Annotated in this window: 114 protein-coding genes, 1 tRNA gene and 1 riboswitch (2 of these 116 only partly in view); of the genes, 72 read left to right on the top strand and 43 right to left on the bottom strand. The window is 64.0% G+C overall.

Annotated elements, in window-relative coordinates; all coding sequences use genetic code 11:
* Together J2X11_RS00825 and J2X11_RS00820 are read left to right on the top strand one after the other, a co-directional pair.
* Window positions 1–65 carry the 3' end of a phytoene desaturase family protein gene (locus tag J2X11_RS00825; RefSeq protein WP_309965427.1) on the top strand. It extends 1,504 nt beyond the left edge of the window, so the window shows 65 of its 1,569 coding nt (coding positions 1,505–1,569); the start codon falls outside the window, past its left edge; the stop codon is at window positions 63–65.
* 10 nt (window positions 66–75) lie between these two features.
* Window positions 76–513, top strand: coding sequence for a VOC family protein (locus J2X11_RS00820; protein ID WP_309965424.1), 438 nt, complete (start codon window positions 76–78; stop codon window positions 511–513).
* Here the strand turns inward: J2X11_RS00820 and J2X11_RS00815 are convergent, their stop codons facing one another.
* On the bottom strand, window positions 514–1,320 hold the full coding sequence (locus tag J2X11_RS00815) for a crotonase/enoyl-CoA hydratase family protein (RefSeq protein ID WP_309965422.1): 807 nt from the start codon (window positions 1,318–1,320) through the stop codon (window positions 514–516).
* Between the two features lie 47 nt (window positions 1,321–1,367).
* Between J2X11_RS00815 and J2X11_RS00810 the strand changes: the two genes are divergently transcribed.
* From J2X11_RS00810 to J2X11_RS00750, 13 genes are all read left to right on the top strand, one after another.
* Window positions 1,368–3,017, top strand: coding sequence for an acyl-CoA synthetase (locus J2X11_RS00810; RefSeq protein WP_309965419.1), 1,650 nt, complete (start codon window positions 1,368–1,370; stop codon window positions 3,015–3,017).
* A complete protein-coding gene (locus J2X11_RS00805; RefSeq protein WP_309965416.1) occupies window positions 3,017–4,120 on the top strand; it encodes an NAD(P)H-dependent flavin oxidoreductase in 1,104 nt (367 codons plus the stop codon). The genes J2X11_RS00810 and J2X11_RS00805 overlap by 1 nt, the downstream gene beginning before the upstream one ends.
* Before the next feature lie 136 nt (window positions 4,121–4,256).
* Complete coding sequence (locus tag J2X11_RS00800; protein ID WP_309965414.1) at window positions 4,257–5,678, top strand: ABC transporter substrate-binding protein; 1,422 nt, start codon at window positions 4,257–4,259, stop codon at window positions 5,676–5,678.
* A 4-nt stretch (window positions 5,679–5,682) separates the two neighbouring features.
* Complete coding sequence (locus J2X11_RS00795; RefSeq protein ID WP_309965412.1) at window positions 5,683–7,656, top strand: branched-chain amino acid ABC transporter permease; 1,974 nt, start codon at window positions 5,683–5,685, stop codon at window positions 7,654–7,656.
* Window positions 7,637–8,407, top strand: a complete 771-nt coding sequence (locus J2X11_RS00790; RefSeq protein WP_309965409.1) for an ABC transporter ATP-binding protein — start codon at window positions 7,637–7,639, stop codon at window positions 8,405–8,407. Before J2X11_RS00795 ends, J2X11_RS00790 begins: the two co-directional genes overlap by 20 nt.
* Entirely contained in the window at window positions 8,404–9,111 is a 708-nt protein-coding gene (locus tag J2X11_RS00785) for an ABC transporter ATP-binding protein (protein ID WP_309965405.1), read from the top strand. The genes J2X11_RS00790 and J2X11_RS00785 overlap by 4 nt, the downstream gene beginning before the upstream one ends.
* Window positions 9,108–10,649, top strand: a complete 1,542-nt coding sequence (locus J2X11_RS00780) for a choice-of-anchor P family protein (protein WP_309965402.1) — start codon at window positions 9,108–9,110, stop codon at window positions 10,647–10,649. Before J2X11_RS00785 ends, J2X11_RS00780 begins: the two co-directional genes overlap by 4 nt.
* A gap of 5 nt (window positions 10,650–10,654) precedes the next feature.
* Window positions 10,655–11,275, top strand: a complete 621-nt coding sequence (locus J2X11_RS00775; RefSeq protein WP_309965399.1) for a hypothetical protein — start codon at window positions 10,655–10,657, stop codon at window positions 11,273–11,275.
* Window positions 11,276–11,374: 99 nt separating this feature from the next.
* On the top strand, window positions 11,375–12,190 hold the full coding sequence (locus J2X11_RS00770) for an esterase/lipase family protein (protein WP_309965396.1): 816 nt from the start codon (window positions 11,375–11,377) through the stop codon (window positions 12,188–12,190).
* Window positions 12,187–12,972, top strand: a complete 786-nt coding sequence (locus tag J2X11_RS00765; RefSeq protein ID WP_309965393.1) for a 1-acyl-sn-glycerol-3-phosphate acyltransferase — start codon at window positions 12,187–12,189, stop codon at window positions 12,970–12,972. The genes J2X11_RS00770 and J2X11_RS00765 overlap by 4 nt, the downstream gene beginning before the upstream one ends.
* Before the next feature lie 7 nt (window positions 12,973–12,979).
* Window positions 12,980–14,605 (top strand): AMP-binding protein, encoded by a 1,626-nt coding sequence (locus tag J2X11_RS00760; protein ID WP_309965390.1) that lies wholly within the window; start codon window positions 12,980–12,982, stop codon window positions 14,603–14,605.
* A complete protein-coding gene (locus J2X11_RS00755) occupies window positions 14,602–16,074 on the top strand; it encodes a wax ester/triacylglycerol synthase family O-acyltransferase (RefSeq protein WP_309965387.1) in 1,473 nt (490 codons plus the stop codon). The genes J2X11_RS00760 and J2X11_RS00755 overlap by 4 nt, the downstream gene beginning before the upstream one ends.
* Window positions 16,075–16,085: 11 nt before the next feature.
* Complete coding sequence (locus J2X11_RS00750) at window positions 16,086–17,078, top strand: alpha/beta fold hydrolase (RefSeq protein WP_309965383.1); 993 nt, start codon at window positions 16,086–16,088, stop codon at window positions 17,076–17,078.
* Here J2X11_RS00750 and J2X11_RS00745 read toward each other — a convergent pair.
* From J2X11_RS00745 to J2X11_RS00735, 3 genes are read right to left on the bottom strand one after another with little or no spacing between them, the layout of a single operon-like run.
* A complete protein-coding gene (locus tag J2X11_RS00745) occupies window positions 17,075–18,619 on the bottom strand; it encodes an AMP-binding protein (protein WP_309965380.1) in 1,545 nt (514 codons plus the stop codon). The genes J2X11_RS00750 and J2X11_RS00745 overlap by 4 nt on opposite strands.
* Window positions 18,616–19,707, bottom strand: coding sequence for an acyl-CoA dehydrogenase family protein (locus J2X11_RS00740; RefSeq protein ID WP_309965376.1), 1,092 nt, complete (start codon window positions 19,705–19,707; stop codon window positions 18,616–18,618). The genes J2X11_RS00745 and J2X11_RS00740 overlap by 4 nt, the downstream gene beginning before the upstream one ends.
* A gap of 10 nt (window positions 19,708–19,717) precedes the next feature.
* Window positions 19,718–20,902 carry an acyl-CoA dehydrogenase family protein gene (locus J2X11_RS00735; RefSeq protein WP_309965374.1) on the bottom strand — a complete coding sequence of 395 codons (1,185 nt, stop codon included), beginning with the start codon at window positions 20,900–20,902 and terminating at the stop codon, window positions 19,718–19,720.
* Between the two features lie 97 nt (window positions 20,903–20,999).
* Here J2X11_RS00735 and J2X11_RS00730 point away from each other — a divergent pair, with 97 nt between their 5' ends.
* The 19 genes from J2X11_RS00730 to J2X11_RS00640 all read left to right on the top strand — a co-directional run bounded on the left by J2X11_RS00730 (window position 21,000) and on the right by J2X11_RS00640 (window position 38,448).
* Window positions 21,000–22,145: a Rieske 2Fe-2S domain-containing protein gene (locus J2X11_RS00730; RefSeq protein WP_309965371.1), complete on the top strand. Its 1,146-nt coding sequence runs from the start codon at window positions 21,000–21,002 to the stop codon at window positions 22,143–22,145.
* Window positions 22,145–22,444, top strand: coding sequence for a hypothetical protein (locus J2X11_RS00725; RefSeq protein WP_309965368.1), 300 nt, complete (start codon window positions 22,145–22,147; stop codon window positions 22,442–22,444). Before J2X11_RS00730 ends, J2X11_RS00725 begins: the two co-directional genes overlap by 1 nt.
* Complete coding sequence (locus J2X11_RS00720; protein WP_309965365.1) at window positions 22,437–23,489, top strand: ferredoxin--NADP reductase; 1,053 nt, start codon at window positions 22,437–22,439, stop codon at window positions 23,487–23,489. Before J2X11_RS00725 ends, J2X11_RS00720 begins: the two co-directional genes overlap by 8 nt.
* A gap of 153 nt (window positions 23,490–23,642) precedes the next feature.
* The gene (locus J2X11_RS00715) at window positions 23,643–24,416 is read left to right on the top strand and encodes an MlaE family ABC transporter permease (RefSeq protein ID WP_309965362.1); all 774 of its coding nucleotides are present in this window, start codon (window positions 23,643–23,645) and stop codon (window positions 24,414–24,416) included.
* Window positions 24,416–25,255 carry an MlaE family ABC transporter permease gene (locus tag J2X11_RS00710; RefSeq protein ID WP_309965359.1) on the top strand — a complete coding sequence of 280 codons (840 nt, stop codon included), beginning with the start codon at window positions 24,416–24,418 and terminating at the stop codon, window positions 25,253–25,255. The genes J2X11_RS00715 and J2X11_RS00710 overlap by 1 nt, the downstream gene beginning before the upstream one ends.
* A gap of 4 nt (window positions 25,256–25,259) precedes the next feature.
* The gene (locus J2X11_RS00705) at window positions 25,260–26,405 is read left to right on the top strand and encodes an MCE family protein (protein WP_309965356.1); all 1,146 of its coding nucleotides are present in this window, start codon (window positions 25,260–25,262) and stop codon (window positions 26,403–26,405) included.
* Window positions 26,402–27,469, top strand: a complete 1,068-nt coding sequence (locus tag J2X11_RS00700) for an MlaD family protein (RefSeq protein WP_309965353.1) — start codon at window positions 26,402–26,404, stop codon at window positions 27,467–27,469. Before J2X11_RS00705 ends, J2X11_RS00700 begins: the two co-directional genes overlap by 4 nt.
* Window positions 27,469–28,452 carry an MCE family protein gene (locus J2X11_RS00695; RefSeq protein ID WP_309965350.1) on the top strand — a complete coding sequence of 328 codons (984 nt, stop codon included), beginning with the start codon at window positions 27,469–27,471 and terminating at the stop codon, window positions 28,450–28,452. Before J2X11_RS00700 ends, J2X11_RS00695 begins: the two co-directional genes overlap by 1 nt.
* The gene (locus tag J2X11_RS00690) at window positions 28,452–29,642 is read left to right on the top strand and encodes an MCE family protein (RefSeq protein ID WP_309965348.1); all 1,191 of its coding nucleotides are present in this window, start codon (window positions 28,452–28,454) and stop codon (window positions 29,640–29,642) included. The genes J2X11_RS00695 and J2X11_RS00690 overlap by 1 nt, the downstream gene beginning before the upstream one ends.
* Entirely contained in the window at window positions 29,639–30,934 is a 1,296-nt protein-coding gene (locus J2X11_RS00685) for an MCE family protein (protein WP_309965344.1), read from the top strand. The genes J2X11_RS00690 and J2X11_RS00685 overlap by 4 nt, the downstream gene beginning before the upstream one ends.
* Window positions 30,931–32,061: an MCE family protein gene (locus J2X11_RS00680; protein ID WP_309965341.1), complete on the top strand. Its 1,131-nt coding sequence runs from the start codon at window positions 30,931–30,933 to the stop codon at window positions 32,059–32,061. The genes J2X11_RS00685 and J2X11_RS00680 overlap by 4 nt, the downstream gene beginning before the upstream one ends.
* On the top strand, window positions 32,058–32,564 hold the full coding sequence (locus tag J2X11_RS00675; RefSeq protein ID WP_309965338.1) for a hypothetical protein: 507 nt from the start codon (window positions 32,058–32,060) through the stop codon (window positions 32,562–32,564). Before J2X11_RS00680 ends, J2X11_RS00675 begins: the two co-directional genes overlap by 4 nt.
* Before the next feature lie 2 nt (window positions 32,565–32,566).
* Window positions 32,567–33,328: a hypothetical protein gene (locus J2X11_RS00670; RefSeq protein WP_309965336.1), complete on the top strand. Its 762-nt coding sequence runs from the start codon at window positions 32,567–32,569 to the stop codon at window positions 33,326–33,328.
* A 45-nt stretch (window positions 33,329–33,373) separates the two neighbouring features.
* A complete protein-coding gene (locus tag J2X11_RS00665; protein ID WP_309965333.1) occupies window positions 33,374–33,577 on the top strand; it encodes a ferredoxin in 204 nt (67 codons plus the stop codon).
* Complete coding sequence (locus J2X11_RS00660) at window positions 33,574–34,467, top strand: 3-oxoacyl-ACP reductase (RefSeq protein WP_309965330.1); 894 nt, start codon at window positions 33,574–33,576, stop codon at window positions 34,465–34,467. The genes J2X11_RS00665 and J2X11_RS00660 overlap by 4 nt, the downstream gene beginning before the upstream one ends.
* A gap of 29 nt (window positions 34,468–34,496) precedes the next feature.
* Entirely contained in the window at window positions 34,497–35,282 is a 786-nt protein-coding gene (locus J2X11_RS00655) for an SDR family NAD(P)-dependent oxidoreductase (protein WP_309965327.1), read from the top strand.
* A 107-nt stretch (window positions 35,283–35,389) separates the two neighbouring features.
* Window positions 35,390–36,640 (top strand): glycosyltransferase family 4 protein, encoded by a 1,251-nt coding sequence (locus J2X11_RS00650; protein WP_309965324.1) that lies wholly within the window; start codon window positions 35,390–35,392, stop codon window positions 36,638–36,640.
* Window positions 36,641–37,375: a class I SAM-dependent methyltransferase gene (locus J2X11_RS00645; protein WP_309965322.1), complete on the top strand. Its 735-nt coding sequence runs from the start codon at window positions 36,641–36,643 to the stop codon at window positions 37,373–37,375.
* A complete protein-coding gene (locus J2X11_RS00640) occupies window positions 37,372–38,448 on the top strand; it encodes a prenyltransferase (protein WP_309965319.1) in 1,077 nt (358 codons plus the stop codon). Before J2X11_RS00645 ends, J2X11_RS00640 begins: the two co-directional genes overlap by 4 nt.
* On the opposite strand, the gene J2X11_RS00635 is transcribed toward J2X11_RS00640, so the two are convergent.
* Both J2X11_RS00635 and J2X11_RS00630 read right to left on the bottom strand, forming a co-directional pair.
* Entirely contained in the window at window positions 38,407–39,063 is a 657-nt protein-coding gene (locus J2X11_RS00635; protein ID WP_309965316.1) for a class I SAM-dependent methyltransferase, read from the bottom strand. The genes J2X11_RS00640 and J2X11_RS00635 overlap by 42 nt on opposite strands.
* Window positions 39,064–39,077: 14 nt before the next feature.
* Window positions 39,078–39,449, bottom strand: coding sequence for a glyoxalase superfamily protein (locus tag J2X11_RS00630; protein WP_309965313.1), 372 nt, complete (start codon window positions 39,447–39,449; stop codon window positions 39,078–39,080).
* A 102-nt stretch (window positions 39,450–39,551) separates the two neighbouring features.
* Between J2X11_RS00630 and J2X11_RS00625 the strand changes: the two genes are divergently transcribed.
* On the top strand, window positions 39,552–39,989 hold the full coding sequence (locus J2X11_RS00625) for a nitroreductase family deazaflavin-dependent oxidoreductase (protein ID WP_309965310.1): 438 nt from the start codon (window positions 39,552–39,554) through the stop codon (window positions 39,987–39,989).
* A 3-nt stretch (window positions 39,990–39,992) separates the two neighbouring features.
* On the opposite strand, the gene J2X11_RS00620 is transcribed toward J2X11_RS00625, so the two are convergent.
* From J2X11_RS00620 to J2X11_RS00595, 6 genes are all read right to left on the bottom strand, one after another.
* Window positions 39,993–40,412 carry a hypothetical protein gene (locus J2X11_RS00620; protein ID WP_309965306.1) on the bottom strand — a complete coding sequence of 140 codons (420 nt, stop codon included), beginning with the start codon at window positions 40,410–40,412 and terminating at the stop codon, window positions 39,993–39,995.
* Window positions 40,409–41,590 carry a fatty acid desaturase family protein gene (locus tag J2X11_RS00615; protein WP_309965304.1) on the bottom strand — a complete coding sequence of 394 codons (1,182 nt, stop codon included), beginning with the start codon at window positions 41,588–41,590 and terminating at the stop codon, window positions 40,409–40,411. Before J2X11_RS00615 ends, J2X11_RS00620 begins: the two co-directional genes overlap by 4 nt.
* 24 nt (window positions 41,591–41,614) lie before the next feature.
* Window positions 41,615–42,700: a ferredoxin reductase gene (locus tag J2X11_RS00610; protein WP_309965301.1), complete on the bottom strand. Its 1,086-nt coding sequence runs from the start codon at window positions 42,698–42,700 to the stop codon at window positions 41,615–41,617.
* A 205-nt stretch (window positions 42,701–42,905) separates the two neighbouring features.
* Complete coding sequence (locus tag J2X11_RS00605; RefSeq protein WP_309965297.1) at window positions 42,906–45,038, bottom strand: metallophosphoesterase; 2,133 nt, start codon at window positions 45,036–45,038, stop codon at window positions 42,906–42,908.
* A gap of 205 nt (window positions 45,039–45,243) precedes the next feature.
* Complete coding sequence (locus J2X11_RS00600) at window positions 45,244–45,957, bottom strand: lysophospholipid acyltransferase family protein (RefSeq protein WP_309965294.1); 714 nt, start codon at window positions 45,955–45,957, stop codon at window positions 45,244–45,246.
* A complete protein-coding gene (locus J2X11_RS00595) occupies window positions 45,954–46,730 on the bottom strand; it encodes an alpha/beta hydrolase family protein (protein WP_309965291.1) in 777 nt (258 codons plus the stop codon). The genes J2X11_RS00600 and J2X11_RS00595 overlap by 4 nt, the downstream gene beginning before the upstream one ends.
* A 90-nt stretch (window positions 46,731–46,820) precedes the next feature.
* Between J2X11_RS00595 and J2X11_RS00590 the strand changes: the two genes are divergently transcribed.
* A complete protein-coding gene (locus J2X11_RS00590; RefSeq protein ID WP_309965288.1) occupies window positions 46,821–48,311 on the top strand; it encodes a potassium/proton antiporter in 1,491 nt (496 codons plus the stop codon).
* Here the strand turns inward: J2X11_RS00590 and J2X11_RS00585 are convergent.
* The gene (locus J2X11_RS00585; RefSeq protein ID WP_309965285.1) at window positions 48,308–48,817 is read right to left on the bottom strand and encodes a LytR C-terminal domain-containing protein; all 510 of its coding nucleotides are present in this window, start codon (window positions 48,815–48,817) and stop codon (window positions 48,308–48,310) included. The two genes, J2X11_RS00590 and J2X11_RS00585, sit on opposite strands and share 4 nt — an antisense overlap.
* Entirely contained in the window at window positions 48,814–49,116 is a 303-nt protein-coding gene (locus tag J2X11_RS00580; RefSeq protein WP_309965282.1) for a type II toxin-antitoxin system VapB family antitoxin, read from the bottom strand. Before J2X11_RS00580 ends, J2X11_RS00585 begins: the two co-directional genes overlap by 4 nt.
* A 290-nt stretch (window positions 49,117–49,406) precedes the next feature.
* Between J2X11_RS00580 and J2X11_RS00575 the strand changes: the two genes are divergently transcribed.
* Complete coding sequence (locus J2X11_RS00575) at window positions 49,407–50,315, top strand: phosphatase PAP2 family protein (protein ID WP_309965280.1); 909 nt, start codon at window positions 49,407–49,409, stop codon at window positions 50,313–50,315.
* Here J2X11_RS00575 and J2X11_RS00570 read toward each other — a convergent pair.
* The 3 genes from J2X11_RS00570 to J2X11_RS00560 form a co-directional block, all read right to left on the bottom strand.
* Window positions 50,196–51,077, bottom strand: a complete 882-nt coding sequence (locus tag J2X11_RS00570; RefSeq protein WP_309965277.1) for a haloalkane dehalogenase — start codon at window positions 51,075–51,077, stop codon at window positions 50,196–50,198. The two genes, J2X11_RS00575 and J2X11_RS00570, sit on opposite strands and share 120 nt — an antisense overlap.
* A 43-nt stretch (window positions 51,078–51,120) precedes the next feature.
* Window positions 51,121–51,585, bottom strand: a complete 465-nt coding sequence (locus J2X11_RS00565; protein WP_309965274.1) for a GNAT family N-acetyltransferase — start codon at window positions 51,583–51,585, stop codon at window positions 51,121–51,123.
* Window positions 51,586–51,665: 80 nt separating this feature from the next.
* Window positions 51,666–52,601 carry an oxidoreductase gene (locus J2X11_RS00560; protein WP_309965270.1) on the bottom strand — a complete coding sequence of 312 codons (936 nt, stop codon included), beginning with the start codon at window positions 52,599–52,601 and terminating at the stop codon, window positions 51,666–51,668.
* A gap of 56 nt (window positions 52,602–52,657) precedes the next feature.
* Between J2X11_RS00560 and J2X11_RS00555 the strand changes: the two genes are divergently transcribed.
* Window positions 52,658–53,053, top strand: a complete 396-nt coding sequence (locus tag J2X11_RS00555; protein WP_309965267.1) for a hypothetical protein — start codon at window positions 52,658–52,660, stop codon at window positions 53,051–53,053.
* Here J2X11_RS00555 and J2X11_RS00550 read toward each other — a convergent pair.
* The 3 genes from J2X11_RS00550 to J2X11_RS00540 form a co-directional block, all read right to left on the bottom strand.
* Complete coding sequence (locus J2X11_RS00550) at window positions 53,034–53,573, bottom strand: hypothetical protein (protein WP_309965265.1); 540 nt, start codon at window positions 53,571–53,573, stop codon at window positions 53,034–53,036. The genes J2X11_RS00555 and J2X11_RS00550 overlap by 20 nt on opposite strands.
* A 39-nt stretch (window positions 53,574–53,612) precedes the next feature.
* Window positions 53,613–55,124 (bottom strand): acetyl-CoA hydrolase/transferase family protein, encoded by a 1,512-nt coding sequence (locus tag J2X11_RS00545; RefSeq protein WP_309965262.1) that lies wholly within the window; start codon window positions 55,122–55,124, stop codon window positions 53,613–53,615.
* 109 nt (window positions 55,125–55,233) lie between these two features.
* On the bottom strand, window positions 55,234–57,096 hold the full coding sequence (locus J2X11_RS00540) for an acyl-CoA dehydrogenase (protein ID WP_309965259.1): 1,863 nt from the start codon (window positions 57,094–57,096) through the stop codon (window positions 55,234–55,236).
* A 193-nt stretch (window positions 57,097–57,289) separates the two neighbouring features.
* On the opposite strand from J2X11_RS00540, the gene J2X11_RS00535 reads away from it, so the two are divergent.
* Complete coding sequence (locus J2X11_RS00535; protein WP_309965256.1) at window positions 57,290–58,165, top strand: LLM class flavin-dependent oxidoreductase; 876 nt, start codon at window positions 57,290–57,292, stop codon at window positions 58,163–58,165.
* Window positions 58,166–58,463: 298 nt separating this feature from the next.
* Window positions 58,464–59,381, top strand: a complete 918-nt coding sequence (locus J2X11_RS00530) for a LysR family transcriptional regulator (RefSeq protein WP_309965254.1) — start codon at window positions 58,464–58,466, stop codon at window positions 59,379–59,381.
* Here the strand turns inward: J2X11_RS00530 and J2X11_RS00525 are convergent.
* Window positions 59,378–59,839 (bottom strand): GNAT family N-acetyltransferase, encoded by a 462-nt coding sequence (locus tag J2X11_RS00525; RefSeq protein WP_309965252.1) that lies wholly within the window; start codon window positions 59,837–59,839, stop codon window positions 59,378–59,380. The genes J2X11_RS00530 and J2X11_RS00525 overlap by 4 nt on opposite strands.
* Entirely contained in the window at window positions 59,839–61,008 is a 1,170-nt protein-coding gene (locus J2X11_RS00520; RefSeq protein ID WP_309965250.1) for a zinc-binding dehydrogenase, read from the bottom strand. The genes J2X11_RS00525 and J2X11_RS00520 overlap by 1 nt, the downstream gene beginning before the upstream one ends.
* Window positions 61,009–61,171: 163 nt before the next feature.
* On the opposite strand from J2X11_RS00520, the gene J2X11_RS00515 reads away from it, so the two are divergent.
* Genes J2X11_RS00515 through J2X11_RS00495 form a run of 5 tightly spaced genes read left to right on the top strand, consistent with a single transcriptional unit; the run spans window position 61,172 to window position 65,460 of the window.
* Window positions 61,172–62,710 carry an APC family permease gene (locus tag J2X11_RS00515; RefSeq protein ID WP_309965248.1) on the top strand — a complete coding sequence of 513 codons (1,539 nt, stop codon included), beginning with the start codon at window positions 61,172–61,174 and terminating at the stop codon, window positions 62,708–62,710.
* Between the two features lie 40 nt (window positions 62,711–62,750).
* Complete coding sequence (locus J2X11_RS00510) at window positions 62,751–63,140, top strand: hypothetical protein (RefSeq protein WP_309965245.1); 390 nt, start codon at window positions 62,751–62,753, stop codon at window positions 63,138–63,140.
* A 9-nt stretch (window positions 63,141–63,149) separates the two neighbouring features.
* Entirely contained in the window at window positions 63,150–63,725 is a 576-nt protein-coding gene (gene dcd / locus J2X11_RS00505; RefSeq protein ID WP_309965242.1) for a dCTP deaminase, read from the top strand.
* A gap of 2 nt (window positions 63,726–63,727) precedes the next feature.
* A complete protein-coding gene (locus J2X11_RS00500) occupies window positions 63,728–64,636 on the top strand; it encodes a pseudouridine-5'-phosphate glycosidase (protein WP_309965239.1) in 909 nt (302 codons plus the stop codon).
* A complete protein-coding gene (locus tag J2X11_RS00495; protein ID WP_309965236.1) occupies window positions 64,633–65,460 on the top strand; it encodes a carbohydrate kinase family protein in 828 nt (275 codons plus the stop codon). The genes J2X11_RS00500 and J2X11_RS00495 overlap by 4 nt, the downstream gene beginning before the upstream one ends.
* Here the strand turns inward: J2X11_RS00495 and J2X11_RS00490 are convergent.
* The 4 genes from J2X11_RS00490 to J2X11_RS00475 all read right to left on the bottom strand — a co-directional run bounded on the left by J2X11_RS00490 (window position 65,447) and on the right by J2X11_RS00475 (window position 70,192).
* Window positions 65,447–66,316, bottom strand: coding sequence for a carbohydrate kinase family protein (locus tag J2X11_RS00490; protein ID WP_309965232.1), 870 nt, complete (start codon window positions 66,314–66,316; stop codon window positions 65,447–65,449). The genes J2X11_RS00495 and J2X11_RS00490 overlap by 14 nt on opposite strands.
* On the bottom strand, window positions 66,313–67,506 hold the full coding sequence (locus tag J2X11_RS00485) for an AGE family epimerase/isomerase (RefSeq protein WP_309965229.1): 1,194 nt from the start codon (window positions 67,504–67,506) through the stop codon (window positions 66,313–66,315). Before J2X11_RS00485 ends, J2X11_RS00490 begins: the two co-directional genes overlap by 4 nt.
* A gap of 64 nt (window positions 67,507–67,570) precedes the next feature.
* Window positions 67,571–69,370, bottom strand: coding sequence for a CocE/NonD family hydrolase (locus J2X11_RS00480; RefSeq protein ID WP_309965226.1), 1,800 nt, complete (start codon window positions 69,368–69,370; stop codon window positions 67,571–67,573).
* An 81-nt stretch (window positions 69,371–69,451) separates the two neighbouring features.
* Window positions 69,452–70,192: an IclR family transcriptional regulator gene (locus tag J2X11_RS00475; protein WP_309965223.1), complete on the bottom strand. Its 741-nt coding sequence runs from the start codon at window positions 70,190–70,192 to the stop codon at window positions 69,452–69,454.
* Window positions 70,193–70,271: 79 nt separating this feature from the next.
* Here J2X11_RS00475 and hutH point away from each other — a divergent pair, with 79 nt between their 5' ends.
* From hutH to hutI, 5 genes are read left to right on the top strand one after another with little or no spacing between them, the layout of a single operon-like run.
* The gene (gene hutH / locus J2X11_RS00470) at window positions 70,272–71,792 is read left to right on the top strand and encodes a histidine ammonia-lyase (RefSeq protein ID WP_309965219.1); all 1,521 of its coding nucleotides are present in this window, start codon (window positions 70,272–70,274) and stop codon (window positions 71,790–71,792) included.
* Complete coding sequence (hutU, locus tag J2X11_RS00465) at window positions 71,789–73,438, top strand: urocanate hydratase (RefSeq protein WP_309965217.1); 1,650 nt, start codon at window positions 71,789–71,791, stop codon at window positions 73,436–73,438. The genes hutH and hutU overlap by 4 nt, the downstream gene beginning before the upstream one ends.
* Window positions 73,435–74,610 carry an allantoate amidohydrolase gene (locus tag J2X11_RS00460; protein WP_309965216.1) on the top strand — a complete coding sequence of 392 codons (1,176 nt, stop codon included), beginning with the start codon at window positions 73,435–73,437 and terminating at the stop codon, window positions 74,608–74,610. The genes hutU and J2X11_RS00460 overlap by 4 nt, the downstream gene beginning before the upstream one ends.
* Entirely contained in the window at window positions 74,607–75,716 is a 1,110-nt protein-coding gene (locus J2X11_RS00455; protein ID WP_309965214.1) for a formimidoylglutamate deiminase, read from the top strand. Before J2X11_RS00460 ends, J2X11_RS00455 begins: the two co-directional genes overlap by 4 nt.
* Window positions 75,713–76,831 carry an imidazolonepropionase gene (gene hutI / locus J2X11_RS00450; protein ID WP_309965211.1) on the top strand — a complete coding sequence of 373 codons (1,119 nt, stop codon included), beginning with the start codon at window positions 75,713–75,715 and terminating at the stop codon, window positions 76,829–76,831. The genes J2X11_RS00455 and hutI overlap by 4 nt, the downstream gene beginning before the upstream one ends.
* On the opposite strand, the gene J2X11_RS00445 is transcribed toward hutI, so the two are convergent.
* The 13 genes from J2X11_RS00445 to J2X11_RS00385 all read right to left on the bottom strand — a co-directional run bounded on the left by J2X11_RS00445 (window position 76,828) and on the right by J2X11_RS00385 (window position 88,568).
* On the bottom strand, window positions 76,828–77,202 hold the full coding sequence (locus J2X11_RS00445; RefSeq protein WP_309965209.1) for a YchJ family protein: 375 nt from the start codon (window positions 77,200–77,202) through the stop codon (window positions 76,828–76,830). The two genes, hutI and J2X11_RS00445, sit on opposite strands and share 4 nt — an antisense overlap.
* Window positions 77,203–77,211: 9 nt before the next feature.
* Window positions 77,212–78,000 (bottom strand): ABC transporter permease, encoded by a 789-nt coding sequence (locus J2X11_RS00440; RefSeq protein ID WP_309965206.1) that lies wholly within the window; start codon window positions 77,998–78,000, stop codon window positions 77,212–77,214.
* Window positions 77,997–78,932 carry an ATP-binding cassette domain-containing protein gene (locus J2X11_RS00435; protein WP_309965203.1) on the bottom strand — a complete coding sequence of 312 codons (936 nt, stop codon included), beginning with the start codon at window positions 78,930–78,932 and terminating at the stop codon, window positions 77,997–77,999. The genes J2X11_RS00440 and J2X11_RS00435 overlap by 4 nt, the downstream gene beginning before the upstream one ends.
* Before the next feature lie 11 nt (window positions 78,933–78,943).
* A complete protein-coding gene (locus J2X11_RS00430; protein ID WP_309965200.1) occupies window positions 78,944–79,807 on the bottom strand; it encodes a DUF4097 family beta strand repeat-containing protein in 864 nt (287 codons plus the stop codon).
* A 29-nt stretch (window positions 79,808–79,836) separates the two neighbouring features.
* Entirely contained in the window at window positions 79,837–80,304 is a 468-nt protein-coding gene (locus tag J2X11_RS00425) for a hypothetical protein (RefSeq protein WP_309965197.1), read from the bottom strand.
* 118 nt (window positions 80,305–80,422) lie between these two features.
* Window positions 80,423–80,496 (bottom strand) — tRNA-Gly (locus tag J2X11_RS00420).
* A gap of 5 nt (window positions 80,497–80,501) precedes the next feature.
* Window positions 80,502–83,165 carry a (Fe-S)-binding protein gene (locus tag J2X11_RS00415; protein ID WP_309965194.1) on the bottom strand — a complete coding sequence of 888 codons (2,664 nt, stop codon included), beginning with the start codon at window positions 83,163–83,165 and terminating at the stop codon, window positions 80,502–80,504.
* 45 nt (window positions 83,166–83,210) lie between these two features.
* The gene (locus tag J2X11_RS00410) at window positions 83,211–84,383 is read right to left on the bottom strand and encodes an MFS transporter (RefSeq protein ID WP_309965192.1); all 1,173 of its coding nucleotides are present in this window, start codon (window positions 84,381–84,383) and stop codon (window positions 83,211–83,213) included.
* A gap of 41 nt (window positions 84,384–84,424) precedes the next feature.
* A complete protein-coding gene (locus J2X11_RS00405) occupies window positions 84,425–84,877 on the bottom strand; it encodes a GNAT family N-acetyltransferase (RefSeq protein WP_309965189.1) in 453 nt (150 codons plus the stop codon).
* A complete protein-coding gene (locus J2X11_RS00400; RefSeq protein WP_309965186.1) occupies window positions 84,874–85,419 on the bottom strand; it encodes an NUDIX hydrolase family protein in 546 nt (181 codons plus the stop codon). Before J2X11_RS00400 ends, J2X11_RS00405 begins: the two co-directional genes overlap by 4 nt.
* A gap of 26 nt (window positions 85,420–85,445) precedes the next feature.
* Window positions 85,446–86,114, bottom strand: coding sequence for a GOLPH3/VPS74 family protein (locus J2X11_RS00395; protein WP_309965183.1), 669 nt, complete (start codon window positions 86,112–86,114; stop codon window positions 85,446–85,448).
* Window positions 86,115–86,139: 25 nt separating this feature from the next.
* The gene (locus J2X11_RS00390) at window positions 86,140–88,239 is read right to left on the bottom strand and encodes a tetratricopeptide repeat protein (RefSeq protein WP_309965180.1); all 2,100 of its coding nucleotides are present in this window, start codon (window positions 88,237–88,239) and stop codon (window positions 86,140–86,142) included.
* Window positions 88,240–88,295: 56 nt separating this feature from the next.
* On the bottom strand, window positions 88,296–88,568 hold the full coding sequence (locus J2X11_RS00385; protein WP_309965177.1) for a hypothetical protein: 273 nt from the start codon (window positions 88,566–88,568) through the stop codon (window positions 88,296–88,298).
* A gap of 174 nt (window positions 88,569–88,742) precedes the next feature.
* Between J2X11_RS00385 and J2X11_RS00380 the strand changes: the two genes are divergently transcribed.
* The 8 genes from J2X11_RS00380 (at window position 88,743) to J2X11_RS00345 (ending at window position 94,869) form a co-directional block, all read left to right on the top strand.
* Window positions 88,743–89,051 carry a hypothetical protein gene (locus tag J2X11_RS00380; RefSeq protein ID WP_309965174.1) on the top strand — a complete coding sequence of 103 codons (309 nt, stop codon included), beginning with the start codon at window positions 88,743–88,745 and terminating at the stop codon, window positions 89,049–89,051.
* A 48-nt stretch (window positions 89,052–89,099) separates the two neighbouring features.
* Window positions 89,100–89,208, top strand: a riboswitch (TPP riboswitch).
* On the top strand, window positions 89,198–89,824 hold the full coding sequence (locus J2X11_RS00375) for an ECF transporter S component (RefSeq protein ID WP_309965171.1): 627 nt from the start codon (window positions 89,198–89,200) through the stop codon (window positions 89,822–89,824). (Overlaps the previous riboswitch by 11 nt.)
* Before the next feature lie 7 nt (window positions 89,825–89,831).
* Window positions 89,832–91,223 (top strand): ABC transporter ATP-binding protein, encoded by a 1,392-nt coding sequence (locus tag J2X11_RS00370; protein WP_309965169.1) that lies wholly within the window; start codon window positions 89,832–89,834, stop codon window positions 91,221–91,223.
* Window positions 91,220–91,918 (top strand): energy-coupling factor transporter transmembrane component T family protein, encoded by a 699-nt coding sequence (locus tag J2X11_RS00365; protein WP_309965167.1) that lies wholly within the window; start codon window positions 91,220–91,222, stop codon window positions 91,916–91,918. The genes J2X11_RS00370 and J2X11_RS00365 overlap by 4 nt, the downstream gene beginning before the upstream one ends.
* 12 nt (window positions 91,919–91,930) lie before the next feature.
* Window positions 91,931–92,299: a hypothetical protein gene (locus tag J2X11_RS00360; protein ID WP_309965164.1), complete on the top strand. Its 369-nt coding sequence runs from the start codon at window positions 91,931–91,933 to the stop codon at window positions 92,297–92,299.
* 88 nt (window positions 92,300–92,387) lie between these two features.
* Window positions 92,388–92,849: a MaoC family dehydratase gene (locus tag J2X11_RS00355; protein WP_309965161.1), complete on the top strand. Its 462-nt coding sequence runs from the start codon at window positions 92,388–92,390 to the stop codon at window positions 92,847–92,849.
* The gene (locus J2X11_RS00350; protein WP_309965159.1) at window positions 92,849–94,063 is read left to right on the top strand and encodes an acyl-CoA dehydrogenase family protein; all 1,215 of its coding nucleotides are present in this window, start codon (window positions 92,849–92,851) and stop codon (window positions 94,061–94,063) included. The genes J2X11_RS00355 and J2X11_RS00350 overlap by 1 nt, the downstream gene beginning before the upstream one ends.
* 2 nt (window positions 94,064–94,065) lie before the next feature.
* Complete coding sequence (locus J2X11_RS00345) at window positions 94,066–94,869, top strand: SDR family oxidoreductase (protein WP_309965156.1); 804 nt, start codon at window positions 94,066–94,068, stop codon at window positions 94,867–94,869.
* A 13-nt stretch (window positions 94,870–94,882) separates the two neighbouring features.
* Here the strand turns inward: J2X11_RS00345 and J2X11_RS00340 are convergent, their stop codons facing one another.
* Window positions 94,883–96,610, bottom strand: a complete 1,728-nt coding sequence (locus J2X11_RS00340; RefSeq protein ID WP_309965153.1) for an FG-GAP repeat protein — start codon at window positions 96,608–96,610, stop codon at window positions 94,883–94,885.
* Window positions 96,611–96,630: 20 nt separating this feature from the next.
* On the opposite strand from J2X11_RS00340, the gene J2X11_RS00335 reads away from it, so the two are divergent.
* Both J2X11_RS00335 and map read left to right on the top strand, forming a co-directional pair.
* Entirely contained in the window at window positions 96,631–97,008 is a 378-nt protein-coding gene (locus J2X11_RS00335) for a hypothetical protein (protein WP_309965150.1), read from the top strand.
* Window positions 97,005–97,772 (top strand): type I methionyl aminopeptidase, encoded by a 768-nt coding sequence (map, locus tag J2X11_RS00330; RefSeq protein WP_309965147.1) that lies wholly within the window; start codon window positions 97,005–97,007, stop codon window positions 97,770–97,772. Before J2X11_RS00335 ends, map begins: the two co-directional genes overlap by 4 nt.
* On the opposite strand, the gene J2X11_RS00325 is transcribed toward map, so the two are convergent.
* Complete coding sequence (locus J2X11_RS00325) at window positions 97,769–98,149, bottom strand: VOC family protein (RefSeq protein WP_309965144.1); 381 nt, start codon at window positions 98,147–98,149, stop codon at window positions 97,769–97,771. The two genes, map and J2X11_RS00325, sit on opposite strands and share 4 nt — an antisense overlap.
* Before the next feature lie 244 nt (window positions 98,150–98,393).
* Between J2X11_RS00325 and J2X11_RS00320 the strand changes: the two genes are divergently transcribed.
* The 12 genes from J2X11_RS00320 to arcC all read left to right on the top strand — a co-directional run bounded on the left by J2X11_RS00320 (window position 98,394) and on the right by arcC (window position 111,188).
* A complete protein-coding gene (locus J2X11_RS00320) occupies window positions 98,394–100,385 on the top strand; it encodes a zinc-dependent metalloprotease family protein (protein WP_309965141.1) in 1,992 nt (663 codons plus the stop codon).
* Window positions 100,386–100,625: 240 nt separating this feature from the next.
* Window positions 100,626–101,186 (top strand): hypothetical protein, encoded by a 561-nt coding sequence (locus J2X11_RS00315; protein ID WP_309965138.1) that lies wholly within the window; start codon window positions 100,626–100,628, stop codon window positions 101,184–101,186.
* Complete coding sequence (locus J2X11_RS00310; RefSeq protein ID WP_309965135.1) at window positions 101,183–102,406, top strand: hypothetical protein; 1,224 nt, start codon at window positions 101,183–101,185, stop codon at window positions 102,404–102,406. The genes J2X11_RS00315 and J2X11_RS00310 overlap by 4 nt, the downstream gene beginning before the upstream one ends.
* 178 nt (window positions 102,407–102,584) lie before the next feature.
* Window positions 102,585–103,256: a GNAT family N-acetyltransferase gene (locus tag J2X11_RS00305; RefSeq protein ID WP_309965133.1), complete on the top strand. Its 672-nt coding sequence runs from the start codon at window positions 102,585–102,587 to the stop codon at window positions 103,254–103,256.
* Window positions 103,257–103,275: 19 nt separating this feature from the next.
* Window positions 103,276–104,115 carry a universal stress protein gene (locus tag J2X11_RS00300; protein ID WP_309965129.1) on the top strand — a complete coding sequence of 280 codons (840 nt, stop codon included), beginning with the start codon at window positions 103,276–103,278 and terminating at the stop codon, window positions 104,113–104,115.
* Window positions 104,116–104,218: 103 nt separating this feature from the next.
* Window positions 104,219–104,860: a response regulator transcription factor gene (locus J2X11_RS00295; protein ID WP_309965127.1), complete on the top strand. Its 642-nt coding sequence runs from the start codon at window positions 104,219–104,221 to the stop codon at window positions 104,858–104,860.
* Between the two features lie 147 nt (window positions 104,861–105,007).
* Window positions 105,008–105,853, top strand: coding sequence for a universal stress protein (locus tag J2X11_RS00290; protein ID WP_309965124.1), 846 nt, complete (start codon window positions 105,008–105,010; stop codon window positions 105,851–105,853).
* A 1-nt stretch (window position 105,854) separates the two neighbouring features.
* Entirely contained in the window at window positions 105,855–106,427 is a 573-nt protein-coding gene (locus tag J2X11_RS00285; protein ID WP_309965120.1) for a flavodoxin domain-containing protein, read from the top strand.
* Window positions 106,428–106,483: 56 nt separating this feature from the next.
* The gene (locus J2X11_RS00280) at window positions 106,484–107,902 is read left to right on the top strand and encodes an amino acid permease (protein WP_309965117.1); all 1,419 of its coding nucleotides are present in this window, start codon (window positions 106,484–106,486) and stop codon (window positions 107,900–107,902) included.
* A gap of 1 nt (window position 107,903) precedes the next feature.
* Window positions 107,904–109,130 carry an arginine deiminase gene (locus J2X11_RS00275; RefSeq protein ID WP_309965115.1) on the top strand — a complete coding sequence of 409 codons (1,227 nt, stop codon included), beginning with the start codon at window positions 107,904–107,906 and terminating at the stop codon, window positions 109,128–109,130.
* 97 nt (window positions 109,131–109,227) lie between these two features.
* Window positions 109,228–110,169 carry an ornithine carbamoyltransferase gene (gene argF / locus J2X11_RS00270; RefSeq protein WP_309965111.1) on the top strand — a complete coding sequence of 314 codons (942 nt, stop codon included), beginning with the start codon at window positions 109,228–109,230 and terminating at the stop codon, window positions 110,167–110,169.
* Window positions 110,169–111,188, top strand: a complete 1,020-nt coding sequence (arcC, locus tag J2X11_RS00265; RefSeq protein ID WP_309965108.1) for a carbamate kinase — start codon at window positions 110,169–110,171, stop codon at window positions 111,186–111,188. The genes argF and arcC overlap by 1 nt, the downstream gene beginning before the upstream one ends.
* An 8-nt stretch (window positions 111,189–111,196) precedes the next feature.
* On the opposite strand, the gene J2X11_RS00260 is transcribed toward arcC, so the two are convergent.
* Together J2X11_RS00260 and J2X11_RS00255 are read right to left on the bottom strand one after the other, a co-directional pair.
* The gene (locus tag J2X11_RS00260; RefSeq protein WP_309965105.1) at window positions 111,197–111,679 is read right to left on the bottom strand and encodes a DUF2231 domain-containing protein; all 483 of its coding nucleotides are present in this window, start codon (window positions 111,677–111,679) and stop codon (window positions 111,197–111,199) included.
* Window positions 111,680–111,711: 32 nt separating this feature from the next.
* On the bottom strand, window positions 111,712–111,940 hold the 3' portion of the coding sequence (locus J2X11_RS00255) for a pyridoxamine 5'-phosphate oxidase family protein (RefSeq protein ID WP_309965101.1). The gene runs 200 nt beyond the window's last position; only the last 229 of its 429 coding nucleotides appear in the window; its start codon lies beyond the right edge, outside the window — the gene reads right to left on this strand; the stop codon is at window positions 111,712–111,714.

Below are 111,940 nucleotides of genomic sequence, written 5' to 3'. Positions count from 1 at the left end.
GAGGGCCGGGCATCACGTTCATCCCCGGCTACAACGCAGCTCAGGCGGTCCTAGCGGAGCGTTAGGGTCTGAGTCATGGCCATTCAACGCATGGACAATGTCGCCATCGTCGTGGAGGACCTCGATGCCGCGATCGCATTCTTCGCAGAGCTCGGCATGGAGCTCGAGGGACGGATGGAGATCGAAGGCGCCTTCGCCGATCTCGCCGTCGGACTCGATGGCATCAAGAGCGAGATCGCGATGATGCGGATCCCTGATGCTCCGGGCCGGCTGGAGTTGACCAAATACAACGCACCGCAGGCGATCGCGGCGTCGCCGCCTGTGCCCAACACGATCGGCCTGCATCGGGTGATGTTTGCCGTCGATGACATCGACGACACGATCGCACGACTGCGCCCCCACGGTGCCGAACTGCTCGGCCCCGAGGTGGCGCAGTACGAGAACTCGTACCGACTCTGTTATCTCCGCGGCCCCGCTGGCATCATCGTCGCCCTGGCAGAGGAGATCGGCTAGCTACTTGCCGGTGAACTGTGCGGGGCGCTTCTCGAGGAATGCCCGCGGTCCTTCCTTGGCATCGTCAGACTTGAAGACTGCGGCGCCGACCTTGGCGTCGTCGGCCCAGCAGTCGTCCTCGTGCTTGCCCTCGGAGTCGCGCATCGTCTTGAGGATCGCCTGGACTGCGAGCGGTCCGTTGGCCGCGATCATGTCCGCGAGCTCGTGCGCTTTGGCCAGCGCGGTGCCGTCCGGTACGACGTGGCCGATCAGGCCGAGCTCCTTCGCCTCAGGGGCAAGGATCGGTCGGCCGGTCAGCAGCAGCTCCGCGGCGACGGTGTACGGGATCTGGCGCGGAAGGCGTACGGCTGAGCCGCCCAGCGGGTAGAGACTCCAGCGTGCCTCGGCGACACCGAACTTGGCGGACTCGCCGGCGACTCGGATGTCGGTGCCCTGCAGGATCTCGGTGCCACCGGCAATTGCCGGGCCCTCGACTGCTGCGATCAACGGCTTGGTGAGACGGAAACCCTTGAGCAAGCCCTTGAGGATGGTCGGGTCGAAGTCGCCCGACTCGAAGCTGTCTCCCGGCGGCTTCTCGTTCGCTGTGCTGAGGTCCATGCCCGCACAGAAGAAGCCACCAGCGCCGGTCAGGATGCAGACGCGGATCTCGGGGTCGGAATTCACCCGGTCCCATGCGTCTTCCATGATCCGGAGCATCTGGGACGAGAGCGCGTTGCGGCGCTCGGGTCGGTTCATCGTCACGATGAGCTTGTGACCGTCCTGCTCGACGAGACAGTCGGGGGAGGAGGTATCTGCTGTTTCAGGCATAGAGGGCAGCGTAGTCAAAAACGAGAACGTGTTCTAGTCTTGGCCTCATGGCACTGAACATTGCTGACCTTTTCGAGCACGCAGTTGACGCAGCTCCCCAGAACCTGGCTCTCAAGGTGGGTGAGCGAACCGTCACCTATGCAGAACTCGAGACCGAGTCCAACAAACTGGCGCATTACCTGCAGTCCCGAGGCGTGAAGGCCGGTGAACACGTCGCCGTTTACGCGAAGAACAGCATCGAGCACGTCATCGCGGTTCTCGCGATCGTCAAGATCCGCGCGGTCAACATCAACGTCAACTACCGGTACGTCGAGGGCGAACTCAACTACCTGTTCGAGAACGCTGACGTGGTGGCCCTGATCGTCGAGCGCACGTATGCGCCGCTGGTTGCCAAGACCAAGCCGAACCACCCGCTGCTGCAGACCGTTGTCGTCATCCCCGACGTGATCGAGCCCGACGATCAGTCAGACATCTCCGCCTTCGACGGCGTCTTGTACGCCGACGCGATCGCCGATCAGTCCGCCGAGCGTGACTTCGAAGAGCGCAGCGCCGACGACCTCCACATCATCTACACCGGTGGCACCACAGGTTTCCCGAAGGGCGTCATGTGGCGTCACGAGGACTTCTGGCGCACGCTCGGTGGTGGCATCGACTTCTACACCGGCGAGAAGCTCGAGGAGTTCGACCAGTCAAAGCAGGCAGCGCAGGAAGGCCGCATGGTCACCTTCCCGCTCAGCCCGCTGATGCACGGTGGTGCCCAGGCGGGTCTGCTGATGCACCTGTTCGCCGGTCACCTGACGATCCTGGAGCCGAAGTTCGACGCTCAGCGCACCTGGGAAATCATTGACGAGAACGGCGTGATGCTGATCTTCATGACCGGTGACGCCATGGCGCGACCGCTGATCGAGGAGTTCGAGCGCAAGGCCGCCACGGGTGAGCCCTACTCCGGTGCGAGCCTGTTCGCCGTCTCCAGCAGCGCAGCGATCTTCTCCCCGGAGGTCAAGGAGCGCTGGATCGAAGCCCTCCCCAACCCCGTCTACACCGACTCCGTCGGCGCGAGCGAGACCGGTTTCCAGGGCATGGGTATGCAGGACAAGACGCACATCTCGAGCGACGGCCCTGTCGTCGGTCTCGGCCCGAGCAGCGTCGTCCTCGACGAGGACAACAACGTGCTTGACCTGGCCACCAACGTCGGCAAGATCGGCCGCCTCGGCCGCGGTGGATCGGTGCCGGTTGGTTACTACAAGGACGAGAAGAAGTCCGCGGAGACCTTCCTGGTCGTCGACGGGCTGCGCGTCTCGGTTCCCGGCGACTTCGCCCGAATCGAGGAAGACGGCAAGGTCACTCTGCTGGGCCGTGGCTCCAACTGCGTCAACACCGGCGGCGAGAAGGTCTACCCCGAAGAGGTCGAGATGGCGATCAAGCGCCACCCGGCCGTCTACGACGTACTGGTCGTCGGCATCCCCGACGAAAAGTTCGGCCAGGCCGTCGCCGCACTGATCCAGCCGCGCGAGGGTGAGACCCTCGAGCTCGAGGAACTGCGCGACTACCTGCGCGAGTTCCTGTCCGGCTACAAGCTTCCGCGGGTTTTGACGCTCGTTCCGGAAATCCCGCGCAACGCCACAGGCAAGGCGCAGTACCCCCGTGCCAAGGAGCTCCTGCTCGAGGCCCAGAACGCAGAAGGGGCTAACGCCTGATGCACACCGAACTTTGCGAACGTTTCGGGATTCAGTACCCGATCTTCGCCTTCACCCCGTCCGAGCACGTCGCCGCTGCTGTCTCACGCGCCGGAGGACTCGGCGTTCTGGGCTGCGTGCGGTTCAACGACGCCGACGAGCTTGACGGCGTCCTGGACTGGATGGATGAGAACACCGACGGCAAGCCGTACGGCGTCGACGTCGTCATGCCGATGAAGATCCCCACCGAGGGCAAGTCGGTCGACCTCAAGGCGATGATCCCCGAAGCGCACATCTCCTTCGTGGATCGCACCCTGCAGCAGCTTGGCGTACCGCCGCTGCCCGAGGGTGAAGGCCGTGAAGGCGTCCTTGGCTGGCTGCACTCGGTTGCTCGCTCACACGTCGACATCGCCCTCAACGGCAAGCACCGACCGGTGCTCATCGCCAACGCGCTCGGATCGCCGCCGAAGGACGTCATCGACCAGGCCCACGCCGCAGGCGTACAGGTTGCCGCTCTGGCCGGTGCTGCCAAGCACGCCATGTCGCACGTCGCCAACGGCGTCGACATCATCATCGCCCAGGGCTATGAAGCTGGCGGACACACCGGTGAGATCGCCAGCATGGTGCTCACCCCTGAGATCGTCGACGCAGTCGGTCCCGACGTGGCCGTGCTCGGAGCAGGTGGCATCGGTCGAGGCCGCCAGGTCGCCGCATCACTCGCGCTTGGCGCCCAGGGCGTCTGGACCGGTTCGGTCTGGCTGACGACTTCGGAGTACGCGAACCTCAACACCAACGCAGGTATGACCGAGGCGTTCCTCCGCGCATCCAGCGCCGACACCGTTCGTACGCGCGTCTACACCGGCAAGCCGGCTCGTCTCCTCAAGACCAAGTGGACCGAAGCGTGGGAGGCCGAAGATGCGCCGACGCCGCTGCCGATGCCGCTGCAGAATCTGCTGGTCGCTGACGCGCACAGCCGGATGAACTCTGCGGGCAACCCGGACGTCATCTCGATGCCTGTCGGTCAGATCGTCGGATCGATGAACGAGGTTCGCCCGGTCGCCGAGGTCATGGCTGATCTGATCAGCGAGTACGAAGAGACCGTCAAGCGTCTTTCGTCGCTGTAGATCAAGATTTCTAGAACTTGTTCTAGAAATTGCGTGCTTTGAGTCGATCACTGCCTTACCTTGGTGATGGTGTTCTGGGTCACACTCCCGACCCACACTCCCGATCACACTCCCGATCACAGTTAAGGCTTCTGTCTTGCGACGACTGCGCTCAAACCCCGATGGCTCAAACAAGCACCAACGCGTCCGACGCGTAGCAGGCAGTGCTCTAGTCACATTCGCGCTGGTACTTGCTGCTGCTTGCGGTGGCTCGACACTCGACCCTGAGTACGTTCAATCGGCCAACAACCCGAACGGCGTCAGCGGCGGCGGAACGCCCGGCGATGTCACCGGATCTGGCGATACGCCGGCGGATGCCGGCCCGGATGCCGGCGACAGTGGCACCGGAGACTCGGGCGGCGGAGCATCGATCCCCGGCGTGAAGTCCGCCTCATGTGACGGGTTCAAGAACCAGAAGGGCATCACCGACAAGCAGATCCTGCTTGGCAACTCGTCCGACATCAGTGGTCCGGTGCCGGGTCTGTTCACGGCGGCTCAGCAGGGCACGAAGGCGTACATCGCCTACTTCAACGCGACGACCAGCATCTGTGGTCGCAAGCTTGCGCTGACCACTCTGGACTCCCGTACGGATGCGGGTGCCGATCAGCAGGCCTACACCAAGCTCTGCGAATCAGTCTTCGCAGCGGTCGGCTCGATGTCAGCGTTCGACTCGGGTGGAGCCGCGACGGCCCAGAGGTGCGGACTTCCCGACATCCGTACTGCGGCGGTCACCGCAACCCGCAACGCTTGCAGCACCTGCTTCGGCGCACAGGCAACTGGTGCGCGTGAGTTCAGCAATGCGATCCCCGACTTCTTCGTCAAGCACTACAAGGCCGCCAGCCAGAAGGCCGCCTTCCTCTACCTGAACGCCGGAGCGTCCGCCGAGAACGCGGTCACCCAGCAGAAGATCGAGACGCGACGCGGAATGAAGTTCGTGTATTCCTCAGGCATCGATGTTGCCGAGTTCAACTACGGCCCCTACGTCCAGCAGATGAAGAGCAAGGGTGTGCGCTGGGTGCAGTTCATCGGCGGCTACCAACAGGGTGTCCGCCTCGCACAGGCCATGCAGTCGGCCAACTTCAAGCCTGACGTGAAGTTCTTCGACCCGACTGTGTACGACGCCGGTTTCGTCAGGAGTGGTGGATCCGCGGTCGAAGGCTCGATCACGTTCACCAACTTCACCCCCTTCGAAGAGTCGCAGCCGGAGATCAACCTCTACAAGCGGTGGCTCCAGCAGGTTGCCCCGGGCGCGGCCCCGACGTTCTTCGGGCTGTTCGCCTGGTCGGCCACCAAACTGTTCGTCGCACAGTCGCTCAGTCTGGGCGGGAAGCTCACTCGGTCCTCGCTCGTCGCAAGCGTGAGGGGCGTCCGTGACTGGAAGGCCGACGGTGCACATGGCCCGATGGACGTGGGCGGCAAGCACTCGCCCTCCTGTGTCAGGTTCCTCCAGCTGCGTGGCGGCAAGTGGGTGCCGTTGAAGGGCACCGCGTACGTGTGCCACGGCGCGGGCAAGGCGTGATCTCGTGACTGAGTTCATTTCGTACACGATCATCGGGATATTCACCGGTGCGGCGTACGCCATTGCGGCCAGTGGTCTGGTGCTGACCTACAGCACCACGCGCGTCTTCAACATCGCCCACGGCGCCGTCGGCATGGTCTTCGCCTTTGTCTACTGGGACTTCTCGATCAGGCAGGACATACCCGTCTGGCTCTCGCTAGTTCTCGTGCTCTTCGTGGCCGCTCCGCTGTTTGGTGTCTTCGTGCAACGAGTGCTCGCTCGTGGCCTTGGCTCTGCGCCAGTCAGCGTCTCGCTGGTCGTGACCGTCGGCTTGTTAGTCGCCCTGATTGGTGTAGCCACGCAGATTTGGCCGCCGGAGTCGCGGACACTGCCGCAGTTCTTCAAGGGGCGCATGATCGAGGTCGGCGACATCACGGTCACCTGGCACCAGGTCATCACCGTGATCATCTCCATCATCGTGGCGATGGGCCTCTACGTCCTTCTGGCCCGGACACGCATCGGTACGGGCATGCGCGCTTCGGTCGACAATCCGGAGCTGCTTCAGCTCTATGGCGGCCGACCGCAGCTCGTGGCGGCGCTTGCGTGGGCGATCGGCTGTTCGCTCGCCGCTCTGGCCGGCATCTTGCTTGCCCCAGTGATCGGTCTTCAGTACTACGACCTGACTCTGCTGGTGATTTCGGCGTACGCCGCCGCGATGCTCGGCAAGCTCACCAACCTGCCCATGACCTACATCGGCGCCATGGCGCTTGGCATCGGGCAGTCCTATGTCGTCGGCTATCTCGACAAGATCCCGTTCCACAAAGAGGTTCCTGGTCTGGCGGCTGTCATTCCAACGCTGTTCCTGTTCGCGATCCTGGTGTTGCTGCCCCAGGCGCCACTGCGCATTGGTCAGGTCAAGGGCATCGTCTCCGCACCGGTGCCGACGCTCGGTCGAGCCGCCGCTTGGGGAGCGGCGCTCATCGTCGGTGTCATGGTGCTCTCCGTCGTCCTGTCCGGCTCCAACCTCCTGCTGGTAGGCACTGCGGCCACCTACGCGATCGTCATGCTCTCCCTGGTTCTGTTGACCGGTTACGGCGGCTACGTCTCGCTGGCCCAGTTCACCTTCGCCGGAGTCGGCGCCGTGGCGTACGCCAAGATCGATCAGCCCAACTTGTTGGGGCTCTTCATCGCCGTACTCGTTGCTGCTGCCGTCGGTGCCTTGGTGGCCATTCCCGTCCTGCGGCTCACCGGCCTCTACCTCGCGTTGGCGACGCTGGCGTTTGCCCAGCTCATGGACAAGTTGCTGTTCCAGTCCGCGATCGCGTTCGAGTTCAACAACCCGCTCAAGGCTGAACGCCTTTCCATTCTTGGGTTGAACCTGGACGGCACCGGCCGATACGCCGTCATGATGACCGTCTTCTTCGTACTCATTGCGTTGGTCGTCCTTGCCGTACGGCGTGGACGCCTGGGCCGGATCCTGGTTGCTGTGCGTGACAGTCCGGCAGGCGCCGGAACGCTCGGAGTCGACATGCGCTGGCTTCGGGTGGGTCTGTTCGCCGCGTCTGCCGGCATCGCTGGCTTCGCGGGTGCTCTGTTCGCCGGCCTACGAGGCACCATCGTGGCCTTCGACTTCCAGTTCTTTGCCAGCCTGCTGTTGCTGCTGATGGCGGTCGTGTGGGGTGTCACGTCGGTGACCGGTGCGGCCCTCGGCGGAATCTTCCTGATGTACCTCCCGGTGGCCCAGTCGGACAGCCCGTCGATCGCGGGCCTGTTGTTCCTGCTCCTCGGCCTCGGCGCGGTCATCCTTGCTCGCGACCCGAATGGATTGGCCAACAAGCTGTTCCAGATTCCCGGCAAATTCCAGGACGACGTCTACCCGTGGCTCGTCAAGAGATTCCCGGCGCTCGCCAGGTCGAGATATGTCGACGATGACGAGTTCGATGACGAACTCCTCGAGAGCCAGAAGGAGGTGGATCCGGATGTCGTTGCTTCACGTTAAGGACGTAGTCGTCCGGTTCGGCGGTGTGACTGCCGTCAACCACGCAAACTTCGAGGTCGAGCGAGGCACTGTCACGGGCCTGATCGGACCGAACGGCGCCGGCAAGACCACCTGTTTCAATGTCATCACCGGGCTGCAGACACCGACGGCAGGTCGGGTGATCCTGGACGGCAAGGACATCACCAGGATGCCCGTGCCCCGACGCGCGCGGCATGGCATGGGCCGTACGTTCCAGCGCCTTGAGGCCTTCGGTTCGCTGACCGTCGAGGACAATGTTCGCGTCGCAATCGACATCCGTGACGGATTCCGCGGGTTCATGCGAGCAGTCGACGGCTCGGCCGACGCCGAGATCGACGCTCTGCTCGAACGGGTCGGCATCCTGGACTACGCCGAGGAGCGTGCTGACTCCGTTCCGACCGGCACCGCGCGTCTCCTCGAAGTTGCCCGAGCGCTCGCCCGCAACCCTCGTCTCTTGCTTCTCGACGAGCCGTCCTCCGGACTGGACGAAGCCGAGACCGAGGCCTTTGGTGGCCTGCTTCTCGACCTTGCGGCTGAAGGTCGCACTGTTCTGATGGTTGAGCACGACATGGACCTCGTGATGCGCGTCTGCCACGAGATCCACGTTCTGGACTTCGGATCGATCATCGCCCAGGGCACGCCCGAGCAGATCCGCAAGGATCCGGCGGTCCAGAAGGCCTACCTCGGCTACAGCGACGAAGACGTAGCCGTGACGAAAGAGGTGGCGCTATGAGCGTGCCGATTCTTGAAATCGTCGACCTGCATGCCGCGTACGGCCGCATTGAGGTTCTGCGCGGAGTCAGCCTTTCCGTCCCGCGTGGTGCCGTGATGGCGCTGCTCGGCCCCAACGGCGCCGGCAAGTCCACGCTCCTCAAGGTCGTATCGGGCCAGATGGAGCAGACCTCGGGCGACATCCACCTCGCGGGCGTTCACGTTCGAGGTGCCAAGGCCGACGACCTGGCGCGACTGGGTCTGACCACCGTCCCCGAAGGACGAAGTGTCTTCCCCAACCTCACGGTTGAGGAGAACTTGCTGCTGATGTCGTACGCGGGCGTGGAGGCCTACAAGGTGTTCGACACCGCATATTCCTACTTCCCACGACTGCACGAACGTCGTTTCCAGCTCGCCGGAACCCTGTCGGGCGGCGAGCAGCAGATGCTCGCGATGGCGCGTGCCCTGAGCTCGGACCCGGCCTTGCTGCTGCTCGACGAGTTGTCGATGGGCCTGGCCCCACTGATCGTCGATGAGCTCTACGAAACCGTCGGTCAGATCGCCCAGTCCGGCGTTTCGATCCTGGTCGTCGAGCAGTTCGCGCGCACTGCGTTGAAGATCTCCGACTACGCGGCAGTGATGACCGGCGGCCGCATCGTGGCAACCGGCGAACCTGACGAGATCAACGACATCATGGCCGACGTGATCCTGGGAGGTGCCGCATGACCCGTGGCGCTCGAAACGACAAGACGCTCTACGACAAGACGGTCGTCGGACGCGCACGTTCGATGAGTCGACGCGCGAAGCGTACCGCCGCGAGCCTGCTCGCGTTTGGTCTGCTCGCGGGCGGGACTGCGTCCGGAGCCGCGCCTGCCCAGGCGGTGGCGTACGGCGGGTTCAGCACCGCGGCGACGGCCACTCCGATCAAGCTCGAGATCTTCGAGCCCGTTATTCCGATCCCCACGGAGCCGCAGGGCGAGTTCGACCTCTCCTACACACGGGTGCTCGGTGGCTCCGGACCAGCGACGTCGGCTCGTGCCTCAGCCTTCTGGCCCGGGGCGGCCGTCGGTGAAGGCCTCAAGACCTTCGGCGAGCAGCTTGGCTTGCCGGCGGCGCTCACTGGCGGCGGCTACCCAGTTCAGGCCAATGCCGGCTTCCCGGGCGATACGCCCGAGCAGTACCAAGAGTTCTTCCCGGGGATGATCGGTCGGGTCAAGGCTGGTGACAAGAGGACCGTCGCCAAGGTCGCCTACACCCCGACCGACGTGAATGACGGCGATGCCGGCGACAGCAAGGCGCCCCCAGCCAACCCGCTCGACGCTCTGACGGGGCTCTTCGGCGCAACGCCTGCACCGTCCACGAACCCGCTGGGCACATTGGGTCTGCTGATCGACTTCGACGGCATGACGAGCGTCTCGAGCTCCGACTATGACGGCACAACTGCTGTGGCCACGGCGACGAGTCGTATCGGTGAGCTTCGGCTGCTCGCTGGCGTTATCAAGCTCACCGGCGTCAACGTTGTCACCAAGGTGACCAGCACGCTAGACGGAGGCGCGATCACGTCGCAGACGGTCGATGTCGGCGGCATGACGGTCGCCGGTCAGAAGTTCGCGTACGGCCCCGACGGATTCACCGCGGTCGGCAAGGTCACTCCGATCCCTGGCATCCCGACCTCTGCCGCGGACCTGCTCAAGACGCTGGGGGTTGCCATCGAGGTACCCAAGCCCGAGATCACCAAAAGCGGATCCACGGCCAAGATCATTGCTGAAGCGGCTCGAGTCACGATCGACACCGCACCGCTGCGCAAGAACCTTCCGAAGCTGCCGCTGGACGACTTGGTGAACGGTCTCCCCGATCTTCAGCAAGGCAACATACTCAAGGGTCTGTTGCTGTCCATCAACACCATTGCACCCAAGATCGTCCTGCGACTGGGCTACTCGGAGGCCTCGGCCTCCACCATCACGTTGGCGGACCTCGGCGGAGGCGGTGCAGGGCCTGCCGCTGGCGCCGGAGGGGGCCTTGCGCCCGCTCTCGATGACGTACCGCCCACGACTGACCTCGGCGGCGACGACACCACGGCCGCTCCAGTGGCCAAGGGAATGCCCCCGCTGCGCAGCTTGCCGATGATCCTGCTGATCGGCGGTGCACTGCTCGCCAGCGGCGTGGCTTGGTACCTGCGCCAAGCAGGCCTCCTGCTGTTCGGCGGAGCCAATGACTGTTCGTTCGGCCTCCAGGCCGGTATCCCGGATCTCAGAAAGGCCTGAAGGCCATGACAACGCAACAGATTGCTGCCCAGCCCGCCAAGGGAGCGCCGCATGTGATGCCTCGCGCAGGATCGCGAGACGGCACGGCACCGCTGCGCGACAACCCTGTGCAGATGCTGCACCTGGTCCTGTTCATTGCCGGTGCGATTCTCCTGCCCGCTGGTCTGATCGTGATCGGCCTCGGCTGGTACGGCGCCGCGCACACTCCCTATGCGTACGACCAGATCGCTTACTTGGTCTCGGCAGTCTTCGGACTCGGCATGACGTTCGTCGGCGGGTTCCTCTACTTCGGGTCGTGGCTGGCCCGCATCGCAGGCGACCAGAAGGAATCACAGCGTCAGCTCTCTGACTCGGTGCTCCGGCTGGCCAATTCGGTGGCGCGCAACACCGCCATGGCTGCGGGTGCCTCGCTCGAATCGGATGGGTCCGGTGCGAAGCGCGGACAGGTACGTGCCGTGGTTCGTCCCAAGGATCCGGGCGCCGTCCTGGTGATGGCTGGCCGCGGCACGACCGTGCACCGCGCTGACTGCAGCTTGATCTCGGGTCGTGAGGATCTGCGTCCGGCGGGTCCGGATGCCAACGAGCTCACGCAGTGCCGCCTCTGCCGGAAGCAAGCGACGACCTGATCAATCGGGCGTTGCAGTTCAAAATGGCAATTGGACGCCATGCGTCATACGCGGGCATACTAGAACGTGTTCTAGTTTCCACAAGGTCGGGAGCACGTCGTGTATGACTTTGGAGGCAGCGAGTCTGCGGCCGGTTCGGAATCAACGGCGCCTCCGCGTCTGTTGACGGCACTGGAGTTCCCTCGCTGGATCGGTGAGTACGCGTCGTCGCGGACGATCGACACCGTCACGCGTCGCAACGACGTTGGCAAGGGTCGTCCCGTGTTGGTGCTGCCGGGCTTCAGCGCGACGGACTTCATGACCGGCCGATTGCGCAGTCACCTTCGGCGTCGCGGATTCCACGTGTACGGCTGGGGACAGGGTCGCAATGTCGGCCTCACGGATGAGCTGGTTGACGGATTGATCGAGCGTTTCCTCGAAATCGCCGACCGCCATGACGAGCCCGTGTCGATTGTCGGCTGGAGCTTTGGTGGACTTCTGGCCCGTCGCCTCGCGCACGAGTACCCGGACCGCGTACGGCAGATCATTTGCCTCGGCTCTCCCTGGAGGGCTGAGGGCGAGCGCACCCGCGCGACGGCCATGTTCGAGAAGTCTCGGGTTCGCTACGGCCTGTCCGACCGGGCTCGTGACATCGTCGACCAGCTGAGGCAGCCCGTCCCGGTCCCGACGACGGCTATCTGGTCGCGCTCCGATGGCATCACCTCATGGTCTGGTTGTTCAGTCGACGAGACCACCGTCCCTGCGATTGCAGAGAACGTCGAGGTTCTGAGCAGCCACGTTGGAATGGTTGCCAGCCCGGTAGTGCTCGCGGTTGTCGTCAATCGTCTCCTTCAGGACCCCGCCGACTGGCATCGTTTCGAATGGCGCCAGTTGGCCGGCCGTACTTCCGCGAACCAGCAAAGGAAGCCCGCATGAGTGACATCGACGGAAGGGCACCAGAGTCGGTTGCCAAGGTCCTGCCGTTCCTGCGACTTGCGATGAAGGGCTATTTCCGTAGCGAGGTCCGCAACATGGACCGACTGCCCGAGGGTGGAGTCCTCATCGTCTCCAACCATTCAGGTGGACTGCTGCCGATGGACGTGCCGATCATCGCGGTGGGGATCGCCGACGTGTTCGGCGAAGGACGACCGCTCTACTGTCTGTCGCACGACGTGTTGTTCACCGGTCCGCTCGGGCCGATCATGCGCAAGTACGGCATGATCCCGGCGACTCGGGAGAACGCCCATGAAGTGCTGACGTCCGGCGGTGCCACGATCGTCTTCCCCGGTGGGGATTACGACTGCCTGCGTGAGCAGAGCAAGGCAAACGTCGTCGACTTTGGTGGTCGCACCGGCTATGTGCGTACGGCACTGGCTGCTGGGGTTCCGATCCTTCCTGTGGTTTCGATCGGTGGTCAGGAGGACCAGTTCCACATCAGCCGTGGCGCCGCTCTCGCCAGGTTCAACCCGGTCCTCAAGGCAATGCGGATGCCGTACTTCCCGATCAGCTTCGGCTTCCCGTTCGGGCTTACCGCCGCATTCCCGGTCAATCTCCCGCTGCCGACCAAGATCGTGACGCAGGTGCTCGAACCCATCGACATCGCTGCCGAGTTTGGGACCGATCCCGACATCGCCGAGGTGGATGCGGTGATCCGCGGCCGGATGCAGGAAGCTCTAGACCTGCTGGCCAGTCAACGACGCTTCCCGGTTCTGGGCTGAGGTCCGCATGCAGGTCGTACGTCGTCTTTGGGTCGCGCTGATGGAACAGCTGTGGGTTGGCAAGGTGCTGTTCGGCAGCCGAATGATGACCCTCATGCGACCCGACAAGTACGTCGGATTCGTCAAGGTGATCCGGACTCAGGGCACCCATTCGACGAGTGGCTTTGCGCTTGCTGCGGTACGCGCCCCCAACGGGATCGGCATTGTCGATGAGCGCGGCAGTCTGACCTGGACAGAGATCCAACAGCGAGCCGGCGCGCTCGGCGCTGGTCTGATCGCAGCCAACGGGGGACCGGTCGAATCCGTCGCGATCCTCGCTCGCAACCATCGCGGCTTTGTCGATGCCTTGCTCGCCAGCACTCGGATCGGCGCCCACGCGCTGCTGCTCAACACGGGCTTCTCGGGTCCGCAGCTTGCAGAGGTCATGGAGCGCGAGGGTGCGCGAGTGATTGTGTATGACGAGGAGTTCGACGGGGTGCTCACCGACGTTCGCGGTCGCGTCGACGGCCTGGTCGAGGTCCTGGCTTGGACCGATGGTGACGTTGACGGATTGACCGTTGACGGGCTGATCGGCGAACATCTGCGCACGCCAGCTCCGCATGCGTCCGCACCGGGTCGAGTCGTGCTCTTGACCTCCGGAACCACCGGCTCACCCAAGGGCGCCCAACGCTCTGGCGGCGGGCCCGACGAGTTAGCCGGAATGCTCGAAGCGATCCCGTGGCGCGGCGGTCAGAAGACCGTGGTTGCCGCTCCGATGTTCCACGCCTGGGGGTTCGGACAGCTGGTCATCGCGGCCACCATGACCTGCACGGCGATCATGCGTCGACGGTTCGACCCGGAGGCGACGCTCGCCCTGGTCGACGAGCACGACGCCACCGGGCTGTCGGTCGTACCGGTGATGCTCGAGCGAATCATGGACCTGCCAGCTGACGTCCTCGACCGCTACTCGTTGGACACCTTGCGCTTCGTTTCGGCGAGTGGTTCGCGGATGCGGCCGGACTCCGTCATCGCCTTCATGGATCGTTTCGGCGACGTGGTCCACAACAGCTACAACGCAACCGAGGTGGGACAGATCAGCGTCGCCAGACCCGCAGATCTGCGCATCGCTCCAGACACCGCTGGTCGAGCCGTACGCGGATCGCTGGTCCGGATTGTCGACGACGAAGATGCGGATCTGGCCGCGGGCGAGGTCGGCCGGATCGCGGTACGCGGCACCTCGCCATTTGATGGCTACACGTCCGGTGCCAGCAAAGATTTCATCGGGGACTACATGGTCACCGGCGATGTCGGTCGCCTCGACTCCACTGGGCTGCTCTTTGTCATCGGTCGCGACGACGACATGATCGTGAGTGGCGGCGAGAACGTCTATCCGATCGAGGTCGAGAAGGCTCTGGGCGCCCACGACGCCGTACGCGAGGTCGTTGTCGTCGGAGTCCCCGACGAGGCTTTCGGTCAGCGGTTGGCCGCGTACGTTGTCCCGAACTTTGAGGTCGACGCTGCCACCCTCAAGGACCATGTCCGCTCGATGCTTGCCGGCTACAAGGTTCCGCGGGAAGTGGTCTTCCTTGACGAACTGCCACGCAACGCCTCCGGCAAGGTGATGGCTCGAGAGCTGCCGGCGGTGACCTCATGAGTGCGGCTCGTGTGCACCCAGCGGTCGAGCGCATGGATGGTGTCGACGCAGGCTTCCTCTACCTCGAGACGCCGGCCGTGCACATGCACACGTTGAAGATCGCGATCCTCGACCCGGACGAGCACCTCAACTACGACTCCTTCGTTAGCGGAACGTTGGCCCGACTGCGTCGGTTGCCTCCCATGCGGCGACGCATAGTGCCGATTCCGTTCGGACTCAATCACCCGATGTGGGTGACTCTCAATCGGATCAATCCCAAGCGCCACATGTTCCGTCATCGGGTCCCAGGCGACGGCACCATGCGCGATCTCGAAGTGCTGATCGGGCGAATCGCCAGCACCCAGATCGATCGCCGGTTCCCGTTGTGGGAGCTGCACTACTGCGAGGGCCTCGCTGACGGTCGCGTCGCAATCGTGGGCAAGATGCATCACGCGCTCGCCGACGGCGCAGCGGCCAACGCGCTGTTGGGCAACGTCACTGATGTACGTAGTGCGGCCGTGCCGCCAGCGCCGGATGACGTCTTTGAATCGACGGACAAGATTCCCGGCCGACTGTGGCTCATGAAGCGCGCCTTGTTGGACGCGATCGTGCAAATTGTTCTGCTCCCGGCGCTGATCCTCCGTACGGTCCGGGGGCTGTTTGCGGCCGGCCGCTATCGGCGTACGTCCGGCAGGGATGTGCCCCTGCCTGTACTCCACGCTCCGCGTACGTCTTTCAACAAGTCGCTGACTGCGCCGCGAAGTTTCGCCACGGTCACGCTGCCGTTCGGCGATGTGAAGCGCATTCGCGCACAACAAGAAGGTGTCACGGTCAACGACGTCGTGCTCGCGGTGGTGTCAGGGGCGCTACGCCGTTGGCTGGTCGCCCACGACGAACGTCCCTCACGATCGCTGACGGCTGGCGTGCCGATCGGAGCAGACGAGAGCGGGTCGGCGCCGAGGTTGGGCGGCAACCGGATCTCCAACATGTTCACCACGTTGGCGACTGACATCGATGATCCGATCGAGCGTCTTCTTCACATCTCGCGGACCAGCAGCAGTGCCAAGCAGATTCAACGGCACATGGGCCTGGAGTTGATGACCGACTGGGGTCAGTTCATGCCGCCGAGCGTGTTGCCGATCGTGGTGCGGGCCTACTCGCGTACGAAGGGTGCGTCATTGCATGCGCCAGCGTTCAACGCCACCGTCTCCAACGTGCCGGGTCCGAGAGAACCCGTCTCGATCGGTGGCGCCCGACTCAGCGATGTGTTCAGTGTCGGACCGCTGGCTGACGGCATCGGTCTCAATGTGACCGTGTGGAGCTACGTCTCCAAGCTGAACTTCTCTTTGCTGGCCTGCTCGGATCTGCTTCCAGATGTGGAAGTGCTGGCGTCCTACTTCCCGGCGGCGCTGGCCGAGTTGGACCTTGAACCCGAAGTCGTATCCAGTGCCACAACGGCAGAAGACAATCCGGACGAAGCGAGCGCATGATCATGAAGCACATGACACACACATTGGGCGCTGCTGCTGGGGTGGCGACGCGGTTGACGGGTTCTGCGGCTCGAAGCGGGATGCGTGTGGCGGTCCGCAGGTCCGGCAAGGTCCCGGATCGGTCCCCACTTCCGCCGGGCACCATGATCAATCTGGAAGGTCGCGGCGAAACCTGCGTCGTGGACACAGGCGAACCATTTCCCGGTGCGCCAACAGTGCTCCTACTGCATGGGATCGCCACCACTGCGTCGCTGTGCTGGTTCACGACGGTTGATGAGCTGCGCGCTGACCATCGCGTTGTGCTGATGGATCAGCGCTGGCACGGTCGTGGACTGCCCGCGGATCGCTTCAGCTTGAACGAGTGCGCTGACGACATCGACGCCCTGCTGACCACCCTCGACATCGAGCAGGTCGTCGTTGTCGGCTATTCCATGGGTGGTGCTTTGGCTCAGGTTTTGGTGCGGCGCCATCCCGGACGTATCTCGGGCCTCATGCTGTGCTCGACGGCGCCGACGTGGAAGGGCAACAAGGCTGAAGCCCTGTTCTATCCGGTTCTTGGAGCCATCACCGCCATCAGCCGGCGGCACACATCGTCGAAGGTCAGGAGCAAGGCCGACTCTCTCCCGCCGCTGTCCGAAATCGAACAGGACGACGTGATGCAGTGGGCGTGGTCAGAGTTCCGGGCGACCAGCTTCTGGTCACTTCCGGAGGTGCTGGCTGAGCTGGGCCGTTTCGATGCGCGCAAGGACCTCGCCTCGGTCACTGTCCCGAGCGCCGTCGTTGTCACGTCCGAGGACAAGGTGATCCCGGCAGAGCGACAGCTTGAAATGGCAGCCTTGATCCCGGGCGCCAAGACGTTCATGGCATCCGGAGGACATGCGTCAGTTGTGCTCGACTCCGAGAACTGGCGCCCGGTGTTCCTCGAGGCCCTGGCCGATGTGACAGCCAGAATTGCGCGAAAGAAGCCCAAAGCGGACGTGCTGAAAACCCGGCTTGGGGCTTAGCGGTACGCGGTGCCGCGTTCTTCGCGGGTCCACGTGACGTCGGCGACGCCGGCGGCGGTGAGCTCGCGATGCAGCACCTTGTGGGTCGCCGTACGGGGAAGGTTGTCGACCACTCTTATGTAGCGCGGCCGTGCCTTGGGTGACAGGTCGCGCTGCTCATCAAGGAACTGCTCAAGCTCATCAGCAGCAAGCTCGCCACGGAGCACGAGAGCCGCAGCCACTTGGTCACCGGCTCGCTCGTCGGGAACGGCGTACACGGCGACCTGATCGATTGCCGGATGGCGCATCAGGATCTGCTCGATCGGCGCGGTGGCAAGGTTCTCACCGTCGACCCGGAGCCAGGCTGCTGTGCGCCCGGCAAACCAGACCCAGCCATCGTCCGTTCGATAGGCGAGGTCCCCGGACCAGTACATACCGCCGCGCATCCGCTCGGCGGTGGCCTCAGGGTCGTTATAGTAGCCCGCAAACTGTCCGGCACCCGTTGTGTTGACCAGCTCGCCCACGCACTCGTCGAGGTTGGTGACGCGACCGTTCTCATCGAGGATCGCGCGCGGGCACTCGGTCACGGTCTCGGGGTCGTAGATGGCAACACCATCGGCTGGCCAACCCAGGGCGCCTGGGGGAGTCCCCTCGATCTTGCTCACAATGACAGCGTTCTCGGTCGAGCCGAACCCATCAACCACGTAGCAGCCGAAGCGCTCCCCGAACGCCTTGATATCGCGGTCGCCGGCTTCGTTGCCGAAGACGAAGCGAAGCGGATTGTCCGCATCGTCGGCCTGGGCCGGTGTGGCAAGTACGTACGTCAGCGGCTTGCCGACATACGACGCGTACGTTGCTCCGAAATGGCGGATGTCCGACAGGAACTCGGACGCCGAGAACTTCTCGCGCAGGGCGACGGTTGCGCCGTTGTAGAGAGCCGGCGCCCAACCGGCCATGACGGCGTTGGAGTGGAACAGCGGCATCGCGACGTAGTGCACGTCGGTGGGTCCGAGCCCGAGCTTGTCGGAGAGATAGAACCCCGGGACCGTGATCTTCTCGTGGGTGATCCGTACGGCCTTGGGTCGACCACTCGTGCCCGAGGTGAAGATCAGCATGAACAGCGAGTCTTTGGTCGGTGCAGCCTCAGGTGCGGCGGCCGGTACGAGGAGGTCGGCCCACTCAGCGCTGCCGGTGTCGATCACTCGGATGTCACCAAGGTCGAGCCCATCGAGTAGGTGCTTCTGCGTCTCGTCAGTCAGCAGGAGTTGTACGTCTGCGCGCTGCAGGTCAGCCGAGAGCGCGTCACCGCGACGCGTGCTGTTGACGCCGACGGCGACGTGACTGCCCAGACCCGCCGCTGACAGCCCGAGAAGCATCTCCGGGGTGTTGTCCATCAGCAGTCCGACGTGCGGCGGAAGAGCAGGGTCCAGCAAGCCCGCGATGGCCGCTGACCTCGACGACGCGTCGGCGACGAGCTCGCGCCACGTCCACGAGCGATCGTGAGTCAGAAGTGCCGGGGTGTCCTGCTCAGCTCTTGCGAGAAGCAGGTCCCGGATCGTCACGCCGGTTCGGCAGCCAGAAGCTTGCCGAGGCGCAGGGCTTGTTCGGTCGCCCCGCCGTACTCGAAGTCGTAGCGCGTACCGGCGGTGAAGTAGCGATGTGCCTCGCCGTCCAAGTCGACACCTACGCCACCGTGGATGTGCACCGTCGTGTGCGCGAGGTGGTGGCCCGCGTCGGATGCCCAGAGCTTGGCAGTCGCGATTGCTTCGGTCGCGGGCAAGCCCTCGGCCAGACGCCAGGCAGCCTGCCACAGGGTGAGAGCCAGGAAGCGAGTGTCGATGTAGCCATCGGCGAGGCGCTGCGACACAGCCTGGAACGTGCCAATCGGCCGCTGGAACTGCTCGCGTACCTTCGCGTACTCGGCGGTCAGCGTGAGTGCACCTTCGGTGACGCCGAGCTGTACGGCACAGCTGGCGACGGTCAATAGGTCGACCAGACGCTGGGCGGCATCGCCGCTGCCGATCAAGCGATCAACGGGAACGCGTACGCCGGCAAGCTCGACGAGGCCAACGGCATCGCCATCGCTGAGCTTCTGCTCGCGGATCTGCAGGCCCGACGCGTCAGCGTCGACCAGGAAGACTCCAGTTCCGTCCGGCGTGGTTGCCGTGACGAGGAAGGCGTCGGCGACGGTGGCGGCGTGGACGAGGTACTTGGTGCCGGCGAGCACGTACTCCGAACCATCGAGCGCAGCAGTCGTGGTGGGGACGGACGGTACGTACTCGTGCTCCTCAGCAACCGCTGCGCTGAGGACGCTGGCGGCGTACGCAGTCTGTCGCTGCTCGTCTGTGCCATGTTCGGCCAGGAACAGGCGTGCCACGGAATCGACTGCGAGTGGGGCGGGGGCGACCGTACGGCCGACCTCGACTAGGACGCGGCAGAGCTCGAGGAATCCGAGACCGGCACCGTCGTGCGACTCAGGAGTCGTGAGGCTCAGCAGCCCGGCATCGCCGAGTGCCTTCCACAGCACGGGATCGAACCGGTTGCCGCCGGCCTCGACCTTGACCAGGCGTTCGGTCGTGGTGTGGTCCTTGAGGATCGTCGCGGCGAGTGCTGCTGCCTCTTCGGCCTCGGGAGGAAGTGTGAAGTCCATGTCGTGTCCCTTAACGCTTCGCGGCCGGCATACCGAGCCCGACGTAGCCGATGATGTCTCGCTGGATCTCGTTGGTGCCGCCACCGAACGTCATGACGAGCGACGAGCGGAAGTAGCGCTCGAGACGGCCCGCCAGTGCCGCACCAGCCGAGCCGGCAGCGATGCCGGAACCGGGGCCGACGATCTCCTTGAGAGCGCGGTAGACCTCGACCGCGAGCTCGGAGCCGTAGACCTTGATGGCGGAGGCATCTGCGGGTGAGAGCGTGTCGATCTCGGCGGCGAGCTTCCAGCCCATGAGTGTCAGCGCATCGGTACGAGCCTGCGCGCGACCCAGGAGGATCTGTACCCATTCCTGGTCGATCACGCGTACGCCGTTGGCATTCTTGGTCTCACGGGCCCAGTTGGTGACGAGCTCGATCGAGTGCACCAGCGGTGCAGACGAGGTCAGCGCAACGCGCTCACGGTTGAGCTGGTTGGTCATCAGCGACCATCCGTTGCCACGTCCACCGATCAGGTTGTCGGCCGGGACGCGCACGTTGTCGTAGTACGTCGCACTCGTACCGACACCGGCGATGGTGTGGACGGGCGTGTAGGAGACGCCCTTGGCCTGCGCTGGCACGAGGATCATCGAAAGACCCTTGTGGCGAGCGAGGTCGGGATCGGTGCGGCAGGCCATCCAGATCCAGTCGGCGTACTGGATCAGCGAGGTCCACATCTTCTGGCCGTTGATGACCCATTCGTTGGTGGACTCGTCGAGCTCCGCCTTGGTACGCAACGACGCGAGGTCGGTGCCGGACCCGGGCTCGGAGTAGCCGATCGAGAAGTGCAGCTCGCCCTTCTGGATCTTGGGAAGGAAGAAGTCCTTCTGCTCGTCGTTGCCGTAGCGCATGATCGTCGGGCCCACGGTGTTGAGCGTGAGGTGGGGGATCGGTACGCCAGCGACCATCGCAGCGTTGCTGAAGATGAGTTCGTCGACCATGGAGCGTTCCTGGCCGCCGTACTCCTTGGGCCAGCCCATACCGAGCCAGCCATCGGTGCCGAGCTGGCGGATGACGTCCTTGTAGACGGTGACATCACCGAACTCTCCGGTGGATGCGGCTAGCGCAGCGCGAATTTCCGGAGTAACAAGTTCGGAAAAGTAGCCTTGGACCTCGTCACGAAGGCGAAGCTGGTCAGGTGTCAGAGCGACGTACATGTGGTAAAACTATAACGTGTTCTCGTTTTGGTCTACATGGACCGACGCACACGCCTTGATTTGAACTTTGCCTTATGAAGGAAGTGGGGAGGCAATCGTGACTGAGACCCGCACATTGGACGCTGGTTCTGTCCCGGATCGTTTCGCACGTGGCTGGCACTGCTTGGGCCTCGAGCGCGACTTCAACGACGGCAAGCCCCATGAGGTTCAGGCGTTCGGCGGCAAGCTCGTCGTATGGGCCGACTCCCAGGGCAAGCTCAACGTCCTCGACGGCTACTGCCGCCACATGGGCGGTGACCTGACACAGGGCACCGTCAAGGGTGACGAGATCGCTTGCCCCTTCCACGACTGGCGCTGGGGTGGCGACGGCAAGTGCAAGGCGATCCCTTACGCCAAGCGCGTACCGCTTCGCGCTCGTACGCAGCGCTACGAAGCCGTCGTACGCAACGGCCAGCTCCTCATCTGGCACGACCCTGAGCACAGCGAAGCCGACATGGACGCGCTTCCGCCCGAGCTCCCCGGAGTCGGTACGGACAAGTACTCCGACTGGACCTGGGAGATTCTCCCCGTCGAGAACGCGCACTGCCGCGAGATCATCGACAACGTCGTCGACATGGCGCACTTCTTCTACATCCACTTCGCGTTCCCCACGAACTTCCGCAACGTGTTCGAGGGCGATCAGGCCACGCAGTTCATGGAGTCCACCGGACGTCCGGACATGAAGGCCGAGGGCTACGGCGACGAGGACCTGGTTCTCAAGTCGGTCGCTACCTACTTCGGGCCGTCCTACATGATCAACTGGCTAGACACCGACTACAACGGCTTCCTGACCAAGGTCATCTTGATCAACTGCCACGTCCCGACGGGCCCCAACTCGTTCAACCTCCAGTACGGCTTGTGCGTTGAAAAGCCCGAAGGTGTCGACGAGGCGACCGCGAAGTACATCGGCGACAAGTACGCCGAGTCGTTCAAGGTCGGCTTCGAGCAGGATGTCGCCATCTGGCTCAACAAGGCCCCCGTGCAGAACCCGCTGCTTTGCGAAGAGGACGGCCCCGTCTACCAGCTGCGTCGTTGGTACGAGCAGTTCTACGTCGACAAGGCTGACATCGAGCCCGAGATGGTTGAGCGCTTCGAGTTTGAGGTCGACACCACCAAGGCCAACGAGAACTGGCGGGCAGAGGTTGCCGAAAATCTTGCACGCAAGGAGGCCGAGGACCGCGAAGCCGAGAAGGCTGATGCGTAATGGCCTATATCGTCCCGTCTCTCCCCGAGACGTTTGAAGACAGGGCGCTCTACACCCAGAGCAACCTGCAGGAGCTCCCATGTATGGACTGCAAGGCGCGCGTGCTCGTGCGCAAGAACAGCGAGCACCACACGTCTATCCAGTGGACCCAGGAAGCGGTCTCGGATTGCACGACCTTCGCCAAGATGAATCGGCAGGAGGGTGGACGACCGGTGTACGCCGGCTGCCCACGTCTGAACAAGTCGATCGAGGAAGCCGTGCGCGATGGCGCAGTCTCGGTCGGTACGGACGATGACTGATCCTTCATACGAGCTCGAGGTCCTTGAGGTCATCGAGGAGACCGGCGATGCCCGGTCCGTTGTCCTCGATCCCGGCGAGCACCGCGCCGAATTCAAGTACGCGCCTGGCCAGTTCCTGACCGTCGCGGTTCCCAGCGACCGGACTGGACTCGTCGCTCGCAGCTACTCCCTCTCCTCGACACCCGGCGATGACGGTCCGCTGACCATCACGGTCAAGAAGACCCTCGACGGTTACGCATCCGGCTGGATCTGCGAGCACCTCAAGGCGGGAGACAAGCTCCGCGTGCTCCCGCCGAGCGGCATCTTCACTCCCAAGGATCTCGACGTCGACCTGCTGCTGTTCGCGGGCGGCAGCGGCATCACGCCCGTCATGTCGATCATCCGCGCGGCCCTCGCCGATGGCGTCAACAAGATCACCTTGTTCTACGCCAACCGCGATGAGAAGTCGGTCATCTTCCACGCCTCACTCGCTGAACTGTCGGCTGCACAGCCCGAACGCCTCCACGTCGTGCACTGGCTCGAGTCCGTACAGGGCTTGCCCACTCAGGAGCAGCTGAAGGCGTTCGCCTCGCAATACCTCGAGCGTGAGGCCTTCGTATGTGGCCCGGCCCCGTTCATGAAGGCAGCGACGTCTGCACTCAAGGAACTGGAGTTCCCCCGGGAGCGCCGCCACCAGGAGAAGTTCGTTTCGCTCGGCGGCAACCCGTTCGACGTCCAGACGGTCGAAGCCCCTGCCGAGGATGACGCCACTGCGACTCCCACAGGTCCGCCCGTACGCCTGCAGGTCGACCTCGATGGCGAGGAGTTCGACTTCGACGACTGGAAGCCCGGAACGACCCTCCTGGAGCACCTCGAGAGCAAGGGCGTCAAGGCGCCCTACTCGTGCCGTGAGGGAGAGTGCTCGGCCTGCGCCGTGCGTCTGCTTGAGGGCGATGTGTCGATGCGCAACAACGACGTTCTTGACGAGGAAGACCTCGCTGAAGGCATCCGTTTGGCGTGCCAGAGCGACGCCATCACCGAAAAAGTACGCGTGACCTACTCGTGACCCATGCTGATATTCGCCTGAAGGTAAACCCCAAAGGCGTAACGCGGATCACATTGCGTCGTTACTGTTCTGACATCGCTTGGGAGCGCGAATGAGAATTCTTCTCTGTCGTCAGTACTGTCACTCCCGTTTTGCATGGCTACAGGAGGGCACATGGGCATGAGTCCCGCCATGGTCCTTCGTGGACCCGGCCATGTGTTTGCCCTTGCTTGGGACGTCATCAAGCTGACGTTCACGTCTCGATTCCAGTTCCGCGAGTTTGTTGAGCAGGCGTGGTTCGTTGCGAGCGTCACGATGATGCCCACGATCCTCGTCTCGATCCCGTTCGGCGCAGTCATCGCGCTCCAGGTCGGCAACCTCACCGGTCAGCTGGGTGCGGAATCATTCGCTGGAGCGACGGCCGTGCTGGCGACCGTACGAGAAGCCGCACCGATCGCTGCTGCGCTGATCATCGCTGGAGCAGCAGGCTCAGCGATCTGCGCTGACCTGGGTGCGCGCAAGATGCGCGAAGAGATTGACGCCATGGAGACCCTTGGCATCGACCCGATCCACCGCTTGGTCGTGCCCCGCGCAGCCGCAACCCTGGTCGTCTCGGTCCTCATGATCGGCATCGTCATCGTCGCCGGTATCGCCGGTGGCTACTACTTCACCGTCATCGTGCAGGGCGGATCGGCGGGTGCGTTCCTCGCCTCGTTTACGTCGCTTGCAACCCTCACCGACATCTGGGTCGCCATGATCAAGGCGGCGATCTTCGGCTTTATGGCCGCCATCGTCGGCGCCTACAAGGGTCTCAACGCCGGCGGCGGACCTGCCGGTGTCGGGCGAGCGGTCAACGAGTCGGTCATCCTCTCGTTCATGCTGCTGTTCCTGATCAACTCGATCATCACGGCGCTCTACTTCCAGTTCGTTCCACAGGCAGGCCTGTGATGAGCGTCCTCACCGAGTTCGGCACCTCATTCGCCAAGTCTCAGCGCGCGCGCCTGGAGGGCATGGGCGACCAACTGCTGTTCTACGTCAAGTGCCTCGGTTACATCCCCAAGGTGCTCCGCGACTACCGCAAAGAAGTCTGGAAGACCCTCGCTGAGGTCGTCTTTGGCGTCGGTGCGCTCTCGGTCATCGCGGGAACGGTCGGCGTCATTGCCTTCCTCGCATTCTTCGCCGGTACCGAGGTAGGCCTGCAGGGCTACGCATCGCTGAGCCAGATCGGTGTCGCGAAGTTCACCGCGTTCATCTCGGCCTACTTCAACACGCGCGAGGTCGCACCTCTGGTCTCCTCGATCGCCCTGGCCGCCACAGTCGGCTGCGGCTACACCGCGCGTCTCGGTTCAATGCGGATCTCTGAGGAGATCGACGCCCTCGAAGTCATGGGCGTGCAGTCGCTGCCGTTCCTGGTGACAACCCGCATGATCGCCGGCTTCATCGCCGTCATCCCGCTCTACACCGTTGCACTGCTCGCGTCGTACCTCTCGCCCCGACTCATCACCACGATGATCTACGGGGAGTCTGTCGGCACGTACGACCACTACTTCCGACAATTCCTGCCGCCGATCGACATCCTCTGGTCGTTCGGCAAGTTGATCGTTCTCGCCGTGCTGATCATCCTGATCCACTGCTATCACGGCTACACGGCATCGGGAGGCCCTGCAGGCGTTGGTCTGGCCGTCGGCAACGCGATCCGTTCATCGATCGTCACGGTCATCGTCGCCAACTTCTTCCTGAGCTTCGCCATCTGGGGCTCGACGACCACAGTGCGGATCACGGGGTGATCTGATGCTGGCCAACCTGATTCACGACACCCCGGGAGAGCGGCGACGCCTCGCGGTTTCCGGCGTTGCGTTCATTCTGACGATCGCCCTCATGATCTGGCTCTGCATCGCGCTCTACAACAAGCAGTTCACCAAGACCACCGAAGTGACGGTCATGGCCGAGCGCACGGGTCTTCAGCTCGCGAAGTTCGGCGACGTCCGTATGCATGGCGCTCTCGTGGGCAATATCCAGAAGATCGAGAGCACGGGCAAGCAGGCCAAGATCACATTGCATCTGCGCCCCGAGGCCGCCCGCAACATTCCTGCCAATGTCACGGTGCAGATCATGCCGACGACGCTGTTCGGCCGAAAGTATGTCCAGTTGGTGCCACCCGAGGGCGAATCCGTCGCCGGTGCGGCCAAGCTGAAGGATGGCACGGTCATCCCGGCAAGCAGAGTGACGACAAACGTCGAGCTGCAGAGCATCATGGCCAACCTCTTCCCGCTGCTCCGCTCGATCAAGCCGGCCGACATCAACTCCACTCTCTATGCGCTTGCGCACGCGTTGGAGGGCAAGGGTGAGCAGCTCGGCGACACGTTCGAGTCGTTGGATGCCTACCTCAGGCGAGTCAACGTCAAGCTCCCGACACTGAAGACGGACCTTTCTCTACTTGCCGACGTTGCCAAAACGTACGACCTCGCTGCTCCCGACCTGATCCGGTTGCTCGACAACGCGACGGTCACGGCAAAGACGCTCACTGCCAAGAGCGACTCGCTGAACCGCGCCCTCGGCAGTATCACCGGGCTCGCTCGAGTCACCCGAGTCACTCTGTCGGAGAACGAGCAGCTGCTGATCGACCAGGTGCGGTCGGGCAGGCCGCTGCTCGCGCTGCTTGACACCTATTCGCCCGAGCTGCCCTGCCTGCTTGAGGGCATCGTTCTCCAACGAGAAAACACCATCAACGTCTTCCAGAACAACCTCATTCACCAGACTCTGGAGCTCGGTGCTCCGCAGCGGACCGCCTACACCGCGGCTGACGCTGCGGAGTTCGGCGAGATCGGCCACGGGCCGTGGTGCCTCGGGCTGCCGGCTGACTACAAGAACCCGGCAACGTTCCAGCCTTTGAAGGATGGGTCCGACAAGGACAATCCAGATGGCGACATCAAATGAGCAGCCGCGACAGGGCCTTCCGCACAGCGGCGGTCAAGCTCACCATTTTCACGGTGGTGTCACTCATGACCACCGGCCTGCTGATCGCCATCATGGGCGGCTTCGGACTTGGTTCGCAGACCGAGTACAAAGCGCAGTTCTCCACGGCGTCGGAGCTCACTAAGGGTGACGACGTGCGCATTGCCGGCGTCGTCGTCGGCAAGGTCACGGACGTCGAGATCTACAAGCGCAGCAGCGCGATGGTGACGTTCAAGGTCAAGGACGGCGTGCCCCTCACGACGGACTCCCGCGCGAGCATCCGGTTCCTCAACCTCATCGGCGATCGCTACATGTCGCTGTCCGAAGGCAAGGCCGGGTCGCCGCGCCTTCCTCCCAAGGCGACTCTTCCGCTTGATAAGACCACCCCGGCGCTCAACCTGACCGAGCTGTTCCAGGGTTTCCAGCCGCTGTTCCAGGCTCTCAATCCTGCGGACGTCAACAAGCTGTCGCTCAACCTGATCAAGGTGCTCCAGGGTGAAGGCGGCACGATCCAGGAACTGCTTTCCAACACCGCCTCGCTGACGAGCACGCTCGCAGACCGGGACCAGCTGATCGGTGACGTGATCACCAACCTGAGTTCCCTGATGAAGACGGTCGACGACCACCACCAGGAGCTGGACGAGCTGATCGTCAGCATGAAGTCCTGGTTCGGCGACCTAGCCAAGGATCGCAAGGTCATCGGCTCGTCGCTGACCAACATCGCTGACGTCACCGAGACGGTCGCCGATCTGTTGACGCAGGCCCGACCGCTGATCAAGGAAGACGTCGCTCAGCTGCGCCGCCTGTTCACCCTGCTGGCCAAGCCTGAAAACAAGGCCTACCTCGACGAGACCCTCGACAAGCTGCCCGACATGCTGACCAAGCAGACCCGCATCGGTGTCTATGGCTCTTGGTACAACTACTACCTCTGCGAGTTCCACTTCGGCATCGTGCTCCCCAGCGTCATCATGGACGCGTTGCCTGACGCCGTACGTCAGCAGATCTCGGACCTCACGATCTACAGCCAGGCCGAGAGGTGCAACTGATGGCGCGTAGAGACGATTCACAAGTCCTGAGGCTCGGTGCTGTCTCGATTGCTGTGCTGCTGCTCGTCATGGTGGCCTCGTTCAACATCCAGAAGCTGCCGTGGTTCAAGGGCACGACGTTCCACGCGGAGCTCAGCGACGCAAGCGGTCTGCGTACCGGGGCCGAGGTCCAAGTTGCCGGTGTACGCGTCGGTCGCGTCAGCAAGCTGAACATCGGTACCCAGAAGGTGATTGCAGACTTCGACGTCAAGGACGCCAAGCTGGGTCGCTCGACGCGAGCAAGTGTCGAGGTCAAGAGCCTGTTGGGTGAGAAGTTCCTCAACATCACGCCCGAGGGCAGCGGACAACTTCCCGCTGGTGCCACTATCCCGATCTCCCGTACTGACGTGACCGCTGACATCGTCAGCACGCTCGGTCAGCTGACCACTCAGACCGAACAGACCGACAAGAAGAACCTCACTACGGCCCTCAACACACTTGCCGAGGTCATTGACGAGGCGGCACCCGAAGTCCAGGCGAGCTTCAGTGGGATGTCTCGCCTGTCATCGACCATCGCCGATCGCGACGAGGACATCGAGAAGCTCCTTGCTCGCTCACGCAACGTGACCCAGCTGCTCGCCGAGCGCAAGGGCGATCTCGTGACCCTGATGAAGCAGGCCGATCTCATCTTCCAGGAGCTGCACAATCGCAAGCAGGCTGTCCACGACCTGCTGGTCAACGCGAATGCCCTGGCGAGAGAGCTCGACGGAGTTGTCAAGGACAACCGCGAGCAGCTCAAGCCCACCCTCGACAAGCTCGAGAACGTACTGCTGTTCCTGCACGCCCGTGAGGACAAGATCGAGACGCTTCTCAAGAACTACGGGCCCTACGTCAACATTCTGGGCAACATTGTCGGCTCCGGACCGTGGTTCGACGCCTATGTCCCCAACATCGCAGGTGTGTTCGCCGGCGAGTTCACGACGACCAAGCCCGGGGGCGGATGATGTCGAGCTGGAGCAGAAGGACTCAGCTGTTGCTGGCCGCCGTACCCGTCGGCCTGTTGCTGCTTGCCTTCCTGATCTTCCCCGGTGAAGGATCACGCACGGTCACGGCTCACTTCGATCGTGCCGTGGGCGTCTACCCGGGCACCCACTTACGGGTCATGGGCGTACGTGTGGGCGAAGTGACGGCCGTCGTGCCCGAGGGCAACAGCGTCCGTGTCGAGATGACGTACGACAGCGAATACAAGATCCCCGCCGATGCCGAGGCGGCTGTGATCACTCCGACATTGGTCGCAGACCGTTACGTGCAGGTCTACCCCGCGTACAGCAAGGGCGCGGCGATGAAGAACGACGGCGACATCCCGTTGGCGCGCACTCAGACGCCCATCGAGCTCGATCGCATGTTCAAGTCGCTCGACGATCTCGCGGTGACGCTTGGCCCGCAGGCCGGGTCTACCAAGGGGGCGCTCGACAACCTGCTCACGGCAGGCGTCAAGGCGCTCGGCGGCAACGGAGCGCTCGGTTCCGAGACGATTCGCAACCTGTCGAAGGCTGCTGAGGTCTTCGCGGACAACCGCGGCCCGCTGTTCGAAAACGTACGTTCACTCGCCGAGATCACCGACACGCTGGCGACCAATGACGCGACCGTCCAGGAGTTCCTGACCCAGTTGGCAGGCGTCTCCGAACAGTTTGCGGGAGAACGGGATGAGCTGAAGGCTGTTCTCGAGTCACTCGCCGACGTGCTGGGATCCGTCAAGGGATTCATCAAGGAGAACCGCGCGACCCTCGGCAAGGACATCGACCTGTTGGCCAGCCTCCTGCAGCGCGTCGACAATCAGAAGGATTCCGTCGGTATCGTGGTCCAGAAGGGCTCGCTCGCGATGAGCAACCTCGCTCTGGCGTTCGAGCCGGTCACTGGCACGTACGGCTCGCGCGTGCAGGTCCAACCTGGCATCCAGTTCCGCCCCGATCAGTTCCTGTGCCAGACGCTGACCAACACCGGAACACCCGGCATGGATGTCGTGTGCGACCTGCTCGAGACACTCTTCACTCCGCTACTGCCCGCTACTTCGGGTTCAATTGCGCCGACGAGCGACGAGACGGCGACCACGCCTGACATCGTGAGTCCTCCGACGCCCGCGTCCAAGGGCGGCAAGCCCGACCTCGTGTCGTTGCTCGGGGGTGGATCATGATGTCTCGCCGGTTCCACGTGGTCATCGCGGCAGTCCTCGCGTTCGCGCTGAGTGGCTGCACGTTCAACGGCATCTATGACCTGCCTCTGCCGGGCAACAAGGTCAGCAAGGACAACGGCTTCGAGATCAGCGCCGACTTCTCCGACGCGCTCAATGTCGTGCCCCGGTCGGCCGTCATGGTCGGCGACGTACCTGTGGGGCAGGTCGAGGAGATAGTGCGGTCGGGTTGGAATGCCCGCGTCAAGATGCTGGTTCGCAACGATGTCGTCCTGCCCGACAACGCAGTCGCCGAGATTCGGCAGACGAGCCTGCTCGGCGAGAAGTACGTCGAGCTCTCGGCCCCAGTCGGAGCCGACGGCAAGCCTGCCGGCACCGGCAAGTTGGGCCCCAACGACGTGATCCCGATGGATCGGACCGGTCGCAACCCGGAGGTCGAGGAAGTCCTGGGCGCGCTCTCCTTTGTGCTGACCGGTGGTGGTCTCGGTCAGCTCCAGACCATCACTCGCGAGCTCAACGCGATGATGGACGGTCGCACCGACAAGATGCGCGACGTGCTCACCCAGGTCAACACCCTCGTCGGCACGCTCGACTCGCAGAAGGGCGACATCATCAACGCGCTCGAGTCGATCAACGGCTTGAGCCAGACGCTGGTCAGCGAGAAGGAGACCATCGGCAAAGCGATCGATGCAGCCGGGCCGGCGATCGATGTTCTGCGTGACCAGCACGACCAGCTGGTCGGCATGCTCGCTGAGCTCGACAAGCTCGGCGTGGTCGGCACCCGGGTGGTCAACGCGACCAAGGACGACCTGATCGCGGAGCTCCGCCATCTCGAGCCCGTGCTGCGCAACTTGTCGGATACCGGCAAGTCGCTGGTCCCAGGCCTGGTCACGGCTTCCAGCTACCCGTTCCCGATCGACGCAGCCGACGTGATCAAGGGTGACTTCGCCAACGTCGTGTTCTCGATGCAGGTCAAGCTCACTCCTGTCAGCGAAGGTGGCTTGCTGCCGACGACGCTCGACGAAATCGTGACTCTGTGCCGCGGGCTTCCGACGGCACCCATCTGTAGCTTGGCCAGTGGAGTGTTCGACCCGATCTGCGCATTGCTGCCTCTGCTTCCCCTGTGCGAAGCCGCCGATCCGGAATCGCTGGCAGCAAACGGACAACCAGACACGCTCCTCCACGATCTCCTGACCGGCAAGTCGGGCGATAGCGGCGCCGAGTCGGACGCTGACACCGGGTCCAACGGTCTCGTGGACCTCATTGGCGGACTAGCGGGAGGAGGCAAACGATGAGGCGTGGAATCAAGGTCAGACTCGTTGCCTTCGTCGTGCTGAGCGTGACGAGCATCCTGTACGTCGGTGCCAACTATCTCGGCTTCATCGACCAGGCACTGGGACGCGGCTACACCGTGCACGTGATGCTTCCGGATTCTGGCGGACTCTACGAGGGCAGCGAGGCAAGCTATCGCGGGGTCAGGATCGGCAAGGTCGCCAAGATGGAGGTCAAGGGCGACGGTTTGCAGGTCGATCTGGCCATCGACGAGGACACCAAGATCCCGGTCGATTCTCCCGTCTTCGTCCACAACCTCAGTGTTGTCGGTGAGCAGTACATCTCGTTCGAGCCGACGACGAAGAACGGTCCACTACTCAAGGATGGCGACACCGTGCGTGGCACGGCCGAGAGCCTTCCGCTTGGTGAGGACGTACTCCTGCAGGACCTCGACAAGTTCGTCTCGAGCGTGAACGTCAGCGAGCTCAACACGGTCGTCACCGAGCTCGGCACGATGTTCCGCGACAACGCCAATCCGCTGCGATCGATGGTCGACAGCGCTCAGAAGTTCATCGATGCCGCGGTCGAAAATGAGCCGCAGACTCTCGCACTGTTGGACGACGCGCAGACGGTCCTCCAGACGCAGAAGGACAATTCCGACAACATCCGGTCGTTCGCCAAGGACCTCGCGGACGTGACCGAAACTCTGGCAACGTCGGACAAGGACGTACGCGCGATCCTTGACCGGGCAGCACCTTCGGCGGACGAGGTCACGAGGCTGGTTCGCACGCTTCGCAAGTCTCTGCCGCCGCTGCTCAAGCCACTGATCAGCGTCACCGAAGTCCTCGACGCACGCCTGCCAGCTCTCGAGCAGCTCCTCGTGACGTTCCCGCGTCTCATTTCTTCAGGACCTTCGGCTCTCACCGACGGTTCGCAGACCGACGGCCAGAAGTTCGGACGAGTGAACCTCAACCTCAACCAGGATCCTGGGGCCTGCACCGAGGGTTACCTTCCGCCGGGGCAGTGGCGTCCGACTTCGGAGGAGTCTTTTGTCCCTCCGTACTATGAAGCTCAGTGCGCATCGGGCCCGCCAGTCAACATGCGCGGCACCAAGTACGCGCCTCCGCTCTTCGACTGGAAGAACCAGTGAAACGAATCTCCACCACGAACGCTGTACTCCTAGTCGCACTCGCTGTTCTCGTGGCCTGGCTGGTCATGTTCGCCGTACGCGGCAGCGCAGCGGCGCCGGGCACCACTCCGTCCGAGGCTCGGGCCGAGCAATATGCCGATGTCACTCGTGCTGCCCGCTCGGAGACGCTGGCCTTTCTCGCTGTTGACCACCGAAAGATGGATCAGCTGACCAAGCGTGTTCTCGAAGGTGCAACCGGAGAGTTCAAGAAGCAGTACGAGACGTCCCTGAAGTCGCTGAAGGATGCGGCCGTCAGTCAGGAATCGATCTCCACCGGCCACGTCGACCAGATCGGCCTCGGTGACGTGGATGACGACTCGGCTTCCGTGTTCGTCGCTGCGAGCAGCAAAGTCCAGAACAAGGGCACCAAGGGCAAGGTCGAGGACCGGTCCTGGCGCATGAAGCTGACAATGGCCAAGGTGGACAACCGCTGGCTCGTCCGGCAGCTCGAGTTTGTGGGTTGATGATGGCGAAGCTCAAGCGCGACGAACGCGTCTGCCCCTTCTGTGCGGAGACCATCAAGGCCTCCGCGATCAAGTGCCGTTTCTGCCAGTCCGAAGTGACTCCGATCCTCGAGCCCGAAACTGCGACTGTTGAGCCGGTCGCGAAGGCGCCGGCCACGAAGGTCCCGGCCAAGAAGGTCGCACCAAAGACTGAGCCGACGGTCATCGATGATCTGAAGGCCGATCGCCCGTCCTTCGCCGAACGACTCGCGCCGCTCTACAAGAACCTGACACTCGTCTTGGCGACACTCGTGGCGCTCGCCGCTGCGGGCATCGGCACGCTGTGGTGGCAAGCTGAACAAGGTTCGGCCAGCACGACGTCGAACGGAGTTCTGGTTGGTGACGACGCGCGTACTGAGGTGCTCATCTCGGCCGCCGACCTGGCTACGCGCACGCTGTCGTACGACTACAAGACGTTCGACAACGACATGGAGACAGCTCGCGCTCGTATGACGAAGTCGTTCCGCACGGAGTACGACGCGACGATGTCGCAGGTCAAGGCCAACACCGTGAAGAACGAGATCGTGCTTCAGGCGACCGCAGTGTCCTCGGCGATCATCTCCGCGACTGAGCACAAGGCCAAGGTTCTGGTGTTCCTGAACCAGACGACGACTGCCGGTGTCGGGAAGTCCGCCAAGCAGCAGGCCAGCCAGAACAGCCTCGTGGTCACGTTGACGCGCGGCGATGGCGACTGGGCCATATCCAAACTGACCGCTCTGGGATAGAATAGAACACGTTCTAGTTCTACTGTCCCGAGGAGCGGATCCGCGATGGCAAAGGTCGAGGTCGACTTCGACGTATGTGAGGCAAACGCCTTGTGTGAGGCAATGGCACCCGACGTGTTTTTCGTCGATGACGATGACTTCCTGCAGGTTGAGGACCCGACGGTGACCGACGAGAACCGCGATCGCGTTCAGCGCGCCGTGGCCGTCTGCCCCAAGTCCGCCCTTCGAATCAACGAGGACGCTGAGTGAGCTCAATTTCTCTGGACGGCCGCACTGCGGTCGTCACCGGTGCTGGCGCGGGCCTGGGGCGTGCAGAAGCCGTTGCCCTGGCGAAGGCCGGCGCACGCATTGTCCTCAATGACCTTCCCGGTGCGGCCGATGAGGCTGCCGATGAGATCAAGGCGCTGGGCGCCGAGGTCGCATTTGCGCCCGGCGACATCGGCGAGCGAGCCACCGCTGACCTGATCGTGAAGACGGCGCTCGACAGTTTCGGCTCCCTCGACATCGTGGTCAACAACGCCGGCGTCACTCGCGACAAGATGCTGTTCAACATGACCGACGAGGAGTTCGACCTCGTCATCAAGATCCACCTCCGGGGCCACTTCCTGCTGTCGCGCAATGCTGCAGCGCATTGGAAGCAACTCGCCAAGGAGACCGGCGCACCCGTCGATGCCAGTGTCATCAACACGGCATCCGAGGCGTTCCTCACTGGCTCGCCCGGCCAGGCCAACTACGCCGCCGCCAAGGCGGGCATCACGGCGCTCACGCTGACGACGGCTCGCGGGCTGTCACGCATCGGCGTACGCGCCAACGCGATCTGCCCCCGCGCTCGTACGGCGATGACTGCCGCGGTGTTCGGAGAAGACGAGTCTGGCAAGACGATCGACCCCTACAGCGCCGATCACGTAGCCCCGCTGGTCGCGTACCTCGCCTCACCGGCGGCTTCACGTATCAGCGGTCAGGTCTTCGTCGTCTACGGCGGGATGGTGGCGCTGATCGCCGCACCCGTTGTGGAGCAGCGTTTCGACACCACGGCCGACATCTGGTCCACCGAGGAGCTCGACAAGTCCCTCGGCGGCTTCTTCGCTGACCGGGATCCCGAGATCTCGTTCGCAGCCGACGCCATTCTTTCGCTCTAACTTCACTTCTTACGTTCATGGAGGAACACATGTCCCGTCTTGCGGGTAAGCGCGCGATCATCACTGGTGGCGCACAGGGTCAGGGCGCGGCCATCGCGCGCCACTTCGTACGTGAAGGCGCCAAGGTGATCATCGCCGACGTCGCCGACGACGCGGGCAAGCTGCTTGCCGACGAGCTTGGCGACGCTGCGTTCTTCAGCCACCTCGATGTGGCCGACCCGGCTTCGTGGGCCGAGGTCGTCAAGGACGCCGAAGTCAGCTTGGGCGGAACCGTCAACGTGCTCGTCAACAACGCCGGCGTCCTGCGCTTCGGCGAGATCGACACGATGCTCGAGTCGGACCTGGACCTGTTGATCAATGTCAACATGAAGGGCACGTTCTTCGGTATGGCCGCTGTTGCCCCGGCGATGAAGGCCAACCGTCAGGGCTCGATCATCAACTGCTCCTCGGTCGAAGGCCTCGCCGGAATGTCGTCGCTGACCGGCTACGCCGGCACGAAGTTCGCCATCCGCGGCATGACCAAGTCCGCAGCGATCGAGCTCGGCGCCCACAACGTGCGCGTCAACTCGGTCCACCCGGGCATGATCGACACCCCCATGACCCAGGCGCAGGGCGGCGAAGCGGCCATGCAGTGGGGATCGACCCGCATTCCGCTTGAGCGCGTTGGAACGCCTGAGGACATCGCACCGTTGTACGTGTACTTGGCGAGCGACGAGAGCGGTTACACCACGGGCGGCGAATTTGCCGTCGATGGCGGGGTCACAGCAAGCCACACGTTCTACCCGGGCAACAGTGGGAAAAATTCCGGACGCTGAGGTGACGAAGGCCTCAGTGCCAGAATTTCCTCATTGACCCCTGGTCGCGAGACAATTGAAAGTTCAGTCAAGTGCACTGAACTTGCACAACCCGACGGAGGCGCCACGTGCGTATCGCATTCATGTCTTACCGCAGCAAGCCACATTGCGGTGGTCAGGGCGTCTACCTCCGACACCTGAGCCGTGAGCTGGTTGAGCTCGGTCACCACGTCGAGGTCTACTCGGGTCAGCCCTACCCGGAGCTCGACGAAGGCGTCATCCTGCACAAGGTGCCGTCGCTTGACCTCTACCGCGAGCCCGACCCGTTCCGCATCCCGAAGGCCAAGGAGTTCCGCGACCTGCTCGACGTCGAGGAATTCCTCACGATGTGCACCGCCGGATTCCCCGAGCCCAAGACGTTCAGCAAGCGCGCTGCTCGCCTGATGAAGGACCGAGTTGGCGACTTCGACATCGTCCACGACAACCAGACGGTCGGCTCGGGCATGCTCGACATCGCCGAGCTGGGCTTCCCGCTCATCACCACGATCCATCACCCGATCACGTTCGATCGCCGAATCGATCTGGCGCAGGCTCCGCTTCGCAAGAAGGTCAGCACTCGTCGCTGGTACGGCTTCCTGCGTATGCAGAAGCGAGTCGCCAAACAGCTCACCAAGATCCTCACGGTCTCGGAGTCGAGTCGCCGCGACATCATCGCCGACTTCGGCGTTGATCCTTCGGTCCTCGAGGTCATCACGTTGGGTGTTGACGACGTGTTCGTACCGCCGACAGCCCCGCGCGTACCGGGTCGAATTATGGCCATGGCCAGTGCCGATGCCCCGATGAAGGGAATCGCGACGCTGCTGGAGGCCTTTGCCAAGTTGCGTACCGAGCGCGATCATCTCGAACTCGTGCTCGTCACGACGCCCAAGGCTGGCGGACGCACGGAGAAGCTCATCGACGATCTCGGCATCGCTGAGCACGTCCGGTTCGTCAACGGCATCAGCGACGCTGAGTTGGTCGACATCATGGGCTCTGCTGAGCTCGCCTGCGTCCCGTCACTGTACGAAGGCTTCTCGCTGCCGACCGCCGAACTGATGGCGTGCGCCACCCCGCTCGTCGTAAGCCGTGCCGGCGCGATCCCTGAGGTTGTCGGTGAGGATGGCGTCTGCGCCAAGCTCGTGACTCCTGGCGACGTCGGAGAGCTCGAAGCGGCCATTGCCGATCTGCTCGACGACCCCAAGCGCCGCGAGGCGATGGGCAAGGCCGGACGCGAGCGCGTACTCGAGATGTTCAGCTGGAGTGCCGTAGCCAAGTCCACGGCTGCCGCATACGAAGAAGTGATCGCTGCTCATGCAGCAAAGAATGCAGGGGAGAAGTAAGTGCTGACGATTGACTTTGACCGTCTCGGTCTCAAGCCGGGCGAGCGTGTTATCGATGTGGGAGCTGGCGCTGGCCGGCACTCGTTCGAGATGTACCGCCGCGGTGCCGACGTGATCGCATTCGATCAGGACGCCGATGAACTGGCCAACGTGCTCGACCTGTTCGGTGCGATGAAGGAAGCCGGCGAAGTGCCCGAGGGCGCGTCTGCCGACATCAAGGAGGGTGACGCCCTGGCGCTTCCCTTCGCTGATGGCGAGTTCGACCGGGTCATCGCATCCGAGATCCTCGAGCACATCCCCGCCGACATCCAGGCGATCAACGAGCTCGTACGCGTTCTGCGTCCCGGTGGCACGATGGCCATCACGGTGCCCCGTTGGCTGCCAGAGATCGTCTGCTGGAAGCTCTCCGAGGATTACCACAACACGCCTGGCGGTCACATCCGCATCTACTCCGACAAGGAGCTGATCGGCAAGCTCGTCAACGCCGGCATGGAGTTCGAAGAGATCGACTACGCGCACGGTCTGCACTCGCCCTACTGGTGGCTCAAGTGCGCAGTGGGCGTCAAGAACGACGACAACCCGCTCGTGAAGGCCTACCACCAGGTTCTGGTGTGGGACATCATGAAGACGCCTCGCTACAGCACGGTGACGCGATTCGCGGAGAAGCTCCTCAACCCGGTCATCGGCAAGAGCATGGTGCTCTATCTGCGCAAGCCGGAGTCTGCTTCGTCATGACCCCGGAGCAGATTGCCCAGACGGCTGCCAGCATCGCCTCGATGCAGGAGCCCGATGGAGCGATCCCGTGGACCATCGGCGAGCACACTGACGCCTGGAACCACGTCGAGGGCGCCATGGCACTGCTCGTTGGTGGCGAGATTGCCGCCGCGGAGGCCGCGTACGACTGGTGCCTGCGCACCCAGCGTTCTGACGGTTCTTGGCCGATGAAGCTGGTTGCCGGCACTGTCGAGGACGCCAGCACCGAGACCAACATGGCCGCCTACGTCGCCGTCGGCGTGCTTCACCACTGGTCGATCCGTCGAGACCGTGAATTCCTCGACCGTATGTGGCCGGTTGTACGCGGCGCACTCGACTTGGTCGTGGACCTCCAGCTGCCGTTCGGCGGTATTGCGTGGTCGCGCGAGTGGGATGCCAATGGCCCCGCCAAGATCAACGACGAGGCACTGCTGGCCGGCAGCTCCAGCATCTATCAGGCGCTGCGCTGCGGAGTCGCGCTCGCCGAGATCATGGATGAACCGCAACCTGAGTGGGAGCTCGCGGGAGGTCGTCTGGGTCACGCCCTGCGCGAGCACCGCGACCAGTTCCTCGACAAGTCGAACTTCTCGATGGACTGGTACTACCCCGTTCTTGGCGGCGCCGTGCGCGGTCCCGCCGCTTCAGAGATGCTCGCCTCACGATGGGACACGTTCGTCGAGGACGGCCTCGGCATCCGCTGCGTCAGCGAGAACCCCTGGTTCACCGGTGCCGAGACCTGCGAGCTCGCCATGGCACTGCAGGCGATCGGCGATCCACGTGCCGAGCAGGTATTCACCGACATGCAGCACCTCCGCACGGAGGACGGCGCCTATTGGACCGGCTACGTCACGCCGGATCGAGTCCACTGGCCGCACGAACACACGACCTACACCGCAGCGGCCGTGATCCTCGCCTGGGATGTGCTGACCTCGACCACATACGGCTCGGGCGTCATGACTGGCCACGGCATCGGCGTCGAGTTCGACGAGATCGCGCTGGAGTGCGACTGCCCGTCAACCGACCAGTTCGCCGGCTTGTCCCCGACTACGCGTTAGCACTCGCATCGAGCCCACCGTCTCGGTCGGCTCGAAGGACCCTGACTCGACGGCTCTCTGCCATACGTGGAACGGTGCCTGACCGCCGTCTTCTGGGCGCTCGAAGACGTCATGGATCACCAGGGCACCTCCCGGCATGACCCAGTGCGCAAATCCTGAGTAGTCGTTCTGGGCGTGCTCTTCGGCGTGACCGCCGTCGATGAACAACAAGCTGACCGGCGTATGCCACCAGGTCGCAACGCTGGTCGACTTGCCGATGACGGCAGTCACCTGATCCTCGAGCCCAGCCCGGGCGATCGTCTTGCGGAACACCAGCAGCGTGTCCATCAGGCCGAACTCATCGTCGACGAGCGAGGAGTCGTGGTGCTCCCAGCCAGCCTGGTTCTCTTCCGAGCCACGGTGGTGGTCGACCGTGAGCACGATGCCACCAACCTCGCGTGCCGCGGCGCCCATGTAGATCGCGGACTTGCCGCAGTACGTACCGATTTCGAGTGCCGGCCCGTGGAGGAGGCGCTCACGCGCGACGCGATGCAGGAAGGCGCCCTCATCCTCGGGCATGAAGCCCTTGGCCTCCAGTGCATGGGCAAGCAGGTCTGCAGGCATCTCCGAAGTCACGGAGACAGTCTGCCTTAGCGGACAGGCAGCTCCTGAACGTGCCAGCGGTTGCCATCCGGGTCGGCGAAGCTCGTGAACGTGCCCCACGGCTGTACGTCGAGCTCGGTGGCTTCGACACCCTTGGCGATCAGCTCGTCGCGGGCGGCCTGAGCGCTGGCGACGACGACCTGGATGCTGTCTTGCTGGCCGGGCGCAAGTCCGCTGCCCATGCCGTCGCCGAACGCGATTGAGCAGGCAGAACCGACTGGCGTCAGCTGCACAAAACGTATGTTCTCGTCTACGCGGATGTCGTGGTCAAGGTTGAATCCGACCTGATCAGCATAGAAATCACGCGCCCGATCGACATCGGTGACCGGCACGAAGATGAGTTCGATCCTGCAGTCCATGGTGTCCTCGAATCCCTCTTGCCGCGGTCCCCCTGACCTGCGGCGACAAGTCCATTGTTATCGCGGGGTATGACATTTTGAGTCCTCTGCGAGGCTTATGGCATGCCGCTGAGTGGAGAATACGCACCGAGTACGTCCGACTGGGCCCGCAAGCAGGCCGAGCTCTACGAGAGCACCCACGGCGAGAAGGGCAACTCGATCCTGGGTCGACCGATCATCCTGCTCTACACGTTGGGCGCAAAGAGCGGCAAGATCCGTACGACTGCGTTGATGAGGGTCGAGCACGAAGGCGAGTATCTCGTCGTAGCTTCCAAGGGTGGGGCGCCCGACAATCCGAGCTGGTTCTACAACCTCGTCGATGCGCCACTGGTCGAGCTCAAGGACGGTGCTGTCCGCAAGGACTACACGCCACGTGAGCTTGATGGCGACGAGCGCGCTGTCTGGTGGGACCGTGCAGTGGAGGCATTCCCCAACTACGCGGAATACCAGGTCAAGACGGATCGGCTGATCCCGATCTTCCTGCTCACGCCCGTCGACTAAACCTCAGCCGACGATGGTTGAGTCGATGACGGAGTTCGGCCGAAACTGAATGATCCCGCCATGCGTCGTCGGACGTATGAGGTCGAAACCACCGGTGGCGACGAGCGCCCACTGCAGTGGTGGTTCCGCCTGCCCGAGGTGCTTGCCTCCGAGCGGTGCGAAGAGATTAAGTGCCTCGGTCGCGCAGGCGTGATGCGTTGGCGGAAACGTGAAGAGCCCGCTTCGCCACTCGGCCTCGGGGCCCAAGAACGCGACGGGTCGCGTCAGCGGCTCACCGCAGATGCCGCAGATGCGGCTCAGCGCACAGCGGATCGCGCGGCGCTTGACCACCGAGGAATGGTCGAGCGAACCGTCGTCGTCCTCGCACGCGAAGGGCACCGGCAGCCCACCTGAGGTCGGCCGGGTGTCGAGCAGCGAGGTCACGCCGCGCCCGACCACTTGCCGAGCTCGGAGCGTCGGTTCTGTCGCTCGTCATCACGCAGGCGCCGGGACTGACGCGGAGACAGCGGTGCCGGGTTGTCCTCGGTGCGCTTGTTGGGCAGCGACAACTTCAGGATGGTGCGGAGAGTCTGCCCGTACTGCTTCCACAGCGGTCCGGTCGTGTACGGGATGTCGTACCGCTTGCAGAGGTCCTGGACCTTGACCGAGATCTGAGCGTAGCGGTTGCTGGGCAGGTCGGGGAACAGGTGATGCTCGATCTGGTAGCCGAGCTGGCCGCTCATGATGTGGAGCAGCTTGCCGCCCTTGAAGTTGGCCGAGCCCAGCATCTGGCGCAGGTACCACTCCGCGCGCGTCTCGTCCTCCAGCTCTTCCTCGGTGAAGTGCACCGCCCCGTCGGGGAAGTGACCGCAGAAGATGATGCCGTGCGTCCACACGTTGCGGATGATGTTGGCGGTGAAGTTGGCCGTCAACGTGTGCAGGAAGAAAGGACCGGTCAGCAGCGGGTACATCACGTAGTCCTTGAGGGACTGCTTGCCGACCTTCCTGCCGATCTGGCGCAGCTGCTTCTTGAGTAGCGGTATGTCCTTCTCGCCCTTGCGAATCGCCTCGATGTCGAGGTCGTGCAGCGCCACACCCCACTCGAAGAACAGGGCGAGCAGTGCGTTGTAGGCGGGCTGGCCGAGGTTGGCCGGGTGCCACTTCTGGTCACGTGACATCCTCAGGATGCCGTAGCCGATGTCGTTGTCGTGGCCGAGAACGTTGGTGAACTGGTGGTGGATGTAGTTGTGCGAGTGCTTCCACTGCTCGGCCGGCTGAGTGGTGTCCCACTCCCAGTTGCTCGAGTGGATCTCGGGGTCGTTCATCCAGTCCCACTGGCCGTGCATGGCGTTGTGCCCGAGCTCCATGTTCTCGAGGATCTTGGCGGACCCGAGCAGCGCGGTGCCGAGCAGCCAGGCAGGCGGGAAGAAACTGGCGAACAGGGTGATGCGTCCAGCGGCGGCAAGGCGGCGCTGAAGTGTGATGACGCGCAGGATGTAGTCGCGGTCAGCCTGACCGCGGGACGCCTCGATCTCGGCGCGTATGGCGTCGAGCTCGGCGCCAATCGCGTCTACCTCATCGTCGGTCAGGTGGGTGTATTCACGTACGTCGGCGTATGCCATGTGCGTTCCCTTCGGGAGTTGAGGTCAGATGGCCAGGGTGCAGTCACCGGCGGCGACTGAGATGCAGGTCTGGATGTATTCGTTCGGTTCGCTGTGCTCGTTGCCGCTGCGCAGGTCGCGGATGCTGCCGGATGCAAGAGGTACGTCGCACGTGTGGCAGATACCCATACGGCAACCAAAGAGCATGTTGATGCCGGCCTTCTCGCCGGCTTCGAGCAGCGTCGTGGCGCCGTCGACCTCGACGGTGGGGCCGCCGACACCGAAGGTGACGGTGCCGCCCTCGCCGCCGCTCGCGAGGTTGAGCGTGAAGCGCTCGACGTGGAGGTGGTCGAGTCGTCCCTCCGACTCGAAATGTTCGCTGAACGCGTCGAGCATCGGTCCCGGTCCGCAGGCCCAGGCCTCGCGCTCGCGCCAGTCCGGGCAGACCGTGTCGAGCTGGTCAGCTGTGAGCAGCCCGTCTGCATCGGTGAATCGTTCGTAGAACGTAAAGGATTCATACCTCAGCGCCAGAACCCGCAGCTCGTGGACGAACATCATGTCGTCCTCAGTCGTCGCCGAGTATGCGAGAACGACATCGGGTATGGAACCTCGGCGATCCATGGTTCGCAGGATCGACATGACCGGGGTGATGCCGCTGCCGCCAACAAGCATCAGCATCTTCGCTGGGGGAGGATCGGGGAGGACGAAGTCGCCCTGGGGTGAGGCAAGGCGAACGATTGTTCCGGGCTCGAGACCATTGACCAGGTGATCTGAGAGGAACCCTTCGGGCATGGCCTTCACCGTGATGCTGACGGTCTTGCCCTCGACGAGCGGAACAGACGAGAGCGAGTAGGAGCGCCAGTGGAACTTGCCGTCGATCTCGACGCCAATTCCGATGTATTGGCCAGGAGCATGGTTGAACGACCAGCCCCATCCAGGGCGGATCACGAGGGTTGCGGCTCGATCGGTGATCGGTACGACCTTTTCGATCCGGCCGCGCAGCTCACGCTGCGACCAGAGCGGATTGATCAGAGCCAGGTAGTCGTCAGGCGCAAGCGGGGTGGTGAGAGCCTTCCCAAAGCGGCGAAGGCCGCGCAGGGCCGGCGACCGCTGGATCAGTGGTTCAGTCATGTCCACTCCTTCGGTGTACAAGTGTTCACTCAAACTGTAAACCAGAGTGACACTTTGGCAACCCCGGAGGGAGGCGACCTCGATCACATGAGCATGATGCAACCACTGAATCGGTACAACCGCTTCGCGAAAATCAGTCCCAAGACACTGCGTTCGGAGTCGAGCCCTCCAGAGTGCTGCACCGCACGCCCCCCGGTACCGCACCTCACAGCAGGCTCAGGAGTGTCTCGAGCAGCGCTGACACCGTTGCCTGAGCCTCGTTCAATGCGGCCACGGCCGCGTCGTACGTCTCTTTCAGGGCTGAGGTCTTCGCAGTTGCCGCGTTCACCGCGGCCACGGCGGCGTCGTAGTCGACCTTGATGGTCGCGGCTTCGGCGTAGGCGGCCTTGCCCGCGGAGATGGCGGCGTCGTACTCCGGAGCGAACGCCCACGCTTTTGCGTAGGCCGCTTTGCCAGCCGCGATGGCAGCGTCATAGTCCGACTTCATTCCGGCAGCCTTGGCGTAGGCGGCATTGCCGGCGGCGATGGCGGCGTCGTAGTCGGTCTTCATGCCGGTGGCGCGCGCGTAGGCGGCCTTGCCTGCGGCGATGGCGGCGTCGTAGTCGGTCTTCATGCCGTTGGCGCGCGCGTAGGCCGCTTTGCCTGCGGCGATGGCGGCGTCGTAGTCGGTCTTCATCGCGGCAGCCCTGGCGTAGGCCGCGTCGCCAGCCGCCAGAGCGTCCAGATACTTCTGGGCCAAGCCAGGCAACAGGAGATTTGAGTCCGGATCACCGAGCGCGACAGTGGCCAGATACTCCTGCTTGACTGCTGCAGCCAGCGTGTAGGCAGCTTTGCCCTCAGCGGCGGCGGTGTCGTAGGCCTGCTTGATCGTTGCTGCGTTGGCGTAGGCGGCTTTGCCCTCAGCGGCGGCGGTGTCGTAGGCCTGCTTGATCGTTGCTGCGTTGGCGTAGGAAGCCTTGCCCTCGGCAACGGCCACGTCGTAGGCCTGCTTGATCGAACCGGCTGCTGCGTAGGCTGCTCGACCCTCCAGTACGGCTGCGTCGTAGGCCTGCTTGATGGTGGTGGCTGTTGCGTACGAGGCTTTGCCTTCAGCGACGGCCGTGTCGTACTTCTGTTTGATGGAGGCCGCGTTGGCGTAGGCGGCTTTGCCTTCGGCGACAGCTGCGTCGTAGTCGACCTTGATTGCCGAAGCGGTGGCGTAGACGTCGTGGCCTTCCTCCACAGACGCTTCGTACTGGTCCTTCAGGTCGGCGGCATGGGCATACGCTTCGTCGCGAGCGACGACCGCCGCGTCGTACTCCTGCTTCGCGGCTGTCGCTGCTTCCGACTTGGAAGCGGCGAATGTGACTGCGTCGTCGCGGATCTCAGCAATGGTGGCCAGCTTGGGATCTGTCGGGATCAGATCGTCATCCGAGGTCGTGACGCGCTCGACATTTCGTGCGGTGTGCGCTCTGACATCTCCTGTGTCGGCGTCAACGGTCAACTTGATCTGGCCGACGTTCTGTCCGTGGTAGCCCGTCTGAATCAAGGGACGGGTGCGGCCTGAATCGCCAGGAACCGGCGCGTTGTAGACGTACGCGTTGTGCGTGTGGCCCATGATCATCGCATCGACATCAGGCGACGTGTCCTCGACGATCCGCGTGAAGGTGTTGCTGCTCTGCATCGCCTGCTCAAGGGTCCAGGTTCCCCACGGAGCACCTTCGTGGATGGCGGCAACGATGACGTCAGGTTGCTCGGACGACGGCAAGGCGTTGAGCCGGTCAACCTCGGCGTTGATCCCTTCCACGGGATCGCCAAAGGTCAACCCTGCGATGCCCGACGGCTCGACGAGTTCTGGCGTGGTGTCCGTGACGGCGCCGATGACGGCGATCCGCACTCCGCTGACGGTGTACATCGTGGAGGCATCCAGCGCGGGCGCTCCGCCGGACTTCGTGACGTTGGCGCCGAGGATCGGGAAGTCGGCCCGCGCCATGATGCGGTTGACCAGATCGTTGTAGCCCTTGTCGAACTCGTGATTGCCAACGGCCGAGGCGTCGACACCCAGAACGTTGAGCACATCAATCGTCGGGTTGTCGTCCTGAGCGTTGGATGCGGGCGCGGACTCGCCGACATTGTCTCCGGCCGAGATGAGCAGTGTGTTGTCGGCTGAGCCATCGCCGAGCAGCTGTTCGACTGTCGCCGCCCATTGGACAACCTTGCCGTCGATCTGGCCGTGGAAATCGTTCACAGCGACGAGATTGATCGTGACGTCATTTGCCGCTTGAGCTGGCGATACGCACAGCAGACCGCCAGTCACGACGGCGGCAGCCGTCGCGAGTCCACAAAGCGATCGGTTCATCGTTCTTACTCCCTCAACATCACGGGTCGCCCAAACGACCCGTGCTTCATCCAAGTACGCATCTCTCGATGTGTCCTTGACTCCCACATTCAGTGAAGCACGCCGCGAGGTCGACCGTGATCGGTTTGCTCATATGGGAGAGCAGAAAAGCCCGTCCTGGATGACAGACACATGCAGAGTCGCAGGCGTCACTGATGGGGTCGGCCTAGTCGCGCTGCTGGTCCATCACGTTGGCTTCATCGAGCGTCGGCGCCGAGCCGCCGAGGCGTGCCGGCACCCAGTTCTCGCCCTTGGGGTGCGGCCCGTATGCGTCCTGCACCTCATGTAGCAACGCCGTCATTGCGGCATGCAGGGAAGTGGAGAGCTCGTCGGCAGAGCCTGACGGCGGGATCGGCTCGCCGATCAGGACCATCACAGGCGTCTTGGTGCGTCCGAGCTGGCGCGGTAGTCCTTTGGTTGCGATGCGCTGCGAGCCCCACACGATGCACGGGATGATCGGCACGTCGGCCTCGATCGCCATTCGCGCGGCGCCGGACTTCAGGGTCTTGATCTCAAAGCTGCGGCTGATGGTCGCTTCCGGGTAGACGCCGACGATCTCGCCCTTGCGGAGCTCGTCGACCGCGGCGCGATAGGCGTCAGCACCCGCCGAGCGATCGACGGCAATCACTTGGCACCCCCACATCAGGAACCTGATGACGGGATTGTTCTTGAGCTCGATCTTGGCCATGAAGCGCACGAATCGCTTGTCACGACGCCTGGCGTCGATCCCGATGTAGGTGAAGTCGACGTAGCTCGTGTGGTTGATGGCCAACACCGCGCCAGTCCCCTTGGGGAGCCGACGCTCACCCAGCCGGATCGTCTTGTGCCCGGTGACCAGATTGAACAGACGGAAGAAGCTGACCACAAATCCGTAAATCACAGGGCCTCCAGGACTTTCAACGTGCGCAACCAAGCCTGCGACGACGGGTCGATGACGACGAAATGATCGCCTTCGACGCGAATCAACTCGGCATCTGCACCGGCCTTCTTCGCCCGCTCAACGTAGCCGATTGACTGGCTGATCGGGACGATGTCGTCCTCAATGCCATGGACGCATCTGACCGGCACCGAAAGCGGGATCTGTGACATCGGGTCGGCCTGTGCGTATGTGTTGTCACCCATGAATGCCCTCACGGCGCTGGATCCGAGGTCGTCCTCGTTGGCCGCCGCCAAGTCGAGCACGCCGGCCTGGGAAATGGCCGCAGTCACCGGCACCGTCGGGTTCGTACGGCCGGCCGCCAGAACAGCCAAATGACCTCCGGCAGAGTGCCCCAGAGTGATCACCGTGGAAGTGTCGAGACCGTCAACACCGGCGAGTGCATCAATGCCGGCGCTGACGTCGTCGAACGTGGTGGGCCAGCCGCCCCCATTGCCAACGCGTCGGTACTCGAGGTTGTAGGCATCCCAGCCATTTCTGGCGAGCGATGCCGCGAGGGGTCGGCCAAGCGAGAGGTCGTACAGCGATTTCCAAAAGCCGCCGTGGATCACAACGACAACGCCCTTGGAGGCGCCCTGTGCGCGGGTGAGCTCGGCGAACTGTGACGCGCCGTCGCCGTACGAGATGGTCTCCACCGATCGCCCCTTCGTGTTCGATGGTGCGCAGGCGGCGAGGCCAGCAAGAGCCATCAGGCTGAGCACTTGGCGCCGGTCCATCGGGCCAACCGTACGCGGTGATTGAGCGTTGGTCGGGACACACGCGGTCGCCCGATAGAATCGTGTTCCGTCGAGTCCAGGGAGGCCCGCGTGGATGTCCACGAGCTCGACCAGCTGCTGCTGATCGGCTCTGGCGTCCTGATCCTGGCGATCCTGGCCGTGCGACTCTCCGTCACAGCCGGCCTTCCCTCACTCCTCGTCTATCTGGCGTTGGGACTGCTGCTCGGCAATGCCGGTCTCGGGGTCCCATTCGACGATGCCGACCTGGCCTTGGTGCTGGGCTTCTCTGCGCTGGTGCTGATCCTCGCCGAAGGTGGTTTGTCGACGAAATGGGAGCACATCCGTCCGTCGATGGGATTCGGGCTGCTGCTTGCAACGCTCGGATCGGCCATCAGCGTCGTCGTCGTCGGTCTCGGGGCGCACTACCTACTTGATCTCGACTGGGAGTTGGCGTTCCTGCTGGCCGCGGTCATGACCCCGACCGACGCCGCTGCGGTGTTCTCGGTCCTCCGAGCGGTTCCGCTCAAGCACCGGGTGACCGGCACCCTTGAGGTCGAGTCGGGGCTGAACGATGCGCCGATCGTCGTACTCGTCGTGGCGATCAGCGCCGGCGACCTTGCCGAGAAGGGTGCGTGGGCGTTCACGGGCCTGATCGTGTTCGAGCTTGTGGTCGGCGCGATCTTCGGTGTGGTCATCGGCCGCGTGGGCGCCAGCCTGTTGCGACGAGTCGCGCTGCCGGCGTCGGGCCTCTATCCCTTGGTCGTCTTCGCGTTCACGGTGCTCGCGTACGCGTCGGCCGCGATGGTGCATGCCAGCGGATTCGCGGCGGTCTACATCGCGGCGCTCGTTCTCGGCAATACGGAGTTGCCTCACCGTACGGCCACGAAATCGTTCGTCGAGGGCATCGGCTGGCTGGCGCAGATCGGGCTGTTTGTCATGCTCGGGCTGCTCGCTGATCCGGGGAGCTTCGAGTGGTGGCACGTCTGGACCGGACTGGCGGCGGGCGCACTCATTACGTTCATCGCTCGCCCGCTGTCGATCGCAGTGTGTGCTGTGGTGTTCGATCGGCCGTGGCGTGAGCAGTCGTTCATCGCCTGGGCTGGGCTTCGAGGTGCCGTCCCCATCGTCCTGGCGACGATCCCGCTCGCCGCTGGCGTACCGGGCGCGGATGACTTGTTCAACATCGTCTTCGTATTCGTGGTGGCCTACACGCTGCTACAGGCCGCGCCGCTCGCACAACTCGCGGCCTGGTGTGGCGTGCTTTCAGATGAGGCGCGGGACGTCGAGGTCGAAGCCGCGCCGTTGGAGCGCGTATCGGCCGATCTTCTCCAGATCCGGGTTCCGCGGGGTTCGAAGCTGGCGGGCGTCGAGATCGGCGAGCTGCGGCTGCCGACCGGTGCCTCGGTGTCCTTGGTCGTACGCGACGGCAAGACGTTCGTGCCACACCGCACTGATCGACTCTCCGTGCATGACGACCTCTTGATCGTCGCCGCACGTACAGTGCGCGAGCGGACCGAGAAGCGACTACGTGACGTTGGCCGTCACGGCCGTCTCGCCGGGTGGGGCAAAGACGAAAGCTAGGGCAGCGCGACGATAGGCACGCACGTCGTCACGTCTGTCGAAGCGACGATGCTGCGTACGGGCTTGCCCTTGAGTTTCGTGAAGCCGTCGCCGATCACGATCACGACACCTTCCTTTACGGCGATGTCGGGCACTGAGTAGTCCACGTTGTTCATGAACTGAGCAGCGACGAGCTCGACCCGTGGATCGTTCGGGTCATTCGTGAGGATCGTGACTGGGGCAGGTTTGGCGCCGCTGTTGCTGTTGCCGATCTCGCCGCCGAGGAAGCCATTGCGCTGAAGGTTGATGTTGACGCGGTTGGCGAGTCCTGACTTCTTGCTCGCATTGAAGACGTTCACCGTGATCAGGTTGCTGGTGAGCTTGTCGCCCGCCTTGACGGTGCGCGCTTCGCAGGTCGCCGCCACTGTGGGCTCGGGCGGTTTGGCGAGCAGCATCTGGAAACCTGCGATCAGCCCGACCACGAAGACGACGGCTGAGCCGACGAGGGTGAGGTTGCGTGGTGTCATGTCGTCTTGCCGATGGAGTGAACCCGGGCGTGGAGCATATTGCGCTGCTGGAGTGCCGCACGGAGCGCGCGGTGCAATCCGTCCTCCAGGAACAGCTCGCCCTCGAAGCTCACCACATGGGCGAACAGGTCGCCGAAGAACGTCGAGTCATCGTCGAGCAGATGTTCCAGATCGAGCTGAGTTTTGGTGGTGGTGAGGTCGTCGAGACGTACCTGAGACGGTGCGATCTCGGCCCATTGGCCCGCACTCAACCCGTGTTCCGGATAGGGGCGCCCCTCAGCCACCCGTCGGAAGATCACTCCCGCAGTCTAGACAGACGCGCGGTAAGGCAACGCCAACGATGGCCAGACAACGACTCCAAGGAGGTTCGAAGGTGGCCCACAATGCGCCCAAACCTCCTCGGTCCATCTCATCGCTGGACGTTCGCCCGTGAAATCGTCAAGAACATCTTCAAAAAACGTCGCCAATTGCAGGTAGCGTCTGAGGGAAGAAATCAGGGGCATCTCTGGTTGCCCCTGTTATCCGGGGGCGAAAAGATATCCCAAGAGGCGACACTCCCGGCGCCTCTGCGCAAGACGCTGGAGGTGCCATGAGCGAATCACCTCGGCCTTCTGCGCGCCAATCACCTCTTTCCTGGGTCTTCTCGGCCCACCGGATCAAGCGTGGAGCCATCGAGTTCGCCTTCCTCGCAGTGCTCTATGTCGCCTACAGCGCATCGCGGCTGCTGGCTTCCAATGACTTCGCACCGGCGCGAGGCCACGCCCTCGACATCCTCACGTTTGAGAAGTCCTGGCGCATCGACTGCGAATCCTGGCTCAACGACAAGTTTGTCCAGTACGACTGGCTGGGTGTGTTCGGCAGCTACTGGTACGCCACCACGCATTACATCGTCACGGTCGTCGTACTCATCTGGATCTATCGCCGCAGCGCAAGCGAATACGTCACGGCTCGACGTTCACTCGCCCTGGCCACGATCATCGGCCTGATGTTTTACCTCGTGATGCCCACGGCGCCGCCGAGGCTGATCGAGGGCATGTACGTCGACGTGATGAGTTTCTACTCCTATGCCGGCTGGTGGGGAGCTGACGCCTCAGCACCCAAGGGCCTGGGAGGCATGACCAACGAGCTCGCGGCGTTCCCGTCACTGCACGCCGGATGGGCGTTGTGGGTTGCGCTCGTGCTCATCCGTGCCGGCGTTCCCAAGTTTGTGCAGGGACTCGGACTCGCCTATGCGGCGATGATGACGATCGTCATCATCGGTACCGGCAACCACTGGGTCCTCGACGCAGTCGTTGGCTGGATCATCGTCTTGGCAGCGTTCGGTGTGGTCATCGCCTGGGAGCGTCGCAGCCCGGTGACGGCCCACGAGGAAGCACACCTAAAGCGTGCGACCCAACCACTCGACGATGTGATCGCCGACAATCCGTCCCTGGTCCTCAGGAACGAAGTGACTCGAGCCGGCGATGACCCGAAGGGGTTCGGAAACCGGGAACGTTGACTCCATCGCTCGGCCCGTGGGGTCGAGCGGGAGGATTGGGTCGGAGTCGGCCCAGAGCAGCAGGATCGGACGGGTGTCCTTCGTGAGTGCCTCGACAGCAGCGCGTCCCTCCGTGGCACCGGGGTCGTTGGGCGTCTGAGGGATCAGCGCAGGAAGCCTCCGCGCACCTCCCTTGTGGTCCACGGTCGGGAACGGAGCCTCGTACGCAGCAATCACCTCGGGTGACAACTCAGTTGCGCAGCCGCCGTTGACCAGGAAGCCGATCGGCATATCGGGCTCGGCATCGATGAAGTTGCGGAACGCCTGCCAGTCCTTGCCCATCTTCTGGTGGCCGGTGAACAGCCCGGAATCCATGATCACGATCCGCGATATGCGTTCGGGGATCTCGGTGGTGGCGACCCTCAGGCCGATGGGCCCGCCCCAGTCGTGGACCACGAGGGTCACATCGGTCAGGTCGAGCTCTTCGAAGAGTGCGACAACCGAGGCGGTCAGCCGGTCGTACGTGTACCAGTCGTCGGCAGGCTTGTCGGACCGACCGAACCCGGGCAAGTCTGGGGCGATGCAGCGATAACCAGCCTCGACGAGTGGCGGGATCGTCGTGCGCCACAGATAGGACCACGTCGGCTCTCCGTGCAGCAGCACGATGGTGCTGCCGGACCCTTCGTCGAGATGCGCCAGGCGCATCCCTTCCCACTCCCGATAGTGCGGTGCGAAGGGGAAGTCGGGGAGGTCGACGAAGCGCTCGTCAGGGGTACGCAGCATGCGCCCGAGCATGGGGCCTGCTGACCGAGACCGTCAACAGGTACTAGGCGGCGGACTCGTCGACTTCTGGTTCACGGACCAGCATGAGGTTGGTCTTGCCGTGATCGGTCAGTGCGCCGATCTCCTCGAAGCCACGGCTCTCGTGGAAGGCGAGCGAGACGTCATTGGTCTCGTAGACCTCGAGGGCGATGGGCAGATCGCCTTCGACCTCTTCGTACAGGCTGGAGGCGACGCCCGCCCGGCGATGCTCGTCTGAGACGACGATGCGGTCCAGGTAGACGTAGTCGTCGACGAGGGTGTCTTCGAACCACCGATAGCGGCTCGAGTCGTACTCCGCACCCGGTGGAAGGGTGATCACGAAGCCGGCGATGTCGCCGTCATGGTCTGCGACGAGGGCCTGGTCGGCCATCTTGACGAGGAGAGACAGGCTCTCGTTGTCGAGTGGACCGACGCCTTCGAGGGCGTTCTGGTTGAGGTGGACGATGCTGTCAAAGTCGCTGTGCGTCATTTCTCGGATCATCAGGCATTCGACGTTACGTCAACCTGCGGTCGAACCCCACCTTTTGTGGGCCATCCCACTACCTGTGGTCAGACGCTGAATTCGACTCCGGCGGCGCTTTCTGACGCTGCCCAGAGGGCATTCGCGAGGTCCGCATCCTGAGCTGTACGTGAAGTCCCGACCAGCTTGGGGCGGCCGCGCCACTGGCCCGGGCCGCCGGGGCCGAGGTACTCGCCGCCCGTCAATGAAGGGTCAGTTGCGGCCATCAGCAGCGGCCACGCTCCGGCGGCGGCCGACTGGGCGATGACCTTGGAGACCTGGTGCATGCCCATCGCCTGGAGCGATTTGCCGCCGACAGACGGTCCAGTCATGGTGATGTTGGTCGAGGCGTACCCCGGGTGAGCGCCAACGCTCACGACGTCGATGCCGGCCGCCTTTGCTCGACGGTCGAGTTCGATCGCGAACAATAGGTTGGAGACCTTCGACTCGGCGTACGCCTGGGTGCGCTTGTAGCGACGCGGTGAGCCCTCAGGCGTGAACGTACGCAGGTCGACTCCGTCGGCTGCCTTGTGCATGTTGGACGACACCGAGACGATGCGGGCCTTGGACTTCACGAGCAGGGGCCAGAGGTGAGCCGTGAGGGCGAAGTGCCCGAGATGGTTGGTGCCCATCTGCAGCTCGTATCCGTCGACCGTCTTTGATGGCTTGGGCGGGAACATGATCCCGGCGTTGTTGACCAGGATGTCGAGGTGTTCGTACGCCGCTGAGACTTCGTCTGCAGCACGCTTGACGTCCGCGAGGGTGGCGAGGTCCAGGGAGATCACGTCGACGTTGGAACCCGGAGCTTCGTTCTCGATGTGCTCGAGTGCCTCGTCGGCCTTCTTGGCATCGCGTGCGGTAACGACGAGCGAGGCGCCGTGACGGGCGAGCTCGATGGCGGTGTTGACGCCCAGCCCGCCGGTCACGCCGGTGATGAGGGCGCGTCGTCCCGTCAGGTCTGGGATGTCAGTGGTTTTCCAGGTCATAGGGAGAAACTTACGGGTGTCTTGCCGGGTGCACCTCGGCACTCCTACATTGCAGGATGAGGAAACTTCTGGCAGTCGCCGCGTCCCTGCTCGTGCTCACTGCTTGTGGAGGGTCTGACGGCAGCTCCGGGGACAGCGATTCCCCGACGATCAAGACCAGCGAGCCAACAGGCGGTGACTCTGACGCCGGGACTGGCGTGCCCGACATCGTGTTCCCGCCGGGTGCCGAGGTCGAGGAGATGGCGCCCGGCATCACGCAGTACACCGTTCGCAACTCGACGGTCGATCTCGCCAAGCTCTACTGGGAGAACTACTTCAAGGCCATCGGGTTCACGAAGTACAACGAGGCCAGTGCGTCAGTCTTCTACGAGAAGGGCTCGCTCAAAATGCAGGCGACCTATGCCCAGTTCGACGCCGACGTACGAGGCACAGTCAAGGTGTTGAGTCAGTAGGCACGATGCCAGGCTGACCCTTGCGCTGCTGTCGGCGCGTATAGAACGTGTAGCCGGCAAGTCCGATCCCGATCGCAGTCGTCAGGATTGAGATCCCCTTGGCCGTGTTGGCCTTCGACGCGAACCCAGTCACGGCGGCGTACGTGTACGTCGCATCGTCGACTCGGCGATCCTTCGGCGTGCACGTGATCAGTTGGCCCTTGCTGCCCTCATTGAGCATCGCGATGAGGTGCCACTGATCGGTGCCGTCGTCGACCGTGAGGGCGAGCTTGGCTTCGGGGATCGGGGTGACCTTCTTGCCTGGCCCGGTGGCGCGGCACGTGACGTCACGATCGGCCTGAACGATGTCGGTATAGACCGCGATGCTCTTGCCGGTCCCGTCGACGCGTTCACCGATGGGAGTCACGGATGCCTCACGTACGGGATCCCACGCACCCGCCGCCACGATGATCGAGATGACGGCGCCGCCAAGGGCGATGAAGAAGGCCGTCAGGTACCAAAGCGGGCTGGTCGGTTTCACGGAGTCACTTTCCCACAGAGGACAAGGGGACTCGGGGACCTAGGTCCCCATCTGGCCCGTCTCCAGGTAGCGCTCGTGCCAGCTCAACGCCTCACCAAGCAGGTGTGGCGTGTGCCGGGCGTGCGGATGGGCCGCCCACGCGCGCTCCGTGTAGTCGAGCAGTGCGTCGCGAAACCTGGGATGGGCGCAGTTGGCAATGACCCGCTGTGCACGGTCATGGGGCGACAGTCCGCGAAGGTCCGCGAGACCTTGCTCGGTGACGATGATGTTGACGTCGTGCTCGGTGTGGTCGACGTGGCTGACCATCGGCACGATGGTGGAGACGGCTCCGCGCTTGGCCGTCGACGGCGAAAGGAAGAAGTTCAGGAAGGCGTTGCGGGCGAAGTCGCCGCTGCCACCAATGCCGTTCATGATGGCGCTGCCCATGATGTGGGTCGAGTTCACGTTGCCGTAGATGTCGGCCTCGATCATCCCGTTCATGGCGATCACGCCCAGGCGTCGTACGAGCTCGGGGTGATTGGAGATCTCTTCACTGCGGAGCAGAATCCGTCCCTTGTACGCGTCAATGTCGGACATGAATCGCTGAACACCTTCGTCAGACAGGCCGAACGAGGTCGACGACGCTGCCCGCAGAGTGCCGCTGTCGAGAAGGTCGAGCATCCCGTCCTGGATGACCTCGGTGAACGCGACCAGATCGGTGAACTCGCTGCCGTCGAGGCCTGCGAGCACGGCGTTGGCGACGTTGCCGACACCTGACTGAATCGGCAGCAGCGACGGCGGCATACGACCGGCCGCGACCTCGTGCCGCAGGAACTCGAGTACGTGTGCGGCGATTGCCGCCGAGGTCTCGTCCGGTGGAGCAAATGGCGCGTTGCGGTCAGGATGGTCTGTCTCGATGACGGCGACGACTTTGGCGGGATCGATGCGAAGGTACGGCTCTCCGATCCTCTGCATCGGCTCGGTCAGCTCGATGGGTCGGCGATGAGGCGGCAGTGCGGCGCCGTAGTAGATGTCATGGAATCCCTCGAGCTCGCGCGGCTGCCAGTGATTGACCTCGAGGATGACGCGATCGGCGTGATCGAGCCAGGTTTTGTTGTTGCCGACCGACGTGCTGGGCACGAGCTTTCCGTCCGGGAGGATTGCGGTCACCTCTACGACCGCGACGTCGAGGTTGCCGTAGAAGCCGAACCACATGTGTTGTGCCGAGTGGCTCAGGTGCGCATCGACATAGTCGACCTCGCCAGCGTTGATGAGCCTGCGCATGGTCGGGTCGCTGTTGTAGGGCAGTCGCGTCGAGACGGCGCGGGCCTCCGCGAGGACACCATCCGCGTCAGGGGCTGTTGAGGCGCCGGTCCAGAGTCCGATCTTGAACTCGTCCCCGCGGCGATGTGCCTCGGTGATGCGGTCAGCCAGTGCGCGTGGGACGACCTTGGGATATCCCGCACCAGTGAAGCCGCTGAAGCCGACGTTGTCCGCCGGGCCGATGGTGAGAACGGCTTCCTCGGCGGTCGTGACCTTCGTACGGAGGATGGGGCACGTGATTCGAGACATGACGTTCGAGCGTAGTCAGGTCTCAGGCGTTGTCACAGTGCCGAAGGTCCCGCGGCAGACGAAAGCCCCCACCGTTGCCGGTGAGGGCCCTCGTCAATGCGTGAGGTGATCAGAAGATCGCGACGTCCAGATCCATGATCGAGTCGTCGATGTTCTCGGCGATGGCGCGCTCTCCAGCCAGCAGCGGGAGCACGTTGCGAGCGAAGAAGCTCGCAGCCGCGACCTTGCCCTCGTAGAAGCTCTTGTCAGCGGCGGATACGTCGCCACCCAGCTTCTCGAGTGCAACCTCGGCGCCGCGCAGCAGCAGCCAGGCGACAACCAGGTCACCGAGCACGTACACGAGGCGCGTCGTGTTGAGTCCGACCTTGTAGATCTTCTTGATGTCGCCGTTCTCGTCGGCCGGGTTGGACGCCATGAGGTCGGCGAATGCTGCACCGACGATCGCCTGTGCGTCCTCGAGAGCCTTGGCGAGCAGTTCGCGCTCGACCTTGAGGCGACCGTTGCCGGCTTCGCTCTCGACGAACTGCTGAACCTCATTGGAGAGGAAGCCGAGCGCCTGGCCCTTGTTCTTCACGATCTTGCGGAAGAACAGGTCCATGCCCTGGATCGCGGTGGTGCCTTCGTACAGGGTGTCGATCTTCGCGTCGCGTACGTACTGCTCGATCGGGTAGTCCTGAAGGAAGCCCGAACCACCGAACGTCTGAAGCGACTCGGTGCCCAGAAGGACCCACGAGCGCTCCGAGCCGTAGCCCTTGACGATCGGGAGCAGCAGGTCGTTGATCGCCTCGTCGAGCGATGCGTCCTCACCCGTCGACTCCTTGATCAGGATGTTGTCCTGGAAGGTCGCGGTGTAGATCATCAGCGAGCGCAGGCCCTCGGCGAACGCCTTCTGCGTGAGCAGCGAGCGGCGTACGTCGGGGTGGTTGGTGATGACAACGCGCGGTGCGTTCTTGTCCGCCGACTGCGTCAGGTCAGCACCCTGGACACGCTCCTTGGCGTAGTCGAGTGCGTTGAGGTAGCCCGTCGACAGGGTCGCGATGGCCTTCGAGCCGACCATCATGCGGGCGTTCTCGATGACGCGGAACATCTGGTTGATGCCGTCGTGGACCTCGCCGAGCAGCCAGCCCTGGGCCGGTGCGCCGTCGCCGAAGGTGACTTCGCAGGTCGTGGAGACCTTGATGCCCATCTTCTTCTCAACGTTGGTGACATAGGCGCCGTTGCGCTCGCCGGTCAGCTCGCCGGTCTCGTGGTCGAAGTGGAACTTCGGTACGAGGAACAGGCTCAGACCCTTGGTGCCGGGTCCGCCGACGCCTTCGACGCCCACGGGGCGAGCGAGGACGAGGTGCATGATGTTTTCGGCCATGTCGTGCTCGGCCGAGGTGATGAAGCGCTTGACGCCCTCGATGTTCCAGGAGCCGTCTTCGTTCATCGTTGCCTTGGTACGACCGGCGCCGACGTCGGATCCGGCGTCAGGCTCGGTGAGCACCATCGTGGCGCCCCACTGCTTGTCGACCATGAACTGGGCGATCTTCTTGTCGCGCTCAATGCCGTTCTCGAAGACGATGCGGGCGAACGCGGGGCCACAGGCGAACATCCAGATGGCCGGGTTGGCACCGAGGACGTACTCAGCGGTCGACCAGACGAGGGAGGCCGGCGAACGCTGTCCACCAAGCTCCTCGGGAAGGGCCAGGCGCCACCACTCGGCATCCATCCACGCCTTGTAGGACTTCTTGAAGGAGTCGGGCATGACGACGGTCTTGGCGGCCGGGTCGTAGATCGGGGGTTTGCGGTCGGAGTCGTCGAACGATGCGGCCAGGTCTTCGCGAGAGATGCGCTCAATCTCGCTGATGATGCTCTTGGCGGTGTCGACATCCACCTCGTCGAACGGGGCGGTGCCGAGGATCTCCTGGCGATTGAAGAGTTCGAACAGGTTGAACTCGGTGTCGCGCAGATTGCTCTTGTAGTGGCTCATTGACGCCATTCCTTGTGAGGGCCGCGCTGGGCGCAGGCTGTACGTGCTCAGGCAGTATTGATTCAGAAAGTGCTACTGGGTAGTAACTTAAGTATCCGCCCGAGGTGGGTCAAAGACAAGTGAAGGCCCTGCGGCGGCCGTGTTGTGAGCGTCACACGATCCGTCTGCCAGCATGTCCCTCATGCAGCTGGGGATGACATTGCCGATTATGGAACCGGACCTCGGGCCCGACACCCTTGAGGATTGGTCCCGCGCAATCGACGCAGGTCCCTTCTCTTCGCTCTGCTTCGGGGAGCGAATGGCATTCGACAACCCGGAGACGCTGACGCTCCTGGGCGCCGTGGCTGCCTGGACTGAACGAGTCCGGCTGGTGACAACGGTGATCGTCCCGCAGCTGCATGAGCCGGTGATGCTGGCCAAGGCTTTGGCAACGGGCGACGTCCTCAGCAAGGGCCGGCTCACGGCTGGCTTCGGCGTTGGAGGCCGCGACGAGGACTACCGCGCCGTCGGCGCTCCCATGTCGAGCAAGACTATGGCGGGTATGGCCGAGCGGGTTGCCGTCATGAAGCGCGTCTGGGCGGGGGAGAAGGTCACGGAGGCGCAGCGACCGGTGGGTCCGGCGCCTGTGCAGCACGGAGGCCCCGAGATCCTGGTCGGCACGACTGGGCCGAAGACGATTCAGAGTGCGTCGGTGTGGGCAGACGGGCTTGCCGGGTTCGAGCTCGATCTGGATCTTGCGCGCACCGAGACGCTGTTCGACGTCGCGCGTACGGCGTGGAGCGACGCGGGACGGCCTGCGCCGCGGCTCACCACCTCGTTCTGGTTCGCGCTCGACGACGGCGACGGCAGCGCCCGCGTCCAGATGCACCGCCACCTCAGGCACTACATGAACTGGTTGCCGGTGGACCTGGTCGACGCCCTGGCGCCAGCTGCGGGCTTCGCCGGTACGGAAGCCGAGCTGCTCGACGTACTGAAGCGGTTCGAGGACATCGGCACCGATGAGGTGCAGCTGGTTCCGACCGGTTCAGACATCTCAGCCGTGCATCGGATCGCAGCAGCCATCTCCTGACAAACGCGGCGCTGGTCCAACAAGAAGGCCGGCCACCCTCGTGGGGTAGCCGGCTCTCTTCGCTTCTAAAGCGATCTGGTGTTCAGCGAAGCTGCGTCGGGATGCGACCGAAACCGTCGTGGTTGACGGTGCGTGCGGTGGCGGCAACTCCGATCACGGCGATGACGACTGCGCTGATTGCGGTGATGATCATTGCTGGCCTCCTTCAAAGGCTTGGTGGATTTCGTACTCTCAGTATGATCCTCCAAACCATCAAGCACAATCTAACAAAACTACACGTAACATGTAGTCTGGCTACATGGACGTGAAAAGGCTTGAGCTCCTGCGTGAATTGGCCGAGAGGGGCACGGTGGGTGCCGTTGCGGACGTGACAGGAGTCACGCCATCGGCGGTCTCCCAACAGCTGAAAGTGCTGGAAAAAGAGGCAGGAGTGGCCCTCCTCGAGCCGTCCGGTCGAGGTGTCGCATTGACCGCCGCTGGTCGAGCTCTCGCGCAGACAGCGACGGACATCGCGGTCGCCATCGCCAAGGCTGAGTCCGAGTGGCGAGAGTTCATGGAGCAGCCCGCCGGCGATGTCACGCTGACGACCTTTGCCAGCGGTGGCGAGATGCTTTTGCCCGGCTTGTTGACCCGTCTCGCTGACGAGCCACACATCAATCTGGTGTGCACCGATCTGGACGTGTCGAAGTTCGAGTTCGCCGACCTGACGCCCGACTACGACATCGTCATCGCGGATTCGCCCACGACATCAGCGAGCTGGCATGAGCGCGGACTGCAGGTCATCCCCCTGATGAGTGAGCCGCTCGACGTCGCGCTACCTGAGGATCACCGGCTGGCATCGAAGCCGAGCCTGTCACCCAAGGATGTCGTGAGCGAGACGTGGATTGGGGCGCCGCACGACTACCCATTCGACCGGGTGCTGAGTCAGGTAGTCGCCAGCACAGGTGAGCCGGTGCGTATTGCGCAGCGTATTGCTGACAACGGCATCGTCGAGTCGATGGTGGCCGCTGGTCACGGGATTGCGATCCTGCCGCGGTTTACGACTCGAGAGCACGGGAACGGTCTGGTCACACGGCCGCTGGTTGGTATTCGAGCGAAGCGTGAGATCTCGGCGTTGCTGCGGCCGGACCGCTTCGAGCGGCCGTCCGTACGTTTCGTCGTCCAAGCCCTGCGCGACGAGGCGCGGGCTGTCTCAGACGCGCACCAGGCGGTCTAGAGGACCTTGGTCAGGTAGACGCTCCACGGGTCTTCGGCGTAGTCGGCGAACGGGCCGCACTCCTCGAAGCCGTGCCGGGCGTACAGACGAAGGGCGGGCTGGAAGGGTTCGTTACTGCCGGTCTCGAGGCTGACCCGCGCATAGCCGCGATGCTTCGCCTCGGCAAGCAGGTGATCGAGCATGAGCGCGCCGACGCCCTGGCCCTTCACATCATCGACCGTGCGCATCGACTTCACTTCGCCGTGCGTCGCGTCGATCTCCTTGAGCGCGCCGCAGCCGACGAGGCGATCGCCGGACCATACCGACCAGAACGTGACATCGGGTTCGCGAAGCCGGTCGACAGGCATGGCGTGCACGCTGCACGCGGGCGAATGCTGGGAAAGGTCAGCAAGGTGAGCTTCCAGAAGGACACGTATGTCGGTACCTGACAGGTCGTCCTCGCGGATCGTGAACGCCATCAAGCCTGGTTCACCTCCGAGCCGTCGAGGCGAGGATCGATGACGATCTTGGCGTGAGTCTCCGGATCACCGAGTGCGGTGAAGGCGTTGGCCACGCCATCGAGTCCTACCCGGCCAGTCAGCATCGCCGACGGATCGACCTTGCCCTCGGCGAGAGCATGCAGGGTGTCCCTGAACTCCAGAGGCGTGTAGCCGATGACGAAGCGCAGATCGATCTCCTTGTTGATCGCCATCGACGGACGGATCTGATCGCCCCCCATACAGACGCCAACCACAACGATGCGCGAGAACATGGGCGCCCCCGCCATGATGCTGTCGATCATCCCGGGGTTGCCGACGCACTCGAAGACGACCGGAGCCTTGGGATTGGTCGCGCCGATCTTGTCGGCGGCGCGCCAGGCGTGCCACCAACCGACGGGCAGTTTCGACATCTGATCGATCGCATCCATGGCCGCACCCAAGGTGTCCGGCACCGTGGTGAAGTGCTTGTGGTCCTTGGCGGTCGCGAACGGTGAACCCTCGGTCGGGTCAACGACGCTTGTTGCGCCCACCTTGGTGGCGAGTGCTCGGCGTCCTGGCGACGGGTCGCTGGCGATGATCGTACGGACGCCACGCGACTTCAGGATCGTGATGACCGCGAGACCGACCGGTCCGCAGCCGACCACGACGGCGACATCCTTCTTGGACGCCTCACCGCGAGCGACGGCATGCCAGCCGACGGCCATCGGCTCAGTCAGTACGGCGACATCGGGGGACAGTCCATTGGGAACCTTGAGCGTCAGGTTCTCCTGCGTGAGGAGGTGCTCGGCGTACGCACCCGGTGCCTTCGCAGACAAGCCCAGAGTGTCGACGCTGCCGGGATTGCGCAGCAACGGAAGTGAGACGACCGGCGTACCGACGGCGAGCTTCTTGCGACTGCCCGGTCCATGCTCGGCGATCACGCCGTAGAGCTCGTGGCCCAACACGATGTTCTGGTCGGACCGCATGAAGTCGTCATAGCCGGACTCGACCATCACCTTGCCCAGTTCGTCGCCGTGGACACGGGCGTGGAGGTCGGATCCGCAGATGCCGCAACGTTGAACCTCAAGGAGCAGTTGCCCCTTGGCGGGTACGGGAGTGTCGATGTCGGCAACCGAGAGGTTGCCCTGATGGCAGAGGACAGCGCGCATGTCCCCATTCAACCGGAGTCTCCGTGCGAACAGGGTGGCTGCGCAGAATCGTCGAGGAACTGCCTCGGGGCAACGGTTTCAGTTGTGTAAAACCTGATGGTGCGAGCGAATCAGTGGCCCGCAAACCATGGCGCGGTGGCCGTCGTGGGTCTAGCGTCGGGTCATGGACAAGCCCAAAGCGCCTATTGCCACCGAGTCGACGTACGCCGCAGAGCAGAAGCAGCACCTGGTCAAGACCCTCAGCGGATTCGACATGGTGTTCTTCACGGTCGCGGTCATCGTCGGACTCGACCTCATCGGCCAAGCCGCGTCGTATGGCGCTGAAGCGTTCACCTGGACCTTGGTTCTCGTGTTCTTGTTCCTCCTCCCGTATGGCCTCGTCATGGCCGAAGTCGGCTCCGCGTTCACCGCCGAGGGTGGCCCGTACGAATGGGTCAAGATGACGATGGGCCGGTTCTGGGCCGGCCTCAACACGATCTTCTACTGGATCACCAACCCGTTCTGGGTGGGCGGCTCGCTGGCGTTCGTCGGTACCGAGGCGTGGTCGTCCGGCATCTCCAACATCAGCAGTGGCGGCTTCTGGGACTACGCCTTCAAGTTCCTCTTCATCTGGCTCACGATTTCCAGCGCGATCATCAGCTTCAAGATCGGCAAGTGGATCCCGACATTGGGCGCCATGCTCAAGATCGGCCTGGTCGTCATCTTCGCGATCACCGTCATCGCCTACGGCATCAAAAATGGTGTCGAAGGATTCAAGCTAGGCGACCTCAAGCCGAGCAGCGCGGGCCTGCTGGCCATCGCACCTCTGATCTTGTTCAGCTTCGTCGGCTTCGAAGGGCAGAACGGCGCCGCGGAAGAAATGAAGGACCCGAAGAAGGACGTACCGAGCTCGATCTTCAAGTCGGGTCTGCTGGCTGCGTTCTGCTATCTGACTCCTATCTTCCTGGTCCTGCTCGTCCTGCCGAGCGAGGCCATCACCGGACTGGGTGGGTTCCTCGACGCAGTCAAGGAGAGCTACTCGATCTACGGCGGAGCCCAGGACGCGCTGTATGGCATCACCTGCTTCCTGTTCATCCTGACGCTCGCCAACTCGGGTGCAGCGTGGATGATGTGCGGCGATCGCGTCCTTGCGGTGGCAGCGGCCGACGGCGCGTTCTTCCCGTACTTCGGTGCTTTCCACCCGACGCTCGGTACGCCCCTTCGGGCCAACCTGCTCAGTGGTGTTGCTGCGACTGCCTTCTCGTTCGCTGCCATCAAGCTGCTCAACAGTGGCAGCGCCGCAACGTTCGAGGTGGTGCTGCTGATCGCGATATCGACCACGCTCATCAGCTACATCCTGATGTTCCCGGCGGTCTATCTGTTGCGTCGCTCGCACCCTGATGTGCCTCGCCCGTACCGCCTCGGCGCGAGCGGCGATGGTCTGATGCTCGGCAGCGTCATTCTCATCACCTTCTGGGTCGTGCTCGGTTCGTGGACGGCGGTTTTCCCTGGAACACTCGACCGACTGCTGGGTCTCGACTACGACTTCGTCGACAACTGGGGCATGAGCATGGCCAAGTTCGAGACATTTACGCTCGGCACGCTTGCCGTGGTCGTCACCGTCGCTGTACTCGGCTACGTGTCCGGCACGAAGGTCCGGTCCGATCTGGTCGAAGTTCCACTCGCGCCGCCAGATGCGGCGGAAGAGGTGCCCGCGTCCTAAAAGCACCTCCACTGAGTCGACGGTGTGCGAAGGTACGCCAATGACTTCAGCGAAGCGTCAGATCATCCGACCGTTCAGCGAGCAGCCGGTCTTCAGCAAGGTGTTCGCGGCGGTATTCGCTCCGGTGCTCTTCGGATCGCTCGCCGGCTGGCTGCTGGGAGTGTCGGCAGTGGGCTACCTGATCGCCCAGGTTGTGGCCACGATCGGTGGTGTCCTCGCAGGTATGGAGCACGTCGGACCTCGTACGGGCGCGATCCGTGGCGTGATCGGTGGGACCCTGTTCGGCTCATCGATCCTCTTCATTCGATCGCTCACAGATCGTGCGGATGAGGTCTCGCTGGGAAGTGCACCGTGGACCTTGGTGATCATCACTGCAGTGGTAGGCACAATCCTCGGTGCGCTCGGCGGCCGACTGAGCAGAATAGGTTAGTTTTCTCTCGTGCTTCTCTCAGACCGCGACATCCTGGCCGAGATCGACGCTGGGCGCATTGCGCTCGACCCGTTTGACCCGGGGATGATCCAGCCGTCGAGCATTGACGTGCGTCTCGACAAGTTCTTCCGCGTCTTCGACAACCACAAGTACCCGCACATCGACCCGGCCGTCGATCAAAGCGATCTGACGCGCGAGGTCGAGGTTGGCACCGACGAGGCGTTCATCCTGCATCCCGGCGAGTTCGTGCTCGGCTCCACCTACGAGCTGGTCACGCTGCCCGACGACATCGCCGCTCGGCTCGAGGGCAAGTCGTCGCTCGGCCGCCTTGGCCTGATGACCCACTCGACCGCCGGCTTCATCGACCCCGGCTTCTCGGGTCACGTGACTCTGGAGCTCGCCAACGTGGCGACGCTGCCGATCAAGCTCTACCCAGGAATGAAGATCGGCCAGGTCTGCTATTTCCGCCTGACATCGCCGGCTGAGAACCCATACGGCTCGGCGAAGTACGGTTCGCGATACCAGGGCCAGCGAGGCCCGACGGCGTCGCGCTCGCACGCGAACTTCCACCGCACCGAGATCTAGCAGTGACGCTGCCGCTGAGCATCTCGCCCGCCGTTCAAACCGCGCTCGATGCTGGGCAGCCGGTCGTCGCGTTGGAGTCGACGATCATCTCCCATGGGCTTCCGCGGCCTGACAACCTCGAGGCGGCGCGCGGGTTCGAGGCGATCCTCACTGGCATGGGTGTCGTACCGGCGACGATCGCGGTGCTCGACGGCCAGCTCAAGGCCGGGCTGACGGACCAAGAACTCGTACGCATTGCGTCGGAAGACATCCCCAAGCTCAGCGTGCGCGATCTGCCGATCGCCCTGGCTCGCAAGGGAAGCGGAGCGACGACTGTGGCCGCGACCTCGTACATCGCCAACCTCGCTGGCATCCGGGTGTTCGCCACGGGTGGGCTTGGCGGCGTTCACCGTGGCGCATCCGAGACATTCGACGAGTCCGCCGACCTGACGGTGCTGTCGGAGGTGCCGATCACGGTCGTCTCCGCCGGCGTGAAGTCGATCCTCGATATCCCCGCGACGCTCGAGCGGCTGGAGTCGCTGAGCGTGATCGTGCTCGGATATGGCACGGACAAGTTCCCGAGCTTCTGGCTCACCGATTCCGGAGAGCAGCTCGACTGGTCGGTCGCGGACGCCTCCGGTGTCGCTGAGGTCATGGCATCGCGCGACGCGCTGAGCCAGAACGCAGCGATCCTCGTCGCCAACCCGCTGCCCGAATCCGAGCAGCTCGATCCTGCCGTGCACGACAAAGCGCTCACCGAAGCATTGCGCTTGGCCGACGAGCAGGGCCTTTCCGGCAAAGAGGTCACCCCTTTCCTTCTGCTGACGATCGTGGAGCTGACTGGCGGCAAGAGCCTCGCCGTGAACCTCAAGATCGCTGAGAACAACATCCGAGTGGCCGGAGAGATCGCACTGTCCTGGGCTTCACGATGATCCTGGTCGTCGGCGATGTGGTTGACGACATCGGCGTACGTCCTCTCGGCACGATCAACGCCGCCAGCGACACCGAGTCCGAGATCCGCATGACCCCTGGTGGATCGGCAGCGAACGTTGCTGCCTGGCTCGGTCGCCTCGGTTCGTACGCACGCTTCGTCGGCAAGGCCGGCGCTGATGGCGTCCTTCGCCATGTCGATGCGCTCTCGGCCCACGGAGTCGATGCGCGCATCTATGCGGACGCCGAGCTGCCGACGGCAACGATCGTGCTGACCCTCGACGCCGCCGCTGATCGCACGATGTACGTCGACCGGGCCGCCAACACGACGTTGAAAGCGACGGACCTTCCAGCAGACGTGTGGAACGAGATCGAGTGGCTGCACCTGACGGGCTATTCGTTCTTCGACGTCGGGGTGCGCCCGATTGTGATCGAGCTGATGGCTGAGGCGCGTCGCCGTGCCATCGGCATCAGCGTCGATCCGAGCTCACTGGGATTCCTTCAGGCAGCCGGTCGAGATGAGTTCCTCTCATGGGTCTCGGATGCCGATCTGTTGTTCCCCAACGACGACGAGCAGCAGTTCCTCCAGATCGAGGGCAATGCCGTAGTCACGAGAGGCTCGGAGGGCGCAACGTTCGGTGATCATTCGGTCGCGGCTGTGCCGACCGATGTCGTCGACACGACCGGTGCCGGCGATGCGTTCTGTGCCGGGTTCCTCAGCGTGTGGACCAAGCGCCGAGATGCCGCCGAAGCCCTGGCCGCTGGCGCCAACGCTGCCGCCGAGTGTGTTGCCGTACGCGGAGCTCGCCCGGTCAGAGCTCGCTGAGTCGCGGCGGGTCAGCACCCGGCCGGGAGCAGGTGATCGCTGCCGCTGCGACCGAGAACTCCGCGAGATCGGTGAGCTCGGTGTCATCGAGCTGATCGCCTGCTGGCCAGGAGTACGCGGCGCACCACGAGAGCATGGCCGCCATGAAGGAGTCGCCGGCGCCGATCGTGTCGACGACTGCGACGGAGGGCGCGTCCGCTCCGCCAACCTCGCGACCACCCGCGACCACTGCACCGGCGCCGCCGAGCGTGATTGCCACGAGCTTGCCTTCGCCCGCGAGCCGCCTGGCGAGGTCTTCCGGTGCCTCCTCAGGGAAGAGCACCGCGGCGTCTTCGTCACTCATCTTCACGATCCGTGCGTACGGGATGACGGTCTCGAACACCTCACGCCAGAACGCAGGGTCGGGCTCGACCGCCAGCCGGACATTGGGGTCGTACGACACCGCGAGTCCCATCGCATCTGCCGTGGCGATGAGCTCTGCAACGCGGTTGGCACCCGGCATCAACGCCGCACCCAGCGATCCGATGTGCACTGCCTCGAACACCGCCGGATCGGGCATGGCCTCCGGATTCCAGGTCAGATCGAATTCGTACGAGGCGCTGCCGTCCTCGCCGATCGTCGCGGTGGCGGAGGACGTACGCTCCAGCACCGGGTCGAGGAGAGCGAGTGTGGCGCCGGACTCGGCCAGGTGGCGCTGCAGGATCGTGCCGTACGAGTCGTTCCCGATCTGAGCCGCCAGCACCGTTTCGCACTCGAGGCGGGAGAGGCCGACGGCGACATTGAACGGTGATCCGCCGGGATGCGGGTAGCCGTCGACGATGTCGACGAGTGCCTCGCCAATGACCAGAATTGTCATACGGCGAGCCGCTCGATCGTCTTCGCCGGGCACGGCGCCAGCGGCAGGCTGGGCAGGGTCACGGCATTGAAGGCGTGATACGCATCGGGCTTGCCCTGCCATGTTCGAGCCGACGGCCCCATCGTGGCCGAGAGCTCATGAATCCAGCCGTGCTCAGTGACGAAGTACTCGTCGATCTCGGACCACCAGCGTCGAGCCAAACCTTCGTAGAGGGTGTCGCCGGTGTACGTATGGAGCGCCTCCGCGGCGAGAACCGCCTCGGCGATGACCCAGTGGAAGCGTTCCTCGACGACGGGTGAGCCGTGCCAGTCAGTTGTGTAGGGGATCGCGGGTGCGTCGTCATCGACGGCGTCGGAGACGGCCTGCGCCAACAGCGCCTCGGCCGCCTCCTGCATCCACGGTCGTGGTTTGTCGAGGCTGGCGGCGAGCTGGACGATCAGTCGCGACCACTCGAAAGCATGGCCGGGCGTCGCACCGAACGGGCGGAACGGGTCCGCAGGCTTCTCCACGTTGTAGTTGGCTATCGGCGTCCAGTCGTGGTCGTAGTGCTCCGGTAGGCGCCACTGGTGCCCTCGAGCATGGATGCCGATCACGCGCTCGCAGATCGCCAGTGCGCGGTCGCGCCAGGAGGCGTCCCCCGTGACATCTGCGGCGAAGAGGTAGGCCTCGACGCTGTGCATATTGCTGTTGGCTCCGCGATAGCCATCGAGCTCGGTCCAGTCCTCGTTCCACTCCTCGCGGCATCGTCCGGCATCGGCGTCCCAAAATCTCGTGCGGTGCACCAGAGTCGCCTCGTCGAGCAGCGCCTCGGCACCGCTCGCCCCCGCAGCGAATGATGCGCATGCCGCCAGCAATACGAAGGCGTGCTCGTAGCAAAACTTGCCGGTCTGAGCTGGCGCGCTCGTGGCATCGAGCTCGGAGTACCAGCCGCCGTTGACGTCATCGTGGAAGGCCGCCAGCGCTCGTACGCCGTGTTCTGCGAGTTCGAGCGCATCGGGCTCGCCGGCAAGATGCGCGAGCGAGAAGACGTACGTCATGCGTGCCGTGATCCAGAGCTGCAGGTTCGCCTCAGTATCGAGGCCGCCGTCGTTGTCGAGCCAGCCAAAGCCGCCCTCGGTCTTCGATCGGCGAGCGAACGCCAAGATCGCCCGGCGCTGCTCGTCACGCCATTGCTCGCTGCCCGGGACCATGCCACCAACCTACCCACGCGAAAGTGCCCGGCCTCTGACGAGACCGGGCACTTTCGCTTTGGTACTAGTTGACGATCGGCAGGGTCAGAACCTGACCAGTCGTGCCGGTCGTGATCGTCACGGCGTTGGGAATCAGCCCGCCGCGGTAGTTGGTCGAGCCGCCGGCCACGATGAGCTTGAGCGTGTGGCCCTTGGCGAACTGGTGCGCGAAGCCCGGCAACGTCACTGTGAACGGCTTGGATGCGTCGGGCACTCGTACCGGCGCCACCAGGTTGCGGATGATCGTGGCTTTGCCGGCCGCGTCGACGTCCGCGATCTTCACGAACAGAACCAGCGAGCCGTATGGGCCGGCTGCCTGCGTCGCCTCGGCGAGCTGGGCGCTGACCTTGACTGTGAGCTTCGGCTGACCGACGACGTTCGTAGCCTTCGTCAGCGTCGGAGTCGACCATGAGGCAGAAGTGCCAGGCAGATCCAACTCGGGCAAGGGGGCGGCGACGACGTCAGTGGGATCGGTCGACGTGGGGAGCCCCGCGGGCGGGGTGATGAACGACTGCGTCCCCGCGGTGATGCCGGTGCTCGACTTCGTGAGCTGAGTGCCGGAGAGGTAGTACTTCGTGGCAGTGCCAACGGGGTACGACGACGCAGTTCCGTACGCCGGAGTCGCGATGCCGGTGTACTTCACCCAGTCGCGGAAGTACGAGAACTCCGGTCCTGTGCTGACGTCCTTGCCCTTGAGGTAGTGGTCGAACCAGTTGGCGATGTTCTTGCTGAGATGCTCCGTCGCAGGATTCGGGTTGCCAATGTTGAGCTCACCTGGCGCAGCCGGGCCGGAGTGGCCTCCGTTGAACCAGATCATCTTGGTTGGCGTGCCCTGCTTCTGGAGCGCCTTGTAGTTGGCGACGCCCTCATTGATGTTGAAGAGCGTGTCGCTCTGGCCCTGGATGATGAGGGTCGGGACCGTGATCTTCTTGAAGTAACTCGACACCGAGGCGTGGCGCAGGTCCTTGGTGGTGCTCGCGTCAACCGTGCCGAGCAGGCCTGCGGTCGCGACGGCGGGGCAGACGAAGGTCGCGTAGTTCGGGCAGGGGATCAGGCGCGAGGGATCGACCTGCGCGTTCTGCAGTCCGTTGACGATTCCGAGGCCCGTGAAGCCGAGGGCCCAGACCAGCTTGGCGGCGCCCGGCGTCGAAGTCTGGACTCCGGAGGTCTGCGAGGTGTTGTTGGGCGACAGCGAGTACGAGAGGTCGCTCCACGTGATGATCGGGATGATGGTGTCGATGCGCGGGTCGACGCCGGCGGCGGCGAACTGGATCTGGCCACCGTACGAGCCGCCGACCATGCCGACGCGTGGGTCGTTGGTCGACTTCTTGCCGGTGTGATCCGTGGAGTCGCGCTTGACGACCTTGAGTGCCGGAGCGGCGACCTTGTGGTCGGCATCGGTGAAAGCAATACCGGTCTTGCCACCGAGGTAGCTGACCAGCTGGCTTGCGGCCTTGCCGTCGGTGTCGGGGTCATCCAGCGTGATCTTGCAGCCGGATCCGCCGAAGCCGAGTCCGGAGTAGGAGAGCACGGCGTATCCGCGCGCAGCGAAGGTTCGTCCGACCCCGGCTTGATCGTCCTTGGATCCGCCGAAGCCGTTGGTCGTCAGGATTGCCGGCACCTTCTTGGTGGCCGTCGCGCTCTTGGGGAGGTAGAGGTCGCCGATGATCTTGCACGGCACGCTGTTGTCGGCGCCGGTGTTCACGGCGAAATGAAGCGTCTGCACGGTGTACGTGGGGTCCGCGGCTTGGGCTGGCTGGACCAGGGCTGATGCGGCGAGGCCAACTCCGAGGAGGGCCAGGAGGTACGGACGTGCTGAACGCATGGTGCTCCCTTGACTGACAAGTGGGACATCCGTCCTACTTCGCAGTAACAACGACGCGAATGTCGCTCAGGTCACGTCACGTCAGTGACGAAGTCTTCGGGAGATTTCCGCTGCGGTTGCGGCCACCGGTTCGGCCAGACCATCGATTGGCGTGCGGGCCTCCCAGGTGACAGCGACCGCTGCATGGATCGTCCCCGCGGTGATGGGTGCCGCGATTGACGCAAAGCCGCTGGTCACCTCACCATCCTCGGTGGCAAATCCACGTTGTCGGGTGGCGGACAGCAATCGACGTAGCTCGCTCAAGGAGCTGGGGCCGGTGCCCGTACGCGAGGTGAAAGCAGCCTTGTCCGGGTAGAGCGCTCGTACCTGCGCTGCGGGTAGCGAAGCCAGGATTGCGCGACCCGACGCGGTGAGGTGAGCGGGCAGACGTACGCCGACATCGGTCACCAGCGGAGGTCGGCCGGGCGCTCGTTCTTCGATGACGTAGAGGACATCGGCGCCTTGGAGGACGACGAGGTGGGCAGACTGGCCGACCTGATCGACCAGTCGCGCCAACGGGAGCCGGGCGAGCCGGGCGAGTGGTTCCTGGCGGGCAAAGCCATGGCCGACCTCCCATGCCGCGATGCCGAGGCCCCACGTGCGGTCGTCGGGATAGTGGATGACGAATCCTTCGTCGGTCATCGCGCTGAGCAGGTGATAGGTCGACGACCGCGGCTGGTCGACGGCGGACGCGATCCTGGCCGCTGAAACGGGGACCGGTTGCGAGGACAGAAAGCGGAGCACGCGCAGGGTGGTCGTCGCTGCGGGAACCGGTCGGGTCATAGCCTCAGTGTCTCGTATCCGAGACTAGTTTGTCGCTCAGCCCGTAGCGCCGGGCTGCCCTCGTGGAGTCCTATGGAATATGACTGTTGTGGTGGGCGTCGGCGCTGTGTCGCCGGAAGATGTTGTACGCGTGGCGCGCGAGGGCGCGCTGGTCGAGCTGAGTGCCGAAGCGCGTGAGGCGATCGCGAAGTCGCGCGCCGTCATCGAGGAGATGGCTGCGTCGGACACGCCCGTCTATGGCGTCTCGACCGGCTTCGGAGCTCTGGCCACACGGCACATCGAGCCCGAGCTGAGGACGCAGCTACAGAAGAGCCTGATCCGCTCGCACGCTGCGGGGACTGGGCCGCGAGTGGAGAACGAGGTCGTTCGCGCTCTCATGCTGCTGCGGCTGTCGACGTTGGCATCGGGCCACACCGGCGTACGCGTCGAGACGGCGGAGGCGTACGCCTCGATGCTCAATGCCGGTCTGACACCGCTCGTCCATGAGTACGGCAGCCTCGGCTGCTCCGGCGACCTGGCGCCGCTGGCACATTGCGCGCTCGCCGTGATGGGCGAGGGACAGGTCGAGGACCACGGCGTCATTCGTCCCGCCGGCGAAGCGCTGGCGTCGTACGGTCTCGCACCGATCGAGCTGGCCGAGAAGGAAGGGCTCGCGCTGATCAACGGCACCGACGGCATGCTCGGGATGCTGGTGCTCGCGCTGCACGACCTGCGTCAACTTCTCGACACCGCTGATCTCGCGGCGGCCATGAGCATCGAAGGGCTGATGGGCACCGATCGCGTGCTCGCCGCCGATCTGCAGGCTCTCCGCCCGCATCCGGGACAGGCCGAGTCGGCCGCCCACATGGCGTCGCTGCTCGCCGGATCTCCGATCGTGGCGAGCCACCGCGTCGGAGATGGACGCGTGCAAGATGCGTACTCGCTGCGCTGCGCCCCACAGGTGCACGGCGCCGCGCGAGACACCCTCGCGCACGCTGCGACCGTCGCTGGCCGCGAGCTCGCAGCGGCGATCGACAATCCGTCTGTGCTCGACGATGGGCGTATCGAGTCGCACGGCAACTTCCACGGTGCACCGCTCGCGTACGTACTCGACTTCCTCGCTATCCCGGTCGCCGATGTCGCCAGCATGAGCGAGCGTCGCACGGACCGGTTCCTCGACGCGTCGCGCAACCAGGGACTGCCACCGTTCCTCGCCGACGATCCCGGGGTCGACTCGGGTCACATGATCGCGCAGTACACGCAGGCCGCCATGGTCTCGGAGCTCAAGCGACTGGCGGCTCCCGCGAGCGTCGACTCGATCCCGTCGAGCGCGATGCAGGAGGACCACGTGTCGATGGGCTGGTCCGCGGCACGCAAGTTGCGTACGTCCGTTGACCTGTTGACCCGTGTGCTTGCGATCGAGATCTACACGGCCGCTCGAGGCATCGACCTCCGAGCGCCTCTGACACCCGGCCCAGCGACCGGAGCAGCGATCGCGCTGCTGCGCACGAGAGTCGCTGGCCCCGGCCCTGACCGTTTCCTCGCCCCCGACCTCGAGGCCGCCACGGAACTCGTACGCTCCGGCGCCCTCCTCGAAGCAGCCCAGAAGGAGATCTCATGAACCGACCCACCGTTCGCGCAGCCCGCGGCACCACGATCACTGCGAAGTCGTGGCAGACCGAGGCGCCCATGCGCATGCTGATGAACAACCTCGATCCTGAGGTGGCCGAGCGCCCCGAGGATCTCGTCGTCTATGGCGGAACTGGCAAAGCAGCGCGCAGTTGGGAGGCGTACGACGCGATCGTTCGCACCCTCGAGACTCTCGCCGACGACGAGACGTTGCTGGTCCAGTCGGGCAAGCCGGTCGGTGTGTTCCGTACGCACGAGTGGGCGCCGCGGGTGCTGATCGCCAACTCCAACCTGGTGGGCGACTGGGCGACGTGGCCGGAATTCCGCAAGCTCGAGGCCGAGGGTCTGACCATGTACGGACAGATGACGGCCGGCTCGTGGATTTACATCGGCACGCAGGGAATCCTGCAGGGCACGTACGAGACGTTCGGCGCCGTCGCTCGCAAACGGTTCGGAGGATCCCTCGCGGGCACGCTGACTCTCACCGCCGGCGCCGGCGGCATGGGCGGAGCGCAGCCGCTCGCCGTGACGATGAACGATGGCGTCGCGCTGGTCGTGGACGTCGACGAGACGCGACTTGAGCGACGGGTCAAGCACGGTTACCTCGACGAGTACTGGACCGATCTTGACCAGGCCGTCGAGCGCGCTGTCGAGGCCAAGAGCGAGCGCCGGGCACTGTCGGTGGGCGTGCTCGGCAACGCCGCGACGATCTTCACCGAGCTGCTGGAGCGCGGCACGCCGATCGACATCGTGACCGACCAGACCAGTGCACACGATCCGCTGAGCTATCTGCCTGAGGGCATCAGCGTCGACGACTGGCATGCCGAAGCCGCCCGTGATCCGGAGGGCTTCACGCTCAGGGCGCGTGAGTCGATGGCCAAGCACGTACGCGCCATGGTCGGCTTCATGGACGCCGGCGCCGAGGTCTTCGACTACGGCAACTCGATCCGCGAAGAGGCTCGCCTCGGTGGGTTCGAGCGGGCGTTTGAGTTCCCCGGCTTCGTACCGGCGTACATCCGGCCACTGTTCTGTGAAGGCAAGGGACCGTTCCGCTGGGCTGCCCTCTCGGGCGATCCGGCTGACATCGCTGCGACGGACCGGGCGATCCTCGAACTCTTCCCCGAGGACGAGCACCTCGCGCGCTGGATCACGAAGGCGCAGGAAAAGGTTCACTTCGAGGGTCTGCCCGCGCGCATCTGCTGGCTCGGCTACAAGGAGCGTCACCTGGCCGGGCTGCGCTTCAACGAGATGGTCGCGTCAGGCGAGCTGAGTGCTCCTGTCGTGATCGGCCGCGATCACCTCGATTCCGGCTCGGTCGCGTCGCCATACCGCGAGACTGAGGCCATGGCCGACGGCTCTGACGCAATCGCTGACTGGCCGCTGCTCAATGCGCTGCTCAACACGGCATCAGGCGCGACTTGGGTTTCGATTCACCACGGCGGCGGTGTCGGCATCGGCCGCTCGATCCACGCGGGCCAAGTCATCGTCGCCGACGGCACTCCGCTGGCTGCGCAGAAGATCGAGCGCGTGCTCATCAACGATCCGGGTACGGGAGTCATGCGCCATGTCGATGCTGGGTATGAGCGGGCAGCCGAAGTGGCAAAGGAGCGGGGCCTGCGCGTCCCGATGAGCGAATGACCATCGCCGACCTCGCCGACATTGGGCGCGATCCGTCGACTGGCGGCTATCGCCGGTATGCGTGGAACGACGCCGATATGGAGCTGCGCGAGTGGTTCGCCGGGGAGGCGGCCGCACGCGGCCTGGAGCTCGTCGAGGACGGGAACGGCAATCAGTTCGCCTGGTGGGGCAGTGGCGGTGACGCACTCCTGATCGGTTCGCACCTCGACTCCGTCCCGGATGGAGGTGCGTACGACGGTCCGCTCGGCGTTGTGTCATCGTTCGCGGCCGTCGACAGACTCAAGGATGAGGGCGTCGTCCCGAGCCGACCGGTAGTGATCGGCAACTTCGCCGACGAGGAGGGGGCGCGCTTCGGTATCGCCTGCGCTGGCTCGCAATTGATCACCGGGGCACTCTCGGCGGATCGGGCTCTGGCCCAGAAGGATCGTGACGGAGTCACGATGGCCGAGGTTCTGAAAGCTCGGGGTCGGGACCCGCAGGCAGTCGGCACGACAGACCTGCTCGACCAGATCGGTACGTTCGTCGAACTGCACGTGGAGCAGGGCCGCTCGCTCGTCCATACCGGCGATGCCGTTGGCGTTGCCTCGGCGATCTGGCCGCATGGGCGTTGGCGACTCGACTTCTGCGGCGAGGCCAATCACGCCGGCGCGACGGTGATGGAGGATCGCCGCGATCCGATGCAGGCCTACGCTGCCACTGTGCTCGCGTCTCGCCGCCTCGCCTCTGATGCTGGTGCGCGCGCGACCTTCGGACGGCTCGAGGTCGAGCCCGGCGGCACCAACGCCATACCGTCGCGGGTCCGCGCCTGGCTCGATGCGCGTGCTGCCGACGAAGCCACCTTGGATCGACTTGTCGACAATGTGATCGCTGCAGCCCAGGCTGAGGCAGGACTCGATGGCACCACAGTCGAGCTGACCACGGAGTCGGTGAGCCCAGCGGTCGACTTCGATGCCGCGCTCCGCGATCGCCTGGCCACCCTGCTCGATGCGCCGGTGCTGCCGACTGGCGCTGGCCACGACGCCGGAGTGCTGAGTGCGCACATCCCGACGGCGATGCTTTTCGTACGCAATCCGACCGGCGTCTCGCATTCACCCGCCGAGTTCGCCGAGGACGCTGACTGTGAGGCCGGGATCGTCGCCCTCGCCGCCGTCGTACGTGAGTTGGCCACGTGACAGCAGTCCCCGCATTCGCGAACTGCCACAGCCACGCGTTCCATCGCGCGTTGCGTGGGCGCGTGACGGGGGCCGACAGCTTCTGGAGCTGGCGCGATCAGATGTACGCGCTGGCCGGGGTGCTCGACCCGGACCTGCTGTTCGAGCTGGCGCGGGCGACGTACTGCGAGATGAACCTCGCCGGGATTCGTAGCGTCGGAGAGTTTCACTACGTCCACCACCAGCCCAACGGCAGGCCGTACGACGAGCCCAATGCGATGGGGGAGGCGCTGATCGCTGCAGCGCGAGAGGCCGACATACGGATCACCCTGCTCGACACGTGCTACCTCGCGGCCGGCTTTGGCAAAGCGCCGGAAGGTGTCCAGCGCCGATTCACCGACGGCACCGCCGATGCGTGGGCGACTCGGGTCGAGTCGCTGGCCAGCAAGTACGCCGGCGAGGACGACGTGGTGATCGGATCAGCGATCCACTCCGTACGCGCGGTTCCCCGCGACCAGCTCGCGACCGTCGCCGCCGCCATGTCGGACGCACCCCTGCATGTGCACGTGTCCGAGCAACCCGCCGAGAACGCCGAGTGCATCGCCGCCACAGGCATGACGCCGGTCGCCCTGCTCGCCGAAGCTGGTGTCTGGACTCCGCGCACGACCGCCGTCCACGCCACTCACCTCACCACTGACGACGTCGTGATGCTCGGCACGGCACATTCATACGTGTGCTTCTGCCCGACCACCGAGGCGGAGCTCGCCGATGGCATCGGCCCCAGCGTCGCGCTGCGCGATGCTGGCGCGAGGCTGACACTTGGCTCCGACAGCAATACCGTGATCGACATGTTCGCCGAGGCTCGTGCCGTCGAGATGCACGAACGGCTGTCGACTGGCATACGCGGTGCATGGACCGCTGATCAACTGTGGCTCGCGGCGACGACCACGGGACATGAGTCGCTGGGCTTCGTCGTACCCGACACGATCGAGATCGCCGACACGATTCGTACGGCCGGCGCCGAGGAACTCCTGTGGGCTGCCACGGCCGCAGACGTCGAGGGAGACCCGACCGACATCGCCGATCTGCTCGAATCGGCGATCGACGCGTGCTGGGACCGCGTATGAGCACCCTGTTGGTCACCAACATCGGCGAGCTCGTGACCTGGGATGACGAGCGCCCGCTCCTGAACGACGCTGCCTTCATCGTCGACGGTGGCACAGTCGCCTGGTTCGGCCAGCGCAACGAGGCCCCAGCAGCGGATGCCGTACGCGATGTCGGGGGAGCAGCCGTCATCCCTGGATTCGTCGACTCGCACACCCACCTGGTGTTCGCCGGCGATCGATCCGCGGAGTTCGAGGCGCGGATGACCGGTCAGGCCTACGAAGCCGGCGGTATCCGGACGACTGTCGCCGCGACCAGGGCCGCCACCGACGAGCAGCTCGCCGCCAACGTCGCGCGACATCTCGCCGAGATGCGAGCGCAGGGCACGACGACGGTCGAGATCAAGAGCGGCTACGGGCTGACGACTCACGACGAGGCACGATCCCTGGCGATCGCGCAGCAGTTCACCGAGCACACGACGTTCCTCGGAGCGCATGTGGTGCCCGCCGAGACGGAGATCGCGGCGTACGTCGCGCTGGTGACTGGCGAAATGCTCGAGCGGTGCGCCCCGTACGCGCGCTGGATCGACGTGTTCTGTGAGGACGGCGCATTCGGTGCCGATGAGTCACGCGCCGTGCTCGAGGCCGGCATCGCTGCGGGACTGCTGCCTCGGATCCACGCCAACCAGCTCGGCCTGGGCCCCGGTGTGCAGCTTGCGGCAGAGCTTGGTGCGGCGGCCGACCATTGCACCTTCCTCTCCGATGCAGACATTGCTGCCGCGGTCGACTCAGGCATCGTTCTGGGGTTGTTGCCCGGCGTGGAGTTCTCGACTCGGCAGCCCTATCCGGATGCCCGCCGACTCCTCGACGCGGGCGTGACGGTGGCGCTCGCGACGGACTGCAATCCGGGCAGCTCCTACACGTCGTCGATGCCGTTCTGCATTGCCGTCGCTGTGCGCGACATGGGCATGAGCCCGCGTGAGGCGCTTTGGTCGGCGACCAAGGGTGGCGCCGCATCGTTGCGCCTCGACGATGTCGGACATCTGGGAGTTGGTGCGAAGGCGGACTTCGCCGTGCTCAACGCCCCGTCGTACGTGCACCTGGCCTACCGCCCAGGTGTCCCGCTCGTCGTTGGCTAGCGAGTGCCGTCGACGTACAACCAGGCACCGTTCTCGCGGACGAAGCGGCTGACCTCGTGCTGGCTGCCAGCTCCTTGTGGTGAGCGGTAGTACGCCTCGAACTCCACGACGCCGGTTGTCTCAAAGGGCGTTCCGCCGCTGGTGGCGATGATGTCGAGCCGATACCAACGCCGGTCTGCGTCGAGCTCCAGCTCGGCCGGGCGAGTGCTCGGATGCCAGCTGGCGAGCAGGTAGTCGGGATCGCCGACGGCGAAGGCGCTGAATCGCGATCGCATGAGTTGCTCAGCCGACTGAGCAGCGGCTGCACCGGAGTGCAGCCGCCCGCAACAGTCGTCGTACGTGAGCCCGCTGAGGCACGGACACCTGGTCATGAACGCAGGCTAACTTGTGTGGTCCTTGCTGTAGGACTTGAGCGCCCAGGCGTATCCGATCGCCGCGATGACGAGGCACCAGCCGATGGCGTAGATCCAGTCATTGCCGATCGGTGTGCCTGTCAGGAGGCCGCGAAGGGTCTCGATCATCGGCGTGAACGGCTGGTTTTCGGAGAACCAGCGCACACCGGCAGGCATCCCCTCGGTGGGTGCGAATCCGCTGCCGAAGAACGGCAGCAGCATCAGCGGCATCGGCAGGTTGCTTGCGCCCTCGACCGTCTTGCACCACATGCCCATCGCGACCGAAAGCCAGGTCAGCGCGAAGGTGATCAGCGCAAGCATGCCGATCGCACCGAGCCATTCCATCGGGTTGGCGCTGGGGCGGAAGCCGATTGCAAGCGCGACGGCGACGACAACCATGATGCCGATTGCGGTCTGGATCAGGCTGCCGAGTACGTGTCCTGTGAGGACAGCAGCTCGCGAGATTGCCATGGTGCGGAACCGCGCGATGATGCCTTCGGTCTTGTCCATCGCGACCGAGATCGCGGTGCCCTGCGCTCCTCCGGCGATACCCATGACCAAGATGCCGGGGATCACGTACTTGAGGTAGTCGCCCCGACCGCCGCCACCGCCGAGACCCGCACCCAAGGTGTCACCGAGGACGAAGACGAACAGCAGCAGGAAGACGATCGGAAGCGCCGCGACGATCAGCGTCAATGACGGATAGCGCTTGGCGTGCAACAGGTTGCGACGCAACATCGTGCGTGAATCAACAAGGGTGTGAGTGATCGTGCTCATGACTGTTCGCCTTTCGGTGCGGAGCCCGTCAGGGCAAAGAAGACATCGTCGAGATCGGGGGTGTTGATCGTGAGGTTCTCGACCTCCACGCCTGTCTCGTCGAGCTGATCGAGGATCGACCGCAGCGATCGAACGCTGCCATCGCTTTCGACATCGAGAGTCAGGGCATCAGCGTCGGAGGTCGCTGCGTTGAGCGCGTTGCCAGCCGAGCTCAGAGCATCGGCGTCAGCGAACTGGAGCGTGACGTGGCCGCCGGGGATGAGCCGCTTGAGCTCAGCCGGCGTACCTTCGGCGACGATCTTGCCGCCGTCGAGCAGGGCAATACGGTCTGCGAGCTCGTCAGCCTCGTCGAGGTACTGAGTCGTGAGGAAGATCGTCACGCCCTCCGACACCAGCTTGCGCACGATCTGCCACATGGTGTGGCGGCTGCGTGGGTCGAGACCGGTCGTCGGCTCGTCCAGGAAGATGATTTTCGGGCTGCCGACCAAGGTCATGGCCAGGTCGAGGCGGCGCTTCATGCCACCGGAGTAGGTCGCGAGGTGCTTTGCTCCTGCCTCGACAAGGTCAAACTGCCCAAGCAGCTCGGCGATCCGCTCAGTGCCCGCGTCCTTGCCGAGGTGGCGCAGATCGGTCATCAGTCGCAGGTTCTCTTCGCCCGTCAGCAAGTTGTCGACGGCTGAGAACTGACCGGTCACGCCGATCACCCCTCGTACGCCATTGGGATCGGCGGCGACATCATGGCCGCCTACCGAGGCGGACCCACCGTCGGCGTTGATGAGCGTCGACAGGATCTGGACGGCGGTCGTCTTGCCGGCACCGTTGGGCCCGAGGAGGGCGAATACGGTGCCCTCCTCAACCTCAAGATCGATGCCGTCGAGGACGAGCTTGTCGCCGTACGACTTGCGCAGGTCTGTGGTGCTGATGGCAGACATGGTCATTCCTCTCACGCCGAGGCCGCGGAGCGGCGGATCGTGATGTCACCGAACGACGTACGGCCGCGCACTTCGACGGTGTCGCCGGATGGGGGAGGCCCGTCGGTGGCCGCCATCGTGTTGTTGACGTTGCCGAAGGACGAGCTGACATCGAGCCAAGCTGCCGTGCCTTCGCGGATGCCGACCTCGAGATCACCCGCTGCTGTCGCGAGGGTGACCGTGCCGCGGGCGACGTTGGCGGCGTGGATCGTGCCGTTCGCGGTCTTGGCGTCGACGGACGCGTCGGCGCTGTCGATCGTGATGTCGCCGTTCGACGAACGTACGTGAAGGTCGCCACCGATCTGACCGAGTTTCGTGGTGCCGTTGGAGTTCTTGACCTGAGTCTTGCCTGCCACCTTGCGGATGGTGAGGTCACCCGACGAGGTGTGAATCTCTGCGGGTCCGTCGGCGTCCTCGACCGTGATGTTGCCGAAAGAGGAGCGTGCGACGAGAGCCGCGGTGCGGTCGAGCTCGATATTGCCCATCGCGGTCTTGAGGCGGACGTTGCCGAGCTTGCCCTCAGCGACGAAGTTGCCCATCGCCGAATCGCCATGAAGGGTTGAGCCAGTCGGCAGCTCGATTGTGACGGTGATCGAGTTCGAGTTGCCCTTGAACGAGGCGTAGTGCTTCCAGCCCTTCGGGGCATGGACCTCGAGCTTGCCGTTGGCGAACTCGACCCGAGTCTCCTCGGCAGCCTTGACGTCGGACTTGTTGGCCGGGTTGGTCGGTCGGACGTCGACAACCGTGTCGGTGCGGTCGCTCGCGATGAAGGTCGCGTTGCCGACGGCGACGTCGATCGTGACGTCGATCGGCTCAGGTGTTGGGAAGGTGCTCATGGTGTTCTCCTGAAGGTTGAGGGTGGACATCAGTTGACCCACCCGCTGAGTCGGTTGCCGCCCGTGATGGTGGTCGTACGCCTGGTTGGCTCAAGCGCGCCCGAGATGGCGCGAACCAGCCAGGTGTTGACCGAGAGGCCTTCACGGTTGGCTGCCTCTTCGACGCGGCCCTTGAGCTGATCGGGGAGGCGGAGTGTCGTACGAGTTGTGCTGGTGTCGTCGGTTGCTTCGGGGGCAACGGGTGCAGCCGGCAGGGCGTCCTCGAAGGACTCGCTGCTCGGTGCCGGTGTCACGACGAACTCGGGATCGCGTCCGCGCAGACGTACGTCGACCGAGCCCGGGGCGAGTTCGCTGGTGATCTCACTCGCCGCTGCCGACAGGGCGTCGAGCAGGACCAGGCGTGCGGTCGACTCCAGTGACTTGGTGTCTTCTCCGCCGTTCTCGGCGGCGACGAGCATCGCCTGGTGGATCTCGTCGACGTACTGTGAAAGGTTCATGACACCACTATGACACCACTCTGGCGTCAGAATCAAGTCAAAGTGATGTCACGACCGTCAAATCCCTGCCAGGGCAGACAAAAACGGGCCCAGCATGTGCTGGACCCGTTTGAGAATGTGGAGCGGACGGCTGGATTTGAACCAACGTCTTCGACCAGGAAGGCCGACGTTCTGCAATTGAACTACGTCCGCACGACTCAGGGTTTCGTCTCGTCGTCCTTGTCCGTCTGCGTACCGCCCTCTTCGACCCATTCCTCGACGGCGTCCTCATCGGTCACCTGGGCGTGGGTATCGACGTCAGCGGCGTGGGTAGCCGTCTCGCTGAGTTCTGCACCGCTGGGGTTCGCATCGCTCAGCGTAGCCGCGTCTTCCGACACGACCTCGGCCGCCGGCGCATCCTCAACAGCGACGATCTCGTCAGGGACATCGCTTGTGGCCGTGGCTTCGGGCTCGGCAACAGGCTCAGGCTCGGCCTCGACCGGAGCTTCGGCAGCAGGAGCGGCGTCGGCGTTGACGGCACCCACGTTGTCCCAGGCGGCTTCTTCCTTGTCGCCGGCAGGTACGTCGGGGACCGCAGGGGCTTCCTCAACAGCCTCGGCAGCAGGTGCGGCTTCCTCGACCACGGCGGCAGCCGTAGCGGCTTCCGCTTCGGCGACGACAGCTGCGTCGTCGGCCTGGCTCGGCTTGGCGACCTTGGCCGGTGCGCGCTTCACACCGGCGAGCAGCATCTGCGCGACATCGAGGACCTCGACGTCTTCGCGAGCATTGCCCTCGCTCTGTTCAGCGGTCAGGCCGTCCGACAGCATGACGCGGCAGAACGGGCAGGCAACCGCGATCTGGTCGGCGCCCGTTGCGACGGCTTCCTTCGTACGGTTGACGTTGATGCGCGAACCGATGGTCTCTTCCATCCACATCTGGGCACCACCGGCGCCACAGCAGAACGACTTCTCCGAGTTGCGGGGCATCTCGGTGAACTCGGCTCCGGGGATGACGCTGAGGAGCTCGCGCGGGGGTTCGTAGACCTTGTTGTGACGACCGATGAAGCAGGGGTCGTGGTAGGTGATCTTCTTCTTCTCGGTCTCCGCGTCGGGTGCCAGCGGGGTCAGCTTGCCTTCGCGTACGAGGCGGTTGAGCAACTGTGTGTGGTGCACGACCTCGAGCTCGACGCCAAACTCGGCGTACTCGTTCTTGAGCGTGTTGAAGCAGTGGGCGCAGGTGGAGACAACCTTCTTGACCTTGGTCTCCTTGAACACCTCAGCGTTCTGCATTGCCAGCTGCTGGAACACCATCTCGTTACCGGCACGACGGGCGGGGTCACCCGTGCAGGTCTCGCCATCGCCGAGGACCGCGAAGGTCACTCCGGCCATGTCGAGCAGCTCGGCGACAGCCTGCGTCGTCTTCTTGGCACGGTCCTCGTAAGCGCCGGCGCAGCCGACCCAGAACAGCCAGTCGACTTCGTCGAGGTCTTCGACATCGACGCCGACCTGCTTGACCTCGAAGTCGAGGTTCTTGGCCCAGTCCATACGACCCTTGGGATCCATGCCCCACGGGTTGCCCTTGCGCTCGAGGCCCTTGAAGATGTTGGTCAGCTCGGCGGGGAAATTCGACTCGACGATGACCTGGTAGCGGCGCATGTCCATGATGTGATCGACGTGCTCGATGTCGACGGGGCACTGCTCAACGCAGGCACCACAGGAGACGCAGGACCACAGGACGTCGGGGTCGATGACCGCGCCACCCGTCGGGTGCCACGCATCGCCTTCGGTCGGTCCGACCAGTGCGCGCTCGCCTTCGGCCTTGACCTTGTCGGGCAACGCTTCGCGGGCGGCGTCATCCTTGGCCAGCGTGTAGGGCGCCTTGGCGAATGCGTGATCGCGCAGACCCATGATCAGGAGCTTGGGGCTCAGTGGCTTCTCGGTGTTCCATGCAGGGCACTGACTCTGACAACGACCGCACTCGGTACAGGTCGCGAAGTCGAGCATGCCCTTCCAGCTGAAGTCTTCGACCTTGCCGACACCGAGCTTCTCGAAGTCTTCTTCTTCGAGGTCTTCCATCGTCTCCGGATCGAGGGGCTTGCCGTTGATCATGATCGGCTTGATCGAGCCGAGAGCGTTGGGGCGACGGCTGAACAGCACGTTGAGCGGCGCCAGGAAGATGTGGAGGTGCTTGGAGTTGAGCACCTGGATCAGGAACACCAGCATGATGCCGATGTGGAGCAGCAGGCCGACGTGCTCGAGGACCTCGTTGGTGTGCTCGCTGAAGCCATCGAGCCAGCCACCGACGATGTGCGAGGCGAATGCGCCCTTGCCGTACGGGAACTGACCGGTATTGACGCCCGCTCCGCGGAACATCAGCATCGAGGCGACGACGAGGACGATCATCCCGAGGACGATCCAGGCGCCGCCGAGGTGCGAGTACGAGAAGCGTGACTTGCGACCCAGACGCGACGGGGCGTTCTTGATGCGGATGATGGCGAACGTGGCGAGGCCGACGAGCGCCATGACGGCGATGAAGTCCTGCAGGAAGCCGAGTCCGTCCCACCTGCCGACGAGCGGGATGGCGAAGCCGGGCTTGAACAGCGATCCGTAGGCCTCGAGGTAGACCGTCGCAAGGATCAGGAACGCCCAGAAGACGAAGAAGTGCGCGGCTCCGGGGATGGACCACTTGAGGAGCTTCTTCTGGCCGAAGACCTCGACGACCTGCGTCTTGATCGACGAGCCGATGCGACTGGTCACGCCCTCGACGCGATCAGGTGCGGGCTGGCCGCTGGTGATCAGCTTGAAGAGAAAGAAGACTCGCTTGCCTGCGATCGGCAAGATGATCGCATTCATCAACAGTCCCAGCACCAGCACAACGGACATCAGACACTCCTACCTGCAGGGATTGCTCTTAAGTTCGACCTGAGACTACCCGTGATCGTCTCTGGTGGCAGCGTCATGGTCGTGTGACCTCGGTGATGCTTCACCTCGGACGGGGATCAGCGGGATCGCAATGAGGGGGAACAGGGCCACCAGACCGAACGCCCATCCGTACCCGTGACCGGTGATGATCGCGCCGATGACAGGCGGTACGGCGGCGGACGCGAGGAACTGGCCGGTGTTTTGCGTGCCCATCGCCCGGCCGGACCAATAGGGGCCGCCGATCTCGGCGACGGACGTGAACGCGAGCCCGTTGTCGGCCACCGTGATGACTGAGGCGATGACGATCAGGGTCACTGCGAGTGCCGTGCCCTCGAGCAATCCGAGCGCCAGCATCGACGCCGCGGCTGCGACGGCGACCGTACGCATGGGGCCGAGTCGGTTGCCGACGCGATCCGACCAGGCGCCTGCGGCGATGCGGCTGGCCGCGCCGAGCAGCTGGGTCGCTCCGACGAGCAGAGTGGCCTCGAAGATTGACCAGTCTCGCTCGTCGATCAGCCATACGAGCGCGAAGGTCCAGACCGTGACCTGCGGGATGACCAGCAACATCGAGGCCGCGTGGATCCGCCACAGGCGCAGATCGCGCGTATAGGGATTGACGAGGTGGCCGAGTCCCTCGGCTTCGGAGCGGGTTGGCCGCGGTGGGTCGACAATCGCTGCTCCCGCCAGCAACCCGGCGAAGCAGCACAACGCGGCAATGACCAGCAGCGTCGTACGCAGTCCCTCCGCGTCGACGAGGTTGGGGACGATCAGGACCGCAATGCCGACGCCGAGCGGCGATGAAGTCTGACGAATGCCCATCGCAGTGCCACGTCGGTGCGGCGGGAACCAGCCAACGACGACGCGACCGCTCGCCGAGTTGGTGCAGGCGCCACCCATGCCGCCGAGCAGGAGGAACACGCCGATCCAGACGTACGACGTGCTGAGCGCGGCGGCTGCAGACGCGGCTGTGAGCAGGGCGAGGCCGATCGTCATCGAGGTGCGCTCCCCGATGCGGTCGACGATCGCACCCCACGCGATCAGCGTGAGAGTCGTGCCGACCAGGGGCGCCGAGGCGATGAATCCGGCTTCGACCAGCGACAAGCCCTGGACAAGGTGCAGGTAGGGAATGAGGAACGGCGCCGCGTTGACGTACACCGTGGCGGCAATCTGAGCGATCATCCCGACCGCCAGCATCAGCCAGCGATTGGGCGCCGCGGGCGTCAGAGGTACTTCTTCATGCCGACGTGGCTGGGCACGTAGCCGAGCCCTTCGTAGAACGCGTGCGCCCTCGTACGTTCCTTGTTGGACGTCAGTTGAATCCGAGCGGCTCCGCGTTTGCGTGCCTCGCCCTCGATTGACTCCATCAGCATGGCGCCGATGCCTCGGCCGCGCATGTCCTCTGCTGTTCGTACGGCCTCGACCTGGCAGTAGAGGCCGCCGTCAGCTGACAGCACTCGCATCCAGGTGACCTGGGCGGTGCACACGATCTCGCCGTCCAGCTCACCGACCAGCAGGTCCTGGTTGACGTCGGCGTCGATCTCATCGAACGCAGCTCGCTGGTTGGCGGTGACCTCTGCGGGCTCGTCGTAGTAGTGCATCGAGTCCTGGGCCTGCAGCTCAAGGATCTCCTCAAGGTCCTCGGGCAACGCCCGTCGGACGAGCAGGGAGGTCATCGCGGCAGCGCACCCACTGACGCCAGAGCTTCCTTGAGCAGCGATCCTCGGCCACCCTCCATCTCGTCGAGAAGCTCCGAGCTGGCGGCCTCCTCAGGCGTCAGCCAGGTCAACTCGAGTGCGTCCTGTCGGGGGTTGCACTCGCCGGTGACCGGAACGATGTATGCGAGCGCGACTGCGTGCTGACGCTCGTCATAGAGAGGTGTGACTCCGGGCAGCGGGAAGTACTCAGCCACGGAGAACGGGACGGTGCTCGCCGGAAGCTGGGGAAACGCCGTTGGACCGAGGTCCTTGAGCAGATTGCGGATCAAGGCCTCTCGTACGGACTCGCCATGCATGACGCGACCCGACACAAGCGTGCGAGTCATGACACCCGTGGTGGACGAGCCGCGGAGCAGGATGCCGATGCTCTCGACCTGACCGAGGGCGTCGACGCGTACGGGAACGGCTTCGACGTACAAGATCGGCACCCTTGCCCGAGTCTCATCGAGCGCGAACTCCGGGAGCCAACCCGGGTTGGGATCAGGTGTGCGAACTGACATGGGCCCATTCTGGCCCACGCCATCTACTAGCTGCTGCCGGACGCGGCCGCTGATGTCGCAGCGACTACGCCAGCAGTGATGGCGGCTTGTGCAGCCTGGATCGCCTTGCGCACGCCCTCGCTGGCCCAGTCGCCCTCAGCCAGAACCTTGGCTTTGGCCTTGGCAGCTTTGCGGTCTGGCTTGTCGACGACGATCCTGACCATGTCGGCAGCCGACAGCAGTCCGATCAATGGCCCGGTCTGGGCGTCGGTCGGCTGGTCGTGAAGGAGCGCGCTGCGGATGCGAGTCAGGAGGTCATCTCGGCGGGCGGTGTCGATGATGTCGTGGCGAGTCAGCGGGAAGATGCCGAGCGCTTTGACCTGGCGGGAACGTACGAGTCCCTTGGTAGCGAGTGATTCGTAGAGATCCTTGCGTCCGTTCTTGCCGAGTCGAGTGACGACATGTTGCGGTTTCTGCATGCCTCGATTGCGGATGCGGTCGAATGCCAGCTCGGTGAGGGGATCGTCGACGGGCGCGCGATTGGCAATGATGACGCGGGCTTTGCGTCCCTCGCCCTCCAGTGTGAGTCGGCCGGCCGTCACGAGGTCCAACAGGAAGGCGCCACCGAACACTGGGTCGGCCTGCGGCGACGAGATCAGGGGCTTTCCGCTCACCGGATCAGTTGCGATCAGGAGGAAGTCCTCGGCGGTGCTCATGCTGGCCACGTTAACGCGGAGGGTGTCAGCCGGTCATGTCCTCAAACGTCTGGGCTGGCACGTCCAGCTCACGCATGCGCATCTCGTACATACGGTGATAGCGTCTGGCCTCGCCATGGCGCCGCGCCTCGGCCAGCACCCAGATCAGCGCCTCGTACGTCGGCTCATCGTGCGGGTCGTAAGAGATGAGTCGCGCAAACCACGCGACGGACCGTTGCGGATCGCTGGTCTTGGCGAGGGCGAAGGCGAGAACGCGTACGACATCGCTTCCGAGAGCCTCCACTTCGTCGCGAGCCTCCGAGGCCCAGTCCTCATAGAGGTCGTCGGCGAGGAAGTCGCCGGTATGCATCGCCGCTGCAGCCTCGAGCATCTCGATTGCGCCAGGATCCTTGGACGTATGCGCTGCGAGCGACTCGGCGGCTGCACCCTTGAACTCGACCGCGTCGATTGAGGTGTTGATGACGTCGATCCGGATACTGGCGCGGTCGGCGATGATGAAGTAGCTGGGGTCGAACTGCTTGTCCGGGTCGAGCACGCGCTTCAGATGTGACAGCGCGACCGAGAGTTTGCTGCCCGGATCATCGTCATCGGGCCACAGCATGTCTGCAATCTCGTCACGTCGGATGCCGCTCGCGCCCCGTGCCGCGAGGATCTTGAGGATGTCGCGAGCCTTGCGGGATGGCCACTCTGACGAGGCAACCGCTCTGCCGGATCGATAGACGACGAACGTTCCGAGCGTGTGGATGCGTACCGGTACGTCGTCCTGGTCATTTCTCAACGCGTGCAAGGGGCCGGCGATGCCGTACGCGTCGTCCTGCACGCCGAGCGATCGGAGGGTGGCGCGAGCCAAACGTTCGGTGAACGGGGTTCCGAAGAGGTGGGCGTGCACAATCGCGTTGACCTGAAGACGGATCGGGTTGCCGATCTCCTCCCAGATTGACGCGGCCTCGCGGAGCCGGGCTTCACTGTCACCGATCCCACCGGCGAGCACCGACAACTCGAGTGACTCCGCCAGGGCGGCCCGAGCCTGCCGGCGCGAGGACTCCTCGACTGCCTCCGCCGCAAACGCCATTGCGGACTCGGTATCGCCATCGTGCAGCGCGATCCAACCTGCGGTCGTCAGGGCGGGGACTCGGCCGGTGCCCAGCGGGATCTGTAGGAGGCGCTTGGCGATCAGCCGCGCTTCTTCTGGATCCGTCTCGACGCTGATCAGTGCGGTTCCGACCAGAGCTGGCACGAGGGTCTGGGTCTCGTTCTCCTGCTCAGCGACCGCCGCGGCCTCGCGGTAGGCCATCGTCGCCTGGGCAGTGTTGCCGCGTGCCCGCTGAATGTCGGCGAGGACCTGCCAAGCCGCGCCGATCATGGGCGAGTCGACCGAGTTCCAGAGTGCTCGCGCTGCCTCCACCTCGACGAGCGCCTCATCGAGGCGGCCAAGGTTCAGCATCACGTCGGCCAAGTTGTGCCGAACCAGTGCGATCGATGACAGGTGTCCGGTGGCCTCGGCGAGACGCAGTGCGTGGCCGAATTGCTCGAGCGACTCCGCGTACCGGGACTCATCAAACAGCTGTGATCCGAGATTGTTGTGCACACGGGACGCCATGAGGTCTGCGCCTGCAGCGAGAGCATGTTCGAGCGCCCGCTCGTGTGCGCGACGATCCTCGGCCGAGTCCGCGTGCATCGCTGCGAGCAGCGCCCGTGACTCCCAAGCCGCCGCGAGGGCACCGTCATCTCCGCTGGCCTCGGCCGCTTCGTACGCTTCCGCGGTCAGCGACTCGCAGGCTTCTTCATCACCCGAGCCCCAGGCACTCGAAGCCCAGGCAGCGCAGAAGTGGGCGCGTTCGGCGTCATCGAGCTCAGTTCGATCTGCCTTGGTGAGGAAGTGGAAGGACCGTTCGGTGTGCCCGAGGTAGCGCAGGCCGTACGCAGCGCGCCACGCGAGATTTGCCGGGTAGGTGTCGTCCTCGCGGCGGACGGCTTCGGCGAGGGTCTCCCACTGGCGGGCCGACAATTGCTCGATCGGCACGGTCCCAAGAGATGAGAACGCCACGAGAATGGCGTCAACATCTGCCCCGGACGCAACAAGCCTGAGCAACGCACCCACGGGTGGCTGTTCGGGCTGTGCCATCGCGACTCCTGAGCTTCCCCGCCCACGTCAAATTCTAGTGGGCGAGGACCCCGTAGTCAGTGGATGTCGTACTGGGTCTTGCGGGCTTCCTTGGCGTTCTCGCCGACGCCGAGAGCGGCGATTCCGACGATGGAGGTGCAGAGCACGAGGAAGTACATCGATGCGAGCCAGTAGATGACGGTGCCGAGGGTCTCGGCCGGGTCGGACTTGACGACGGCGAACACGACGGCGGCGGTGACGGCGAGAGCCAGAGTGGTGCCCGCTGCCTTGCGGATCACAGCGGAGCTGATGTGAAGGCTGGGAGTCTGAATGTTCTGGATGGTGGTCATTTCGGTTCTCCTTGGTGGGGTTGGTCGAGCTGGTGAGACCACCGTCCTAAACACCCCTTGAGAGAACCTTTCGATGGATTTGAGACTGGTTTCCGAGTGAAATTCGCGATTTCGCTCCTCGGTGGCTCTGCGCCGATACGCTCGCTCACGGAGGGACTAGATGGAGGTCAGGAAATGGCTAGTCGTTTACCCGCAAAGTCCCTCAAGGTCACCGCGCCCGGCTTCGCGATGCCAGGCGCATCCATACAGGTCAAAGTCAGTGGTCTGAAGTGGCGCGAAGCGTTCACTGTCAGCGTTGACGACACCACCTTGGCGACGGGCAAGGCGCCGTTGTTCTTCGCCGCCACCGCGACGATCTCGCTTGGCGCCGCCGAGGGCTCCAAGACCGTCGTCGCCACTGGCTCGGCCGCAGATCGCACGGGCAGCTGCTCGGTAACCGTCGCCAAGGATGGCGGCGCGGCAGGTCTCACCAAGCGGATCTAGCTACTGCCCCGGCGGGGCCCTGGGGCTCCGGCCGGGGGTAGGCTCGTGGTTACACGACAGGGGAGCACCACGCAGAGGTGCTGAGAGTGCGGATCCGCCGCAGACCCTTGAACCTGCACCGGTTAGTACCGGCGAAGGGAGTCACGATGAGTTCTGCAACCACGTCCAAGAGGGGTCTTGACGTGCGCTATCGCACGATCGACCTCGTCACCATTGCCACCCTGGGAGTCGCCTTCGGCGTCATCTTCTGGGGCTGGGGCAAGCTCTACGAGCCGCTCAGCGGCTTGGCCATCTTCTCGTTCCCACCCAGCTCGGGCCTCCTGGCTGGCGTCTGGCTCATGGCCGGCGTTGTCGGCGGCCTGATCGTTCGCAAGCCCGGCGCGGCATTCGCCACCGAGTTTCTCGCTGCTGCGGTTTCGACATTCATCGTCGGCGGCACGCAGTGGGGCTTCAGCGTCTTCGCGTCCGGCTTCTGGCAGGGCCTCGGCGCCGAGCTGACCTTCCTGCTGTTCTTCTACAAGCGTTCAGGCGTCGTCGTTGCCGCCCTGACTGGTCTGGCTGCCGCGACATTCGCCTCGGTCTACGAGTGGAACGCCTATTGGGTTGACTGGGACTGGGACTACAAGCTCGCCTACCTGGGCTTCTTCGGAATTTCCGGCATCGTCGTCGCTGGACTCGGCGGGTTCTACCTCGTGCAGGCGCTGGCCAAGGCAGGCGTGCTCGACGCCTTCCCGGTCGGGCGCGAACAGGTCGACGCTGCGCTGGTGGATTGAGGGGCTGATGCAACTCGGTGAAGCCAGGTTCGTTGGCTTCACGTGGCGCCCACTTGGGCGACGCAATCCCGTCGTCGCCGGGCTCGATCTCAGGATCGGGCCCGGCGAACGGGTGCTGTTGGTCGGCCCGAGTGGTGCCGGCAAGTCGACGCTTCTGTACGCCCTCGCCGGCGCGCTGGGCAGCACGATCGCCGGAGAACTCAGCGGTACCGCCGAGGTAGGCGGGCGTCTGGGCCTGCTTCTGCAGAATCCCGCCGATGCCGTCGTCGCAGAACGTATAGGCCGCGACGTCGCGTTTGGACCGGAGAATGCCGGACTCGATCGTGACGCCATCTGGACTCGTGTCGATGAGTCACTCGAAGCTGTCGACCTGACCTACGGGCGTGACCACTTCACGTCGGCGCTGTCAGGTGGTGAGCAGCAGCGTCTCGCCCTCGCCGGTGTGCTCGCGATGCAGCCGGATCTGCTTCTGCTCGATGAGCCGACGTCGATGCTTGACGCTCCGACCGCTGCCTCGGTTCGCGATGCAATCGTCGGCGCGGCCGGCGACCGCACGCTGGTCGTTGTCGAGCACCGCATCGAGCCGTGGCTCGAGCACGTCGACCGCGTGATCGTCCTGGGCGCCGGTGGCGTTGTCGTCAGCGACGGATCCGTGGAGGCCTTCCTCGCCGGTCCCCGTCCGGACGGCGTGTGGATGCCGAACATGCCCAAGCCAACGCTGCTCGATGTACCGGCTGCACTGGTCACTCCGGCAGCTGAGCCGTTGAGCATCTCGGCACGGGACGTCTCAGTCGAGCTCGTCACTCGTACGCTGCGCGGCACTCAGCGTACGAAGGCGCTCCGCGACTTCACCACGACGCTCGATCCGGGCGCGGTCACCGCGTTCACCGGGCCGAGCGGGGCCGGCAAGTCCACCGCGATCGCGGTACTTGGCGGACTGCTCAAGCCCGCCTCCGGGACGGTGTCGCCTGACCTTCGCCGCTGGCGCTCGCCGCGCCTTGCGGAGGCCGTCGGGTGGATGCCGCAGAACCCGGAGCACGGATTCCTTGCCTCCACCGTCTCGGACGAAGTCGCGAAGACGAGCCTCAAAGTCGGCCGTGCGATTGATGTCGACGCCGTTCTGGAGGTGTTCGGCCTCGGTCACCTCGGCGGCGCCAACCCGTACCGGCTTTCCGGCGGCGAGCAACGTCGTCTGGCACTCGCTGCTGCACTTGCGCATCGTCCGGGCGTGATGCTGCTCGACGAGCCGACGGTCGGGCAGGATCCGGGCACGTGGGCTGCCGTTGTCGGATGGGTCACGGCAGCCAGTCGGGCAGGCGCGACGGTCGCCGTATCGACTCACGACGCCGACCTGCCGATCGACGCGGAGCGACGCATGACTGAGGGTCGGCTCGTATGAGGTCTTGGGTGCTCCGTATCAACCCGCTGGTGCAACTCTCGGTCGGGCTGTTCTCCCTGTTGGGCTCGTTCTGGATCCGCAGCCTTCCGGTCGCGCTCATAGCCCTCGGCGCATACGTGGTCGCTGCCGTGCTCCTGCTTCCGGGATGGCGCTATCCGCTGGCCTGCCTCGGTTTCACTGCGATCGCCGCCGTCACGATCGTCTACTCAACCTGGCGACTCGGCGGCCACGACATCGAAGAGGCGATCACCGCAGGTACTCGCATCGTTGTGCTCGCCTGGCCGGGTTCCGTGATGGCTGGGTATGTGGACCCGTCCCGCCTCGCCGACTACCTCGCCCAGACGCTGCGCTTCCCGGCGCGCATGATCGCCGCGTTCGCTGCAGCGCTGCAGCGGTTCACAGGGTTCGGCCTGGCCTGGCAGCAGCTCGAACGCGTGCGCTGGGTCCGTGGCTTCGGGCCAAAGCGCAATCCGGTCGCCAACGGTCGGTACGCCGCCAACATCTCGTTCGCGCTGCTGGTTCAGGCGATGCGCGGTGCCTCGGCATCGGCGATCGCGATGGATGCGCGCGGATTCGCGACAGCGCACGACCGGACCTGGGCCGAACCAGCCACCTGGACGCGCCTCGACTTCGCGGGCCTCTTCGTCGCAGCGTTGCTCGGCGCTGTCGCGATCGTTGCCCGCTTCCTGATCTGACACGATGAGGCGATGGAGACCGTGATCATCGTCTGCCTGGCCGGATCGGCCCTGATTCATCTGCTGCCACTCGTCGGCGCATTCGGCCCAGCGCACGTTGCCCGGATGTACGACGTCAAAGTCGAGGGACCTGACCTCACAGTCCTACTGGTGCACCGCGCTGTTCTGTTCGGGCTGCTCGGCGCGGCACTGATCGCGGCAATCTTCTGCGGCGAAGCCCGCCCATATGTCATTGGCGCGGTCCTCGTCAGCGATGTCGCGTTCCTCGCGATCGCGGGCAGCAACCCCGGCATCAACGACTCCATGAAGCGAGTCGTCCGAGCCGATGTCATCTCGATCGTGCTGCTGGTCGTTGCGGGAGTCTCCGAGCTCGTGCGCTGAGGCTCTGGCGCGGCGCCCTGTTGCCGTACTAGGGTGCGAACTAAGCAAGCGCTTAGTTCCCGTTCAAGCACAGTGATAGAGGTTTCGCATGGCCCGCGTGTTCAAGAGTCTCGACGAGTTCAAGGCAATCGCCGGTGAAGAGATCGGTGCAAGTGACTGGCACACGATCGACCAGGCTCAGATCAATGCGTTCGCTGACGCGACCGGAGACCACCAGTGGATCCACGTCGATGTCGAGGCAGCGGCCAAGGGTCCGTTCGGTGGGCCCATCGCCCACGGCTACCTGACGCTCTCGCTTCTGCCGGTCCTCGCCGAGCAGATCTATGACATCCAGGGCCTGGCGTTTGGCATGAACTACGGAGCCAACAAGCTCCGCTTCCCGACGCCCGTCCCGGTGGACTCGCGCGTACGCGGAGTCGCGACGCTCAAGGAGACCAACGAGATCGCGATCGGCACGCAGGCGATCATCAGCTTCGTCATGGAGATCGAGGGAGTCGAGAAGCCGGCCCTCGTCGCAGAAGTTGTCTACGTGATGGCTGCGGCAAGCTGATGGACTTCGAATACGACGCCAAGACCGTCGAGATGATCGGCAAGCTCGAGGCGTTCATGGACGAGGTCGTCTATCCGGCTGAGCCGCTCGCTCACGAGCAGATGCAGGCCGCCATCAAGGAGGACTCCTGGTCCCCGCCTGCTGTCCTGGAAGATCTGAAGGCCGAGGCCAAGAAGCGCGGGCTCTGGAACTTCTTCCTTCCCGGCGACGACGGTGCCGGGCTGACCAACCTTCAGTACGCGCCGCTCGCGGAGATCACTGGCCGCAGCATCCAACTTGCTCCGGCCGCGGTCAACTGCGCAGCACCCGACACCGGCAACATGGAAGTGCTGCACATGTTCGGCACTCCCGACCAGAAGAAGAAGTGGCTCGAGCCGCTCCTCGCTGGCGAGATCCGCTCGGCGTTCGCGATGACCGAGCCGAAGGTGGCCTCGTCAGATGCCACCAATATTGAGACGTCGATCGTCAAGGACGGCGATGACTACGTCATCAATGGCCACAAGTGGTGGATCACCGGCGCCATGAACCCCAACGCCAAGATCTTCATCGTGATGGGCAAGACCGATACGTCGGCCGAGCGCCACCGCCAACAGTCGATGATCCTGGTCGAGCGAGACACCCCTGGCTTCGACATCAAGCGCGGAATGCACGTGTTCGGCTACAACGATCGCGACCACGGTGGTCACGCTGAGATCGAGTTCCACGACGTACGCGTGCCCGCCAGCAACCTGATCGGCGCCGAAGGCGAAGGCTTTGCCATTGCTCAGGCTCGTCTCGGACCAGGCCGCATCCACCACTGCATGCGTTCGCTCGGTATCGCTGAACGTGCCGTCGAAATGATGTGCCAGCGCGCCTCCGAGCGCGTTGCCTTTGGCAAGCCGATCGCTGACCAGGGCGTCGTACGCGACTGGATCGCGGAGTCGCGGGTCAAGATCGAGCAGCTCCGCCTGCTGGTTCTCAAGACCGCTTGGCTGATGGACAAGGCCGGCAACCGCGGTGCACACACCGAGATCCAGGCCATCAAGATCGCGACTCCGGAAACCGTCGGTTGGATTCTCGACAAGGCGATCCAGGTGCACGGTGCAGGCGGCCTGAGTCAGGACTTCCCGCTGGCCGAGTGGTTTGCCGGTATGCGCACCTTGCGCTTCGCCGATGGACCTGACGAGGTGCACAAGAACTCGCTGGCTCGCGCCGAGCTCAAGAAACACCGCTGACCGTGGACGTCAGCACCGCCAACGCCGTCGTCACTGGTGCTGCCAGTGGCATCGGTGAGGCGATCGCGCAGCGACTGCTGGAGGCGGGTGCTTCGGTCGTCATCGGCGATCTGGATGCTGCTCGACTCGAGGCAACGGCAACTCGTCTCGACGGCGACCACCCCGGCCGCGTGGCCCATGTCGCGGGCGACGCTTCAGATCCTGCACACGTCGCCGCCTTGATCGCCGCTGCTGGTGATCCTGTCAATCTGTTTGTCGCCAACGCTGGGGTGTTCCGTGGCTTTGGCCTCGAGGCGACGGATGAAGAGTGGGCGAGCTCGTGGGACGTCAACGTCATGGCGCACGTTCACGCGGCTCGGGCGCTCGTGCCGCAGTGGCTCGAGAGCGGTGCTGGTTGCTTCGTCAGCACGGCATCAGCGGCTGGTCTGCTCACCCAGCTTGGTTCGCCGACGTACTCGACCAGCAAGCATGCAGCGGTCGGCTTCGCCGAATGGTTGGCGGCGACGTACGGCGATCTGGGTGTCCAAGTCTGTTGCCTGTGCCCGATGGGCGTACGCACCGACATGTTGCTCGGCGGCGAGACCACGGCCAGCGACGAGGGCAAGCTCGGCATGAAGTCGGTGACCAGTGCCGGCGAGACCCTTGAGCCGCTTGCGGTAGCCGACGTACTACTTGAGGCGATCGCGGAGAGCCGGTTCTTCGCGCTGCCACACCCCGACGTGGGAACGATGTACGCCCGGAAGGCGGCAGACACCGATCACTGGATCAGTGGCATGCAACGCTTCCGGGCGTCTCTCGAGGGCTGACTGCACTCCGGCTTTAGTAGAAGCGCCCCGAGCCGCTCAGTGCTCGACCGAACTCGGCCCCCTTGCGTGAATCCCCTCTGACCCCAACGCTGTCGAGGTTGAAGGCGGTGCTGTTGGTGCCCTTCGGTCCGCCAGCCATGATCGAGAGCTGGTGGAACTGGCCCGCCGCTTCGATCGTGCCGATCTTCTCCCGCAGGACACCGATGATGAGACTGCCCTGGGTCTTGCTCTGCACGTTCGCGATCGACACGGTTCGGCCGAAGACGTCGATGTCCTCGGCTGTGCCGGGTACGCCCGCTGTGTCCTGGTGGTAGCGAGCGCCACCTTCGCCAGCGGAGGACAGACCCGTCGGGCCGCCGAGCAGGATGTTCACGGAACCGGCTCCACCGTTGCCATTGATCTCGTCGAACGGAACTCCAATCGCCAGATCGTCGGTAGGCCCAGCATCCAGCCTGCCCATCGCGAGCTCCGCCCCGAAGGAGTCGCTGTCTCCGGGAGTGCCGACCACACCAATCGTTCCCTGGCCCCACTTCGCCACACCAGTCGCGGTCAGACCTGAAGACGTACCCTTCACGAGCGCCACGGTTCCACCGTTGCCCTTGGCGGGCATACCGGTGGCGAGGTCGTCATCGCCGTCAGCATCCACGTCGCCTGCGGCAATGATGTCGCCGAAGACCCACTTGTCGCCTTCGCCGTCGACGTCAGCGATGAAGTCGTCGACCCCAACGTCTTCACCGGAGAGCGGCCCCTGACTTGCGACAAAACCGCCAGCGCCGGCTTCAAGAATCTGAAGCTTGCCCTCGTTCAGGCCGAACGCGAGCTCCTGGATGCCGTTGCCATCGAAGTCGCCGACGGCAAGCGACTTGCCGACCTCAAAGTCGTCAGCAGCCATTCCGACGCTGGCTCGATCGAGCACGGTCTTGTTTGCGGTGCCCAGTCCGCCAGTACCGCCGAAGAGCACCGCGATGGTGCCGCGGCCCTCCGCGCCAACCAACTTCGACGGCACGCCGATCCCCAGATCGGTCACGTCGTCGTCGTTCAGGTCAGCTGCGACCAGGATCGAACCGAAGCCTTGATCCTTGGGTGTTCCCGGCGCGCTGCCGAGCACCTGCTCATTGCTGAGGCGCACGCTGCCGGTCGTCTTCAGGCCCGTCTTGGATCCATAGAAGACGAAGATGGTGCCCGCGTCACCGTCCGAGTCAGCGCCCACAGCGAGGTCGGCGCAACCGTCCTTGTTGTAGTCACCGAAAGCCAAGGCGGAGCCGAATCGGTCGTAGTCCGCGCCTGCGCCCGGAACGCCGGACGTCTCCTGATCGATGTACTGGTCGTCCAAGGCGGTGCCGGATGCGGCGGCAACCAGTCCAGTCGTACGACCGTAGAACACGTGCACAGCGCCCTTGCCGTACGAACGCCCTGCCTCGCTGACCGCAACTTCTGCGCGGCCGTCACCGTTCACGTCTCCCTCGACGCCCGAGGAGCAGGTCAATGCTGCTGCGGGGGAAGCGAGTGCCAGCGTGAGTCCACTGGCCATCAGGCCGCCGGCCAACGTGAGACGCAGAGTGGAAGAGGTCATACGGGCAAGCATGCCTCTGTCCTCCTGACGCATCCACCTGGATGTCTGCTGCTTCATGAAGATCTCCTGGTTCTCGGTGCGGGTGCCCCCCATGGAGCCGCCGTCACCTACAGAGATGCGCAGCAGGTTCCAATAGTTGTCGGCATCACCCGAAATTCTCGAGTTCACGCCCCACATAGACTCAGTGCGTGAAGACTCGTTGGCACCTGCTGTCATTCCTGGCCACCTTCGTGGTGCTGGCATTGTTTGCCGCTGACGTCGTCGCGGACGTTGACTGGTCGCCGGGTGCCCTTCCGGGACTCCGTGTTCTCGTGATTGCCGCGGCCGGGCTGCTCGCCGGCGTCTACTACGTGCACTGGGAGTCTGCCAAGGTGCGCGTTCCAGTCACGCACGCCGCAGCCGCCCTGGGGCTCCTCGGTGGCGCGCTCCTCGTGGCGTCGATCTTCAGCTCTGGTCCCGACGTGATCTTCCGGGACACGATCATGGCCGCTGCCGGTATGACCGCAGTGACTCTGGCTCACTTCCTCGGCCGGATCAGCATCTTCGCTCAGGAAGACAATTCATGATCGAGCTCCTCACCCCAACCCAGCTGGACGAGATGCGACCGGCGGGGAAGTTCGTCGGCGAAGTACTCACGGCGTTGTCCGAAGCAGCGGATGTCGGAGTCAACCTGCTCGAGCTTGATGCCCTGGCTCACGACATGATCCGCAAGCGTGGAGCTGAGTCTTGCTACATCGACTACCACCCGTCCTTCGGCGCCATGCCGTTCGGCAAGGTGCTCTGCACGTCGGTCAACGATGCGGTTCTGCACGGTCTGCCGCATGACTACAAGCTCAAGGACGGCGACCTCGCCAGCTTCGACTTCGCCGTCTCGGTCGACGGTTGGGTCTGTGACTCCGCGGTGAGCGTCACGGTCGGCACTCCGCGCGACGAGGACGTACAGCTCATCGCGCACGCGCAAGAAGCGTTGGATGCCGCCATCGCCGTCGCCCGCGCTGGCAACAAGGTCGGCGACATCTCAGCCGCGATTGGTGAGGTGGGTCGATCGCACGGGCTGCTGGTCAACACCCAGTTCGGCGGCCACGGCGTGGGTCGCACGATGCACGGTGACCCGCACGTTCCCAATGACGGTCGGCCGGGCCGTGGCTTCGCGCTTCAGCCGGGCCTCGTCATTGCCATCGAGCCGTGGTTCCTGCACACGACCGATGAGATCGTCATGGACCCGGATGGGTGGACCATTCGGAGCGCCGACGGCTCGCGCGGAGCGCACGTCGAACACACGATCGCGATCACCGAGGGTGACCCGATCGTGATGACTGCCCGAACCTAGAGCGATTCGTGGAGGCAGAGGACGTTGCCGTCCGGGTCCTCGAACCAGGCCGCCTTCATCGAGCCTGACACGGCGATGTGGTCGATGGTCTTGAGGCCCGGCAGGTCGTAGTCGGCGAACTCCACTCCATTGCCGTGGAGTTCGGCAATCTCGCTCTCGATGTTCGAAACCTCGAACGAGATCTCGGTACGACCGGTCGGCGTTGCGTCTGGTCCCGGCGAGAGTGCAAGCAATGCGCCGCCGGCGAGAGCAAACATCTCCTGGCCTTCGGCGTTTGCCCCTTTGTGGCTGAGGCCGAGGCGGTCTCGATAGAACTCGACTGAACTCGGTCCATCCTTCACCTGAATGATCGTGGTGATGATCGGTTCTGGAATCACTGATTCGCCCTCCGTTCTGACGGAATTGCTGACCTGAAGCCTCCTCCCACTTTGGCTCGGCAGCAAGAGGCCTATCTCAAGGATTTTGGTCGCGCGCGCCACATCACCCCCATTTGGGACTAGCCGGACTAGTTATGAATGGTCCCTTCGGGCTATAACAATGCGGATTCTTTTGCGGAGGATGTGCGGAGGGGATGCGGACGCCCGCAAATTGCGAGCGGATCTGAAGCTTGAGGGAGCCGAGATGAACTCGCGAAGCTTGGTTGTATTGCCAGCGGCGATAGCGATCCTTGCGGCTGGAGCGCTCATGGCGCCTTCTGCCGCATCTGCTGAACTTCGATCTGACAGTGACCTCTCGTACGACAACCCCCGCTACGCGGACGCTGCGACGTTAGACGTTGAGGGAACCCTCGAGACGACCGTCATCGACGGTTTCGGCGAGAACGGTGGCGCCACGTACGAGTACGGCGTGCGTATGGAGGATGGCGGTGTCATCCCGGTGCCGGCATCGTTCGGCAAGTCGGCCCCGAACGGTGGCGAATTCCAGGGTGAGATCGCAGTGACGGGTGAGTTGGCGAGCGACCTTCGGGATGAAGGAGTCGCCGTCAGCCCCGGCGAGACGATTGATGCGGAGAGCGACGACGGTCAGACCGCGCTCGATCTTGCTTCCGAGCAGCAGTCACCCGTGCCGGTCGCGAGCGCGACCGTCTCCGAGCCAGCAGCCGCTGCCGTGACGCCCAGTGCGCATCGCGTGTATGTGGCCATTCTGAGCAATCGCGGTGCCGTCGCTTCGACATCGGGCGCGATCACCGCCATGAGGAACTACTGGCTGACGGAGTCTGCCGGCGCGATCACCGATTTTTCCGTCGCTGGAACCAAGACGTACGCGTCAGCCGTCACCGCCTCAGACAACTGTGGTCTGGCTGGAGGTCACAATGCGATCTGGGACGAGGCGGCGAGCAAGTACCCAGGAATTACCTTCGGCGCTAACGGCAACCATCTGATGGTCATGGTGCCTGCCGACTGCGCAGGAGCTGCCGGAATCGGCACCGTCGGCACGTCGATCAACGACGGCGGCAAGGTGATCGTGTCGGCTGGTACAGGGGCGACGCAGATCGGTTCCCACGAGCTCGGGCACAACTTCGGTCTGGGTCATGCCAACTTGGAGCAGTGCCTGTCGTCCTGTTCGACGTTCAGCTACTACAACGCGTTCAGCGTGATGGGTTTTGCGATCAACGACTATGCGCCCCCAGCGCTCGAAACGGTGGCTCGCCGATTCCTCGGCCTCAGCGACACGACGAGTGACGTGGTGGCCCGTGGTGTGACCACAGTGGATCTGAAGCCGCGATCTGACTCTTCTGGGCGACGCGGTCTGAGGGTCGTCGATCCGCTCACGTCCGCGGAGTACTTCGTCGAGTACCGCTCGGGCACGGGCCGGGATGGCTCCACCTTCTATTCGAATGGAGGCGGACTCTCCTCGTTCCGCTACGCGCCGGGGGTTGTCATCACCCAGTACACAGCGCAGACCCCAGGTCGACAGACCAAGGTGCTGACCGAGCGCGAGGGCTCCAGCGACTTCGCCTATCTGTCCAGTGGCGCATCGTTCACGAGCTCGTCTGGCGGGCTCCGCGTAATTGCTGACTCGCTGAACGGCTCCACCGGTGCACGAGTGACTCTGGAGCTGGCAGCAGATCCGGTGTCGCCATCAGCAGTGCCCGAGATGACGTTCGCGGACGGTGTGGCTCCGAGGAGTGGAAGCACGGTGACGGCCGTCGAGGGGACCTGGGCCAGCGGCGTCACGTTCACGTACCAGTGGCGAGTCGACGGCAACCCGATCTCGGGGGCGACTGGCCAGACGTACGTCGTGCCTGGCGCCTACTTCGGGCGCAACCTGTCCGTGACCGTGACGGGCGACAAGCCCGGCTTCCGCAGCAGTTCGCACACGTCGGAAGCAGCTGAGGTGCAGGTTGGCACTCTCATCTCCGTGACGCCCAGGATCAGCGGCACCGTCACAGTGGGCCGAACCCTGACAGCGCTGCGAGGTACGTGGACATCCGGTACCTCGTTCAAATATCGCTGGTACGCCGACGGTGTGGCGATCAGCGGGGCGACGAGCAAGACGTACACGATCTCGAAGTACCGGAAGGGCAAGCAGATCTCGGTGCGGGTGACGGGCTACAAGACCGGGTTTACGACGATGCGCCTGATGTCGGAACTGACCGAAAAGGTCACGTAACTCCAGCCGCGTGACGAAAGTGGCACTCCTCATCGGCTGGGATGTTCCGGCTGGTCGCTACTGAGCGAGGCGTCGGACTTGCGGATTCCGCCGAGTCCGCCAGCAGTCCGCACACATCCCGCGTGGTTCCCGTAGCACTTCCCGCATCGCCTGCTCGAGGTCTGGCGGACCCGCGACGGTTGGACTAGCGCGCCGATTCGTGCACGCAGCCCGGCGACCGAAAGGCGGCGTCACCCCGCCATGATTCCTCGACTTCCCGTGACCGACTCGTTCGGTGAGTCACGGCTGGAACGCGCTTACGACTACGCCGTGGTGGGCCTGGGTCCGATCGGCCTGCGGATAGCTTTGGGGCGCCATGCGTCTGGGAGTCGAGTCGTTGGGCTCGACGAATCTGCGACGCGGTTGATTGCCATCGGCGCGGGAGTGAGCGTGCTCGACCCGGAGGATCGCCTGAGGCTGGAGGCTGCGCTTCTTGCACCGGACTTCCAGCTGAGCGTCGACCCACGGCTGGTGGAGCTCGCCCACGTTGTCATTTTGTGTGTCCCCACTTCTGAAAATGGTGGGCGCCTCCTGCCCCAGCGGAATGACTCGCTGATGAGCCGGCGGGCGATCCTCGGCCGACTGGTTGACGATCAGGTGCTGGTGCTCGTGTCGACCACTGAGGCAGGCGATGCCGATTTGCTCTGGGTGGCAGCTGACGAATACAGCGCGCCACACCTCCCCTCACACTTCGGCAGTCGTCTCTGTCGCGGACCGCACGCCGATCGGCGTGCGGGAAGTCATTCGAAGGGGACGAGATGAAGAGATCAAGTGCGTTGGGGATAGTCCTGACGCTGTTTGGCGGATTGATGATTGGCGGGATGGGGGCCGCATCGGCCCACGTGCCGTCAATCAGTGCTTCGTGTTCCGGGGTTCACCTCGGTGGCACGAACTACGACGACACGAAGGCCAACACCTGGACGGCCACGATCGGGGGCTCGACGACGAACGGAACATTCGGCGACACCCTCAACATGACGATCCCGGTACCACAGGGCGGAGCGTCGACCTCGTGGTCGGCAACTGTTCAGGCATTCGACGGTGGCTTCAGCAGCACAGAATCAGGGACCGTTGGTCCCTGTGGCACCGTGCCGATTCCTCCCCAGCCGCCTGCGACGGTCGAGACCAAGGACGATGTGAGTACGCCGGACTGCGAAACACTGCTGGTCACGACGACTCATTCGGCTCGGTCGATTCCGTTCGTTTACGTCGAGGCAACCAACTCGTGGGTACCGGGAACTCCGGGTGCCTGGGCAGTGACCGGGACTGACTCTCGGCACGTCACCGTTGAAGAATGTGACGCGCCACCGGAGCCAGCTTCACTCGCTGAAGTACGAGACGTCGTCAACACACCAAATTGTGAGAACTTCACGACGACGACGGATCACCAGTCACGCGAGGGCATCTTTGCTTTCACGGAGGCCACGTGGGCGTGGGCCCAGACCGGTTGGACCCCATGGGTGACAACCAGCTCCGACGTTGCAGACGCAACGCAGGAGGAGTGCCCACCGCCAGAACCGCCGGAGCCTGCGGCAACGGTGACGACGAGCGACAGCCAGAAGTGTGGTGACGCATTCAAGTCCACGATCACGTCGACATCGACGACGAACTGGGTGCTTGATGCGGCAACTCGAACCTGGTCGCTCGGTGAACCGGTTGTCGTGAATGCGACGACCAAGACACCGGTCGCGGTCGAGGCATGTGCTGTGACGGTGGGAACGCCGTTGCTACCCGACACGGGCGGGCCTTCATGGCTGCTCGCGCTCCTTGCTGCACTGTTCTTGGTCTGCGGCGTCAGCATCCTGCGATCGCAGCAGGTGACGCCCGCTGTCAGCAGTGGGGCTCAATTCACGGGTGAATCCGCAAGTGGCGAGCGGCATGGGAGTGCCCATCGTCGGATCACTCAGGTCGTTCAGAGAATTACTCCTTCTCTGCGACGGCGTCGCCGGTACGACTCAGTGAAATATCGAGCTGACGAGTAGCTGGTGACATAGCGGTTGATCCTTCCCAGGATCTCCTGAAAGCACGGTGGGGGCGGCCTCCGAGAGGGCCGTCCCCACTGTCACGTCTACCGTTCGACCATTTGGTAGGGCCGGTGGTCCCTGTTGGCTGGTCCGTCGGGCCGTTGTGTCAGCCAACCGCCGGCTGGACGGTAGGAGCATGACCACGCGACTAGAGCAGAAAGTTGATGACGTTCTCCTGCTGGACGGAAGCCGCGCGCTGGTGAGACGTCTTCGTGATTCCGACAGGCCTGCCGTCACACAGCTGTTTGCCTCGGTGTGCGATCAAAGTGCGTATACGCGCTTCTTCACCTTGGGTCGTGCTGTGGTCTCGCGGCATGTCGATCATCTCTTCGACAGGTCTGCGGCGGTCACGACATATGTCTTGGTTCGCGACAGGGCAATCCTCGGTATCGCAGATGTTGAGGTGTGCGACCCGACGACGTCTGAGATCGCCTTCCTCGTTGCAGATGAGGCTCACGGCCTGGGCGCCGCAACTCTCCTTCTGGAGCGTGCCGCGAGGGACGCTCAGCATTGCGGAGTGGAGACCTTCGTCGCTGACGTACTGGCGATCAATCATCCGATGATCGACGTATTCCGCGATGCTGGCTACCGCGTCGAGCTCCACTCCGATCACGACGAGATCAGTGTGCGCATGAGCACGCAGGACACCGAAGCGACCAGATCGGCAAGTTTGGCCCGCCATGCGCTGGCCGAATCGCATGTGCCAACGGGTCCAAGGTCCTTCAGATCGAGGCGATCGGACCCTAAGCCCCATCGGGAATCAGAACGCACGGTTGAGGCATGGAAACGTCGACCCGGGAGAGCTTGATGAAGACATCGGAACCGCGATGAAGACCGGGCGGGAACTCCCAGTTGCGGTGGGCGTCACCGACCATGAGTTCAGCGTGCTCGAATACGCAGCTGCCGAGGCCGAACGTCTGGGTGCCGATCTGAGGTTGGTGCACGCGTACACAGTCCCTCCCAATGCGCTCGGGTCGCCGTATGGATATGACATTCCGGCTGCCTTTCGACTCGATGGCCAGGACATTCTTCGCCAAGCGAAGAGCCACGTGCGTACACACGGGGGGCCCGGTCACGTGAAGTGCGTACTTTCTCGCGGGGTGCCGCCGAACGTGCTGGAGCGCGAGAGCAAGACTGCGCGACTCATGGTGATAGGCCAGGATCCGATCAAGCCTTGGTATTTCCGTCTCTATGAGGGTCGGTCAGCACACCATTTGGCCGAGTACTCGCACTGTCCAGTCGTGATCGTGCCGAGGGATTGGCATGAAGTTCAGGGCCGAGAGCAGATCGTCGCGTTCGTGGACGGCCCCCAATCGGCCCGGGCAATCCTCACGTTTGCGTTCGATGCGGCAGTGACACGCGATGCACCCGTCAAGATCGTGCACGTGGCCGCCGAAGACCCGTACGACTATGAGCGGTGGCACTCGACGAAGGACGTTGTCGAGGAATGGGCCGAGACCTACCGAGACGTCCCCGTGACGATGGTGGTTGACCATGGAAGCCGCCAGCACGTTGCGATGGTCGCGGCGCAAGACGCGGCCCTGCTTGTCCTCGGCCAGCCCCACACCGTCCAACCCATCAGGCTCGCCTCGCATTCGCTGGCACGAGCTGTCATCGCTCGCGCCGCCTGTCCGGTGGCGGTAGTCCCGGTCCAACACCGTGAATGAGATGAATCGGTCGTTGCGTGGGTGAAAGCATTGGGACCTTCGGCCCTCGATCGCCTAGATCCGTGCTTCCATAATGGTGAGACCCAGCATCGAAGGAGAATCCATGGCGACCCGCGTCTTCCTACTCGACGACCACGAGGTGGTGCGTACGGGTCTCAAGCATCTGCTCGAGAGTTCTGGCGACATCGAAGTAGTGGGTGAAGCCGGCACAGCGGCAGCAGCCTTGGCGCGTATCCCCGCACTCAAGCCGGACGTCGCGGTTCTGGACGCTCGTCTGCCGGACGGCAGTGGCATCGAGGTCTGCAGGCAGATTCGGTCGACGCACCCTGAGATCAAGGCGATCATCCTGACCTCGTTTGACGACGACGAGGCGCTGTTCGCGGCGATCATGGCCGGTGCGGCTGGCTACGTGCTCAAGCAAGTGACGGGCCAGGACCTCATTGCCGCGGTCCACCATGTCGCGGCAGGCGGGTCTCTGCTCGACCCCAGCGTGACGGCGAAGGTGATGGAGCGGCTGAGGGAAGGTGCGCCCGGAGAGCCGGAGGAGCTGAAATCGCTCACGGCTCAGGAACGGCGGATCCTCGAGCTGGTCGCAGAAGGCCTCACCAACCGTCAAATCGGTGAACGACTGTTCCTTGCCGAGAAGACGGTCAAGAACTACATGTCGAACGTGCTGTCAAAGCTTGGGCTGGAACGCCGTACACAGGCTGCCGTCTTCGCTAGCCGCATCCTCGACGACAACTGACGATCGCGCGGTGAGTCACGCGCAGACGTCATTGCTCCTGATCGTTGGACCCGTGGACCTTGGTCCCGAGAATCGTGGTCGGGAGGCCATGTCGGCCGGAACGCTTGAGTCTCATCGTGGAGGCATGCACTCGCTCCAGGAGGACTCATGAAGATCGTCACCCCGGCCGTCGTGGCCGGTGTCGCCGGAAAGCAGCCAGAAGTTCTGCGATTTGCGGCGCGGCAGGCGCGTCTCGCCAACGCAGGCATGCAGGTGATCCACGCAACTGGGCTTACCGACTTAGCAACAGCACTGATTGCCGGGGTCGATGTCTCGGATTCGATGCAGGCTGCGGGTCAGTTCGTACTCGAAGATGCCAAGCAGTTCGTGAAGGTAGAGCTCGGGAATCCCGATGCTGAATTCATCCTGTCGGGTGACGAGCCGATCCACACGCTTGAACGCGCCGCCGCGAACGCGAGCATGCTGATTCTGGGAGCTGACGACGTTCAGTGGTACGCCCGGCTGCTACGTACCAAGATCGCCGGTTACCTCGCGCTTCATGCGCCGTGCCCGGTGGTTGTCGTACCGGAATCTCACGATCGTGAATCACCCGACGGCCACGTGGTCGTGACCCTCGACGGAGACACTGCCGCGGTTGGCCCGCTGCGTTTCGCTTTCGAGCAAGCCAGCGCTCGGGACACCACGCTGCATGTGATCCATGCAGTGCCTCCAGCGACCATGGTGGGGGACGTGGCAGATCTTCAAGCCAACATGTCCGAGATCCTGGCCGGGTGGCGGGCCGAATTCCCCGATGTGGACGTCGAACTTGCCTTCGGGGTAGGCGACCCTCAAGATGTGGTGGCCGGCCTCACGGATCGGGCCGAGCTGGTCGTCGTGGGACGGCCGCATCAGGGCACGATGCCGTTTGCGATCTCTCGAGCGCTGGCATTCAACCTGCTGCGTCACGCAGGCTGTGCCGTGGCTGTGGTTCCGGCTGACTACCCGGGCGCCTGAGATGAGTGGCCCGTCACCCGTCAAGACTCTCGTTGTCTCTGCCGCGAGCCGGCACGGTGGAACGTGCGAAATCGCCGACCGCATTGCCGCGACGCTTACGTTGGCACTGCCCGAACACTGGCACGTGATCCGTGGGGAGCTTTGCGATTTCCGGGTCTTTGACGATGCTGACGCCGTTGTCCTCGGGAGCGCGATCTACTACGGCCACTGGATGCATTCAGCGGCGAAGGCTTTGGACTACCTGCGAGACAACCCGCCCACAGACCTGTTCCTGTTCAGCACGGGCCCAATCTCCGAAATCGAATCGGAGAACGCCCAGGTCATCTCGGCCGATGCCCTGGCTGCCCTGGGTGAGGCAGATGAGCACATGGTGTTCGGGGGCAAGCTCGACACCACTCATCTCAGCTTCATCGAGCGCATCGTGGTCAAAGGCGTTCACGCCCTGCCCGGAGATCATCGCGACTGGTCAGTCGTCGACGCGTGGTCGAACCACATCGCGGCTGAACTCGGCGCCAATCCTTCCCGCGTCCTACGTGGGACCAAAGGCACACCGGGTCAGGGCATCAGCCCCTGAAGGATCACGTCGAACGCGGACAGTGTTGGTCCTATACATCGCTACCAGGAGCAACCATGGCCACTTTGATCGAACCCCCGAAGTCCACTGAACGAGCCGGCACTCCCGACCATTACATGGGGCTGTCGCAATCGACGGCGCTCATCGTCGGAAGCATCATCGGCGTGGGGATCTTCAGCCTTCCCTACTCACTCGCCTCGTATGGCCCCATCAGCCTTGTGGCCATGGCGGTCGCGACCGTGGGCGCGCTGGCATTTGCCTTCATGTTCGCCGCACTGAGCCGACGTATTCCTGCTGACGGCGGACCGTACGCGTACTCGCGCACCGCATTTGGCAACGGTGTCGGCTTCGGCAACGCGTGGTCGTACTGGATCACGGCGTGGGCCGGCAACGCCGCAATCGCAGTGGGCTGGGTCTACTACGTTGAGCACTTCATCAACAAGGGTGGCAGCACGACTGCCAGCATCCTGATTGCTCTCGTCGGCCTTTGGATCCCTGCTGCGGTCAACCTGACCGGTCTCCGCAATGTCGGTGCATTTCAGGTCGTGACAACTGTGCTCAAGTTCCTTCCGTTGGTCTTCTTGGCCACGGTTGGACTGTTCTTCATCAGCTCGGCGAACTTCACGCCGTGGAACACCAGCGGCGACACCAACATGTCAGCCATCGGTGGCGCGATGGCGATCTGCCTGTTTGCCTACCTCGGTGTCGAGACGGCCGCCGTTGCCGCAGCGAAGGTGCGCGACCCCAAACACAATGTTCCCCGTGCGACAGTCTTCGGGACGCTCGGCAGTGCAGTGGTGTACATGTTGTCGCTCATCGCGGTCTTCGGCATCCTGCCCACGACCGCCCTCGCCCTGGACGAGAACAAGGCCTCCTACGCAGTGGCGACCAACACGATCTTCGGCGGAACCTGGTCGGGAGACTTGGTCGCGATTGCGGTCATCATCTCCGGTATCGGCGCGCTGAACGGCTGGACCATGATCTGCGCCGAGATGCCTCGCGCTGCAGCCCAGGACGGGCTCTTCCCGAAGCAGTTCGCCGTGCTCGCCAAGAACGGCGCTCCCGTCTTCGGAATCGTCTCGTCGACCCTGTTCGCCTCGATCGCAGTGCTGATCAGTTTCTCGGGCGCGAACGGAGCCACGGTCTTCACGACGCTGGTCCTCATGACCGGTATCACCGCCGCGATCCCGTTCGGATTCTCTGCCCTGGCGCAGCTCGTCTGGCGGTTCAAGGACCGCAGTGTCGGCAACGCAGCGCACTTCGTACGGGACGTCGTCGTGGCGTCAGCATCGTTGGTGGCGGCCATCGCGTTCATCTACTACTCGAAGAACGTCGATGCCTCGTGGTACGTCGTCTGGGGTCCGTTCCTCATGACCGGTGGCGCGCTGCTCCTCGGTGTACCGGTCTACCTCGCTCAGCGTGGCCACATGACAGCGCCGCTCGAGGTTCCCGCGTACGACGAGACGGTTGCCTGACATGTTCCATGTCGACTCGGAGGTCGGGGCGTTGCGCGAGGTCATCGTGCACCGTCCCGGAAGCGAACTGTCGAGGCTCACGCCAGGGAACGTTGATGAGCTTCTGTTCGATGACGTCATGTGGGCCGAGCGCGCGCGAGAGGAGCACGATGGATTCGTCGCTCAGCTCAGGGCGCGTGGCACCACGGTCCACCACTTTGAGGAGTTGCTCGCCTCAGCGCTCGACGAACCTGGCGCGCGGGAGTTTCTCCAGGACCAACTGACGACCGCTACCCGGTTCGGCCCGGCACTCGATGCGCCTTTGGACGCTCTGGTCGGTGGCACCGCCGCAGTCGACCTTGCCGACATGCTGATCGGCGGTGTCCTCAAGCGCGAGATCGCGCCGTTGTTGCACGCCTCGAGCCTCTTGATGGAGTACCTCGACGACGAGGACTTCCTTCTCACGCCTCTGCCCAACCATCTGTTCCAGCGCGACAACTCGGCATGGATCTACGGCGGGGTGTCGATCAATCCGATGTCCAAGCCGGCCCGCAAGCGCGAGACCATCAACTCGCAGGTGGTCTACAACTATCACCCGATGTTCCGCGACTCGGAGTTCACGTTCTTGTACGGGAATGACTCGCTGCAGCACGAGCCGGCAACGGTCGAGGGCGGCGACATCACCGTGATCGGCAATGGTGCAGTCATGATCGGCATGGGGGAGCGCACCAGTCCGCAGGGAGTGGAGATGCTGGCCCAACGCCTGTTCGAGACGCGTACGGCCGAGCGCATCATCGTGGTTGAGCTGCCCAAGACGCGGGCGTTCATGCATCTCGACACCGCGATGACGATGGTCGACCGTGACGCGTTCTGTGTCTATCCGTACCTGCCCGATGAGCTGCGTTCCTTCACCTTGACCCCCGTCGGCCACGTCGGCCACTACGAGGTCAAGGAGAACCGCGAGCTGTTCTCGGCGATCGCTGATGCGCTCGATATCGACAAGCTGCGTGTACTGAAGGTTCCGATGAACCGCATGACCGCAGCGCGCGAGCAGTGGGACGACGGGACCAACTTCCTGGCGGTCGAGCCGGGAGTCGTCATGGGCTACGAACGCAACTCGTTCACGAACAAGTACCTCACCGAGAACGGCATTGAGATCATCCCGGTCGTCGGCTCAGAGTTGGGCCGTGGGCGTGGTGGACCTCGATGCATGACCTGTCCCATCGTCAGAGAGGCGGTGTCGTCATGACGCTGCTTGATCCGGAGCTCGGTTTCGAGCTTCCCCGCACCCATCTCGGCCTCCAAGGCAAGAGCATCACCAAGGAGCTCGACCTCACTCTTGAACAGTGGGACGGACTGCTCCTGCTCACAGAGGAGCTCAAGCTGAGAAGAAGTCGCGGCACGAGATCCGACGACTGGTCGGTCGCAACATTGCCTTGGTCTTCGCCAAGAACTCGACGCGCACTCGGTGCGCTTTCGAGGTGGCGGCTCATGACCAGGGCGCTCATGTCACCTACCTCGATCCGACCGGTTCTCAGCTGGGCCACAAGGAGTCCGTCAAGGACACCGGTCGTGTGCTCGGACGGATGTTCGACGGGATCGAGTATCGAGGCTTTGCGCACGCAAGCGTCGAGGATCTGGCGCGCTCATCGGGCGTACCGGTCTGGAACGGTCTCAGCGACACCTGGCACCCGACCCAGTCGTTGTGCGATGTCTTCACGATGCTCGAACACTCCGGTAAGGCCGCAGACAAGATCTCGTTCGCGTATGTCGGCGATGCGAGGAACAACGTCGGCAACTCCCTGCTGGTCGCGGGCGCGATGTCCGGAATGGATGTTCGCATGGTGGGTCCGCAGTCCCTGTGGAACTCAGAGTCGGTGATGGCGTCGGCGACCGCGATCGCTCGTGAGACCGAGGCAACGATCCTCCAGACCAGCGACCCTCGTCGCGGCCTTGAGGGCGTCGACTTCGTCTACACCGATGTCTGGGTGTCGATGGGCGAGCCTGAAAAGGTCTGGACGGAACGTCTCGAACTGCTGAACGACTACCAGGTCAACGCCGATCTCATGTCCCTGAGCGGTCGCAAGGACACGGCCTTCATGCATTGCCTCCCGGCATTCCACGACCGCCGAACGGAGATCGGCGAGAAGATCTTTAAGCAGACAGGTCGGGTGAGCCTCGAGGTCACCGATGAGGTGTTCGAGTCCGACAGCTCCATCGTGTTCGATCAGGCGGAGAATCGTATGCACAGCATCAAGGCCATGCTCGTGGCCACTTTGGAGGATTAATGCGGGTCGTCGTCGCACTCGGCGGGAACGCGATCCTTCGGCGCGGCGAGCCGATGTCGATCGCCAATCAGCGCGCATCGATCGCTACCGCTTGCGGACCATTGGCCCGCATCGCGGCTGACCACGAGCTCGTCGTCTCACACGGAAATGGCCCGCAGGTCGGTCTGCTTGCGCTGCAGGCTGCTGCGTATGACGATGTCAGCGCCTACCCATTCGACGTCTTGGGCGCCCAGACCGAGGGAATGATTGGGTACCTCATTGAGCAAGAGCTCGGCAACCGCATCGGCAACGATCGGGTCATCGCCACATTGGTGACGAGAACAGTCGTTGATCCAAGGGATCCGGCGTTCGAAGACCCGACGAAGTTTGTCGGACCGATCTACAACATGGAGCAGGCGGCCGTGCTCGCTCAGGAACACGGGTGGGTGATGAAGGCCGATGGAGGTTCATTACGTCGGGTCGTGCCCTCGCCAATGCCGATCCGCATCCTCGAGACAAAGCCGATCGAGTGGCTGCTGCGTGAAGGTGGCGTGGTGATCTGTGCGGGCGGCGGAGGTGTTCCAACAACCTTCGACAGCGCTGCCGACGTGATGGCCGGCGTTGAGGCGGTGATCGACAAGGACCTCGCGAGCGCGGTGCTTGCGCGTGACCTGAACGCAGACGAGCTGATCATCGCGACCGACGTCAACGGTGCGTACGTCGACTGGGGCAAGCCCACCCAGCGCCTGATCGTTCGCGCACACCCTGATGCTCTTGACGCGATCTCCTTTTCCGCAGGCTCGATGGGTCCAAAGATTGCGGCCGCTCAGCAATTTGTTCGCGGGGGGAGAGGCGACTGTGTGATCGGCTCTTTGACGCAGATTGATGCGGTACTCGCCCACGAATCAGGCACATTGGTGACCAATCGCGTACGGGGAATCGAGTATGAGTCGCCTGGTTCAGATCCGGCATCCGGCCCTTCTCCGCGTCATCTCCGTGTCGTTTCGGATGTGCCGACGGGGGTACCGGGACGCGGTTGATCGGCCGCCTATTCTCGGCCGTTGGAGTTCATGTTGACGTCGTCCCAGGCGGCCTCTGCGCCGCTGTGACCGATCCGACCGACTTGCACAGTGGTTCCTGCTGCGGCGACGAGAGCCGCAACGACGAGGATCGTGGGAATCGCCCGGCTGGTGGCCGGTGTCTCCCCGTTGCGCCGGTGCAGAACGTAGCTCGCCAGCGCGACCACGGCAAGAGCGATCATCCAGGGCAACAGGGCCTCGGCCATCTCGGTGTGCTTCTCGAGCAGTGCCGTCTCGGCTACATGCTCTTCGAGCGTCTCTCCGGTCGACGTCGACAGAGGTACGAGGATGACCCCGAGCGCGCTGGCAGCCAGCGGAAGGGGCCCGGCCCATCGCCGAACCTTGCTGTTTGCCGTGGCAAGCAGGACCAGGAGCGCAGCGAGCGGAACCACGACCACGGTCGCGTGAACGATCAACGGGTGGAGTGGAAGTCCGAAGAAGTCGTTTGGCATGTCGAGTCCTTTGATGTGTCGTACTGGATGGGTCAGTGACCGGAGACTCGGCGTCCGGCGATTGAGTTGATCGAGATGCGAATGACGAGGGGGCGAACGCCGCCAGCCCAGGGTCGAAGGCGGCCGTGGCTCAGCACCATGTTGATCGTTGCGCGGTCCTCAACCAGCAACGCAGGTCCCTTGACCGTGACATTCCAACCATCGCGGTACGTGTCGTCGTGGTGGTCGGCGCCGAATGCCACATCATCGTGTCCGCGTGCC

This window comes from Aeromicrobium panaciterrae (assembly GCF_031457275.1).
Lineage (GTDB): Bacteria > Actinomycetota > Actinomycetes > Propionibacteriales > Nocardioidaceae > Aeromicrobium > Aeromicrobium panaciterrae_A.
This window is presented reverse-complemented; position numbering and strand designations above follow the sequence as displayed.

What these genes read in the sequence shown, in the direction of transcription:
- J2X11_RS00570 (WP_309965277.1), bottom strand. Translation starts at nt 51,077, where the DNA reads ATGCTGCGTACCCCTGACGAGCGCTTCGTCGACCTCCCCGACTTCCCC.
- J2X11_RS00350 (WP_309965159.1), top strand. Translation starts at nt 92,849, where the DNA reads ATGGACTTCGAATACGACGCCAAGACCGTCGAGATGATCGGCAAGCTC.
- J2X11_RS00575 (WP_309965280.1), top strand. Translation starts at nt 49,407, where the DNA reads ATGAGCGAATCACCTCGGCCTTCTGCGCGCCAATCACCTCTTTCCTGG.
- J2X11_RS00305 (WP_309965133.1), top strand. Translation starts at nt 102,585, where the DNA reads ATGACCACGCGACTAGAGCAGAAAGTTGATGACGTTCTCCTGCTGGAC.
- J2X11_RS00525 (WP_309965252.1), bottom strand. Translation starts at nt 59,839, where the DNA reads ATGGCGTTCACGATCCGCGAGGACGACCTGTCAGGTACCGACATACGT.
- J2X11_RS00290 (WP_309965124.1), top strand. Translation starts at nt 105,008, where the DNA reads ATGAAGATCGTCACCCCGGCCGTCGTGGCCGGTGTCGCCGGAAAGCAG.
- J2X11_RS00395 (WP_309965183.1), bottom strand. Translation starts at nt 86,114, where the DNA reads ATGAGCACCGCCGAGGACTTCCTCCTGATCGCAACTGATCCGGTGAGC.
- J2X11_RS00565 (WP_309965274.1), bottom strand. Translation starts at nt 51,585, where the DNA reads ATGACGCACAGCGACTTTGACAGCATCGTCCACCTCAACCAGAACGCC.
- J2X11_RS00735 (WP_309965374.1), bottom strand. Translation starts at nt 20,902, where the DNA reads ATGTACGTCGCTCTGACACCTGACCAGCTTCGCCTTCGTGACGAGGTC.
- J2X11_RS00740 (WP_309965376.1), bottom strand. Translation starts at nt 19,707, where the DNA reads ATGGACTTCACACTTCCTCCCGAGGCCGAAGAGGCAGCAGCACTCGCC.
- J2X11_RS00785 (WP_309965405.1), top strand. Translation starts at nt 8,404, where the DNA reads ATGAGCGTGCCGATTCTTGAAATCGTCGACCTGCATGCCGCGTACGGC.
- J2X11_RS00405 (WP_309965189.1), bottom strand. Translation starts at nt 84,877, where the DNA reads ATGACCTCCCTGCTCGTCCGACGGGCGTTGCCCGAGGACCTTGAGGAG.
- J2X11_RS00415 (WP_309965194.1), bottom strand. Translation starts at nt 83,165, where the DNA reads ATGTCCGTTGTGCTGGTGCTGGGACTGTTGATGAATGCGATCATCTTG.
- J2X11_RS00535 (WP_309965256.1), top strand. Translation starts at nt 57,290, where the DNA reads ATGACATTGCCGATTATGGAACCGGACCTCGGGCCCGACACCCTTGAG.
- hutH (WP_309965219.1), top strand. Translation starts at nt 70,272, where the DNA reads ATGACTGTTGTGGTGGGCGTCGGCGCTGTGTCGCCGGAAGATGTTGTA.
- J2X11_RS00760 (WP_309965390.1), top strand. Translation starts at nt 12,980, where the DNA reads ATGCAGGTCGTACGTCGTCTTTGGGTCGCGCTGATGGAACAGCTGTGG.
- J2X11_RS00780 (WP_309965402.1), top strand. Translation starts at nt 9,108, where the DNA reads ATGACCCGTGGCGCTCGAAACGACAAGACGCTCTACGACAAGACGGTC.
- J2X11_RS00300 (WP_309965129.1), top strand. Translation starts at nt 103,276, where the DNA reads ATGAAGACCGGGCGGGAACTCCCAGTTGCGGTGGGCGTCACCGACCAT.
- J2X11_RS00310 (WP_309965135.1), top strand. Translation starts at nt 101,183, where the DNA reads ATGAAGAGATCAAGTGCGTTGGGGATAGTCCTGACGCTGTTTGGCGGA.
- J2X11_RS00515 (WP_309965248.1), top strand. Translation starts at nt 61,172, where the DNA reads ATGGACAAGCCCAAAGCGCCTATTGCCACCGAGTCGACGTACGCCGCA.
- J2X11_RS00690 (WP_309965348.1), top strand. Translation starts at nt 28,452, where the DNA reads ATGTCGAGCTGGAGCAGAAGGACTCAGCTGTTGCTGGCCGCCGTACCC.
- J2X11_RS00820 (WP_309965424.1), top strand. Translation starts at nt 76, where the DNA reads ATGGCCATTCAACGCATGGACAATGTCGCCATCGTCGTGGAGGACCTC.
- J2X11_RS00665 (WP_309965333.1), top strand. Translation starts at nt 33,374, where the DNA reads ATGGCAAAGGTCGAGGTCGACTTCGACGTATGTGAGGCAAACGCCTTG.
- J2X11_RS00560 (WP_309965270.1), bottom strand. Translation starts at nt 52,601, where the DNA reads ATGACCTGGAAAACCACTGACATCCCAGACCTGACGGGACGACGCGCC.
- J2X11_RS00425 (WP_309965197.1), bottom strand. Translation starts at nt 80,304, where the DNA reads ATGAACCTTTCACAGTACGTCGACGAGATCCACCAGGCGATGCTCGTC.
- J2X11_RS00540 (WP_309965259.1), bottom strand. Translation starts at nt 57,096, where the DNA reads ATGAGCCACTACAAGAGCAATCTGCGCGACACCGAGTTCAACCTGTTC.
- J2X11_RS00810 (WP_309965419.1), top strand. Translation starts at nt 1,368, where the DNA reads ATGGCACTGAACATTGCTGACCTTTTCGAGCACGCAGTTGACGCAGCT.
- J2X11_RS00625 (WP_309965310.1), top strand. Translation starts at nt 39,552, where the DNA reads ATGCCGCTGAGTGGAGAATACGCACCGAGTACGTCCGACTGGGCCCGC.
- J2X11_RS00360 (WP_309965164.1), top strand. Translation starts at nt 91,931, where the DNA reads ATGGAGACCGTGATCATCGTCTGCCTGGCCGGATCGGCCCTGATTCAT.
- J2X11_RS00720 (WP_309965365.1), top strand. Translation starts at nt 22,437, where the DNA reads ATGACTGATCCTTCATACGAGCTCGAGGTCCTTGAGGTCATCGAGGAG.
- J2X11_RS00610 (WP_309965301.1), bottom strand. Translation starts at nt 42,700, where the DNA reads ATGACTGAACCACTGATCCAGCGGTCGCCGGCCCTGCGCGGCCTTCGC.
- J2X11_RS00640 (WP_309965319.1), top strand. Translation starts at nt 37,372, where the DNA reads ATGACCCCGGAGCAGATTGCCCAGACGGCTGCCAGCATCGCCTCGATG.
- J2X11_RS00670 (WP_309965336.1), top strand. Translation starts at nt 32,567, where the DNA reads ATGGCGAAGCTCAAGCGCGACGAACGCGTCTGCCCCTTCTGTGCGGAG.
- J2X11_RS00390 (WP_309965180.1), bottom strand. Translation starts at nt 88,239, where the DNA reads ATGGCACAGCCCGAACAGCCACCCGTGGGTGCGTTGCTCAGGCTTGTT.
- J2X11_RS00705 (WP_309965356.1), top strand. Translation starts at nt 25,260, where the DNA reads ATGCTGGCCAACCTGATTCACGACACCCCGGGAGAGCGGCGACGCCTC.
- J2X11_RS00630 (WP_309965313.1), bottom strand. Translation starts at nt 39,449, where the DNA reads ATGGACTGCAGGATCGAACTCATCTTCGTGCCGGTCACCGATGTCGAT.
- J2X11_RS00475 (WP_309965223.1), bottom strand. Translation starts at nt 70,192, where the DNA reads ATGACCCGACCGGTTCCCGCAGCGACGACCACCCTGCGCGTGCTCCGC.
- J2X11_RS00430 (WP_309965200.1), bottom strand. Translation starts at nt 79,807, where the DNA reads ATGAGCACCTTCCCAACACCTGAGCCGATCGACGTCACGATCGACGTC.
- J2X11_RS00285 (WP_309965120.1), top strand. Translation starts at nt 105,855, where the DNA reads ATGAGTGGCCCGTCACCCGTCAAGACTCTCGTTGTCTCTGCCGCGAGC.
- J2X11_RS00385 (WP_309965177.1), bottom strand. Translation starts at nt 88,568, where the DNA reads ATGACCACCATCCAGAACATTCAGACTCCCAGCCTTCACATCAGCTCC.
- J2X11_RS00295 (WP_309965127.1), top strand. Translation starts at nt 104,219, where the DNA reads ATGGCGACCCGCGTCTTCCTACTCGACGACCACGAGGTGGTGCGTACG.
- J2X11_RS00490 (WP_309965232.1), bottom strand. Translation starts at nt 66,316, where the DNA reads ATGACAATTCTGGTCATTGGCGAGGCACTCGTCGACATCGTCGACGGC.
- hutU (WP_309965217.1), top strand. Translation starts at nt 71,789, where the DNA reads ATGAACCGACCCACCGTTCGCGCAGCCCGCGGCACCACGATCACTGCG.
- J2X11_RS00715 (WP_309965362.1), top strand. Translation starts at nt 23,643, where the DNA reads ATGGGCATGAGTCCCGCCATGGTCCTTCGTGGACCCGGCCATGTGTTT.
- J2X11_RS00750 (WP_309965383.1), top strand. Translation starts at nt 16,086, where the DNA reads ATGACACACACATTGGGCGCTGCTGCTGGGGTGGCGACGCGGTTGACG.
- map (WP_309965147.1), top strand. Translation starts at nt 97,005, where the DNA reads ATGATCGAGCTCCTCACCCCAACCCAGCTGGACGAGATGCGACCGGCG.
- J2X11_RS00280 (WP_309965117.1), top strand. Translation starts at nt 106,484, where the DNA reads ATGGCCACTTTGATCGAACCCCCGAAGTCCACTGAACGAGCCGGCACT.
- J2X11_RS00555 (WP_309965267.1), top strand. Translation starts at nt 52,658, where the DNA reads ATGAGGAAACTTCTGGCAGTCGCCGCGTCCCTGCTCGTGCTCACTGCT.
- J2X11_RS00275 (WP_309965115.1), top strand. Translation starts at nt 107,904, where the DNA reads ATGTTCCATGTCGACTCGGAGGTCGGGGCGTTGCGCGAGGTCATCGTG.
- J2X11_RS00775 (WP_309965399.1), top strand. Translation starts at nt 10,655, where the DNA reads ATGACAACGCAACAGATTGCTGCCCAGCCCGCCAAGGGAGCGCCGCAT.
- J2X11_RS00400 (WP_309965186.1), bottom strand. Translation starts at nt 85,419, where the DNA reads ATGTCAGTTCGCACACCTGATCCCAACCCGGGTTGGCTCCCGGAGTTC.
- J2X11_RS00710 (WP_309965359.1), top strand. Translation starts at nt 24,416, where the DNA reads ATGAGCGTCCTCACCGAGTTCGGCACCTCATTCGCCAAGTCTCAGCGC.
- J2X11_RS00315 (WP_309965138.1), top strand. Translation starts at nt 100,626, where the DNA reads ATGATTCCTCGACTTCCCGTGACCGACTCGTTCGGTGAGTCACGGCTG.
- J2X11_RS00495 (WP_309965236.1), top strand. Translation starts at nt 64,633, where the DNA reads ATGATCCTGGTCGTCGGCGATGTGGTTGACGACATCGGCGTACGTCCT.
- J2X11_RS00380 (WP_309965174.1), top strand. Translation starts at nt 88,743, where the DNA reads ATGGCTAGTCGTTTACCCGCAAAGTCCCTCAAGGTCACCGCGCCCGGC.
- J2X11_RS00765 (WP_309965393.1), top strand. Translation starts at nt 12,187, where the DNA reads ATGAGTGACATCGACGGAAGGGCACCAGAGTCGGTTGCCAAGGTCCTG.
- J2X11_RS00445 (WP_309965209.1), bottom strand. Translation starts at nt 77,202, where the DNA reads ATGACCAGGTGTCCGTGCCTCAGCGGGCTCACGTACGACGACTGTTGC.
- J2X11_RS00375 (WP_309965171.1), top strand. Translation starts at nt 89,198, where the DNA reads ATGAGTTCTGCAACCACGTCCAAGAGGGGTCTTGACGTGCGCTATCGC.
- J2X11_RS00510 (WP_309965245.1), top strand. Translation starts at nt 62,751, where the DNA reads ATGACTTCAGCGAAGCGTCAGATCATCCGACCGTTCAGCGAGCAGCCG.
- J2X11_RS00355 (WP_309965161.1), top strand. Translation starts at nt 92,388, where the DNA reads ATGGCCCGCGTGTTCAAGAGTCTCGACGAGTTCAAGGCAATCGCCGGT.
- J2X11_RS00370 (WP_309965169.1), top strand. Translation starts at nt 89,832, where the DNA reads ATGCAACTCGGTGAAGCCAGGTTCGTTGGCTTCACGTGGCGCCCACTT.
- hutI (WP_309965211.1), top strand. Translation starts at nt 75,713, where the DNA reads ATGAGCACCCTGTTGGTCACCAACATCGGCGAGCTCGTGACCTGGGAT.
- J2X11_RS00260 (WP_309965105.1), bottom strand. Translation starts at nt 111,679, where the DNA reads ATGCCAAACGACTTCTTCGGACTTCCACTCCACCCGTTGATCGTTCAC.
- J2X11_RS00680 (WP_309965341.1), top strand. Translation starts at nt 30,931, where the DNA reads ATGAGGCGTGGAATCAAGGTCAGACTCGTTGCCTTCGTCGTGCTGAGC.
- J2X11_RS00435 (WP_309965203.1), bottom strand. Translation starts at nt 78,932, where the DNA reads ATGTCTGCCATCAGCACCACAGACCTGCGCAAGTCGTACGGCGACAAG.
- J2X11_RS00460 (WP_309965216.1), top strand. Translation starts at nt 73,435, where the DNA reads ATGACCATCGCCGACCTCGCCGACATTGGGCGCGATCCGTCGACTGGC.
- arcC (WP_309965108.1), top strand. Translation starts at nt 110,169, where the DNA reads ATGCGGGTCGTCGTCGCACTCGGCGGGAACGCGATCCTTCGGCGCGGC.
- J2X11_RS00755 (WP_309965387.1), top strand. Translation starts at nt 14,602, where the DNA reads ATGAGTGCGGCTCGTGTGCACCCAGCGGTCGAGCGCATGGATGGTGTC.
- J2X11_RS00615 (WP_309965304.1), bottom strand. Translation starts at nt 41,590, where the DNA reads ATGGCATACGCCGACGTACGTGAATACACCCACCTGACCGACGATGAG.
- J2X11_RS00485 (WP_309965229.1), bottom strand. Translation starts at nt 67,506, where the DNA reads ATGGTCCCGGGCAGCGAGCAATGGCGTGACGAGCAGCGCCGGGCGATC.
- J2X11_RS00790 (WP_309965409.1), top strand. Translation starts at nt 7,637, where the DNA reads ATGTCGTTGCTTCACGTTAAGGACGTAGTCGTCCGGTTCGGCGGTGTG.
- J2X11_RS00410 (WP_309965192.1), bottom strand. Translation starts at nt 84,383, where the DNA reads ATGATCGCTCAGATTGCCGCCACGGTGTACGTCAACGCGGCGCCGTTC.
- J2X11_RS00530 (WP_309965254.1), top strand. Translation starts at nt 58,464, where the DNA reads ATGGACGTGAAAAGGCTTGAGCTCCTGCGTGAATTGGCCGAGAGGGGC.
- J2X11_RS00440 (WP_309965206.1), bottom strand. Translation starts at nt 78,000, where the DNA reads ATGAGCACGATCACTCACACCCTTGTTGATTCACGCACGATGTTGCGT.
- J2X11_RS00805 (WP_309965416.1), top strand. Translation starts at nt 3,017, where the DNA reads ATGCACACCGAACTTTGCGAACGTTTCGGGATTCAGTACCCGATCTTC.
- J2X11_RS00685 (WP_309965344.1), top strand. Translation starts at nt 29,639, where the DNA reads ATGATGTCTCGCCGGTTCCACGTGGTCATCGCGGCAGTCCTCGCGTTC.
- J2X11_RS00605 (WP_309965297.1), bottom strand. Translation starts at nt 45,038, where the DNA reads ATGAACCGATCGCTTTGTGGACTCGCGACGGCTGCCGCCGTCGTGACT.
- J2X11_RS00700 (WP_309965353.1), top strand. Translation starts at nt 26,402, where the DNA reads ATGAGCAGCCGCGACAGGGCCTTCCGCACAGCGGCGGTCAAGCTCACC.
- J2X11_RS00480 (WP_309965226.1), bottom strand. Translation starts at nt 69,370, where the DNA reads ATGCGTTCAGCACGTCCGTACCTCCTGGCCCTCCTCGGAGTTGGCCTC.
- J2X11_RS00520 (WP_309965250.1), bottom strand. Translation starts at nt 61,008, where the DNA reads ATGCGCGCTGTCCTCTGCCATCAGGGCAACCTCTCGGTTGCCGACATC.
- J2X11_RS00585 (WP_309965285.1), bottom strand. Translation starts at nt 48,817, where the DNA reads ATGACACCACGCAACCTCACCCTCGTCGGCTCAGCCGTCGTCTTCGTG.
- J2X11_RS00725 (WP_309965368.1), top strand. Translation starts at nt 22,145, where the DNA reads ATGGCCTATATCGTCCCGTCTCTCCCCGAGACGTTTGAAGACAGGGCG.
- J2X11_RS00365 (WP_309965167.1), top strand. Translation starts at nt 91,220, where the DNA reads ATGAGGTCTTGGGTGCTCCGTATCAACCCGCTGGTGCAACTCTCGGTC.
- J2X11_RS00655 (WP_309965327.1), top strand. Translation starts at nt 34,497, where the DNA reads ATGTCCCGTCTTGCGGGTAAGCGCGCGATCATCACTGGTGGCGCACAG.
- J2X11_RS00320 (WP_309965141.1), top strand. Translation starts at nt 98,394, where the DNA reads ATGAACTCGCGAAGCTTGGTTGTATTGCCAGCGGCGATAGCGATCCTT.
- J2X11_RS00815 (WP_309965422.1), bottom strand. Translation starts at nt 1,320, where the DNA reads ATGCCTGAAACAGCAGATACCTCCTCCCCCGACTGTCTCGTCGAGCAG.
- J2X11_RS00595 (WP_309965291.1), bottom strand. Translation starts at nt 46,730, where the DNA reads ATGGACCGGCGCCAAGTGCTCAGCCTGATGGCTCTTGCTGGCCTCGCC.
- J2X11_RS00545 (WP_309965262.1), bottom strand. Translation starts at nt 55,124, where the DNA reads ATGTCTCGAATCACGTGCCCCATCCTCCGTACGAAGGTCACGACCGCC.
- J2X11_RS00695 (WP_309965350.1), top strand. Translation starts at nt 27,469, where the DNA reads ATGGCGCGTAGAGACGATTCACAAGTCCTGAGGCTCGGTGCTGTCTCG.